The sequence below is a fragment of the Paraburkholderia sp. MM6662-R1 genome (assembly GCF_050436245.1).
In the GTDB taxonomy this organism is placed as follows: Bacteria; Pseudomonadota; Gammaproteobacteria; order Burkholderiales; family Burkholderiaceae; genus Paraburkholderia; species Paraburkholderia tuberum.
Genome location: NZ_JBNDLV010000001.1, coordinates 4,340,240 through 4,437,108 on the forward strand (window position 1 = coordinate 4,340,240; position 96,869 = coordinate 4,437,108).

The 96,869-nt window shown below is 60.0% G+C and carries 83 protein-coding genes and 3 pseudogenes (1 of these 86 cut by a window edge); 59 read left to right on the forward strand and 27 right to left on the reverse strand.

Annotated elements, in window-relative coordinates:
- From bamA to OKW39_RS20570, 8 genes are all read left to right on the forward strand, one after another.
- A protein-coding gene (gene bamA, locus OKW39_RS20535; protein ID WP_090800580.1) for an outer membrane protein assembly factor BamA crosses the window boundary here: on the forward strand, window positions 1–1,612 show its 3' portion. 692 nt of this gene lie to the left of the window's left edge; 1,612 of the gene's 2,304 nt are visible here — the last part of the coding sequence; its start codon lies off the left edge, out of view; its stop codon occupies window positions 1,610–1,612.
- An 89-nt stretch (window positions 1,613–1,701) separates the two neighbouring features.
- Window positions 1,702–2,223: an OmpH family outer membrane protein gene (locus tag OKW39_RS20540; RefSeq protein ID WP_026225318.1), complete on the forward strand. Its 522-nt coding sequence runs from the start codon at window positions 1,702–1,704 to the stop codon at window positions 2,221–2,223.
- A 132-nt stretch (window positions 2,224–2,355) separates the two neighbouring features.
- Window positions 2,356–3,468, forward strand: a complete 1,113-nt coding sequence (gene lpxD, locus OKW39_RS20545; protein WP_090800579.1) for a UDP-3-O-(3-hydroxymyristoyl)glucosamine N-acyltransferase — start codon at window positions 2,356–2,358, stop codon at window positions 3,466–3,468.
- Window positions 3,469–3,654: 186 nt separating this feature from the next.
- Complete coding sequence (fabZ, locus tag OKW39_RS20550) at window positions 3,655–4,119, forward strand: 3-hydroxyacyl-ACP dehydratase FabZ (protein WP_090800577.1); 465 nt, start codon at window positions 3,655–3,657, stop codon at window positions 4,117–4,119.
- A 100-nt stretch (window positions 4,120–4,219) separates the two neighbouring features.
- The gene (gene lpxA / locus OKW39_RS20555; protein ID WP_184056892.1) at window positions 4,220–5,008 is read left to right on the forward strand and encodes an acyl-ACP--UDP-N-acetylglucosamine O-acyltransferase; all 789 of its coding nucleotides are present in this window, start codon (window positions 4,220–4,222) and stop codon (window positions 5,006–5,008) included.
- 3 nt (window positions 5,009–5,011) lie between these two features.
- A complete protein-coding gene (gene lpxB / locus OKW39_RS20560) occupies window positions 5,012–6,181 on the forward strand; it encodes a lipid-A-disaccharide synthase (protein ID WP_429563379.1) in 1,170 nt (389 codons plus the stop codon).
- Window positions 6,178–6,927: a ribonuclease HII gene (gene rnhB, locus OKW39_RS20565; RefSeq protein WP_429334766.1), complete on the forward strand. Its 750-nt coding sequence runs from the start codon at window positions 6,178–6,180 to the stop codon at window positions 6,925–6,927. The genes lpxB and rnhB overlap by 4 nt, the downstream gene beginning before the upstream one ends.
- Before the next feature lie 92 nt (window positions 6,928–7,019).
- The gene (locus OKW39_RS20570; protein ID WP_090800571.1) at window positions 7,020–7,808 is read left to right on the forward strand and encodes a TrmH family RNA methyltransferase; all 789 of its coding nucleotides are present in this window, start codon (window positions 7,020–7,022) and stop codon (window positions 7,806–7,808) included.
- A gap of 58 nt (window positions 7,809–7,866) precedes the next feature.
- Here OKW39_RS20570 and ppsR read toward each other — a convergent pair whose 3' ends face one another.
- Entirely contained in the window at window positions 7,867–8,682 is an 816-nt protein-coding gene (gene ppsR, locus OKW39_RS20575) for a posphoenolpyruvate synthetase regulatory kinase/phosphorylase PpsR (protein ID WP_090800570.1), read from the reverse strand.
- 514 nt (window positions 8,683–9,196) lie between these two features.
- On the opposite strand from ppsR, the gene ppsA reads away from it, so the two are divergent.
- The 3 genes from ppsA (at window position 9,197) to OKW39_RS20590 (ending at window position 13,207) form a co-directional block, all read left to right on the forward strand.
- On the forward strand, window positions 9,197–11,599 hold the full coding sequence (gene ppsA, locus OKW39_RS20580; RefSeq protein WP_429360795.1) for a phosphoenolpyruvate synthase: 2,403 nt from the start codon (window positions 9,197–9,199) through the stop codon (window positions 11,597–11,599).
- 117 nt (window positions 11,600–11,716) lie between these two features.
- Window positions 11,717–12,172, forward strand: a complete 456-nt coding sequence (locus OKW39_RS20585; protein ID WP_090805347.1) for an NfeD family protein — start codon at window positions 11,717–11,719, stop codon at window positions 12,170–12,172.
- Between the two features lie 87 nt (window positions 12,173–12,259).
- Window positions 12,260–13,207 (forward strand): SPFH domain-containing protein, encoded by a 948-nt coding sequence (locus OKW39_RS20590; RefSeq protein WP_090800567.1) that lies wholly within the window; start codon window positions 12,260–12,262, stop codon window positions 13,205–13,207.
- 100 nt (window positions 13,208–13,307) lie between these two features.
- Here the strand turns inward: OKW39_RS20590 and smpB are convergent, their stop codons facing one another.
- Window positions 13,308–13,754, reverse strand: a complete 447-nt coding sequence (gene smpB / locus OKW39_RS20595) for an SsrA-binding protein SmpB (protein ID WP_013089686.1) — start codon at window positions 13,752–13,754, stop codon at window positions 13,308–13,310.
- A 100-nt stretch (window positions 13,755–13,854) separates the two neighbouring features.
- On the opposite strand from smpB, the gene OKW39_RS20600 reads away from it, so the two are divergent.
- Both OKW39_RS20600 and OKW39_RS20605 read left to right on the forward strand, forming a co-directional pair.
- Window positions 13,855–14,292, forward strand: coding sequence for a type II toxin-antitoxin system RatA family toxin (locus OKW39_RS20600; protein WP_018417666.1), 438 nt, complete (start codon window positions 13,855–13,857; stop codon window positions 14,290–14,292).
- Window positions 14,289–14,621 carry an RnfH family protein gene (locus OKW39_RS20605; RefSeq protein ID WP_090800565.1) on the forward strand — a complete coding sequence of 111 codons (333 nt, stop codon included), beginning with the start codon at window positions 14,289–14,291 and terminating at the stop codon, window positions 14,619–14,621. The genes OKW39_RS20600 and OKW39_RS20605 overlap by 4 nt, the downstream gene beginning before the upstream one ends.
- Before the next feature lie 69 nt (window positions 14,622–14,690).
- On the opposite strand, the gene OKW39_RS20610 is transcribed toward OKW39_RS20605, so the two are convergent.
- Window positions 14,691–15,677, reverse strand: a complete 987-nt coding sequence (locus OKW39_RS20610; protein WP_429563380.1) for a DMT family transporter — start codon at window positions 15,675–15,677, stop codon at window positions 14,691–14,693.
- A 317-nt stretch (window positions 15,678–15,994) separates the two neighbouring features.
- Between OKW39_RS20610 and guaB the strand changes: the two genes are divergently transcribed.
- The 7 genes from guaB (at window position 15,995) to OKW39_RS20645 (ending at window position 25,566) form a co-directional block, all read left to right on the forward strand.
- Window positions 15,995–17,455 (forward strand): IMP dehydrogenase, encoded by a 1,461-nt coding sequence (guaB, locus tag OKW39_RS20615; RefSeq protein ID WP_090800562.1) that lies wholly within the window; start codon window positions 15,995–15,997, stop codon window positions 17,453–17,455.
- A 6-nt stretch (window positions 17,456–17,461) separates the two neighbouring features.
- Window positions 17,462–18,205: a hypothetical protein gene (locus tag OKW39_RS20620; RefSeq protein WP_429334762.1), complete on the forward strand. Its 744-nt coding sequence runs from the start codon at window positions 17,462–17,464 to the stop codon at window positions 18,203–18,205.
- A 215-nt stretch (window positions 18,206–18,420) separates the two neighbouring features.
- On the forward strand, window positions 18,421–20,004 hold the full coding sequence (gene guaA / locus OKW39_RS20625; protein ID WP_429563381.1) for a glutamine-hydrolyzing GMP synthase: 1,584 nt from the start codon (window positions 18,421–18,423) through the stop codon (window positions 20,002–20,004).
- A gap of 490 nt (window positions 20,005–20,494) precedes the next feature.
- Entirely contained in the window at window positions 20,495–21,265 is a 771-nt protein-coding gene (locus tag OKW39_RS20630; protein WP_429563382.1) for a DUF6387 family protein, read from the forward strand.
- Window positions 21,266–21,391: 126 nt separating this feature from the next.
- Window positions 21,392–21,520, forward strand: coding sequence for a hypothetical protein (locus OKW39_RS20635; RefSeq protein WP_429563383.1), 129 nt, complete (start codon window positions 21,392–21,394; stop codon window positions 21,518–21,520).
- Window positions 21,517–24,426, forward strand: coding sequence for a DUF927 domain-containing protein (locus tag OKW39_RS20640; RefSeq protein WP_429563384.1), 2,910 nt, complete (start codon window positions 21,517–21,519; stop codon window positions 24,424–24,426). Before OKW39_RS20635 ends, OKW39_RS20640 begins: the two co-directional genes overlap by 4 nt.
- 369 nt (window positions 24,427–24,795) lie before the next feature.
- Window positions 24,796–25,566, forward strand: coding sequence for a GIY-YIG nuclease family protein (locus OKW39_RS20645; protein ID WP_429563385.1), 771 nt, complete (start codon window positions 24,796–24,798; stop codon window positions 25,564–25,566).
- Window positions 25,567–25,619: 53 nt separating this feature from the next.
- Here OKW39_RS20645 and OKW39_RS20650 read toward each other — a convergent pair whose 3' ends face one another.
- The 14 genes from OKW39_RS20650 to OKW39_RS20715 form a co-directional block, all read right to left on the reverse strand.
- Window positions 25,620–26,246 (reverse strand): uracil-DNA glycosylase, encoded by a 627-nt coding sequence (locus OKW39_RS20650; RefSeq protein WP_429563386.1) that lies wholly within the window; start codon window positions 26,244–26,246, stop codon window positions 25,620–25,622.
- Between the two features lie 8 nt (window positions 26,247–26,254).
- On the reverse strand, window positions 26,255–26,449 hold the full coding sequence (locus OKW39_RS20655; protein ID WP_429563387.1) for a hypothetical protein: 195 nt from the start codon (window positions 26,447–26,449) through the stop codon (window positions 26,255–26,257).
- Between the two features lie 370 nt (window positions 26,450–26,819).
- Window positions 26,820–27,260, reverse strand: a complete 441-nt coding sequence (locus tag OKW39_RS20660; protein ID WP_429563388.1) for a hypothetical protein — start codon at window positions 27,258–27,260, stop codon at window positions 26,820–26,822.
- 104 nt (window positions 27,261–27,364) lie between these two features.
- Window positions 27,365–27,793 carry a DUF3293 domain-containing protein gene (locus tag OKW39_RS20665; protein ID WP_429563389.1) on the reverse strand — a complete coding sequence of 143 codons (429 nt, stop codon included), beginning with the start codon at window positions 27,791–27,793 and terminating at the stop codon, window positions 27,365–27,367.
- Window positions 27,794–27,851: 58 nt separating this feature from the next.
- Window positions 27,852–28,235, reverse strand: a complete 384-nt coding sequence (locus OKW39_RS20670) for a hypothetical protein (RefSeq protein ID WP_429563390.1) — start codon at window positions 28,233–28,235, stop codon at window positions 27,852–27,854.
- Window positions 28,236–28,306: 71 nt separating this feature from the next.
- A complete protein-coding gene (locus tag OKW39_RS20675) occupies window positions 28,307–31,384 on the reverse strand; it encodes a type I restriction endonuclease subunit R (RefSeq protein ID WP_429563391.1) in 3,078 nt (1,025 codons plus the stop codon).
- A gap of 2 nt (window positions 31,385–31,386) precedes the next feature.
- A complete protein-coding gene (locus tag OKW39_RS20680) occupies window positions 31,387–32,226 on the reverse strand; it encodes a DUF3883 domain-containing protein (RefSeq protein ID WP_429563392.1) in 840 nt (279 codons plus the stop codon).
- A complete protein-coding gene (locus tag OKW39_RS20685; protein WP_429563393.1) occupies window positions 32,223–33,581 on the reverse strand; it encodes a restriction endonuclease subunit S in 1,359 nt (452 codons plus the stop codon). Before OKW39_RS20685 ends, OKW39_RS20680 begins: the two co-directional genes overlap by 4 nt.
- Window positions 33,578–35,419, reverse strand: a complete 1,842-nt coding sequence (locus tag OKW39_RS20690; protein ID WP_429563394.1) for a type I restriction-modification system subunit M — start codon at window positions 35,417–35,419, stop codon at window positions 33,578–33,580. Before OKW39_RS20690 ends, OKW39_RS20685 begins: the two co-directional genes overlap by 4 nt.
- Window positions 35,420–36,015: 596 nt before the next feature.
- Entirely contained in the window at window positions 36,016–37,671 is a 1,656-nt protein-coding gene (locus OKW39_RS20695) for a P-loop ATPase, Sll1717 family (protein ID WP_429563395.1), read from the reverse strand.
- Window positions 37,672–38,035: 364 nt separating this feature from the next.
- Window positions 38,036–38,941: a hydrolase or metal-binding protein gene (locus tag OKW39_RS20700; RefSeq protein ID WP_429563396.1), complete on the reverse strand. Its 906-nt coding sequence runs from the start codon at window positions 38,939–38,941 to the stop codon at window positions 38,036–38,038.
- A 13-nt stretch (window positions 38,942–38,954) separates the two neighbouring features.
- The gene (locus OKW39_RS20705; protein ID WP_429563397.1) at window positions 38,955–39,953 is read right to left on the reverse strand and encodes a YqaJ viral recombinase family protein; all 999 of its coding nucleotides are present in this window, start codon (window positions 39,951–39,953) and stop codon (window positions 38,955–38,957) included.
- A gap of 82 nt (window positions 39,954–40,035) precedes the next feature.
- Entirely contained in the window at window positions 40,036–41,001 is a 966-nt protein-coding gene (locus tag OKW39_RS20710) for a DUF932 domain-containing protein (protein ID WP_429563398.1), read from the reverse strand.
- Between the two features lie 106 nt (window positions 41,002–41,107).
- Window positions 41,108–41,254 (reverse strand): hypothetical protein, encoded by a 147-nt coding sequence (locus OKW39_RS20715; RefSeq protein ID WP_429563399.1) that lies wholly within the window; start codon window positions 41,252–41,254, stop codon window positions 41,108–41,110.
- 173 nt (window positions 41,255–41,427) lie between these two features.
- On the opposite strand from OKW39_RS20715, the gene OKW39_RS20720 reads away from it, so the two are divergent.
- Window positions 41,428–41,802: a hypothetical protein gene (locus OKW39_RS20720; RefSeq protein WP_429563400.1), complete on the forward strand. Its 375-nt coding sequence runs from the start codon at window positions 41,428–41,430 to the stop codon at window positions 41,800–41,802.
- 107 nt (window positions 41,803–41,909) lie between these two features.
- Here OKW39_RS20720 and OKW39_RS20725 read toward each other — a convergent pair whose 3' ends face one another.
- Both OKW39_RS20725 and OKW39_RS20730 read right to left on the reverse strand, forming a co-directional pair.
- Window positions 41,910–42,599: an iron-containing redox enzyme family protein gene (locus OKW39_RS20725; RefSeq protein ID WP_429563401.1), complete on the reverse strand. Its 690-nt coding sequence runs from the start codon at window positions 42,597–42,599 to the stop codon at window positions 41,910–41,912.
- A gap of 8 nt (window positions 42,600–42,607) precedes the next feature.
- Window positions 42,608–44,023, reverse strand: a complete 1,416-nt coding sequence (locus OKW39_RS20730) for a hypothetical protein (protein ID WP_429563402.1) — start codon at window positions 44,021–44,023, stop codon at window positions 42,608–42,610.
- 844 nt (window positions 44,024–44,867) lie between these two features.
- On the opposite strand from OKW39_RS20730, the gene OKW39_RS20735 reads away from it, so the two are divergent.
- Both OKW39_RS20735 and OKW39_RS20740 read left to right on the forward strand, forming a co-directional pair.
- Window positions 44,868–45,065, forward strand: coding sequence for a hypothetical protein (locus OKW39_RS20735; RefSeq protein ID WP_429563403.1), 198 nt, complete (start codon window positions 44,868–44,870; stop codon window positions 45,063–45,065).
- Complete coding sequence (locus OKW39_RS20740) at window positions 45,065–45,442, forward strand: hypothetical protein (RefSeq protein ID WP_429563404.1); 378 nt, start codon at window positions 45,065–45,067, stop codon at window positions 45,440–45,442. Before OKW39_RS20735 ends, OKW39_RS20740 begins: the two co-directional genes overlap by 1 nt.
- Before the next feature lie 23 nt (window positions 45,443–45,465).
- Here OKW39_RS20740 and OKW39_RS20745 read toward each other — a convergent pair whose 3' ends face one another.
- Entirely contained in the window at window positions 45,466–46,599 is a 1,134-nt protein-coding gene (locus OKW39_RS20745; protein WP_429563405.1) for a tyrosine-type recombinase/integrase, read from the reverse strand.
- Window positions 46,600–46,673: 74 nt separating this feature from the next.
- Here OKW39_RS20745 and OKW39_RS20750 point away from each other — a divergent pair.
- The 33 genes and pseudogenes from OKW39_RS20750 to OKW39_RS20910 all read left to right on the forward strand — a co-directional run.
- Window positions 46,674–46,772: pseudogene (locus tag OKW39_RS20750) on the forward strand (hypothetical protein); the annotation flags it as partial.
- Between the two features lie 222 nt (window positions 46,773–46,994).
- Window positions 46,995–48,293, forward strand: coding sequence for a tyrosine-type recombinase/integrase (locus tag OKW39_RS20755; RefSeq protein ID WP_429563406.1), 1,299 nt, complete (start codon window positions 46,995–46,997; stop codon window positions 48,291–48,293).
- 1,122 nt (window positions 48,294–49,415) lie between these two features.
- Window positions 49,416–50,249, forward strand: coding sequence for a phytanoyl-CoA dioxygenase family protein (locus OKW39_RS20760; RefSeq protein WP_429563407.1), 834 nt, complete (start codon window positions 49,416–49,418; stop codon window positions 50,247–50,249).
- A 17-nt stretch (window positions 50,250–50,266) separates the two neighbouring features.
- Window positions 50,267–50,680 carry a RidA family protein gene (locus tag OKW39_RS20765; protein ID WP_429563408.1) on the forward strand — a complete coding sequence of 138 codons (414 nt, stop codon included), beginning with the start codon at window positions 50,267–50,269 and terminating at the stop codon, window positions 50,678–50,680.
- Between the two features lie 76 nt (window positions 50,681–50,756).
- Window positions 50,757–52,121, forward strand: a complete 1,365-nt coding sequence (locus tag OKW39_RS20770) for a DUF1329 domain-containing protein (protein WP_429563506.1) — start codon at window positions 50,757–50,759, stop codon at window positions 52,119–52,121.
- Window positions 52,122–52,198: 77 nt separating this feature from the next.
- Entirely contained in the window at window positions 52,199–54,031 is a 1,833-nt protein-coding gene (locus OKW39_RS20775) for a DUF1302 domain-containing protein (protein ID WP_429292811.1), read from the forward strand.
- Between the two features lie 64 nt (window positions 54,032–54,095).
- Window positions 54,096–56,456 carry an efflux RND transporter permease subunit gene (locus tag OKW39_RS20780; RefSeq protein ID WP_429563409.1) on the forward strand — a complete coding sequence of 787 codons (2,361 nt, stop codon included), beginning with the start codon at window positions 54,096–54,098 and terminating at the stop codon, window positions 56,454–56,456.
- A 17-nt stretch (window positions 56,457–56,473) separates the two neighbouring features.
- Window positions 56,474–57,439 (forward strand): WD40/YVTN/BNR-like repeat-containing protein, encoded by a 966-nt coding sequence (locus tag OKW39_RS20785; RefSeq protein ID WP_429563410.1) that lies wholly within the window; start codon window positions 56,474–56,476, stop codon window positions 57,437–57,439.
- An 88-nt stretch (window positions 57,440–57,527) separates the two neighbouring features.
- Entirely contained in the window at window positions 57,528–59,006 is a 1,479-nt protein-coding gene (locus OKW39_RS20790; RefSeq protein ID WP_429563411.1) for a flavin monoamine oxidase family protein, read from the forward strand.
- Entirely contained in the window at window positions 59,007–59,687 is a 681-nt protein-coding gene (locus OKW39_RS20795) for a c-type cytochrome (protein ID WP_429563412.1), read from the forward strand.
- 187 nt (window positions 59,688–59,874) lie between these two features.
- A complete protein-coding gene (locus OKW39_RS20800) occupies window positions 59,875–61,008 on the forward strand; it encodes a saccharopine dehydrogenase family protein (protein ID WP_429563413.1) in 1,134 nt (377 codons plus the stop codon).
- A 44-nt stretch (window positions 61,009–61,052) separates the two neighbouring features.
- A complete protein-coding gene (locus OKW39_RS20805; protein WP_429563414.1) occupies window positions 61,053–62,606 on the forward strand; it encodes a class I adenylate-forming enzyme family protein in 1,554 nt (517 codons plus the stop codon).
- A 25-nt stretch (window positions 62,607–62,631) separates the two neighbouring features.
- Window positions 62,632–63,873, forward strand: a complete 1,242-nt coding sequence (locus OKW39_RS20810) for a thiolase family protein (RefSeq protein WP_429292818.1) — start codon at window positions 62,632–62,634, stop codon at window positions 63,871–63,873.
- A gap of 178 nt (window positions 63,874–64,051) precedes the next feature.
- On the forward strand, window positions 64,052–65,395 hold the full coding sequence (locus tag OKW39_RS20815; protein ID WP_429563507.1) for an NAD(P)/FAD-dependent oxidoreductase: 1,344 nt from the start codon (window positions 64,052–64,054) through the stop codon (window positions 65,393–65,395).
- A 379-nt stretch (window positions 65,396–65,774) separates the two neighbouring features.
- Complete coding sequence (locus tag OKW39_RS20820) at window positions 65,775–66,338, forward strand: TetR/AcrR family transcriptional regulator (RefSeq protein WP_429563508.1); 564 nt, start codon at window positions 65,775–65,777, stop codon at window positions 66,336–66,338.
- A 197-nt stretch (window positions 66,339–66,535) separates the two neighbouring features.
- Window positions 66,536–67,825 carry an acyl-CoA dehydrogenase family protein gene (locus OKW39_RS20825; RefSeq protein WP_429563415.1) on the forward strand — a complete coding sequence of 430 codons (1,290 nt, stop codon included), beginning with the start codon at window positions 66,536–66,538 and terminating at the stop codon, window positions 67,823–67,825.
- 281 nt (window positions 67,826–68,106) lie between these two features.
- A complete protein-coding gene (locus OKW39_RS20830; RefSeq protein ID WP_429563416.1) occupies window positions 68,107–69,591 on the forward strand; it encodes a flavin monoamine oxidase family protein in 1,485 nt (494 codons plus the stop codon).
- Between the two features lie 10 nt (window positions 69,592–69,601).
- On the forward strand, window positions 69,602–70,258 hold the full coding sequence (locus OKW39_RS20835) for a c-type cytochrome (RefSeq protein WP_429563417.1): 657 nt from the start codon (window positions 69,602–69,604) through the stop codon (window positions 70,256–70,258).
- Between the two features lie 34 nt (window positions 70,259–70,292).
- Window positions 70,293–70,970 carry a hypothetical protein gene (locus OKW39_RS20840; protein WP_429563418.1) on the forward strand — a complete coding sequence of 226 codons (678 nt, stop codon included), beginning with the start codon at window positions 70,293–70,295 and terminating at the stop codon, window positions 70,968–70,970.
- Window positions 70,971–71,054: 84 nt separating this feature from the next.
- On the forward strand, window positions 71,055–71,786 hold the full coding sequence (locus OKW39_RS20845) for a hypothetical protein (protein WP_429563419.1): 732 nt from the start codon (window positions 71,055–71,057) through the stop codon (window positions 71,784–71,786).
- Between the two features lie 36 nt (window positions 71,787–71,822).
- Window positions 71,823–72,119, forward strand: coding sequence for an EthD family reductase (locus OKW39_RS20850; RefSeq protein WP_429563420.1), 297 nt, complete (start codon window positions 71,823–71,825; stop codon window positions 72,117–72,119).
- Window positions 72,120–72,266: 147 nt separating this feature from the next.
- Window positions 72,267–73,859, forward strand: a complete 1,593-nt coding sequence (locus tag OKW39_RS20855; RefSeq protein WP_429563509.1) for a Re/Si-specific NAD(P)(+) transhydrogenase subunit alpha — start codon at window positions 72,267–72,269, stop codon at window positions 73,857–73,859.
- 13 nt (window positions 73,860–73,872) lie between these two features.
- Complete coding sequence (gene pntB, locus OKW39_RS20860; RefSeq protein ID WP_429563421.1) at window positions 73,873–75,285, forward strand: Re/Si-specific NAD(P)(+) transhydrogenase subunit beta; 1,413 nt, start codon at window positions 73,873–73,875, stop codon at window positions 75,283–75,285.
- A gap of 111 nt (window positions 75,286–75,396) precedes the next feature.
- The gene (locus OKW39_RS20865; protein WP_429292827.1) at window positions 75,397–75,708 is read left to right on the forward strand and encodes a high-potential iron-sulfur protein; all 312 of its coding nucleotides are present in this window, start codon (window positions 75,397–75,399) and stop codon (window positions 75,706–75,708) included.
- A gap of 199 nt (window positions 75,709–75,907) precedes the next feature.
- Window positions 75,908–77,476 (forward strand): methyl-accepting chemotaxis protein, encoded by a 1,569-nt coding sequence (locus tag OKW39_RS20870; protein WP_429563422.1) that lies wholly within the window; start codon window positions 75,908–75,910, stop codon window positions 77,474–77,476.
- A gap of 95 nt (window positions 77,477–77,571) precedes the next feature.
- A complete protein-coding gene (locus tag OKW39_RS20875; protein ID WP_429563423.1) occupies window positions 77,572–78,471 on the forward strand; it encodes a LysR family transcriptional regulator in 900 nt (299 codons plus the stop codon).
- Between the two features lie 100 nt (window positions 78,472–78,571).
- Window positions 78,572–79,246 (forward strand): histidine phosphatase family protein, encoded by a 675-nt coding sequence (locus OKW39_RS20880; RefSeq protein ID WP_429563424.1) that lies wholly within the window; start codon window positions 78,572–78,574, stop codon window positions 79,244–79,246.
- Between the two features lie 22 nt (window positions 79,247–79,268).
- Window positions 79,269–80,288: a phosphotransferase gene (locus OKW39_RS20885; RefSeq protein ID WP_429292831.1), complete on the forward strand. Its 1,020-nt coding sequence runs from the start codon at window positions 79,269–79,271 to the stop codon at window positions 80,286–80,288.
- A 46-nt stretch (window positions 80,289–80,334) separates the two neighbouring features.
- Entirely contained in the window at window positions 80,335–81,096 is a 762-nt protein-coding gene (locus OKW39_RS20890) for an SDR family oxidoreductase (RefSeq protein WP_429292832.1), read from the forward strand.
- A 67-nt stretch (window positions 81,097–81,163) separates the two neighbouring features.
- Window positions 81,164–82,408 carry an acyl-CoA dehydrogenase family protein gene (locus OKW39_RS20895; protein WP_429563425.1) on the forward strand — a complete coding sequence of 415 codons (1,245 nt, stop codon included), beginning with the start codon at window positions 81,164–81,166 and terminating at the stop codon, window positions 82,406–82,408.
- Between the two features lie 983 nt (window positions 82,409–83,391).
- Window positions 83,392–83,856 (forward strand): hypothetical protein, encoded by a 465-nt coding sequence (locus tag OKW39_RS20900; protein ID WP_429363474.1) that lies wholly within the window; start codon window positions 83,392–83,394, stop codon window positions 83,854–83,856.
- 9 nt (window positions 83,857–83,865) lie between these two features.
- Window positions 83,866–84,558, forward strand: coding sequence for a protein mobD (locus OKW39_RS20905; RefSeq protein ID WP_429563226.1), 693 nt, complete (start codon window positions 83,866–83,868; stop codon window positions 84,556–84,558).
- A complete protein-coding gene (locus OKW39_RS20910; RefSeq protein WP_429563426.1) occupies window positions 84,551–85,324 on the forward strand; it encodes a hypothetical protein in 774 nt (257 codons plus the stop codon). Before OKW39_RS20905 ends, OKW39_RS20910 begins: the two co-directional genes overlap by 8 nt.
- Here OKW39_RS20910 and OKW39_RS20915 read toward each other — a convergent pair.
- From OKW39_RS20915 to OKW39_RS20930, 4 genes are all read right to left on the reverse strand, one after another.
- Complete coding sequence (locus OKW39_RS20915; protein WP_187619994.1) at window positions 85,225–85,470, reverse strand: hypothetical protein; 246 nt, start codon at window positions 85,468–85,470, stop codon at window positions 85,225–85,227. The two genes, OKW39_RS20910 and OKW39_RS20915, sit on opposite strands and share 100 nt — an antisense overlap.
- Before the next feature lie 85 nt (window positions 85,471–85,555).
- A complete protein-coding gene (locus tag OKW39_RS20920; protein ID WP_429563427.1) occupies window positions 85,556–87,796 on the reverse strand; it encodes a ParB N-terminal domain-containing protein in 2,241 nt (746 codons plus the stop codon).
- 135 nt (window positions 87,797–87,931) lie between these two features.
- The gene (locus OKW39_RS20925; protein ID WP_429563428.1) at window positions 87,932–88,765 is read right to left on the reverse strand and encodes a DUF932 domain-containing protein; all 834 of its coding nucleotides are present in this window, start codon (window positions 88,763–88,765) and stop codon (window positions 87,932–87,934) included.
- Between the two features lie 528 nt (window positions 88,766–89,293).
- Window positions 89,294–90,670: an IS4 family transposase gene (locus OKW39_RS20930; protein WP_090800641.1), complete on the reverse strand. Its 1,377-nt coding sequence runs from the start codon at window positions 90,668–90,670 to the stop codon at window positions 89,294–89,296.
- A 434-nt stretch (window positions 90,671–91,104) separates the two neighbouring features.
- On the opposite strand from OKW39_RS20930, the gene istA reads away from it, so the two are divergent.
- Both istA and OKW39_RS20940 read left to right on the forward strand, forming a co-directional pair.
- On the forward strand, window positions 91,105–92,121 hold the full coding sequence (gene istA / locus OKW39_RS20935; RefSeq protein ID WP_429563429.1) for an IS21 family transposase: 1,017 nt from the start codon (window positions 91,105–91,107) through the stop codon (window positions 92,119–92,121).
- Window positions 92,118–92,663, forward strand: a pseudogene (locus OKW39_RS20940) (ATP-binding protein); the annotation flags it as partial. The gene istA and the pseudogene OKW39_RS20940, both read left to right, overlap by 4 nt.
- A 49-nt stretch (window positions 92,664–92,712) precedes the next feature.
- Here OKW39_RS20940 and OKW39_RS20945 read toward each other — a convergent pair.
- The 3 genes from OKW39_RS20945 to OKW39_RS20955 are packed head-to-tail and all read right to left on the reverse strand — an operon-like array spanning window position 92,713 to window position 95,938.
- Window positions 92,713–93,741 carry a tyrosine-type recombinase/integrase gene (locus OKW39_RS20945; protein WP_429562521.1) on the reverse strand — a complete coding sequence of 343 codons (1,029 nt, stop codon included), beginning with the start codon at window positions 93,739–93,741 and terminating at the stop codon, window positions 92,713–92,715.
- Complete coding sequence (locus OKW39_RS20950; protein WP_429563430.1) at window positions 93,741–94,715, reverse strand: tyrosine-type recombinase/integrase; 975 nt, start codon at window positions 94,713–94,715, stop codon at window positions 93,741–93,743. The genes OKW39_RS20945 and OKW39_RS20950 overlap by 1 nt, the downstream gene beginning before the upstream one ends.
- A complete protein-coding gene (locus tag OKW39_RS20955; RefSeq protein ID WP_429562523.1) occupies window positions 94,712–95,938 on the reverse strand; it encodes a tyrosine-type recombinase/integrase in 1,227 nt (408 codons plus the stop codon). Before OKW39_RS20955 ends, OKW39_RS20950 begins: the two co-directional genes overlap by 4 nt.
- A 148-nt stretch (window positions 95,939–96,086) precedes the next feature.
- Here OKW39_RS20955 and OKW39_RS20960 point away from each other — a divergent pair.
- A pseudogene (locus tag OKW39_RS20960) lies at window positions 96,087–96,380 on the forward strand (ATP-binding protein); the annotation flags it as partial.
- Window positions 96,381–96,869 lie beyond the last annotated feature (489 nt).

Here is a 96,869-nt window from a genome sequence, read left to right on the forward strand (position 1 = left end):
CGTCCGCTCGTACTACCTGAACCGCGGCTATCTCGAGTTCAGCATCGAATCGACCCAGGTGTCGATTTCGCCGGACAAGAAGGACATGTACCTGACGGTCACGCTGCATGAAGGTCAGCCGTACACGATTTCGAACATCCGCCTCGCCGGCAATCTGCTCGACCGCGAAGCGGAACTGAAGAAGCTGATCAAGATCAAGCCGGGCGACCGCTTCTCGGCCGAAAAGCTGCAGGCGACCACGAAGGCGATCGTCGACAAGCTCGGCGAGTACGGCTACGCGTTCGCGACCGTCAATGCACAGCCGCAGATCGACCAGAACAACCACACCGTCGACCTGACGCTTCAGGTCGACCCGAGCCGTCGCGTGTACGTGCGCCGCATCAACGTGGTCGGCAACACGCGCACGCGCGACGAAGTGGTGCGCCGCGAAATGCGCCAGCTCGAAAGCTCGTGGTTCGATTCGAACCGCCTCGCGCTGTCGAAGGACCGTATCAACCGTCTCGGCTACTTCACCGACGTCGACGTGACCACGGTGCCGGTCGAAGGCACGCCCGACCAGGTCGACATCGACGTGAAGGTCGCCGAAAAACCGACCGGCGCGATCACGCTTGGCGCGGGCTTCTCATCGACGGACAAGGTGGTGCTGTCGGCGGGTATCTCGCAGGACAACGTGTTCGGCTCCGGCACGAGCCTCTCGGTGAACATCAATACCGCGAAGACGTACCGTACGCTGACGGTCACGCAGGTCGACCCGTACTTCACGGTGGACGGCATCAAGCGGATCACCGACGTCTACTACCGCACGTACCAGCCGCTGTACTATTCGACCGATTCGAGCTTCAAGATCGTCACGATTGGCGGTGACCTGAAGTTCGGCATTCCGTTCTCCGAAGTCGACACGGTGTTTTTCGGCGTCGGCTTCGAGCAGAACCAGCTCGACATCGACTCGAATACGCCGCAAAGCTATATCGACTACGTGAACCAGTTCGGCCGCGTGTCGAACAACGTACCGCTGACGGTCGGTTGGTCGCGCGATGCGCGTGACAGCGCGCTGGTGCCGAGCCGCGGCTACTTCACGCAGGCGAACGCCGAGTACGGCACGCCGATCGGGGGCACGCAGTACTACAAGGCCGACATCAACGCGCAGTACTATTACTCGTTCGCGCGTGGCTTCGTGCTGGGCTTCAACTTCCAGGGCGGCTACGGTAACGGCCTCGGCGGCAAGCCTTATCCGATCTTCAAGAACTACTTCGCCGGCGGTATCGGTTCGGTGCGCGGCTACGAGCCGAGCTCGCTCGGTCCGCGAGACGCGAAGACCAACGACCCGATCGGCGGCTCGAAGCTGCTCGTCGGCAATATCGAGCTCACGTTCCCGCTGCCGGGCACGGGCTACGATCGCACGCTGCGTGTGTTCACGTTCCTCGACGCCGGTAACGTGTGGGGAACGGAAGGTAACAGCATCGGCGCAAATGGCCTGCGTTACGGCTACGGTGTGGGTCTCGCGTGGATCTCGCCGATCGGCCCGCTCAAGTTGAGCCTCGGCTTCCCGCTCACGAAGCACACTGGCGACCAGTACCAGAAGTTCCAGTTCCAGATCGGGACGGCGTTCTGATCGGGCGGCGGGTGTTCCCGGCGGCCGGCGTTGCCGGCGGCCGGCTGCGGCGGCGGACCCGGCCAAACTACAGTATCGAGAGGATGACTTTGCTAACCGGTATGTTTTCGAAACGTGTAGCGTGCGCATTGGCGCTGGCAATGACCCTCGGGGTCGGCATGGCGCACGCGCAGGAGGCGAGGATCGCCGCGGTGAATTCCGACCGCATCCTGCGCGAATCGGCGGCGGCGAAAGCCGCGCAGCTGAAGCTCGAGGCCGAATTCGCGAAGCGGGACAAGGATCTCGCCGACATGGCGCAAAAGCTCAAGTCGATGTCCGATGCACTCGACAAGAATGGCGCGACAATGTCGGCGACCGATCGCGCGCAAAAGCAGCGCGACCTGTCGCAGCTCGACTCGGACTTCCAACGCAAGCAGCGTGAGTTCCGCGAAGACCTGAACCAGCGCCGCAACGAGGAACTCGCGGCGGTGCTCGATCGCGCGAACAAGGTCATCAAGCAGATCGCCGAAACGCAGCACTACGATCTGATCGTCCAGGAAGCGGTGTACGTGAGCCCGCGCATCGATATCACCGACCAGGTGCTGAAGGCACTTGCGGCATCGGGCAACTAAGGGCAATGAGGGCGACTGAGGGCGGCGCACGGTCGCCCCGCACGCCTCGGCGCGCGCCCTCGCAATGATTTGAATGGGACCAGAGTAAGCGCTAAAGCGCCAACTCTGGTCGACATTGGAGACAGGATAGGCATGGCATTTACGCTCGAGGACATCGTCCAGCGGTTCGGCGGTGAAGTAGTCGGTAACGGGGCGCAGCGCGTGAGCAGTCTTGCGCCGCTCGACCAGGCCGGCCCGGACCAGTTGGCGTTCCTCGCCAATCCGAAGTATCTGTCGCAGGTCGAAACGACCCGCGCCGGCGCAGTGCTGATCAATGCCGGCGACCTTGCGAAGCTCGCCTCGCGCGAAGCTCGAAACTTCATCGTCACGCCAAATCCCTACGCTTACTTTGCGCGCATCGCGCAAACCTTCATCGACCTGGCCGCGCCGAGGGCAGTCCCCGGCGTGCATCCGAGCGCAACCATCGATCCTTCCGCCCAGGTCGCCGCGAGCGCGGTGATCGGTCCGCGTGTCACCGTGGAAGCGGGCGCAGTGATCGGCGAGCACGCGCGGCTCGACGCCAACGTCGTAATCGGCCGCGGCACCCGCGTCGGGGCGAACTCACATCTGTATCCGAACGTGACCGTGTACCACGGCTGCAAGCTCGGCGAGCGCGTGATCGTCCACGCGGGCGCGGTGATCGGCTCGGACGGCTTCGGCTTCGCGCCCGACTTCGTCGGCGAGGGCGACGCACGCACCGGCAGTTGGGTCAAGATTCCGCAGGTCGGCGGCGTGTCGATCGCGAACGACGTCGAAATCGGCGCGAACACCACGATCGACCGCGGCGCGATGGCCGACACGATCATCGAGGAGTGCGTGAAGATCGACAACCTCGTGCAGATCGGCCACAACTGCAAGGTCGGCGCCTACACGGTGATCGCGGGCTGCGCGGGCATCGCGGGCAGCACGACCATCGGCCGTCATTGCATGATCGGCGGCGCGGTCGGCATTGCCGGACACGTGACGCTCGCCGATTACGTGATCGTCACCGCAAAGTCGGGCGTGTCGAAGTCGCTGCTGAAGCCCGGCATGTACACGAGCGCGTTCCCGGCCGTGAACCACGCGGACTGGAACAAAAGCGCCGCGCTGCTGCGCAATATCGACAAGCTTCGCGATCGCATCAAAGCGCTGGAGAACGCCACCGTCGACAAAGCCGGCAATGCCACTGACGGCGCCGCAGGTCAACCCGCAGGCAACAAGATCTGACAGTTATCCCGGCGACCCATCCGCACCGCGTAAAATAGTGGTCGAGCATCATGAAGCAAAGCCGGTGGCCGTGACCGGGTGGAACGACCACCGGTCATCAGAGGCGCCGGTCGTGCGCGTTTTCAACCCACCTGCACCCAGCATCCGCAGTCATCATCGCGCAGTCAATGCGTGAGCAGAAACACCATGAGCACCGAAAAAATCAACCTCGACATTCATAAGATTCTCACGCTGCTGCCGCATCGTTATCCGATCCTGCTGGTCGACCGGGTGCTCGAACTCGAACCGCACAAGAGCATCAAAGCGTTGAAGAACGTGTCGATCAATGAGCCGTATTTCCAGGGACATTTCCCGACGCGGCCGGTGATGCCAGGCGTGCTGATCCTCGAAGCCCTCGCGCAGACCGCGGCGCTGCTGACGTTCTCGGAAGAGCCGAGCGATCCGTCGAACACGCTGTACCTGTTCGTCGGCATCGACAACGCGCGCTTCAAGCGCGTGGTGGAACCGGGCGATCAGCTGATCCTGAACTGCACGTTCGAGCGTCACATGCGCGGCATCTGGAAGTTCAAGGCGCGCGCCGAAGTGGATGGCGTCGTCGCGGCGGAAGCCGATCTGATGTGCGCGGTGCGCCACACGGACAACGACGCGTAAAGCCCGCGTCGGGGCAGGTCGCGGCGCGGCAAGGCACGCGCGCGGCGGCCCTGACGGCAAGGCCATCCACACAACGCAACAGAATCAGAAGCGAGGACGCATGAGCAGGATCCATCCCACCGCGATCATCGAAGCGGGCGCGCAGCTGGACGAATCCGTCGAAGTCGGGCCCTATGCGGTGATCGGCGCACACGTGACGATCGGTGCGCGCAGCACGGTCGGCTCGCACAGCGTGATCGAAGGCTATACCACGCTCGGCGAAGACAACCGCATCGGCCATTACGCATCGGTCGGCGGACGTCCGCAGGACATGAAGTACCAGGACGAGCCGACCAGGCTCGTGATCGGCAACCGCAACATGATCCGCGAGTTCACGACGATCCACACCGGCACGGTGCAGGACGCGGGCGTCACCACGCTCGGCGACGACAACTGGATCATGGCCTACGTGCACATCGGTCACGACTGCCACGTCGGCAACAACGTGATCCTGTCGAGCAACGCGCAGATGGCCGGTCACGTGACGATCGGCGACTACGCGATCATCGGCGGCATGTCGGGCGTGCATCAGTTCGTGCGCATCGGTGCGCATTCGATGCTCGGCGGCGCGTCGGCGCTCGTGCAGGACGTGCCGCCGTACGTGATCGCCGCGGGCAACAAGGCCGAGCCGCACGGCATCAACGTCGAAGGGCTGCGCCGCCGCGGCTTCTCGGCCGACGCGATCTCGGTGCTGCGCACCGCGTATCGCGTGCTGTACAAGAACGGCCTGTCGCTCGAAGAAGCGAAGGTGCAACTGAAGGAACTCGGTTCGGCCGGCGGTGACGGCGACGCCCCGGTGCAGACGCTGCTCGCGTTCGTCGAAGCGTCGCAGCGCGGCATCATCCGCTAACCGATGACGTTGCAACCCAGTCCGCTGCGCGTCGCGATGGTGGCCGGCGAGCCGTCCGGCGACCTGCTCGCCGCGTCGCTGCTGGACGGCCTCGCCAGCCGGTTGCCGGCCGCCGCGCAGTACTACGGCATCGGCGGTCCGCGCATGATCGCCGCGGGCTTCGACGCCCACTGGCCGATGGAAAAGCTGACGGTGCGCGGCTATGTCGAAGCACTGCGGCACATTCCTGAAATCCTCGGTATCCGCAACGAGCTCAAGCGTCAGCTGCTCGCCGAACCGCCGTCCGTGTTCATCGGCGTCGACGCGCCCGACTTCAATTTCGGGCTCGAGCATGCACTGCGCGACGCCGGCATTCCGACCGTGCACTTCGTCTGCCCGTCCATCTGGGCGTGGCGTGGCGGGCGCATCAAGAAGATCGCCAAGGCCGTCGACCACATGCTGTGCGTGTTCCCGTTCGAAACCGCGCTGCTTGAAAAGGCGGGTGTCGCGGCGTCGTACGTCGGGCATCCGCTGGCCGATCAGATCCCGCTCGAACCCGACACCCTCGGTGCGCGCCGCGCACTCGGTCTCGCGGAAAGCGGGCCGGTGATCGCGGTGCTGCCGGGCAGCCGGCGCTCCGAGATCGACCTGATCGGCCCGACGTTCTTCGCGGCGATGGAGATGATGCAGCACCAGGAGCCCAGCGTGCGCTTCGTGATGCCGGCGGCGACGCCCGCGTTGCGCGCGTTGCTGCAGCCGCTCGTCGATGCGCATCCGGGCCTCGCGCTGACCATCACCGAAGGCCAGTCGCAACTCGCGATGACCGCCGCCGACGCGATTCTCGTGAAGAGCGGCACCGTCACGCTCGAAGCCGCGCTGCTGAAAAAGCCGATGGTGATTTCGTACAAGGTGCCTTGGCTGACCGGCCAGATCATGCGCCGCCAGGGCTATCTGCCGTACGTCGGCCTGCCGAACATCCTGGCCGGGCGTTTCGTGGTGCCGGAGATCCTGCAGCACTTCGCGACGCCGCAGGCGCTCGCCGAGGCGACGCTGAAGCAGTTGCGCGACGAGGCGAACCGGCGCACGCTGAAGGAAATCTTCACGGAGATGCATCACGTGCTGAAGCAGAACACCGCGCAGCGCGCGGCCGAAGTCGTGGCGAGCGTTCTCGAGCAGCGGGCGGGGCGGTCATGACCGCCGCGCGCGCGCCTCGCCGGAAGATCGCGGCCACCGTTCGGGTAGTGGCGCAAGCCGGCCTGAACTTCGAGAGCGCCGACGACATCGTCTGCGGCGTCGACGAAGCAGGGCGCGGACCGCTGGCCGGTCCGGTCGTCGCGGCGGCGGTGATTTTCGATCCCGCCAAACCGATGATCCGTGGCCTCGACGATTCGAAGGTGCTGAGCGCACTCAAGCGTGAAGCGCTGTACGACAAGATCGTCGAGCGTGCGCTCGCGTACTGCGTCGCGTCGGCGACAGTCGAGGAAATCGATTCGCTGAACATCCTGCACGCCACCATGCTCGCGATGAAGCGCGCGGTCGAGGGCCTGTCGGTCGTGCCGACGCTCGTGAAGATCGACGGCAACCGTTGCCCGACGCTCAGCATCCGTAGCGAGGCGGTGATTGGCGGCGACGCGCTCGTGAAGAGCATCTCGGCGGCGTCGATTCTCGCGAAGGTCACGCGCGACCGCATGCTGGTCGAACTGCACCAGGCGTATCCGATGTACGGCTTCGACGCGCATGCCGGTTATGGCACGCCGCAGCATCTCGCGGCGCTGCGCGAGCATGGGCCGTGCGAGCATCATCGGCGATCGTTCGCGCCGGTGCGCGAAGCGCATTTGAGGTTCGGCACCGGCGTGCCGTTGCCGTCGGCGGACGCCGTCATCGTGGCCGACGCGCTGCTGCTCGACGACGATGCGTTCGGCGAAGCCGGCTTCGCGTGACCGACCCCATCAGCGCGGCTCGAGCGCGCTCCGCGCTTGCGTGCCGTTGATTGCCGCTGATTCCTTTTCCCTTCTCACCGCCTTCGCTGCCTGTGAAAGCCATCACCTCGCGGGACAATCCGCTCTACAAGCGCCTGAAGGCACTGGCCGGCTCGACGCATCAACAGCGCCGCAGCGGCCACGCGCTGCTCGAGGGCTTCCATCTCGCAAGCACGTATCTCGACGTAGCAGGTCAGCCGGAGCTATGCGTCGTCACCGACGGCGCGTTGCGTCACGACGAAGCGCAGGCGATCGTGTCACGGATCGACGAGCATCGGCTCGTGACGCTGCCGGATGCGTTGTTCGGACAGTTGTCGAATGTCGTGCATGGGGTCGGGATTCTGCTGCTCGTCGAGAAGCTCGACGCACCGCTGCCCGAGCGCGTCGAGCAAAACTGTCTCGTGCTCGACGGCGTGCAGGACGCGGGCAACGTCGGATCGATTCTGCGCAGCGCAGCGGCTGCGGGTATCGAGCACGTGTTCTGCGCGCCGGGCACCGCATACGCGTGGTCGTCGAAGGTGCTGCGCTCGGGGATGGGCGCGCACTTCCTGTTGCAGATTCATGAGGATGTCGAAGCGCGTGCGCTGATCGAACGGCTCGCGGTACCGATCGTCATCACCGATTCGCACGGTGCCGAAGCGATCTATGACAGCGACCTGAGCAGGCCGCTCGCGTGGGTGTTCGGCAACGAAGGGGCGGGCGTGTCGCAGGCGTGGCGCGATGCCGTGTCGTTGCGGGTGACGATTCCGCAGCCCGGCGGTATGGAGTCGCTGAACGTGGCGGCCGCGGCGGCGGTCTGCGTGTTCGAGCAGTGCCGGCAGCAGCGCGGGCGCAAAAAGTAGACTGAAGTGGCGTTGCGAGGGCTCTGGCCCGGCAACGCAACGCCTGCTCGGCCATCCCTCAATACGACGGCCGATCCAGCTTAATCTCCTGCAGGATCGTCGTCGCGATTTCCTCGATCGACTTGTGCGTCGACGACAGCCACTTGATCCCCTCGCGCCGCATCATCGTTTCGGCTTCGTTGATCTCATAGCGGCAGTTTTCCGGCGCCGCATACTTGCTGCCCGGCCGCCGCTCGTTACGGATCTCCGACAGCCGCTGCGGATCGATCGACAAGCCGAACATCTTCTGTCGATGCTCGCGTAGCGGCGTCGGCAGCTTGCCGCGTTCGAAATCTTCGGGAATCAGCGGATAGTTCGCCGCTTTCACGCCGTACTGCATCGCCAGGTAAAGGCTCGTCGGCGTCTTGCCGCTGCGCGACACGCCGACGAGGATCACGTCGGCGTCTGCGAGATTGCGATTCGACTGACCGTCGTCGTGCGCGAGCGAGAAATTGATCGCCTCGATCCGGTTCTTGTACTCCTCGGTGTCCGCGTTCTGGTGGCCGCGCCCCATCGCGTGGCTCGACTTCAGTTCCAGTTCCTGCTCGAGCGGCTCGACGAAGGTCTGGAACATGTCGAGCACGAGCGCGTTCGAACCCTTTACGATCTGATTCGACGAGCTATCGACGAGCGTGGTGAACACGATCGGTCGACGGCCGTCCTGCACGACCGCTTCGTTGATCTTTTCGAGCGTTGCGTAGGCCTTCTCGGTCGAGTCGACGAATGGCACGCGGACCAGGCGGAATTTCTGGTCGAACTGGGAGAGGATCGAATGCGCGAAGGTTTCGGCAGTAATCCCGGTACCGTCTGAGACGATGAATACGGTGGGCGGCATCAGAGGAGCTGTGAACGTGAAAGGCAAATGAGCCGGAAAGCGCGAGCGCGACAACGCGCTCGAATCAAACCGCGCGGCGGCGGGCGCGCCACGCTCGTGTCCCGCGCGGGCGGTCCCGCAAAAGCCCGCTGGCTTGGTCGGCGCGCGATTCGAGGCGCAATTCTCGACCGACTGCCACATTTCAGGAGTCGGCACGGTAGAATAGCGGCAACCTGTTGGATAAGCAATTGCAGGCGATTGGCCGCTAACTTGCCGCGAACGGTCGTTCAACGTCACGTTATCTAATGTCAATATGCGTTGAACGCAACAGATCGAGCGGTAAGTCCGCTCAACCGCGTTCTTCGGTGCTCCGCCTCGTGCTCCACGGCCGGCGCGCCATGCAACGCATCTCCGCCGTCCAGGCGATTGCTTATCTAACAGGTTGTGCAAGACACGGGGTCGAGGCTTCCAATGGGCTGCCCGTGTTCAAGCCCACTTGCACAGTCGTGAATTTCTTTCACACTTAGGGGCTTGTATGACTAACGCAGTTACCGTCGCAAAGGACAAGGCGTATGTAGTTCCGTTCGAGCAGTTGCGGATGACCGACGTGGAGATCGTCGGCGGCAAGAACGCGTCGCTGGGCGAGATGATCAGCCAGCTCGCCGAAGCCGGCGTGCGCGTGCCGACCGGCTTCGCGACCAGCGCGCTCGCGTTCCGTGACTTCCTGCAGCACAACGATCTGACCGAGCGCATCGCCAAACGTCTCGAGACGCTCGACGTCGACGACGTGAAGGCACTCGCCGAAGCGGGCAAGGAGATCCGTCAATGGATCGTCGACGCGCCGCTGCAGCCGCAGCTCGAGGCTGACATTCGCGCGGGGTTCGACACGCTGCAACAGAGCTCGCCCGAGGAACTGTCGTTTGCCGTGCGTTCATCCGCGACCGCGGAAGACCTGCCGGACGCATCGTTCGCCGGTCAGCAGGAAAGCTACCTGAACGTGGTCGGCATCGACGACGTGCTCGATCGCATGAAGCACGTGTTCGCGTCGCTGTATAACGACCGCGCCATCTCCTATCGCGTCCACAAGGGCTTCACGCATGCTGAAGTCGCGTTGTCGGCGGGCGTGCAGCGCATGGTGCGTTCGGACGTCGGCGCCGCGGGCGTGATGTTCACGCTGGACACCGAATCGGGCTTCAAGGACGCCGTCTTCATCACGTCGAGCTATGGCCTCGGCGAAACCGTCGTGCAGGGCGCGGTGAATCCGGACGAGTTCTACGTCTTCAAGACTACGCTCGCGCAGGGCAAGTACCCGATCATCCGCCGCTCGATCGGCTCGAAGCTGATCAAGATGGAGTTCACGAAGCCGGGCGAGCCGGGCCGCGTGAAGACCGTCGACGTCGCGCACGAACAGCGCAACCGCTTCTCGATCACCGACGAAGACGTGATCGAGCTCGCGAAGTACGCGGTGATCATCGAGAAGCACTACCAGCGTCCGATGGACATCGAGTGGGGCAAGGACGGCCGCGACGGCAAGATTTTCATCCTGCAGGCTCGTCCGGAAACGGTGAAGAGCCAGGGCGGCGGCAAGGCCGAGCAGCGCTTCAAGCTGAAGGGCCAGTCGAACGTGCTGGCAACGGGCCGCGCGATCGGTCAGAAGATCGGCGCGGGTCCGGTGCGCGTGATCCACGACCCGTCGGAGATGGACCGCGTGCAGCCGGGCGACGTGCTCGTCGCCGACATGACCGATCCGAACTGGGAGCCGGTCATGAAGCGTGCGTCGGCAATCGTCACGAACCGTGGCGGCCGCACCTGCCATGCGGCGATCATCGCGCGTGAGCTGGGTGTGCCGGCCGTGGTCGGCTGCGGCGACGCGACCGACGTGCTGAAGGACGGCGCGCTCGTCACCGTGTCGTGCGCTGAAGGCGACGAAGGCAAGATCTACGACGGCCTGCTCGAAACCGAAGTCACCGAAGTGCAGCGCGGCGAACTGCCGCCGATTCCGGTGAAGATCATGATGAACGTCGGCAATCCGCAGCTCGCATTCGACTTCTCGCAACTGCCGAACGCAGGTGTGGGTCTCGCGCGGCTCGAGTTCATCATCAACAACAACATCGGCGTGCACCCGAAGGCGATCCTCGAGTACCCGAATGTCGATCAGGACCTGAAGAAGGCGGTCGAAAGCGTCGCGCGCGGTCACGCCTCGCCGCGCGCGTTCTACGTCGACAAGCTGACCGAAGGTATCGCAACGATCGCGGCGGCGTTCTATCCGAAGCCCGTCATCGTGCGTCTGTCGGACTTCAAGTCGAACGAGTACAAGAAGCTGATCGGCGGCTCGCGCTACGAGCCGGACGAGGAAAACCCGATGCTGGGTTTCCGCGGCGCGTCGCGCTATATCGCGGAAGACTTCGCCGAGGCGTTCCAGATGGAATGCATCGCGCTGAAGAAGGTGCGTGAAGAGATGGGCCTCGACAACGTCGAGATCATGGTGCCGTTCGTGCGTACGCTGAAGCAGGCGGAGCGCGTGGTCGGGCTGCTCGCGAAGTTCGGCCTGAAGCGCGGCGAGAAGGGCCTGCGTCTGATCATGATGTGCGAAGTGCCGACGAACGCGATCCTCGCGGAAGAGTTCCTGCAGTACTTCGACGGATTCTCGATCGGCTCGAACGATCTCACGCAGCTCACGCTCGGCCTCGACCGCGACTCGGGCATGGAGCTGCTCGCGGTCGATTTCGACGAGCGTGATCCAGCGGTCAAGTTCCTGCTCAAGCGCGCGATCGAAACCTGTCTGCGTCTCGACAAGTACGTCGGTATCTGCGGCCAGGGGCCGTCGGATCATCCGGACTTCGCGCAATGGCTGACTGACGAAGGCATCAAGTCGATCTCGCTCAACCCCGACACGATCATCGATACGTGGCAGCAGCTGGCAAAGGCGAAGCAGTAACTCGCGAGGTAGCGAATGCCGCTTCGCAGGCGGCATTCGGCACGCGTTAAAGGCACGTGCGCTTCGTGCTATAAACACCCCGGTAGAACCGGGGTGTTTTGCTTTGTGGAGGTCGACGTGGCGCCTGGTGGACTGTTCTGGTGGATCGGGGCGGGTGTGCTTGTCGTGCTGGAGCTGATGAGCGGCACCTTCTATCTGTTGATGATCGCGTTCGGCTTCGTCGCGGCCGCGCTTGCGCGCATTGCCGGCGCCGGGACCGATCTGCAATTCGTAGTGGCGGCGCTGGTTGCGCTCGCGGCGGTCGTGGTGCTCAGACGCTCGCGCTTCGGCCGTCGTAGGCGCGAGCAGGCGTCGCGCAATCCGGATGTCAATCTGGATATCGGGCAGACGCTGAACGTGCCGGCCTGGCAGGGGCGCAAAGCACGCGCGACCTATCGTGGCGCGGCATGGGACATCGAGCTGGCCGCGGGCGAACCCGAAGACGCGCAGGTCTACGAGATCAAGGAGTTGCGGGGCAGTTGCCTCGTCGTCGTCGCGAGTCGGCAGCCGAAGGCGCGCGCGAGCGCGACCTGACGATCCGAGCGCCGGCCGCCCAAGCTGAAAACGCAGGCCCGACCAACCTGCGCACAACTATTCGAAGCAGAATCGGAGGGTAGCGATATGGATTCAACCATCGTCGGGGCAGTGCTGCTGATCGTCGTGATCGTGCTCGCGTCGCAGACCATCAAGATCGTGCCGCAGCAGCATGCGTGGGTGCTCGAGCGCCTCGGCCGTTATCACGCGACGCTGACGCCGGGTCTGAGCTTCGCGTTCCCGTTCGTCGACCGGGTCGCGTACAAGCACGTGCTGAAGGAAATTCCTCTCGAAGTGCCGAGCCAGGTCTGTATTACGCGCGACAACACGCAACTGCAGGTCGACGGTGTGCTGTATTTCCAGGTCACCGATCCGATGAAGGCATCGTACGGATCGAGCAACTTCGTGTTCGCGATCACGCAGTTGTCGCAGACCACGCTGCGCTCGGTCATCGGCAAGCTGGAGCTGGACCGGACCTTCGAGGAGCGCGATTTCATCAATCACAGCATCGTGTCCGCGCTGGACGAGGCGGCCGCGAACTGGGGCGTAAAAGTGCTGCGCTACGAGATCAAGGACCTGACGCCGCCAAAGGAAATCCTTCACGCGATGCAGGCGCAGATCACCGCCGAGCGCGAGAAACGCGCGCTGATCGCGGCATCGGAAGGGCGCAAGCAGGAGCAGATCAATATTGCGTCGGGCGGCCGCGAGGCGGCGATCCAGAAGTCCGAGGGCGAGCGTCAGGCAGCGATCAATCAGGCGCAGGGGCAGGCCGCGGCGATTCTGGCGGTGGCCGAGGCGAACGCGCAGGCGATCCAGAAGATCGCGGCGGCGATCCAGCTGAACGGCGGCATGGACGCGGTGAATCTGAAGGTGGCCGAACAGTACGTGAACGCGTTCTCGAACCTGGCGAGGCAGGGCACGACACTGATCGTGCCGGGCGACATGTCGAACATGAGTTCGATGATCGCGTCGGCGCTGACCATCGTGAACAAGAGCAAGGCGGCAGCGGAGCCGCCGCGCGGCGACTTGCGCTGACGAACGGGCAATGCATGCGCAATGAGTGCGTGACGTAAAAGCAAATGGCCCGCACATCGATGCGCGGGCCATTTTTGCATGAGCCGGAAACGAATCGCGTTCAGGTCGGCGAGCGCATCAAGCGCGCCTTCTCGCGCTCCCAGTCGCGCTTCTTCTCGGTCTCGCGCTTGTCGTGCATCTTCTTGCCCTTCGCGAGACCGATCTCGCATTTGACGCGACCGTTCTTGTAGTGAAAATTCAGCGGCACGAGCGTGTAGCCGCGCTGCTCGACCTTGCCGATCAGCTTGCTGATCTCCTCGCTATGCAGCAGCAACTTGCGCGTGCGCACCGGGTCGGGATGGATGTGCGTCGAGGCTTCGGGCAGCGGGCTGATATGCGTGCCGATCAGGAACAGCTCGCCGTTGCGGATCACCACGTAGCCTTCCTTGATCTGGCCGCGTCCGGCGCGCAACGCCTTGACCTCCCATCCTTCGAGCACGAGGCCTGCCTCATAGCGTTCTTCGACCGAGTAGTCGTAGAAGGCTTTTCTGTTGTCTATGATGCTCATGAATGGAAAGTGCCCAACTCGTTTAAAATCACGATTTTAGCAAAGCGGGGCAAGGAAAGCCCGCGGCGCTCGTCCACCGTTGCCACGCGCTGTTCAATTTATGGCAGATGTCCAGAAAACCGTTTTGATTCGCCACTCGGCGGAGCAGATGTTCGACCTCGTCACCGACGTCGACGATTACCCCAAGTTCCTGCCATGGTGCGGGGGCATCGAAATTCGTCACCGGGACGACACCAGCATGGAGGCGAGGATCGATATCAACTTCAAGGGCATCAAGCAGCATTTCGCCACGCGTAACTCGATGGAGCGCCCCACGCGCATCGACATGGAATTCGCCGACGGTCCGTTTCGCAAGTTCACCGGTTTCTGGCGCTTCACGCCGCTGCGCGCCGATGCGTGCAAGATCGAATTCGCGCTGCACTACGAGTTCACCAGCATCCTGCTCGAGAAGATCATCGGGCCGGTGTTCAATCACATCGCCAATACCTTCGTCGAATCTTTCGTGAAGCGCGCCAACCAGCGCTATGGTCAGTCATGAGCGCGCGGCTAACGGTCGAGGTCTGCTATGCGCTCGCTGCCGAGCAGGCGCTGATTGCGGTCGAGTTGCCCGCGGGCGCGACGCTGCAACAGGCGATCGGCGCAAGCGGGATTCTGCAGCGCTTTCCGTCGATCGATCTGAACACGCAGAAGGTGGGCGTGTTCGGCAAGCTCAAACCGCTCGATACGGTGCTGGCCGACCATGATCGCGTCGAGATTTACCGGCCGTTGCTGGTGGATCCGAAGGTGTCGCGCCAACGCCGCGTCGAAAAGACACGCAAGGCGGGGTCGATCGAGGGGCGGCGTTGGTTGAACAAGGATTCGCGCTAGGCGGCGCTAGTTGGGGGGCGGCGGACTTTTTCGCGCGCCGCCCGTCTTGCATCATCGCGTCACATCACCTCAAGGCGCCGCCGTCTGCGCCTTATCGTTCATGCCCTCGATGCGCGCCGCACCCGACGAATCGTCGTCCGAATGCCGGCGCACCGACCACCAGACCCCCGCCACCAGCAGCAGGATCGCCGCGAGTTCGAGCGGGCGTGGCAGGCGCTCGTCGTAAATGAACGCGTAAAGCAGCGCGAACAGCGTCTCGAACACGATCATCTGGCCGGACAGCGTTAGCGGCAGCCGTTTTGCCGCGGCATTCCACAGGCCGTTGCCGAGCCACGACGCGCCGATCGCGAGTGCGAGGTTGAGCAGCCAGAACGTGTGCCAGCGCGGGTCGGCCAACTCACCCTGCGGGCCGCCCGACGGCAGCACCGCGACCACGAGCCACAACGCGCCGCCGAGCGCGCCAGTCACGACGCCCCACAGCACCGACCACTCATTGCCGCTGAAATGCGTGTGACGCTGCAGGTAACGGGCGTTCTCGACCGCGAACCAGGTCCAGCAGATGAGCGCGCCCACCGCGCAGGCCACGCCGAGCAGGCGCGTCGCGATGCTCACCGGCGCCGCGCCGGCCACCGTAAAGACGTCGATATTGATGCAGACGATGCCCGCCATCACGGTCGCGAGCGGCCATGCGAGGCGCGCGAGCGGCACCGCGCCGTGATCGCGCCGGCCGACCAGCGTGACCGTGACCGGCAGCACGCCGACGATCAGCGAGGCCGGCGCGATTCCGATCAGGTGCACGGCGGCGGTCAGCAGCAGGTAATAAACGATATTGCCGGCCAGCGCGAGCTTGACGAGCGCGATCAGATCCTCGCGGCTCAGCCGTTTGGCGAGCGAACGCGCGATCGGCAGCGCCGCGGCGAGCGACACGACGCCGTACATCGAGTAGCGGCCGGCGACGAGCAGGAGCGAGGAGAAGTCGGGCAGCACCCGCGGCACCAGAAACACCATGCCCCACAAGGCTCCGGCCATGACGCCATATACGACACCGCGCTGCATCGACTGCCTCTGCTGGATAAACTGGAATGGCCGGCAGAATAGCGGTTTTGCGAGCAGGACGTCTTGTTCGATCCTGCATTCAGGCCGCTCGACCGCCGCTCGACAGGGTACGTGCCGCGAAAATGCCGCCGGCTCTGCTCCGGTTTCGCCTGCGAACGCGCAAACGAAACCCGTTCGAACCCGACGCGAACAGGCGAGCGAAATCGACGCAGGCGGGAGCGGCAAAAAATCGTCTGAAATTCGCTAAGCTGCTGTTCGCGCAGTGAAAACCGGGGTGGTATCGCGTATAATTCGCTTTTGCGCCTATAGGATTTGCCATGCGTCTGATCCAAACAGCACTCACGTTCGATGACGTGCTCCTCGTCCCGGCCTTCTCCGATGTTCTGCCGCGCGACACCAGCCTCAAGACCCGGCTGACCCGCAACATCTCCCTCAACATGCCGCTCGTGTCCGCCGCGATGGACACGGTCACCGAAGCACGTCTGGCAATCGCCATGGCGCAAATGGGCGGCGTCGGCATCATCCACAAGAACCTCACGCCGGCTGAGCAGGCGCGTGAAGTCGCGAAGGTCAAGCGTTTCGAGTCGGGCGTCGTGCGCGATCCGATCACCGTTCCGCCGCATATGAAAGTGCGCGACGTGATCGCACTGTCGCGCCAGCATGGCATTTCGGGCTTCCCGGTCGTCGAGGGCTCGCAGCTCGTCGGCATCGTGACGAATCGCGACCTGCGCTTCGAAGAGCGTCTGGACGAGCCGGTGCGCAACATCATGACGCCGCGCGAGCGCCTCGTCACCGTCAAGGAAGGCACGCCGCTCGCCGAAGCGAAGGCGCTGATGCACAGCCACCGCCTCGAGCGCGTGCTGGTCATCAACGACGCCTTCGAACTGCGCGGCCTGATGACCGTCAAGGACATCACCAAGCAGACCGAGCACCCGGATGCATGCAAGGACGAGCACGGCAAGCTGCGCGCGGGCGCGGCGGTCGGCGTCGGCGCGGACAACGAAGAGCGCGTCGAGCTGCTCGTGCAGGCCGGCGTCGACGTGATCGTCGTCGATACCGCGCATGGCCACAGCATGGGCGTGCTCGAGCGCGTCAAGTGGGTCAAGCAGAACTTCCCGCACGTCGAGGTGATCGGCGGCAACATCGCAACCGCCGCGGCCGCCAGGGCGCTCGTCGAATACGGCGCGGACGGCGTCAAGGTCGGTATCGGCCCGGGCTCCATCTGCACGACGCGAATCGTCGCAGGCGTCGGCGTGCCGCAGGTCACCGCTATCTCCAACGTGTCCGAAGCGCTGAACGGCACCGGCGTGCCGGTCATCGCCGACGGCGGGGTGCGCTTCTCGGGCGACGTCAGCAAGGCGCTCGCGGCGGGCGCCAGCGCGGTCATGATGGGCAGCATGTTCGCCGGTACCGAGGAGTCGCCGGGCGAGGTATTCCTGTACCAGGGCCGCCAGTACAAGTCGTACCGTGGCATGGGCTCGGTCGGCGCCATGAAGGACGGCGCGGCGGACCGCTACTTCCAGGACAACTCGGCCAACATCGACAAGCTGGTGCCGGAAGGCATCGAAGGTCGCGTCGCGTACAAGGGTTCGGTCAACGCAATCCTGTTCCAGCTGATCGGCGGTGTGCGCGCGAGCATGGGCTACTGCGGCTGCCGCACCATCGCCGAAATGAACGAGAAGGCCGAGTTCGTGCAGATCACCGGTGCGGGCCTGCGCGAGTCGCATGTGCACGATGTGCAAATCACCAAGGAAGCGCCCAACTACCACGTGGACTAAACGCCCATGAAGCCACTGCTGCGCGTTGTACTGATCCTCGATGCGTTGTTGCTGCTGGCGTTCGGCCTGCTGTTCGTGCTGACGCCGTGGACCTCGCTGTACGACGCGTTGCAACTGGTGCCAACGGAGCCGATGCTGGTCGGCCAGGCGTTCGGCGTCGCGCTGATCGGGCTCGCGTGGCTCGCGGTGCATGCGTCGTTCGACGGGGCGCTGACCTCGACGGTCGCGAAGGTCGTCGGTCATGTGCACTGGCTGATCGGCGTGCTGATGCTGGTCTGGCTGCTGGGGCTGCATACGCCGTCGCTGACCGGTTTCGGCCAGATGGTGGCGGTGCTGGCCGGTGTCGTGCTGGTGGTGATCGGGCTCGGCGGCGTGCGACTATCGGGTGCGGTGCGGCGGCGCGAGAAGGGGATCGTGATCAAGCCCTCGTCGAGCAAGGCCGACAGTCGTGCCGATAAGCGTGCCGCGAAAGAGGCCGAAAAGGATGCCGCACGGCAGCGTGAACCCGAACGCGACAACGCGCGCGAGCCACGTGCCTCAGCGGGCTTTCCGGTCTATCACGCCGAGCCGGTGCCGGAGCCCGTCGTGCCGGTCACGCGGCCGGCCAATCCGGCTGCCGCGGCTTCCGTTGCCACTCCCGCGCCGCTTCATCCGGCCGCAAGCGAGCCCGGCCTGAGCGAGTCCGAACGCGCCGCGCGCGACACCAGCAACGACGTGCCCGGCGCACCCCGCCCGCCGTTTCATGGTTGAAGCGCCGCGCGCCAGGCCGTTTGCCGAAGCTAGCGGATTTCGTTCGCGCGCATCACAGGCGGCGAGTTCCGTGGTTGGCCGCGCCCTTGTGCTTCATCGTAATGTTGGCTGTCCGCGCCGCGCCAAGACCGTCGCCGCGCGGACCGCTTTGAATTCGACGCCGCGCCTCGCGCGCGGCATTCCGTATCCGCTCACTTCTGATTCCGTCCGCTGCCATGCATGACAAGATCCTGATTCTCGACTTCGGTTCGCAAGTCACCCAACTGATTGCACGTCGCGTTCGCGAAGCCAACGTGTATTCGGAAATCCATCCGTACGACGTCGACGCGTCGTTCATCCGCGACTTCGCGCCGAAGGGCGTGATTCTGTCGGGCGGCCCGAGCTCGGTCACCGAGGAAGACACGCCGCGCGTGCCGCAAGCCGTGTTCGAACTCGGCGTGCCGGTGCTCGGCATCTGCTACGGCATGCAGGCGATGGCGCAGCAGCTCGGCGGCAAGGTCGACATCGGTCATCTGCGCGAATTCGGCTACGCCGAAGTGCGCGCGCGCAACCATACGAGCCTGCTCGAAGGCATCAGCGACTTCACCACGTCCGAAGGCCACGGCATGCTGAAGGTATGGATGAGCCACGGCGACAAGGTGCTGGAGATGCCGCCGGGTTTCGCGCTGATGGCATCGACGGAATCGTGCCCGATCGCCGCGATGGCCGACGAGCAGCGCCGCTTCTATGGCCTGCAATGGCATCCGGAAGTCACGCACACGGTGCAGGGCCGCGCGATGCTCGAGCGCTTCGTGCTGCAGATCTGCGGCGCGAAGGCCGATTGGGAAATGGGCCACTACATCGACGAAGCCGTCGCGAAGATTCGCGAGCAGGTCGGTAACGAGCACGTCATTCTGGGCTTGTCGGGCGGCGTGGATTCGTCGGTGGCGGCGGCGCTGCTGCACCGCGCGATCGGCGATCAACTGACCTGCGTGTTCGTCGACCATGGCCTGCTGCGCCTGAACGAAGCCGAGCAGGTGATGGCGCTGTTCGCCGATCACCTTGGCGTGAAGGTGATTCACGTCGACGCGAGCCAAGCATTCCTCGGCAAGCTCGCCGGCGTGACCGATCCTGAAGCGAAGCGCAAGATCATCGGCGCGGAGTTCGTCGAAGTGTTCCAGGCCGAAGCCGGCAAGCTGACCGACGCGAAGTGGCTGGCACAAGGCACGATCTATCCGGACGTGATCGAATCGGCGGGCAAGGGCAAGAAGGCCGCGCAAACCATCAAGAGCCACCACAACGTCGGTGGTCTGCCGGAGACGCTGAACCTGAAGCTGCTCGAACCGCTGCGCGAGCTGTTCAAGGACGAAGTGCGCGAGCTTGGCGTGAAGCTCGGTCTGCCGCACTCGATGGTGTATCGCCATCCGTTTCCGGGTCCGGGTCTGGGCGTGCGGATCCTCGGCGAAGTGAAGCGCGATTTCGCGGACCTGCTGCGCCGCGCGGACGCGATTTTCATCGAGAAGCTGCGCAACACGATCGACAAGGAAACCGGCAAGTCGTGGTATGACCTGACGAGCCAGGCATTCGCGGTGTTCCTGCCGGTCAAGAGCGTCGGCGTGATGGGCGACGGGCGCACCTACGAGTACGTCGTCGCGTTGCGCGCGGTGCAGACGCTCGACTTCATGACCGCGCATTGGGCGCATCTGCCGCATGAACTGCTTGGGCATGTGTCGAACCGGATCATCAACGAAGTGCGCGGGATCAACCGGGTCGTCTACGACATCTCGGGGAAGCCGCCTGCGACGATCGAGTGGGAGTGAAAATCGCTGTTAAATCAGGGGCTTGATCCATTCCCGCCATTGCGCATTCGTTGATGTAGCGATAGTCCGTGACCGGGTGCCTGGTTCAGTTCGTCCCCCGTCCAGGCCCAGATTTGGACAGGATTTGGACAAAAAACGGCTTCGCAGTTGCGAGGCTGTTTTGCATTATAGGTCACGAAGCGAGGCCCATGGCCAGGTCTCGGGTTCCGCGTTGTCTGCGGGAAGCACGTGGATTGGTGTGGTTGTACCGCAAAGCTGTAGGTCGCGTTGAAGCCCTGCCCAGGCCCATCTGTCAGAACTCAGGGCACAAGGGGGCGATTCCAGCCTGCGGGCAGCATCAGCGGGGCCAGATGCGATTCCCGACCGACTCGTGCATTGCCGTTTCAACTCTGCTGGTTCTACGCTCGTCAGCAATACCCCGTCGAGGCACGGCAGTACCGATATCTAACCTCCTTTATTCGTCATGGCTCGCACACCAAAACACCGCTTGATGAACCGGGACGAGTTTCGCTGGCTCGATCGCTGTAACTATGCTCCACTCGAGACGGGGGATTTGCGATTGTGGGCGACCGTGCTGCAGGATCGGGTCGAGTTAAACCGATTCCTGAATAACGGGCAACAACAGTTCGTCGCCGAGCAATTCAAAAAGCTGCAGACAGCACCGCTCGCCCCGTTGGGTTTCAATCTGACGGTCGGACGCAGACACCCGGCTAGCCAGAAGTGCGTCAAGCCACTGACCTCGGGTCATTACCTTGCCTTGGGACAGTCCCTGCCGTGTAATCACGGTGCAGTCTCCAGCACGCGAGGGAACGCGGGCGAAGCTATCGATTTTCGGTCGAGCGTTGACGACGTCGTGCAACAGGATGATCCGGTATGGGGTCGCTATGCCCACCTTCAGGTCGATCTGCATGCGACGGACAAAGCTTTGGAAGAGGACTTCAGGCGTTGGCTCGCGGCGTGGAGAACGCATGTCCCGAGCGAAAAACCAATCGGGAATACGTTGCAGCAGAAAGCTGCGGCTTGGGGAGATCGTGGTGTAGTGCCGTACTTTGACATGCAGATGCTCGCTCGACTTTCCGGCAAAGAGATTCCTAGAACGGTCTTCGTCGAAAAGCTGACTCGAACCCGACAGACCTCGTTGGGAAAGCTGCACGAGACACCGTCAAAAAGTGCACTTGACGAACTTCGTGATGACATGCGTCGGATATTCCTGAGCCAAACGGTCCACACCTTTCTGAACGCAATCACGCAAGACGATTGAACGAACCCTGATCCAGGATGACCGGAAAAATCTGAGGGGTATCCTGCCTGTCGAAACCATCGGACGAATTTCCTACATTGGAGGTCTCGCAGCACCGCTGCGATCTTTCAAAAAGGAAATTCGAAAATGAATCAGATTTTTTTCGGCCCGCAGTCTGGAGCCAGCACCGTTCTGCTACAGCATCGCGTGGACATTGCCATGCAGATGCACCGTACCCGCCATATTCTGCGCGTCCCGGCAAAGGAGGCGAAGTGAGCGACATAACTCTCTCGCAAGTCGATGGTTGGCGTGACGCGCAACCAGAGGTGATTACCCTCAAAGACCTCCAGGCCCTTACCGCTGCCATTCCGTCGGTGCCTTTCAAGCAAATCGCCGAAGTTGCGCTCGACCATTTTGACGTTGTTCTCGAAGACATTCTTGGTCTCGATGGCGAGCATCGCGGTAAAGAATTCGTCGCCTATAACCCGCGCCGTGATGACCGTAGTCTTGGGTCGTTTTCGATCAACACGGAGACCGGCGTCTTCGCCGATTTCGCCTGCGAGGAGGAATGCAAGGGCTTGGATCTGATTGCCCTGGCTGCATACGTCTGGGACTGCGGCATGGCGGTGGCGGCCAAGCGTTTGCTGGGTGAACTCCAAAACCGGCAGACTGAGATGCGGCCGCATACCCATACCGTTACGGCAGTGCGTAAGTCGGTTGTTCGCAAGACAGGTCACAACGAGCTCATGTGCCCGATTTCGGAAGGGGGCCCGGAGCTCGACGCGGGCCGATTCGTGCCTCGCGGTTCGACTCTTGAGGCGCGTTTCGACTACGTTGATGCGGACGGGCGCCTGTGTTTTGTCCAGTTGCGCTTGCGCCAGTCTGACGGAGCGAAAACCTTTCGCACGATGCAGGTCACAAGGAAGGAGGACGGCTCTCTGCACTGGACTGGTGGCATGCCGCCCGGGCTTCGTCCGCTGTTCGGCTTGCGGGATTTGGTCGAGGGTGATCAGGGCGCACCGGTGTTCGTGGTCGAGGGCGAAAAAGCGGCGCTCGCACTGCGGGGGCTTGGACAGAGGCCGGTTGTGACGTCTGCGGGTGGTGCGAAGGCGGCTGCCAAGACCGATTGGTCGCCCTTGGCAGGCCGTTCGGTTGTGATCTGGCCCGACAACGACGAGGCTGGTCTGAAATATCAGGATCAGGTGATTGAACTGATTCGGGCGGCAGGCCCCTCGACGCAGATCAAGCTTGTCGATGCCAAAAAAGTGATGCGGAGCTTGTGCCAGGCGCAGGACTGGGTGTATGGCGAGAAGGCCGATGATCTGGACGGGTGGGACGTCGCCGATCTTGCCCAACTTGGCGTTGCTGGGGATGTCGTTGCAGATTGGGCGAAAAACTCGTTGATTGACGTACCTGTCGCGCTGGGGAGCGACGGGCAGATGCGGCGGCTCGTAGCGGTTGAGAACGGTGACTCGGTGACTTGGGCATCGGGTAAGAGCTATACCGTGGACGATGAAGGCGTAACTGTCTGGAAAATGCAGAAGGACGAGTTGGTGCCCGTCAAGGTGTCTTCCCGTGTCGAGATTCTTCGGCAGCTTCGTGACCAGGAAAGTAGCGGGTGGAGTCTCGAACTGCGCTTGCACAAGCCTGACGGCCAGCAGCAAACGATCGTCGTGCGGCGTGCGACGCTGTCCGACGCCCGCGCTTTTCGGGAGACGTTTAGCGACCTCGGAGTGATCGTTTACAATTGGGTCGAGTTTAACGACTACCTGGCTCATGCAAAGACCCGAGACGCGCATGAACTCGTTCGCAGTGTCGGCTGGTCCGGCATGAACTACGTGCGTGCGGACCGAGTGTTTGGGGTGAATGCGGAAGCAGTGGCGCTTGATCCAGAAGCCCCCGCAAGTGCGGCGTTTCGCCACGAGGGTACGCTTGAACGGTGGAACGACGAGATCGGCAAGTATTGTGAGAGCAATTCTCGATTGATGCTTGCGGCGTGCGTGGCACTCGCTGCTCCGCTTCTGCGCCTGCTCGGGATGGAGTCCGGTGGTGTTCATTTAGTAGGACAAAGCAGTGTGGGTAAGACCACCGCGATGAAGGTTGCGGCTTCGATCTGGGGTAAATCTACGGACTTCATCCGTTCGTGGCGCTCGACGTCGAATGGACTTGAAGCGGTTGCTGCGTCCTTGAACGACTCAGTGTTATTGCTAGACGAGATGGGGCAGGCATCTCCCAACGAAGCCGGCGAGGCTATATATATGCTCGGAAACGGGCAGGGAAAGACACGTATGAGCCGAACCGCGATGAGCAGGAAACCCTATACGTGGCGTATGTTGTTCATGTCGACGGGGGAAATCCCGTTGCAGCAGCATATCGAGTCGGCGGGCAGGACCGTGCGTGCCGGTATGGACGTGCGGCTACTGAACATCCCGGCTGATGCTGGCTGCGGCTTCGGGCTGTTCGAGTCGTTAGCCGGCATGGATAGCAGCCGGGCTTTGGCGAACCACCTTAACGCTGCCGCAGACGAAGTGTTCGGTGCTGTGGGCAACGCTTGGCTGCAGTACCTGACCGGACACAATGCTGATGATGTTTGCGATATCTTGAAGCAGCGGCATCGAGATGTCGGGAATTCATTTGGCGCGGACGGTGACGGACAGGTGTTGCGTGCTGCTCAGCGGTTTGCTGTGCTTGCCTTGGCTGGGGAATTGGCGGTAGAGGCCGGAATCGTTTGTTGGCTCGCCGGTACACCGACGGCCATGCTGAAGCGTTGCTTCGATGCCTGGATTGTGCAGAGAGGGGGGACCGAGGCGGCGGAGGAATTTCAGGCACTGCGGCAAGTGCAGGGGTTCTTCGAGCAACATGGGCAGTCTGCGTTTCAGCGGATCAGCCCGTTGACGGACGAGATTGATCATGAACAGGTCGTCCACAATCGAGCCGGGTACGTTGATACGGCAAAAGGAATCTTCTACGTGTTGCCGGGGCCGTTCATGCAGCGGATTTGCGGGCACTTAGATCGCAAGGTAGTTGAAAAGGTTTTACGTAAGCACGGACTACTGCTTTGGGGCACCGAAAAAACAACTCGTATTCCGGACGGTTCAAAACGTTTATGGGTGATCAGCACTCGGGTCATTGGCTATGATCCGCAGCAACACGCGGAGGCCGTAGAGGTTCAGGTAGGGTAATAGAAGTAATGCGTGACGGTTGTGACAGAGCCGTTACGTCCGTTGTCCAGCAAAAGTCCTTGTCAATCAAGGGTTGTGACAATGTGACGGATGTGACGCTCGGAAAAGTCAATGCCAAGTCTCAGGGACGTGGGGCGGCAAAGGCAGGTGGCCCATCTTCCTGAAGCCCTTTAAGGTTGTGTTGTTTCGTACGTCACATTCGTCACAGTGTCACATCGCTTGTCTGGCAAGGTTTTTTTGAGTCTCTGGAGTCGTCACACTGTCGTCACGGCTGTCACGCCGATGATTACCGATGAGACGGTGGCTGAGCCCCACGTTCTCGATGCGCTACAGGGTCGTCAATAACCAAGGACAGTATAGGACGGGGCCGTGAAACGTATAGTCAAACTGACCAAAGGCGAAACGCTTGGGTCGTTGCGCAACGACATAACGCGGACGCTCATGCTGTACGTGATGCAGAACGCCCATGGCTTTATCAAGATCGGGCGCAGCGCAAACCCCGAGCAGCGTCAACAGCAGTTGGAACAGCGCGCGGGTTGCCCGGTCAAGATAGTCGCGGTGTTTCCCAATGCCGGACATTTTGAAGAGTGGATACTGCTGCGCCTTCGACAGCATCGAGTAGCCTCGGAGTGGTGTCGAGGCGATGACGCCGCGCGCAAGGCGATCTCCGATCTACTTGGGCAGCAACTGGATTGGCCGTACCCGTTCGACGCGCAAGCATCCGAAGCATGGCTGGAGCGCTTGCATGACCAAGCGGCAGACCAATATTGGCGCAAACGTGAGCGCAAGGTCATCAAGTGGCTGAAATCCGCTCTGGTCGGGAAGGGCATTTATGCGGCCCACCCCGACGGCTGCGCGGAATTGGACGCAGATATCGCCTTATTAGTGGGCTATGAGAACGTATATGTCGGTCGCGGTGACGATGAGACCGTTGTGATGGGTTGGCGTGAGGGCGATAAACAAGAAAGTGAAGTGCCGCACTACACGCGATCAGCAGAAGCCGCGAATACGCTCTGGTTGCCGGACGTACCAGAAACGTATCGTAGTCGGTTCAATCGTCCAATCGAGGTTTGCATGGCCGCACTATGCGACCGTTGGGGCTTCGACGCCCAAAAGGTGGTTCCAGGGCGTGGCCGTTGATCGTTCGCTGACCTGGTGCCTTACAACTCGGGTAGGCAAGGGGGCTATATCCATCAATCGCCTCCTTTATTGTCAGATTTAGCAGCTGCCGCCCATTGCTCCGGTATGAGGTCCCACATGGGCCGGTTGATGCTGCGAACCTTCGGCGATGGATGCGCCGACGTGAACACTCGGAGACCCAGCGATTTTACGAACACTTCGGCGTTGTTTGCCTTTCGTCCCACGAGAACGACAGTTTCCAGCCGAGGCAACAACGCAACGAGATTCTTCAGCTCATCAAGCCCTTCTCGGCACTCTGCGGAACTCACCTTGATCGTTCCATTCCAGCCGGGGATGATGTTCCAGATGACTGTTCGCCTCCGGTCGATGTTCGCCTCGGCCATGAAACAGAAGGTGGCCTCAGCGGTCGGATCGTCATTGTTGCGAGAGATGAACCCCGAGCCTTGGCGTTTGCCAGTTCTGGAAGTCATGGGGCCGGGCTTTTCCAACAGAAAGAGCATGTCAGCCTCTATGCCACCATCGGCTGGATCAAAGTCCTGAAATTCCCAGGTAGGGTGTTTGGCCCTCAGTGTTTCGACATAAGACGTTAAAGGTGAAATGTGTGGCTCATCGAGCATCATGCGACGATGAGCGACCGCCTCGGGATACTTGAAAGACCGGGGAAAATGGATGTAGTCCATGAGAAGACTCAGCCTTCTGATCTCTTCTTAATTACGGTTCGGGCGTCATTCAAGATGCGTATGTTTTCTTGACTCAGGTCTTCACCGCTAGCGATCTGCGCCAATCCCATTGCATAAAGCTTTTTTGCGAATTCCGTCTTTTCTTCGAGTGACATATTGGTCATCAGCGCTTCCAATTCTTGTCGCACAGCGTCGTTTGTCATGGTCTTTATCCTCGTCATGTGTGGACATCTGGTCGGCCCAACCACTTGTCTGCGGGCGGGGCTCTCCCTACCGTGGCTAATATCAATTCTTTCTGTTGATCACTCCAGTTCCCACGATGTTTAGCGCATTGTTGTTCAACGGCTCGTGCTTCGGAAAGGGATGACCCGACGTCGCCTGTTTTGACGATAATATAGCTCGACTCGACGTCAACGGTATCCCGCATTACGGCGAGCGATGCATTCTTGTTCGCCTACCAGCAGTCCGAGCAGTTGCACGGGGGTGCCGCACGTGCGAAGCTGATTGGATCGCCGATTCAGTGCTGCGTCCGCTTCCCCGCAACTTCAAAGCCTTCGTAGGCTGCGTGGACTCCTATTCGCTGTTTAGAAAAGCTAAAAGCCTTGAAGGTGGTGGCGGTTCGTTCTTTCTCTTTTCGCATTTCTCAAGTACACCGTGGTCAAAGACGAGCGAGATTGAATTTTCTAGAACTGGCTTATAGTCTCCGCCGATACGTCGGCCAAATTGTCCTTCCACCCGTCCGGATACCCATGTTGCCTGCAACATCGATTTATTGAAAAGATCTCGGATGCCTACCGTTCGACTATCTTTTCCGTTGCCATCAATTGAAACGAGCATCAATCGGCCGTCGAACACAGCGAAGATAGCAACATAACCACGCGAGCACGCGGTACTTATCATCGAGAATACGCTATCGAGGTGGCATGGATCCTTAAATGCCGCAGGAAGGAGCAGATCGGATAGGTACACGTGAGTATTGTCGAATATGAGGACATCCGAAATCTGTGTCGTCATTTAAGTTTCCTTAGAAGTTTTTGTTCGACGTGCGTATGCTAGCGGAAGCCCGAAACTGCAACGAGTCCCTTCTATCGAAACCTGAATACTCGAAATCATACGAGTCACCGGAGTAGCATCAATTGCGGAACCGCATCGTGCCCGACCCAGACGATTGCATTCTGGTCGTACCGCTCACCAAGCTCTTTCGCATCCTCCAACGAAACGCCCAAGACCAGAAAACTCGGCTCGCCGGGCCAGTCGCCTGACGGATGCTGTCCGACGCCGTTGATAAATTTCAAGCCGAGCTGGGTCAGCTCCCGCGCCAATGCCTCCTGACGGCGAACGTTAACCTCAACGTCGCAGACGCGGCTGAACGAATTGCAGGCTGTGATGAAAGCGCTCGATTCGACGTGAGCTGCCTCGTGCAGGGCGGCCAGCGAAGGATTCGGCTTACCTACTATCAAGGTCATGGGCACATCATGTTCGACGCGGTAGTGCGTCTCCAGATAAGCTTTGACAGTGGCCTGATCGATGTTCGAGGAAGATGTCATGGAGACTCAATGCAGAAACTAAATTCCTAAAGTTTTGCCTATCCGCTAACCCTTTGCGTTACTTTGCCCGTTTTCCCAGCGAAGGCAGTCCGCCACTGACCATCCGTATGTAGACCGAACGTGCTTTGCCACGAGAGTCATCAGAAAGGACGGGGATCCTCCTCATCTTCCGCAACAACTGCTCGACGTCAACAACCGCTTTTGCGCCACATACCTCAATGTCGGATTGTGTTCGGCAAACCACAAGTTCGGCTTTCTCAAACCATGCAGCGACTGCGTACCTGTCTACTTCAGGAACGGCTCGCAACAGTTTGTTGGCTAATTCAAAGTTTTTTTCAAAGTGTGCGTGTGCAGCCGTCTGTAGCAAGCCCTCGGCGAGCGAGCGCTCATAGTCTTCGACGGCCTGTTTAATTTCGGCAATCTCCTTCGAAAGCTTTTTCATTCTTGTGTCCTTGAATAATATGGCGCAGACGAAGTGAAGCATTAAAATGCATCATACAGGGTCGGAATTGCTCAGACGGCCCTCGATCCGCCAGTATCGCCTCTTCGCTTTGCAAACCGCTCATACAAAAGCCCGCTAATTAAAGCAGCAAACTCGTCCTGCAATTTGGGGTTGTTGAGGACCTGCTTTGCCATGCCCGAATACTTATCCAAGCCGTCCGCAACCGATTCAATCATGATGTTCTTGAAGTCTGGGCTGGCTTCGAATTGTTCCTTCGAGTTTGCACCGGCCTGCTGCTCCAATGTTTCGCTTTCCATCATCGTCCCGGTGATGTGCAGAGCGAAAGGCAGTACGTCAGTTTCGCTGACGCCCTCGAATAAATCGTTCATCTTGTCGACAACGAGCGCCAGCTGCACCATTTCCGGATCGTGTGGCTTGCCAGATCCCAGCTCGGTAATTGGTTTCAGCTTGGCATCCTCGGCGCCGGCAGCAAGTTTGATGTCAAGCTTCCCTTTATTCGACAGCTTGTAGTGCGTCAGCTTCACTTCGCTAAGGTCAATACCGACGTCGGTGCGCACCTCTCTCAGCAGCGGCAACAGGTGCTTCAGGAAGATCGAACGCTTTTCCAAATCCGTATCACCGAAATCGACAATCTGCGACAGGAAATCGTAAGCCCGGACGAACGCACCAACGTCGCGCCGGAAGACAATCAGTCCATCCTTCGCTTCCTTATCATTCTCGGCCTCTGCATCATTCCAACGAACCCTGAACCGCTCGACCGCCGGGGCAATCTTCGCCTGCATGTCCTTCTGCTGACCCTTGAAGTAAACCGTAATGAACGCATCAACTTCCTCGGGTGTATATATCAATTCAGCGTCGAGCTTGCTTTGCAAAGCGTGAATCAGGTTGGGATCGCTGACGTCTTCCAGTTCCGCTGTCTCATAGTACGGCTGGAATGCAGCAACGATGTCCTGCGGCTCATTCACAAAGTCCAGCACGAACGTTTGATCCTTGCCGGGATAGGTGCGATTCAGGCGTGACAATGTTTGCACGGCGGCGACATTGGCAAGCTTCTTGTCCACGTACATCGATACTAGCTTCGGCTGATCGAAGCCCGTCTGGTATTTGTTGGCGACCAGCAGAACCTGGAATTCCTCCGTGTCGAACGCTTCCCGAAGGTCACGCCCTTTCAGGCCCGGGTTCATGTTGTTCTCAGAAAACGGCTGAGGACCGCTTTCGGGATCATCCACGTCGCCGGAAAACGCAACCAATGTGGCGAGGTCCTTGTATCCCTGCTGATTGATGTACTTGTCAACCGCGAGCTTGTAGCGCACAGCTTCCTTGCGGGATGCCGTGACGACCATCGCCTTCGCATGGCCATCCAGTCGCCAGGCTACATTGCTTCGGAAGTGCTCGACGATGATTTGCGCTTTCTGCGAAATGTTATGGGGATGTAGTCGAACCCATCGCATCAGCGATTTCATCGCCTCGCTTTGGTCAACGGTCTCGTCGTCGTAATCCTTGCCGTTGTGAGCGAGCTTAAACGCAAGCTTATATGGTGTGTAGTTCTTCAACACATCGAGGATGAAATCTTCCTCAATGGCCTGCCGCATCGAATAGACGTGGAAGGCTTCCGGCTTGTTCGTCTTCGATGCTGGTTGATCGGGGTACTGACGACGCCCGAACATCTCCAACGTTTTCGCTTTCGGCGTGGCAGTGAATGCAAAGTAACTCAAACTTTTCTGCTGCGGCCTTGCTGCGATCTCTGCCGCGAGTACTTCATCGTCGCCAATTTCCTCACCTTCAGTTATCTGCTCGGCAGTGAGCACCCGCTTGAGTTCTTTTGCTGCTGCACCGGTCTGGGACGAATGCGCCTCATCGGCAATCACAGCGAACGTACGATTCTTGAGTGATGTTTCCTTTTGGATGGCCTCCATCACGAAAGGAAACGTCTGGATCGTGACAATGATGATCGGAACGCTATCTTTCAGCGCTTCCGCCAACTGCGCAGATTTGACGCCTTCATTGGTGACTTTGCAGACCACGCCCGCCTTGTGTTCGAACTGGTAAATCGTGTCTTGCAGTTGCTGGTCGAGCACCGTCCGGTCGGTGATGACAATAACCGAAGAGAAGACCTTGCCGTCAGCGTCGTCGTGCAGGTTGGAAAGCTGGTGTGCCAGCCATGCGATCGAATTCGACTTGCCTGAGCCTGCCGAGTGCTGGATCAAATATTTGTGGCCGGCCTTCTCGACCTTCGCTGTGGCGAGCAACTTGGTGACGGCTTCCCATTGATGGAAACGGGGAAAAATCAGGGTTTCCCGGACTTGCTTTTTGCCTTCTAGCGTCCGCTTCTCTTCTTTTGCGAGGTGGACGAAGCGTCCTATGATGTTCAGCCAAGCGTCCCGTTGCAGAATCCGTTCCCACCAGTACGAGGTCCGGTAGCCGGTAGGGTTAGGCGGATTTCCAGCGCCACCGTGGTTACCCAGATTAAACGGCAAGAAGTATGTGTTCTTCCCTTTAAGCTCGGTCGTCATCCACACTTCGTCGGTGGAGACGGCAAAGTGTACAAGCGCACGTCGCTTGAAAGCCAGCAGGGGTTCCTCTCGCTTGGTACCTGGCTCACGAGGTATCCGATCATATCGGTACTGCTTCTTGGCGTCGTCGACTGACTGGGTGAAATCTGTCTTGAGCTCTGCCGTAGCTACCGGAATGCCGTTGATGAAGAACACAAGGTCAATGGCGTTCTCGTTGGACAGGCCATACCGAACCTGGCGAATGACCCGGCAACGGACCTTGCTGTAGCGCTCCAGCGTTTCCGCATTGATGGTTTGTGCGGGGCGAAACTGGCACATATCGAGCTTCGTCGACACGTCCTTGAAGCCATGCCGAAGGACGGACAGGCACCCATCCGTGTCGAGCACCTGGGCGAGGCGTGCAAGCAGGGCAGCTTCCGCCCCAGTGTTCTTTGCTGCCTTTAGCTTCTCACAAGTTTTGGGTTGCGTTTCCTGAAACCAGGTGAAGACATCTTCCGGATAAAGCGCTAGTTCACGGTCGTATTTAGCGGGATCACCCTCCAGCCAGCCATGGCGGGTGAGGTGTGCAACGATATCCGACTCGAAATGGATTTCTTGGTGTTTAGGCGGGTTCATCGTCAGTTGCTAAGTTTGGCTTTGTACGCTACTGCTTCCAGGAGGATCCCCGATTCTGGATTCATGGGGTCACGGATTTCCCGGACGACAGCGGAGTTCTTGGGTGCATCCCTATCGACGCGACAGAGATAGATAAACGCTTCCTGCCCGACCTTCGCAAGGGTGTCCCGCTCGTTCTCGGATATATAAAAGGAATCCATCCGGGTCGTTGATGCCTTCACCTCTATGTATCTGGTCTGGCCGGCGAAGGTGCTGCGCATGTCATACCCAGCCCCGACATCGTCTTCTGAGATGCGCACAATGTGTTCCGCAGGGTTGGGACAATCCAGTGCATGGAGGCGGACATATTCGTGGCGATATGCTGCATCTTCGCCTAACCGCCCGATCTCCCGCTGCAGAGCCAGCGACAGCTCGAGTTCTTCGAGTGAAATTTTTTTAGCTGCCTTGCTTGAAACCTCGGCAGTTTTCTTGGAGCTAATCGGCGGCGGCGCCGACGCGTCTCCATCGGAATCCTGGGCAGGTGCAAAGAGATGAGCTCGTTCAGCTGCGACTGCGTCTATGAATCGCTTCCCGAATGTCAGTCGGTCGTGCTTGGCAAAGGTAATCGTGGTCTGGCGGCCATTGCTGGGACGATATGCCGCCAGCCACATTCTTTGCTCGCCTCGGGCATACCTTTCCATGAAAGCCGACAGAGGTATGGTCTTCTTCATGCAGTAGACATGGGGTACGTCATCACGATCATACGTGACGCGGGGACTGACCGTTTCCGTGGGCGGATCTGTTTTGTATTGGATGTCAACCAAGCTATCGTTCACGACCAGTTCCCGAAAGCGATCCGTCATGCAGCCTTCTCCTCGGCGACTTTCTGTGCGACCAATTCTCGAACATCGACCTTGCCCGTGACTGTAGCGGAGATCAAAGCGGTGCGGTGTTCTTTCTGCAGCTCGATGGCTTGCTGGGCTTTGGCGATGAGGGTATCGATCTTGGAAGCCTCCATATCGACAAACTTCATGATGTCATTTGCTTCGTCTAACGGCGGGCATGCAACTGAGATACCCTTAAACTCGTCCCAGTACAGCCTAAGCCTGAAGTCTGTTACACCTTGGGAGTATCGACGCATTTGCTCAACAGCTTGAGGCGTACGCAAAAGAAGCTCTAGATACGCCGTATTCAGCTGCGTTTGAGGGCGAGCGACCACGTACGCTGGACTCACCGTGCCGTCAACGACCACCGTACCAAAGCCGCCCTGCCAAGCCCGCATCATGTTGTAAACGAGATCGCCGGGTCTGACTCGCTTATATTTCGATCTGTCTTCGCTTCGTGCGACCATTCGATCCATCTCAGATTCATCAAGCTCTCTATCGGAGACACCGCTATGAATCGATACGCTCAACACAGGCAACTCTGCCGAACCGCTTTCGGTCGCCTCACGAAATAGAGTCGCAAGGCGCATTACCTGCCAATGCTCGGGCACATCCCCCAGCCACTCCACCCCGCTCGGTTTCATCGGCACAGTCGAGTCAAGGCCCTTCGTCACAACATGGGATATCACCGCCCGACGTTTCTCCTGCAGCAAGTCAATCAGCTTTCGCTGCTTGGCGATCAACGTGTCGATCTTGGTGGTTTCTTGGTCTAGGAAGCCAACCATATCCGATTGCTCTTCAATCGGTGGTACCGCCAAAAGAAGCCGCCCAATCATCGTTCCGTTCAGATTCGCCAAACCCGTAGTGGAATTCGAGAGCAAGTCGAATTGCAACCTGGCGAGCCGATTGTTCATCAAATACCAAGCTAAGCGCGGCAAGAGCGAGGGCCTAGTCCTGATGCGCTGCATGAAATTCGAATAGCAAGACTTGAGTCCAGCGACCTCTGCATCAACAATGGTTGTCTTTCCGATGTGAAGCGCACTACCGCTGGATTTCGTAACCAGCAAATCTCCAAAACGAAGAAGGGCAGCCGTTCGCTCAGTCTCATTCAGGAGTCGCTTTGCTGGTTCGTCAATCCGCCAGTGCCCATCAACGGTCTGCTCAGTGGAGCGAAGGACGACAGTACCCTCGTCGGCGACAGGATCATCGCCCCAAACTCCACCGTCGTTACGCTCGATCTGCCACTTAAACGGCGCCACTCCCCAATGCGTCGGTACATCCCCAAGCCACTCGACGCCCGATGGCCTGTACTTTGGATAAGGCTTAAGCTTCACTCCGTCACCTCTTGCAACAGCGCCAGAATTTCGCTCGTCACCGCTTTGAGCTCAGCGTCAATCACTTCCAGCGGACGCGGCGGGGTGTACTGATAGAAGAAGCGATTGAACGGGATTTCGTAGCCGACCTTTGTCTTCTCCTCGTCGATCCATGCATCAGGCACGTGCGGATGCACTTCCCGCATGAAGTAGGCGTCGATGTCGTCCTTCAGCGGCACATTTTCTGTATCCCGCAACTTGGCATCAGCCTTGGCTTTGCCCTTTTTGTCCCGCTCGATTTCACCTCGCTCGTTCCGCAACGGACGCTCGACCGTGATCGTCGAATAGCCGAAGTCAGCATTGTCGAAGATCCGAGAGACCATCCAGCTTTCGACCTTGCCGTCGTCAGGATGCTGCGGCAGAGCTTCGTCCGCGGGCTTCAATCCTTCCGACAGCACTTCGCCGGAACTGCCAGTCACCTTGACATAGCGCAATTCCTCGAACCGGCCGTGAATTTCGACAACGGTGCTGACGTCGGTCTCACCCAGCTCCCTGCGCTTGCTGCCCAGCGACTTGCGCATCTTTCCGTAGAACTCAGCGGCATTGATGAGCTGAACCTTGCCCTTGCGCTCGGCGCTCTTCTTGTTCGTCAGAATCCAGACGTAGGTTGCGATGCCGGTGTTGTAGAACATGTCTGTCGGCAACGCCACGATGGCTTCCAACCAGTCGTTCTCAATGATCCAGCGACGAATTTCCGACTCGCCTGAACCAGCACCGCCCGTGAAGAGCGGGGAACCGTTCAGAACGATGCCGACGCGGGAACCACCCTGATCCTTGTTCTTGTCATAAGGGCGCATCTTCGCCAGCAAGTGCATCAGGAACAACAGGCTGCCGTCCGACACCCGAGGCAGGCCAGGACCGAATCGGCCTTCGTAACCCCGCTGCTCGTGTTCCTTACGAACATCTTTCTCTACCTTCTTCCACTCGACGCCAAATGGCGGATTGGAAAGCATGTAGTCGAAGTCCTTCCCGGCGTGCTGATCGTCAGAAAGGGTATTGCCAAAAGCGATGTTCCCGACGTCCTGGCCCTTGATAAGCATGTCCGCCTTGCAGATCGCATACGACTCGGCGTTGAGTTCCTGCCCGAACATGACGAGGCGTGCATCAGGGTTCAGCTTTCGGAGGTGCTCCCCGGAGATTGACAGCATGCCGCCTGTACCTGCGGCTGGGTCGTAGACAGTTCGGACGACCCCCGGCTTGCTCAACGCATCATCGTCTACCGTGAATAGCAGGTCGACCATCAGGCGAATGACTTCCCGGGGCGTGTAGTGCTCCCCGGCAGTCTCGTTCGAAAGTTCGGCAAAGCGCCGGATCAGTTCTTCGAACAGCAGTCCCATGTCTGCATTGGTTATGCGTTCTGGATGAAGATCGATGCCGGCGAACTTCTGGGTGACGAGGTAGAGCAGATTGCTGTCGTCGAGTTTGTCCAACTGCTTCAGGAAGTCATATCGGTCGAAGATGTCCCGCGCGTTCTCGGAGAAGGCGTTGACATAAGCAGTCAGGTTTGCTTTGATATGCGCGGGGTCGCCTTGTAGCTTCTCGAAATCGAAGGGCGAAGCGTTATAGAAAGTCTGTCCGGCTTTCTTGGTTAGAAACGGGAAAAGCTCAATCCCCATGTCCTTCTTGGCGTCGAACTCCTTAAGTACCGCGGCTTTGGTGGGTTCAAGGACGCAATCCATGCGCCGCAGGAGGGTGAACGGCAGGATGACTTTGCCGTAGTCAGATTGCTTGTAGTCGCCCCGAAGAAGGTCGGCAACCGACCAGATGAACCATGCGATTTCGTTGAAATTTGCTGCCACAGCCGGCCCCGATTATGATCGATCGGCTAATTATACGAACTCTGCATAGCTGAGCCATGCCACCCAAAGAAAAATATGCAATCTCGAAGTTAGAAACGGTGTTGCGGGGCCGTCTGCTACACAGATCCCCTGGGGAAGGCATGAGCCCCGTTAGCCTAAGATGAGAAGCAATCAACCGAATTTGAACGACTGCCGCAAGCTGGTCATTACCAAGCTCCACAGCGGGGCTACAAATTACCCTGAATGGAAAGGCTTCGGCGGTCACGTCGCAGGGTCGGATGCTGACTGAATTCGAGGATGCGCCGTTTCTACGCCGGGAATCGACCCACTCGTCGAATGAAACGAACTTGTTTTCTAACTAGACCCTTCAAAGAACCGCCTATTGGCTCGTCCATCGATGCGGTCGTAACAGGACAGACGAGTGCAGGCACATAGCGCAACGAACAAATTTGGAGGATACGAAACGACGTACTGGCTGCCCATTCCTATCGTCGCAAGCGGCCGAAAAAGGGCTCATGCAAAGACCCGTTAAGATGAATATTCCGCCGCTAGCAGACCGAGCCTTTTTGCGCCTGCTTTAAGCTCTTTTTTTACAGTCATCTTTTCTGTCGTTCATCGGTCGTGCGTCGACGACGGTCTGCGCGCGCGGGCGGGACAATGTCCAGGGCGCGCCAAAGCATCGGGTGAACGTATATGGCGGAACTCTTTTTGTATTGACCCTCAGATATTCCACGGTCGTCGAGATGTGACCAGCTTACTCTCTCTGTAGCTTCCGGCTTAATTCCGATTATCGATGTAGTATAAAGAATCTTCAGCATCTGTATGATGCAAGAATTTGCACTCCGTTGATTTTGCAGGTATTCATTTGCAACCATTCTGAGTGGATCGTTGTCTAAAAATTCACCCCAGTGCTCTTGAATACATTCCATCAGGTCGTGCTCAGTAATTTCCGAATATTTGAAATGGGATTGGCGCCCCCGTATAAGCTCTGCGCAAGCGCTCAAGGAGGAGAAGTGCCCACTCCACTCGTCACGGAGCGAACGCATGCGGCCGACGGAATATTTTCTCTCTGCATCCTGAACAATTGACGGAGGAACATATTCTTTCCCCTCGCAAAGTTCAATGCAGCAATTCACAAATGCAATGACGTCTCGTGGCCGGAATAACGTTCTACCGACCAGGTAATCGATAGCAGACTCGCCACGCACTGCGCCGCGAAAGATGTCGTCAAAACACACCCTCTTCTGCGTGTAGGGTTCCCTAATCAGCTTGTCGACCCGGAGGTCAAGTAGTTGCTTCAGTTGTGATTTGCTCCATCGCAAGTGCAGAATAAGGCTTTCGAATTTCTCTTCTTGGAACCCGGCGTCTCGCGTGGATTCAAAGACTGTGCGTAGTAAATCCTCTCGTATTGCGATCACGATTTTGACCGAACGGACGCGTTGAAACGCTTTAACGGTTTCAATCAAGGCGCGGATCAATTTGTATCGAATTCTGTCATCAACCCATGATTCATCCAGCCTATCAATAACAATGTAAAACCGATTTTTTGGATCGGTGAATATTTCATCGGCCAGCAACGTTATGATCTCACCAAGTTCTCGGACCTGATTTTCGTTAACCACGGACTGGGCCTTGTGGAGAACTTCGGATTTCACCTCGTCAGTTAGATTTTTTGCGCCGGAAGCATTTAGTGTGATCCCATACGCCTTTGCATCGACTGTTCCAGAAAGTTTTTTCTCCAGTTTCGTCGTAAATTCTTTGACGCGGATTTCTGTGTCCTGCCAAAACTGATCATTCCATTGGCGAAGGTAGTCAACGGCGCGTTTTTTCGCCTGATCTCTGATAAAAATATCACGAAATTGATCTAGGAAACTCCAGGGATCACCCTCCGATATTCGATAGCGTCTGCGGAGCAATTCAACAACGAATACGTGCTTCCACAAAAGCTGATAGAACAAGTCGAGTTTAACGTCAGCGGATTCAAAAAACTGGATTATGTCGGAATTCGCAACGTAGCTCAGAGAGAGCGCTTCTGCTCGCACCTCGAATGCATTTGTTTGCGTTTCAAGGAGACGTGTAAGCAGAGCGCTTTTCCCGGCGCCGACGCGACCGACGACAATGCGCTTGGGATCATCGGAGCTGATTAGAGATTCGAGGTCGCCGGTATCAAGGAAGCAGTCACGCAAAAACTGCTCGTCTGACTCCGCGTCCATTGCGCCTACTGAACTATTTCTGCGAAATACATACTTCATAACGCCCCCGATATATTCTTATGACAATGCTAGCAGGTTCGCTAGGCTACCGGTCACTCCCAGTTGCTCTACCGGATGTACGTCTGGCGTCTCTGGTGCCTCAACTGATAAGGCCAAGCAGATATCGTCCTATGCGGGCAAGAGGCGTGAATATCCAATGGCCGACCATAAGCTGCCCTTTTTGCGGTCCACTAATAAATCCGCGAAGAACTAAAGAAAAGCCCTTGCCGGAGCAAGAGCAAACGAGCGCCTCAACGCCCGAATATGCAGGTCAGTATTTTGTGTCCAAGCCAGAGCCAGACCAAACCGACGACGATCGGCAGAAACGGCGCTACGGTCAGGAACAGGATGATTCGAATGAAAATCATGATGCGCCTCCCACGCGCATCGCAACTTTCCGTTCGAGCTTGTCCTTCAGACCCGTCGCCCGCGAACCGTTGTCGGCCTCCGTCTCGACTCCGCCTTCGCTTTCCGGATAAAACTCCTCGACCACCGCAGGTACGTCTTCCCCCGACTCCTCGAAAGCGCCATTCCCGAATCCAGCCCGAGCGGCGTCATCGAGCGCAGCTTGGTCGAATCCCGAAGCCTTGCGTTGGCTGTCGAGTTCGCGGGCACGAGCAATGGCTTCTTCCAGCGTCAGCCCCGACTGAACAACGATGTCGACGTAGTAAATTGCAGACCGGTAGCTTTGTGCCGTCGATTTACCTCTCAGCTTCAGCTCAAGCGGCATCGTTGCGAGCAGCCCACTCGATACGGCACTGAAGTACCGAAGCCTCGCAGCCAAAGTGCGTATCGAGTTGAAAGACGTCGTGCGGAAGATGAAGGACCCCAGTTCGTCATCGTCGCCAATAACGACGTTCAACCGACCGTAGGGTTTGCAGCCACCGGCTTTGCCGAACGCACACAAGTCCGGCGACGGACACGGCAACGTTGCAACGCCATCGTCACCGATACGCCGGCAAGATTCGCCGTTGCCGACGCATACTGGTCGTCCTGTTTGCCGGTCGAACATGGAGTACTCGGCACGCAAATTCAGGTCGGGATCATTGAACAACACACGGACCAGAATCGAGCGCAGTTTGCCGCCGCCGTTTGCCTGTCGAAGCGCCTCGTCGAACGGATGTAACACCCAGCCGTCACGACACTGCACCTGGCTGGTGAGCTGAAACTCGTCCGACTTCTCGGGCAAGCGCTTTCCATTCTTCTCGACAACTCGACCGATCGAAATCCGCCCGATAACAGGCGGAGTGATCGCAAGACCTTTCAACATACAGCCTCCTGTTCTAGTCTGAAATGAGAAACCGACGGGAGCCGGGCTTCGTGATGGCGTACTGTTGTTGCACGTCGGGGTGGTCGGCGAGTAGCTTCTTCAAGTCGATGCCGGAACTGTCCTTGCTGCGTTTGAACGACACTTCGCCCGTTTCGAAGATGGCTCGTGACGCATCGCCCATCGCCTGCTGGATGCTTTGCTTGAGCTTTGATTCGAGCGCTTCCCTCGTTTCGATTTCGGCTCGGACGGTAACCAGATCCGCAAACGTCGCAGACAGGTTTCGATCGTCTCTGAAGTCGACCGTGCTTCCGGCGTCTCTCGGAAACAGGCAACGCAAGGCTCGATCAGCCGAGTCCGTACCGTCCGCTGGCGGCGGCGTATCGCTTTCGACGTATTGCCAGAAGCGTGCTTCGAGTTCAATCAGCTTGGCGATCAGCTCGTCGTCTCGCTCGATGCGATGCACGTCGAGTTGCTGACCACACACGAGAACGGCGACATGAGCAGCCTGCTTTCCTGTGACGGCAAGCTGATGCTGGACCTGCAACTGGACGTATTCAGGGACATCGTCTCTCCAGAGCTTCACCCCGTTGATGCCAGCAGTCTTGCATTCGAGGATCTGAACATCAGCGCCGGTCACCTCCCTGTCCAAGTTGGCCAACATGAAATGCAGGGTCGGATGCCGAAGCACGGCGTTGACTTTGCGGACACGGTTGCCCGTTTGCTGCGTGTAGGCTGCGGCGACAATCGGCTCCAATAATGTTCCCCAGAAAACGGGGTGTGTCGTATTGTTAGGATCGGGCTTTTCGAGATCGGCATCGCGGCCTGTCTTTTCGAGCCAGAGTTCCAGCATCGATTTGTACGGGTTAAGGCCAACAGCAGCCGCTGCGTCGGATCCACCAATGCCAGTTTTGCGGACAGCGAGCCAGTCTTCACGGTCGAGATTCAACGTGTTGATTAGTCGAAGCGCAGGCTTCTGTTTATCCGGCTTTGCATCTTGTGACGTAAGGCTCATCTTTCGCTCCTTGAATGAAAGAAGCCCGGTGAACCGAAGTTCGATTTGGGCTGCCAGTACAACGTTGGAAGTGGTTGGTGGTTCAGACGATGAGGCGTAATGCTTCTTCCCAGGCTTTCTGTTTGATCGTTGCGCCCGGACCAAACAATGCTGCATCGAGGCGGTGATCGTCGCTACGCGCCCGGCGTTGGTGATCGACGAACTCCGTCACGGCATTGACAAGACCCCACGCCGTGCCCGAAGCTGAGGCGAGGTCGGAGCCTTTTCCCCGGCCGGCGTACAAGTCATGAACAGCCTTGATGGCCCGATCGTTCGTCGCTGTCGTCGAATTGCCCTGAGTGGCGCTCACTGGATACGTCAACACACGACGGAAATACGCTTCCGCCGTTTCGGACTTGACCTTCCGCTCGGACAAAGCCTTCATTCGGACCATGAACGCATCCCAGGAAGAGATGGCAATGCCGAGTTGACGCTTTACGGCATCCGGATTGAACTGACTGCGGTGGGGGACTTTGATTGCGGCATCGCTTTCGCCGAGAGCAATGGCGAGTGTGTTGTTACAGACGACTCGGATCGACGTGAATTGCGCCGTTGTCGCCAGCGTCCCGTCGCAGGCTGTGGCGAGCAAAATGTATCCCTTCACTTCGTCCCCGCCTTTTAGAGCAACCCCCTGACCGGTGCGAGCAAGAGCCCACAATTTTTTGCCGTCTTTGAGAACACCTGCTGTTTCCAGTTGGAAGCCGCCGACTTCCGTGAGGTCCCGATAAAACTCAAGAATCTCATGAGGCTGTACGACCTGATATCGGCTGGACACGACCGAGAGCGGCGCCTTCGTGTCCGAACGGTACAAAACTTTCTGCTCGGGAAAGGCGTGAATTGAGCCGAGGCCCGCGCTTCCTGCAACGAAGCGGACTTCGGCTTCTTCGATTGTCCAGTCCATGCCGGCAGCGGTAGCCCATACTTCCAGCGGTTGGTTGGGGGCGAGTTGATTGCCTAAACCGTGCCAGGGCTGTTCCCCGACGTACGCCATGTTTTTCACGAGATGCATTTTTTGCTCCAATGGACGAGCGCATCCAGCCTGGCGAAACCGGGCCGTGAATGCAATCGAGAGGAAAGCGTCCGGCAAGATCAGCAGGACGAAAGCGAGACGTTAGTTAGCAGCAGGCGAAGTTGGGATCGTAGTCCGATCCATCGTCTGAGCGACGACGATCGCCCATCAATCGGTCAGTTACATAAGCGACGACCGCACTGACAGCTTCGACGATCACGAACAGCAGAAAACTCATGATAGCTTTCTTCACTTGCGACTCCTTGGATGCAGGGGAAGCTGGTTGTTCCCGGTATTGTTCTTGTACCAAGGCTGAGGAGGAAAATTGAACGTCGTACTTCGTAGAGCGTGCGTCTTGCAAGTAACGTCGCTGCGGGCCGGCATCACATACACTTGATTGGACGAATCACATGCGTGGAGGCGGAAATGCGGTACCAGGACTTTGACGAGCTCGAATTCACGCGTTACGACGACGAGGACGAAATGCGCCGATACGCAGAAGAGCAGGAACGATCTGAGGAAGAAGAGCGCAAGCGAAAGAGGGACCGAGACCAAGCTATGCTCGACGAGGAACGTGAGCGTGAAGAGGAAGACTATTGGCGTCGACGTCAGGAGGAGCGGCAGTGGTCGGACGATTGCGGAACCGAAGCGGAGACTGCACGTGATCCGGAGGAAGAGGCGCGCATTCGGAAGCGCAACGAGCTTATCGTCAGATTTTCTCGGTACGCGGGGCTGGTCGGCCTCGGCGCATTACTGGGTGTCGTGACGGCTTCAGCAGCAGTTTATGCGGGGAATCGATGAGATTGGGCTGCGTTGAGTTGACGCGCAAACGCGGAGACACCGAGGCAATCGTGAACGTGCGCTCGTTGACGACCCTGGATGTGGGAAATGTCGATGCCGCGACGCATTCAACGTTTCGATGCGCCACCATTGACGGTTTCATAAAGACCCTCCCAAAAGCCCGCGAGTAGATCGAGGCATTTTCGAGCACCCTTTTCGGCTTCCTTTAACTGATCCTCTTCCTTGATATAACGCATCAACGCCATTCGCATGGCGTCGCTATGGTCGGGTTCGTCGCTCCGGTGAACCTCAAAGAAAATTAATCCTTCGGATCCCTTCGATCCAGGCCAATCAAACCAAGCGAACGCCTTTCGAAATTCCTTTAACATGTGATCCGCTTGAAATTCGAGAGCATATTGGGCTCCTAAGCCTTGAATAACCTGATTGCCGTCATGGTAAATTTGATGCAGGCCGTGGACCAAAGCTTTGGTCGAGGGTAGTCTTATGTTTACGTCGTCTGTAACATCAGATATGCCGACCTCTTCACATAGTGTGCGAAACAGGCGACTATGAGCTTTCGATTCGACGCCGGAACCCAGTTCAGAATATAAAATTGAAACGAGATAAAATTGCACACCTCCACGAGTACTTGATACTAACCCCGCGAGGATGCCGGGAAATGCCGATGTAAAAGACAGATATTCTGGACAAATTTTACGCAAATCCTCCAATTGGAGGCCGCCCTCTATATATTCAAAGAACCTATTCGTGCAGGCATCATGGGCATTGATGATGGAGTTTAAATGATCTAGTTGCATGTCGCACCTCACGTACGATAGTAATTTGATAGCGGCGTGGAACCATCCGTCTGCAAGGCGCCTCGCACCCAATCGATATCTCCCCGGAAGGTGGAGATGGTGTCTAATCGCTCTAGCCGTTCACAATAAATAAACGTTTCAACCGATCGATAAAGAGGAATTTCATTGACTATTTCTTCAGCCGTCTTTAGGCAGCGGATAGCATGGTTTCGTGCCTGATCAATCGAACGCAAATCGGGATGGAAAGTTTTGAAATCATCTTCCCCGTTTGTTTCTGGAAGCTCGATCGCCACCGCAATAATCAACGATGCACAAAAATTGTATATGGCGCATATGCATGGATCAGCTTGCGTGTGACTGCGTGACATTTCAAACAATTTAAAGCTTTCTTTGATCGATGTCTTTAACAAATTTCCGATTTTTGCCTCACCTTGCGCTAGTGCATCGAAAATTCGTGGGGAGCACAATTTTAATGACCAGAGCGATTTTGCCATATAATATTCAATCGAATTCATTTCGTCGCCTGAAGCATTGCTTAGGCCCGGTAACTCGCTCTTCGACTTTAGATAGCATGGTCGCAACACTTCGACCGCCTTCTTGTATAGTTCTGCCCGTTCCATTGACGTCCCGACGAGTGTGGCGCGTTGCAAATATACGATGGTCTCGCACCATGGGCTCCACAGATTAAGACGGCCGAGATGGGACGTCCGATACCTCTCGTTTAACTCAATGGTGACGTTGAAAGCCCGATCCAAATCTGTCAGGCGCCCCGCTTGCCGTAAGGTTTGCCACTTCCGAACAAGGAGATCTCCCATAAACAGATCTGCTTGGTTTGGGGGCTCACACGCTTGAATGGCTATATCAAGAAGTTCTACCGTCGAGCGGGAGGGCTGTCGTATTTTGCCGACCAACACTTTAGCAAGGTCACTTAAGCCATCAACCTGTCCTGAGTAACCGATTAGTGCACTTCTCGAATTTGCTTTTGTCCCTAACCAATAAAGGGCCCTAGAATAGGCGAGCTTGGCAATTGTCTGTTTCTCAGATTGAGATATGGCTTCCCAGAATTTCTCTCCGGATGGCCCACTGAAAATTCCATCGACGGCTCGCAAATATTCAATTACTACGGATGGAATCTGCTGAGTAAAAGTTATTTTTGGAATCGTTGAAAAAGCTAGGATTGAAGTGGCAATAACCAGATGACTTGTTCTTCTGTGCTGCTCAATCAAGTCGTCGAATTTATCTTTATATTGTCGATTGAGCTCGAAGATTTTGACGGCAGCAAAAGTGCCGACGATCGCTAAAACCGCTAACAGCACAGTGAGGGCAGACAGTACTGCCGTGATCCAGAATTCAACCCGACCGCTGATTTCCGCAATTGCGGCAGAGGCGGCGACAGACGCGGCGGCAGAAGCCTCGGTTGGCATATCTCTCCCCAATCGCCCACAGCGATAGGCTGCCTTCAACAATATTAAACTTGATGTTATCGCGCAAGGTTAATCGAGAAGTCTGGCGCTTGCTTCGTTGCGCCAAACGCAACAATCGAATCGGTATAATTTTTTCAAGCGATATTTAACTATTTACATACGCGGCAACGGAACGATCGTTCGGCCCGCTCACGATCGCCAGTCAAAAAAGCGGTCAGAGTTCGGGCTGCAACTTCGGGAGTGCAGGTCATCGGACCAAAAAAGCACGCACTTTTCGTGGAATGCTGAGTTCCGTTCTCGAGGTGAGGCGTGTGGTTTCGGGCTGATCAAGGAACGATACTCAGCCTGTAGGTCTGTATCAAATAGCGACTGGAAATAACATATGTGTTTGCAGACGTCTTGCCAGTGACAGCTGTGACGTCGCCAGACCTGAAACGTGACAGAAAGAACCCTAACCCACATAACGACTGTGACACTGTGACGTTTGTGACGCGGCGGATGGGCGACGTCCGTGAATCGACTGTCGACCGATTCCAGGCGAACCGAATTTCGGAACGCCGAGGATCGGGTAAGCCTAATATATTTTTCCTGTCACAAAGGTCACATTGTCACAATCTTGCTCAGCACGGTTTATCACCCTGACGGCCCCGTCACATCCCCGTCACTCCGTCACAAACCTCTCTTCTCGGCCGACACTTCTGCGGAACCCGCTGAGATTTACGAACAAGCCAAAAATAGAAAAATTTAACGAAAATTATCTCGAGCCTCTGTCACGAATTAAAATAAATTTAGATATGGACATGTCAAGAAATTATCTTGATATTGATAACCGAATGGAGGAAAAATGTTCAATTCTGAAAATTTTGTGCGTCGTGCAATCGATATAATTGGCGGTCCAACCCGTGCAGCTAATCTCGTCTGCGTGAGTAATGCAACGATTCACGCCTGGATCAAGAACGGCCGGATTCCGAACATCGACAAGGCGAAGATCGTCGCCAAATCGTCAGCGATCGATATTCATATGCTACGTGGTACACGTTGATGGATATCACCACGCTCAAAAACGTGCTCGAGCATCGAATCGAGCTCAGCCCGGCGACCGGCAGGCCCCGCTTCAAGGCAATGCACAATGACGTCCTGTTCCACATTGAACGGCTGGGCGGCACCGCGAAGGCTGCAAAGCTGCTGGGTGCATTCCCTGCGGATGTCGAACAATGGATCGACGAACACCATGTTCCGCAACCCTTTGCCGACCGGATCCACAAGCTTACAGGCGCATACGTGTCTTGTATTCAGGAGCCGCCGACCGTATTGATCGGGGAGGCGAACGTGTGGCCACCGGTTCGGAACGGCGACATCCAGAAGAGGCTTGGCCTGCCGCCGCTTGCCGACGATGGTGCTACACGCGTCTATTCATAAACCTATAGCTGTTTCACCTCGGGCTAGTCATGTCCTGGTGGTCGTTCAGCTGGCCTATTCAAAGATGCGCCGACCGAACGAGGTGTCGTTGTCGATGGTTGGGACATACGATCCAGCTTCTCGATCAGAAGTCCTGTTTGCAGATGGGTGTACCGCTTCAGACATTGCATCGTGCGATGCCCGGAAATGCTTGCGACCTCAATCAGGTTGAAGCCACTTTCAACCAGGGAACTGATGCATTCATGCCGCAGGTCGTGGAAGCGCAGATTCTGAAGGAAAAGGTCATGCTTAACCTCGCTTGCGGATACGCCGCGTTCTTCCGCTTCCTGTTCGTATGCGTGGCGGGCCCGCTGCACGGCCCGCTGAAACGCTCCTGACAAACTTGTGCCGTTTTTGCTGAAGAGTGGTCCCTCCGTCTGGCGGGGGAGGGACCTAAGGGTTTTCGTCGCCTCCAGTGTCAGTGGGACGGTACGGGTATCGCCGTTCTTGGTCAGTGGTAGCCTGACGACGCGCTTGCTGAGGTCGACATATCGCCATTCCAGATTCAGGATCTCGGAACGACGCATCCCAGTCTCAACTGCGAGTCGAATTATCGTCTGGAGGTCGGGAGCGAAGCGGGCAGCATGAAGAACGTAGTCAAGTTCCTGGCGACTGACGCGCCGTTCCCTTGCCTTGCTGTTCGGTGGCTTGCGGATCCCGCTTATCGGATTGGTGTCGAGCATTAGCCAGTCTCTTTGGCACACCGTCAAGACTGCTGAGAGGCAGTCGATGTATCGGCGTGCGCTGGCCGGCTTCAGGGAAGAGCGAAGCAATTTGTCCCTTTCGATAACGAGATCCTGCCTGGAAATCTCACTTACCTGACGATTTCGGAGGGACGACCTCGTCCAATACCGAAGCAGATATTGCTCAGACTGATGCCCTCGTTTGGCGGGGAGGACTTCGGCATAGTACCGGTTGATGGCATCGGCCAGCGTGAACCTGGCAGATGTCGAGGCTGACCTGTTGCTTCCGGCCTCGCCAACGCCATGCTCCAGCAGGATTCTCTGATGGGTTTCCCATCGCTGTGCTTCGACTTCAGTCTCGAAGCTCTGGGTGACTGTGTGGCCCTTGACGGCGAGACGTACCTGGAATTTGCTACCACGTCGGCGAATACTCATTGCTCTGACCCCTTGGACAGAGCCTGGACAGGAAGGAACTGAAGCCGTGTGAATCCCCGCCAGACAAGGCTTCCGGGCATGTGTCGAACCGGATCATCAACGAAGTGCGCGGGATCAACCGGGTCGTCTACGACATCTCGGGGAAGCCGCCTGCGACGATCGAGTGGGAATGATTTAGACTGCTCCCAAGCCGTCCCGGGAGCGCCGGTTTTCCCTGTTTTTCCGTTAAAAAACATGGGGTTACTGTCCGATTCGATCCGTTGCAATCCGGACAGTGCCCGAAGGAAATGTCGGTATTGTTGACGGTATCGTCATTTCTCCCTCGGACGGCCTCGTCCGATACCGTCAAAGCGGTATGACGGTATCGGCTGACGGTATACGTTCGAGGAGTTCTTATGCTCACCGACATGCAGTTGCGAGCGCTGAAGCCTGCCGAAAGAATCTATAAGGTCACCGATCAACGGGGGCTCTATGCGGCGGTGACGCCGTCAGGCGCGGTGAGCTTCCGGTACGACTACCGGTTGAACGGTCGCCGGGAAACCCTGGTTATCGGTCGGTACGATCCATCACTTTCCGCACGGAAGCCACGCAAGGCAGACGAACTCGGATTCGGAATGGCTATCAGCCTCCCGGAAGCCCGGCTTCTACGCGATCAAGCCTACGGAGCAACCCAACGCGGAGAAAGTCCTTCACGTGCGAAAGTCGAGAAACGGGTCGAGGCGACCGAGGCACTGACGTTTGGTAAGTGGGCGGAGAAATACTTTGTGGAGACTGCCCTTGCCGACTCAACACGAGCGATGCGCAAATCGGTATACCAGCGGAATCTCGCGTCGGAATTTGGCCGGCTGAAGTTGGAAGAGATCACGCCCGCACGACTAATGGCGCGCTGCGAGAAGATCAAGGAGAGGGGCGCCGCGGCCCCTGCCGTGCAGGCGCGCGACATCGTTCTGCAGGTCTACCGTTTCGTGCAGGCGCGGGGACTAAAGGTGGACAATCCTGCGGAGGCCATCCGCCCGTCTGCCATCGCCAGCTTCAAGCCGCGTGATCGGGCACTGTCGCCTGCCGAAATCCACGTCTTTTTCAGTGCACTGGAACGGACGCCGACGATGCCTACGCTGCGTCTTGCTATCAGATTCATGCTGCTCACGCTGGTGCGCAAGTCCGAGTTCATTCTGGCGATGTGGGGTGAGATAGATTTCAACGCCGCAGTCTGGACAATTCCGAAGGAACGGATGAAGGCCGGTCGCCCCCACATTGTCTATCTGAGCCAACAGGCTTTGGATATTCTGGTTGCATTCAAGACGTGCTTCGGAGCGAGTTCGTACGTGCATCCCGGCCGCTATGAGACGGCTTCCCCAATAAGTGCGGCGACCCTGAACCGTGTTATCGACAGCACGGTCAAGCTGATGCGCGACGACGGGGCAGATTTTGATCCTTTCACGGTGCACGATCTGCGTCGGACAGCCAGCACGCTGTTGCACGAAGCAGGGTTCAACACCGACTGGATCGAGAAATGTCTCGCTCACGAACAGCGTGGCGTGCGCGCGGTCTATAACAAGGCGGAGTATGCAGAGCAGAGGAGGGCGATGCTCCAGGCGTGGGCAGATATGCTGGACGGCTGGATTGCTACGAATCCAGAGGCAAGCGTCCTAGCGTTGGCGCAGCCTCCCAAGACTCGTGAGTACGTCTCTTGAGCTCGAACTTCTGTGTGCTCAAGAATGTACCCGTTTGCACTCGGATCGCCATGTTTGACGCTGGACCGCAAGAAACAGAATTTGGTAGTACGTCGAAAATGTTTTTGATGAATCGGACTCCTATTTATCACGGAAAACCTTGTTTTGGTTCTGGGAGAGGACTCGAATTGAATGAGTAACCTTCTGAAAATCGCAAGAAAATTACTCTCTATCTCAGCGATATACGCACTTGTATGCGCAAAAGACCAAGATACTTGTATGCGCAAAAGACCAAGATCTCAGCGGCGCATTATCGTTTCCGTGAAACGATTCCGATATTTCGCTTGGGACGAGGGCAGTAAATCGCACCCGCTATCCGGTCTTTTTGCCCAGGAAGTTACAGCATGCAGACTCGGCTAAAGTCTACAGTCCGACGGTAGACGTTCCGGTTCAGCCAGGGAACAAACGTGTATTCGTCGTATGCGTTGCTGCCCATATAAATCCAATTGCTGAGAATGTTGGACATTACCGTCTCCTACCCTTTCCGTTACTAGTTGGTCGCGCCTGGTTTGCGGCATACCCGCTCCAAGCCACGTTCTAGCGCCTTCTGATCCCATGGTGCCGGGCTGCTACCCGAGCGGCTGCAGCACGTCACCGCCATAGAGCAAGACCGCACGCCGCATCGACACCGCCATTTCGCCTAAAAAGTGATCCGAGAAGCCGGTCTTTACGATTGGTATCCGGATCGTGGATGTTTGCAGAGGAACACGGCTGACGCGACACCATTCGTCTGCCGCGGCCAGCGCGACCGCAGATACCGGATATTTTCATCAAGTAGTACAGGATGACTAAGATAGGTCAAAGTACAAAATAAAGCAAGGAAGCCTGGACAGTACGCCCATCGGCCCGTGTCAATCGAAGGCAGGGACTCGGTCGCCCACGCCGCCTGCCGGAGCGGAAAGCCCTATCCCGCGACTAACGGAGTGGCTGGCTGATCCGTACGCTCACCAAGGCAGGGAATTCCCTGTCTTTCTTCTTTTTTTGACTTTTGTATCATGACCTAACTTTGGTGGTATTTTCTACTTATGGCGCCACGGGAAGCGTTTGCAACCTGGTCGCCGATTGACGGTTCAGGAGTCGATCATGGATGAAGTCGCGCACAAGGCGTTTGCGGAAGACGGCGCCGTTCTGGTCAAAGGTCTTCTCAGCGAGCAACAGTTGGCAAGGTGCCGGCAGGTCTTCGACTGGGGCATTGAAAACCCAGGGCCCATGGCCTGCAGCCTGTTCGAAGGCACGGAGCACAAGACGCACAACGACAACGCCAATCCGTTTGCGAAAGAGCGTCTGGACGAGCTGGCTGGAGAATTGCCATTCGGCCGACTGCTCACGGATCTGTGGGGCTCGGATAGCGTCTGGTATTTCGCGGAGGAGCTGTTTCTCAAAAGCGGAGGCAAGAGTGGTCGCTCGCCGTGGCATCAGGACACGTCCTACCTGCCATGGGAGGGGTTGCACTTCGCCAATGCGTGGATCAGCTTCGAGGCCGTACCCAAACAAAATGCGCTCGAGATCGTGCGCGGCTCGCATCGAGGCCCGCGTCACGACGGCACGACCTTTCAAAATGCTGAAGATCCGACTGATCCTCTGCATGGCGGCGATGCGTGGCCGCGCCTACCGAATATCGAAGCTGAGCGCCGGGTCGACCCCGCTGCCTACGACATCATTTCGTGGGCGACGGAGCCGGGCGACGTCCTGCTGCTGCATCCCGGCGTGCTGCACGGCGGCGGCGCGGTGGACGCCGCATTTCCAGATCGCCACACGCTCGTGCTGCGCTTCTTCGGCGACGACGCGGTTTTCAGTCCACTTCCACAGCCGAGCGTCTCGGGCTTCACACCGGCGGGCGTCCTGTTCCTCGATGACCTTGCCGGGTTAAAAGAAGGTGATCCGTTTCGCGCGCCGTGTTTCCGTCAACTCGTGTGACCATAGGAACCCACATCATGACAACGTCCACCAGGCGGCAATCGGTCGTTCCGCCGCCGTTCCAGGCGTTCTACGACGCTTACCATTTTTCGCCCGCGACACGCGTGGGCGACACGATCTGGGTCTCCGGCCAGGTTGGCATCGGCCCCGATATGAAAGCCGGCGAAGGTATGGAGGCGCAGGCCCGCATTGCCTTCGAGTCCCTGAAAGCCGTGCTCGAGAGCGCGGGCGGCAGCCTTGCAGACATTGTGGAGCTGACCACGTTCCACACGGACCTGCGCGGCGAGATCGAGGCCTTTTCGGCGGTCAAGGACGCGTACTTCCCGGCGCGCTATCCGTCGTGGACCGCGGTTGGCGTAACACAACTGGCGCTTCCCGAGTTGTGCATCGAGATTCGGGCTGTGGCGGTGGCAGGGTGCGGCGAGGGCTGAGCGGTCCGGTCCCGGGACGCCTGGTTTGAATCAAACGATATGTACTGCAAATGAACGTGGTATAGGACGGAGAGTCATGATGAGAAGGCACACAATCGGAGCCGCATCTGCCATCACGGCGGCGTTATTGTTCATGGCCGGCGTGGCCGCTGCCGGCGACCTCACGCCGGTCGGCGGCGAGCGAGCGGCCAGCAAGGACGGGCTCGTCCCGGCGTTTGCCGGCAGGGAGGCCACGCCTGCAGGCTGGGAATGGGGCAAGGTTCGCGGCGAGTTCTGGTCGCACAAGAACGAGAAACCCTTGTACACGATCGATGCGTCGAACGTCGACAAGTACGCCGACAAATTAGCGCCGGGGCAGATCCAGCTCATCAAGCAGTCGAAGGGTTACCGCATGGACGTCTATCCGTCCCACCGCGAATGCCAGTTGCCGGACTTCGCCGAGCAGAATTCGAAGGCTAATCTCACGACGGCGAAACTCGCTTCGGATGGTGAGACGGTGCAGGCCGCAGTGCTTCCCGGGGTGGCTTTCCCGCAGCCGAAGAGCGGCGCCGAAGCGATCCTCAACTACGAGACGCGCTATCGCGGCGAGGGTATCGAGTGGTCACCGGTTGTGACATCCATTTCTCCGCGCCCCGGCAGTAGTGACTGGATCGACGCAATCGGCCCGCAGGCGTTCTATTTCCCGGCGGGCAAGGAGGGCAAGACCACACCGCAGGACGTCGATCAGTTCAACCTCGGCGCCTATTTCTCGGTCGATTCGCCCGCGGCGCTGGCCGGACAGGCATTCGTGCAACGCCAGTACTTCGACAAGGACTCGGAGACCTACTACTACTTCCCTGGACAGCGGCGCGTGAGACGCATGCCGGCCTATACGCACGATGCGCCGCTGATCGGCTTCGAAAACCAGTACCTGATCGACGAATCCAACATGTTCAACGGCTCCATCGACCGCTTCAACTGGAAGCTCGTGGGCAAGAAGGAAATGATCGTCCCGTATGACGATTTCGGCATGTACACCTTCAAGGACAAGCTGCACGACGTCGCCACGCCCAACGGCATTTCGTCCGATCATCGTCGTTACGAGGTGCACCGCGTCTGGGTGGTCGAGGCAACGCTTAAGCCATCGGCCCGCCACGTCGCTTCGAAAAAGGTCTTCTATCTGGATGAGGACAGCTGGCTCGCGCTCGTGGGCGAGGACTATGACGCGCAGGGCAAGCTCTGGAAGATGCGCGAGAGCTACCCGATCCCGGTATGGGAGTTGGGCGGCGCCTGCGATAACGAGCCGATGGCGCAGTACGATCTCAACAATGGACGCTACGTCTTTGACGCCTCGTCGATCGGCCAGGGCAAGGACGTCCGCTGGTACCAGCAGGTCAACGATCCTCGTTTCAAGACGGACTTCTACTCGGCCGAATCCCTGCGATCGGTGAGCGAGCGCTGAAGTTCGGCAAACCACAAAGGGGGCCGGCGCGCATCGATGAGGCGCGCTGGCAATGAGATTGGCGGCAGGGGAGGGTGATGAAAACGAAGACGATAGGAAGGACTGCGACAGTTTCGCTGGCGATCGCCGGCGCGGCTGCCACCTCCAGCGCGTATGGCTACGAGTTTACGACCGGGATCAACGATCTTACCGGCTCGTGGGTGACCAACCTCACGGCGGGCGCAGGCATCCGCACCAAAAACCCGAGCTGCTCGCTCACGGGTGACCCGAACGCGTTCGACTGTGGAGCAGGCGCTAACGTGAACCAGTGGGGCGTTGGCGACAACGGCAACCTGAACTATCGCAAGGGTCAGCCCTTCAGCACCTACGTCAGCGCGACGAGCGAGCTGCTCTTCAAGATGCCGAGCGAGGGACTCAAGTTCATGATTCGCGGCACCGGCATGTACGACTTTCTTGCCGGTGATACGAACAGAACCCCGCTATCGAGCACCGCGTCGGCACAGGTCGTCTATGACGTGCAGTTGCTCGATCTATGGGGCGAGAAGGACTTTACGATCGGTGGTAACGCCGCGCATGTGCGGCTCGGCAATCAGGTGATCAACTGGGGAGAAAGTATCTTCGCGATGGGTGGCGTGAACGCCACTAATTCTCTCGATGTCCAGAAGCTGCTGATTCCCGGCTCGCAACTGAAGCAGGCGCTGCTTCCGGCGCCCATGATTAGCTTCGCCGCCGATCTTTCTCATGGTTTTAGTACTGAGGGTTACTATCAATTTTGGTGGAACGGCAACCGCTATCCACCGGTCGGTTCCTACTGGTCAGTGTCCAACAGCCTCGGCCGCGGGACGGAGCCATATACGGTCAGCACCAACAACCTCAACGTAGCCGGCCCGAGTGCAGGCACGATCGCCGGGCCTGCCAGCGGCAACCAGGACACGCTCAACGGCATCTACACGGGTCTCGTCAACGGCGCTTTCGCCGGGCCGCCGTACAACGTGATTGGCCTTCCGGTCGAGTGGCAGGCACCATCAAAGTACAAGCCCCAGTTCGGCGTGAAGTTCAACTATTCGCCGCGCTCGTTTGACGCAAACTTCGCGATTTACTACCTCAACTATACCGACAAGTCGCCGGTGCTTTCGTCGCTGGCCAACGGGACATTGCAGTGGTCGTATCTGCAGAACCGTCAGCTCTTTGGAGCGAGCGCAAACTTCGGGCTTGGTCCCTGGGCGATCGGCACGGAGCTTTCGTACCGGCCTCATGATGCCGTGGCGCTGTCGAGCTGCTATGGCGCGGGTGGCCCGCTGGACCTGAACACCAACGGCGTGGCAGGCATCGACTGCCAGCAATGGGCCGATAAAAAGAGATTCCAGTACGACATCAACGGCATTCTCGCGCTCACGCGCAGCGAATATCCGTTTCTCAAACTGATCGGCGCAGACGCTGCGGCGCTCACCTGGGAACTCACGTGGATCTACTACCCGGGCCTGGGCTCGAATGGCGTTACGCGCACGGTCAACGGGCAGAGCGTCACGCAGGTGCCGATGGCGGGATATTTCCCATGGCTGAACAACAACTCGAACCTGGGCTATCCCATCGCTATGGGACAGGGAACGTCGAGCTCGGTGGGCGCCACGGTGGACTTCAACTGGACCTATGACGGTTCTCTGATTCATGGCTGGCAGGTGACGCCGGGCATTACATTTGCCGATGGCCTGTACGGCTATACACCAACGCTGAGCGCGAACTACATGCAGGGGGCGAAGTCGTTGAACCTCTACGTGCTGTTCAACCAGAACCCGACGGTGTGGCAGGCGGGGATCAACTACACGCTGTTCTGGGGAGGGCACAACACGGTCGGACAGCCTTATGCGGACCGAAACTTCGTCGGGATGTTCGTCACCCGCAACTTCTGACGATTCATCAGCCAGAGGGCGATCCCACGTATGGGATCGTCGAAACACCTGAAGGGATAATGCCGTGTTAAATCGCCTGGTAAAAACGCTGGAAAGGGTCTTCTTCGGTTACCGTGCGGCGGTGCTCGTGAGCATCGTCCTGTTCACCGCCGTCATGGCCTTTTTCGCGGTGCAACTGCGCATGGACGCGGGCTTCGAGAAGCAGATGCCGATCGGCCACGAATACATCCAGACCTTCCAGAAATACCGCTCCGACCTGCTCGGCGCGAACCGGATCACCGTGGTCGTGCGCGCCCGCAAGGGCCCGATCTGGACGAAGGAGGGCCTTACGCGTCTGTACAAGGTGACCCAGGCCGTCTCGTACCTGCCGAACGTGGACCGCATTGGCGTGCAGTCGCTGTGGACGCCAAACGCCTACGTGAACGAGATCACCGACGAGGGCTTCCGCGCAGAGCCGATCATCTCCGGCACGATCACGCCGGACCAGCTCACGCCGGACGTCGTCGCGAAGATCCGCCGCGCGACCACACTCGGCGGCTATGTCGGCACGCTCGTTTCGCACAACGAAGACAGCGCCATGATTACGGCCGAGCTCAACGAGCGCGACCGCAACGGCAAGGTGCTCGACTACGTAGCGTTCAACCACCTGCTCGAAGCGCAGATCCGCAAGCCGTTCGAAGACGCGGGCTATGAAATCCAGATCATCGGCTTTGCCAAGCAGATTGGCGATATCGCCGATGGCGCGACCGCCGTGCTCGGCTTCTGCGGCATCGCACTGCTGCTGACTGCGCTCGCGGTCTACTGGTACTGCCATTCGGTGCGCTTCACGGTGCTGCTGATTTCATGCTCGCTGACGTCGCTCGTCTGGCAATTCGGCACGCTCAAGCTGCTGGGCTTCGGACTGGATCCGCTCGCGGTGCTGGTGCCATTCCTCGTCTTTGCGATTGGCGTCTCGCATGGCGTGCAGCAGGTCAACTTCATCGTGCGCGAGATCGCGCACGGCAACAGCTCGTTCGACGCAGCGCGGCACAGCTTCAGCGGTCTGCTGATTCCGGGCGTGCTGGCACTTGTCACCGCATTCGTCTCGTTCATCACGCTGCTGCTGATTCCGATTCCGATGGTGCGGGAACTGGCCATCACGGCTTCGCTGGGGGTCGCATACAAGATCGTGACGAACCTCGTGCTGCTGCCGGTCGCGGCGTCGTGCTTCAACTTCACGAAGCGCTATGCGGACAGTGCGCTCAAGCGCGGCGAGCGGCGCTCGTCGTGGCTGCGGGGGCTCGCGCGCATCGCGCAGCCGCGCTATGCAGGCGCGACCGTGGCATTGACGCTGGTGGTGTTCGCACTGGCCGCCTGGCAAAGCCGCGACCGCGTGATCGGCACGCTTCAGCCGGGCGCGCCGGAACTGCGTGCGGATGCGCGTTTCAACCGCGATGCCGCGTCGATTGCGTCGAGCTACGACATCGGCCTCGACTGGCTCACGGTCGCGATCGAGTCGGCGCAGAAGGGCTGCGATAACCCGGCGGTCGGCCTGTACGAGGACGACCTCACGAGTGCGATGCGCACCGAGCCCGGCGTGGTATCGGCACAGTCGTACTCGGCGATGCTGCGCCGTTACAACCAGGGCTACAACGAGGACTATCCGAAGATGAATGTCGTGCCGATCGACCCGGAGAACTATGGGGCGGTGTCGGTGGACGTCGGTCGTGTCAAAGGCTTCATGAAGGCGGATTGCAGCATGACGGCCGTGCATCTGTTCCTCACCGATCACAAGGCCACGACGATCAGCCGGATTCTGGATGACGTGAAGACGTATCGCGCAACGCATCGGTTCCCGGGCATTGCCGTGCGTCTCGCAGCCGGCAATGCGGGCGTACTCGCCGCAACCAACGAGGAAGTGGCGGCAAGCGAGCTGCCGATGATGCTTTACGTGTACGCGGCGATCCTGATCCTCGTGTTCCTCGCCTACCGCGACTGGCGCGCGATGCTGGCGTGCTGCCTGCCGCTATCGGTGGCGACGTTCATCGGTTACTGGTTCATGAAGGAACTGCAGATCGGGCTTACGGTAGCCACGCTTCCGGTGATGGTGCTGGCCGTGGGCATTGGCGTTGATTACGCGTTCTATATCTACAACCGGCTGCAGGTGCATCTGGCGGGTGGGCAGAACATCGTCAAGGCGGTGCAGCACGCGATGCTCGAAGTGGGCGTGGCGACGATTTTCACCGCGATCACGCTGGCGATCGGGGTGGCGACCTGGAGCTTCTCGGCGCTGAAGTTCCAGGCCGACATGGGCAAACTGCTGGCGTTCATGTTCCTCGTGAACCTGCTGATGGCGATGACGGCGCTGCCCGCACTGGCTTCGGTGCTGGAACGGTGGTTCCCGAGGCGCAAACCGGCGCGCGCGCCCGGACTCTTCAGTCATTGAACATGGGAGACGCAGTCATGATCAAGATGCTTGTTGCCTGTGCCGCGCTGTGCGCGAGTGCGGCAGTCTGGGCCCTGCCGCCGGGAACCGTTGCGCAGTGGGCGGCGATGCCGGCGCGCGCATGGGCGGGCCCATCCCACATGATGTTGCTGGACGCCGCGCGTGCGGGCAAACGCATCGTGGCGGTGGGCGAGCACGGCGTGATCGTTCTATCGGATGACGAAGGAAAGACGTGGCGCCAGGCCCGGCAGGCGCCGGTCTCGGCCACGCTTTCGGCGGTGACGTTCATCGATGCGCAGCGCGGCTGGGCGGTCGGCCAGTGGGGCGTGATTCTCGCGACCACCGATGGCGGAGAAACGTGGGAGAGGCAGCGCATGAATCTCTCGGTGGACCAGCCGCTGTTCTCGGTTCTGTTCACGAACGAGAGGGATGGCCTTGCGGTAGGCCTGTGGTCGCTAATGCTGGCCACACACGATGGCGGCAAGACGTGGGTCAAAGTGACCGTGCCGAAGCCGCCAGGCGGCACGAGGGCGGACCGCAACCTGTACCACATCTTCGCGGACCGTCAGGGCGCGCTTTTTATCGATTCGGAACAAGGCATGGTGCTGAAGTCCACGGACGGTGGCGCGAACTGGAGTTATCTGGCGACGGGCGGCAAGGGCACGCTGTGGACGGGCGTGGCGCTACCCGACGGGCGGATCGTGGTGGGCGGCCTGCTGGGCAGCCTGTACCAGAGCAGCGACGGCGGAGCGACGTGGGCGGCGCTCGACTCGGGCACGAAGAGTTCGATCACCGATCTCGTGGCGACTCGAAACGGATTGATGGGCGTCGGGCTCGATGGCCTTGTGTTCCGGCAACGCGAGGGCAGCACGTCGTTCGAGGTTCAGCAGCGCGACGATCGCGCGACGCTCACCGCTGCAGTGATCGATGACGCCGGAAAACCGGTGTTGATTTCGCAGGACGGGGCGCTGACGGCACGTTGAGAAACGCCAGTCGCTACATTGTCAGAACGTTCTCCTTAGGTGCAGAGAAGAAAGGGGAGAAATAATGAAACTGAATTGGGCATCAAGCATGGATCGGAAAAATAAGCCGGATGCACAGACCCGGCGTCAGCTGCTACGTGTTACGGCGTTGGGGGCGGCGTCACTCGCCGCCGGCGGCATGTCGCTGGCACAAGCCGCCGTAACCAAGCCCATCAACGGCGACATTCTGGACGTCGCGATCGTCGGCGCGGGTCTAGCAGGACTGACCGCGGGTCGCGACCTCAAACAGGCCGGATGTGATTCGTTCGTCGTGCTCGAGGCACGCAACCGCGTCGGTGGACGCACGTATAACCATGACCTCGGGCATGGCGTCGTTTCCGAAGCCGGAGGGCAGTGGATCGGTCCCGGCCAGACGGCGATCTTCGATCTGGCGCGTCAACTCGAGATCGATACGTTTCCGAGCTGGTACACCGGCAAGACCGTGGTGATGGCGGAAGACGCCACGGTGGCCCAGGACTTCCATGGTGGGACTGGCGGCGATGACACGATCGGGAACCGGCTTGCCGAACTGTCGCGCGGTGTGCCGTCCGGCGCGCCGTGGACGGCGCCTCATCTGGCGGAACTGGACAAACTCTCCTACGGCGAGTGGCTCTTGCAGCAGGGGGTGAAATACGAGGACGGCTACTTCCTCGCACTAGCCGCGAAGCTGACCACGGGCGGCGCGCCGGCGCAGCTGGGTCTGCTGCATTACTTATCGATGATCAACAGTGCAAGCTGCAACTACACGCAGCTCGAAGCGTTCAAGGGCGGCGCGCAGGAAACACGCATCGTCGGCGGCTCGCAGCGTCTGAGCATCAAGATGGCCGAGCAACTGGGCGACAAGGTCAGGCTGTCCTCGCCGGTGCGCAGGATCGCGGGCTGGGATCGTGATGTCGTTGAGCTTCACACCGATCAGGGCGTCCTCAAGGCGCGTCGTGTGATCGTTGCGATGAATCCGGCCCTGTGCAATCAGGTGGTTTTCGATCCGCCGTTGCCCGGCGGACGGGCGCAACTCCAGCAGAACTGGCCCACGAACGCCCCCATGCGCAAGACGGTCCACGTCTACGACAAGCCGTTCTGGCGTGACGCCGGATACTGCGGAACGATCTTCCAGGTCGGCGGCCCGGTCTTCATGGCCTACGACAACTCGCCTCCCGATGCATCGCTCGGCGTGATCGCCGCATTCGTTGCACCGGGGATGCTGCCGCACGACTCGGCGATGGCCGAAAAGACACTGTCGGCCACTTATGCCAAGGCATTCGGGGACCGCGCGCTGCATCCGACGCAGTTCCACGATTACGACTGGGGCCGGGTCGATCCCTGGACCCTGCATTGCATCAATCCTATGCCGCCGGGCTTCTGGACGAAGTGGGGCAAGTATCTGCATCCCGAAGTGGGGCGTCTGATCTGGTCAGGGACCGAAACCGCGGACATCTGGGCCGGCGCAATGGACGGCGCAGTGCGTTCGGGCCACCGCGCTGCCTTGCAGGCGCTGGCCGGCTTCACTCGACGCGGCGAGGTGGCGTGAATGAAACGCACATGGATCGTGAGCGCAGCCGTCTTGCTGGCAGGTGTCGTGAGCGTTGGAGCGCTCTACGGACGCGATTACTTCGACGGCATGCAGTTTGAGAAAGCGATGAGCGAGGTCGACAAGACAGAGGTGGCCAACGGCGGCCCCTGGCCGCAACGTCAGGAGACCTGCTACTTCTGTCACGGTGCGCACGGGCAATCCGTCAACGCCTCGTATCCGGCGCTGTCCGGACAGCCCGAGGCTTATCTCGTCGCGCAGTTGCACGCGTTTGCCGATGGGCAGCGACTCGACCCCTACATGGGTGCGATTGCGAGGGAGCTTACGGATGAGCAGATCAAAACACTGGCTGTCTATTTCTCGCGGCAGATGCCGGTCCAAAGTGAAGCGGAGCGCGGCCAGCCGGCGCTCGAACAGCGCGGCATGGCACTCGTCGCGGCGAAAAGCTGCCAGGCCTGCCACGGGGCATCGTTCATGGGCCGGGAACAGATTCCACGGCTGGCCGGCCAGGGCGAAGCCTATCTCGCGAAGCAGCTTGCTGCGTTCAAGACGGGCGAACGTCGTGACCCGAGCGGCGCAATGAACGGGATGGCCGCTACATTGTCCGGCGAAGACATCCACGCGGTGGCCAGCTACCTTGCGGGGTTGAGCCCGGGAGGCGGCAGCGCAGGCATGCAATAGCCGCTATGGCGTAGAGCTACAGGAGTCGGGAAGAAGCAGGAAATAACCTGCTTTTTTTTAAATCTATGTATTTTGTAACATGACCTATATTTGGTATTATGTTCTATAACATCGGAGCGCATTATCGCGGCAAGCCCGGCATCTAGCCGACGCAAACATTCCACCAATCAGGTTTCAGGAGGCAGGTATGGCAAGGCACCCCGTCGTCGTTTATGGCGCAAGCGGTTACACCGGCATGTTGATCATGGACTGGCTCATCGACCAGGACATTCCCTTTACGGCGGTTGCGCGCAATGCGAAGCGTACGCAGGACATGATGGCGCAGCGAGTCGTGCGCCTCGAATCAGCGAACTACGAAATCATCGAGGCCGACCACAATGTTGATGCGCTCGTGAATGCATTTCGAGGTGCGAAGGTCGTGTGCACCACCGTCGGGCCGTTCTTCGATTTCGGGCTGGTTGCGGTAGAGGCGGCACTCAAGGCAGGTTGTCACTACCTCGACACTACTGGCGAGCAACACTTCATCCGCCAGGCGCGCGATCAATTTGGCGAGTTGTGCCGTCAGGCTGGTCTGCTGTTGTCGCCGTCGAACGCGTACATGTACACGTTCGCGGAAATTGCCGCCGAGCTGGCACTCGAGACGCCGGGTGTCGACGCGCTCGAGACGGCGACCTTGACGCGGGGCCCCCGCGGTGCCGGCGCCGGTGTGAGCGTCGGCTCCACGGCGACCATCTTCGGAGGCTATCGCCAGGAGTCGTGCTATCTGTGGGAAAAGGAGCTGGTGCCGCATGAGAAGCACGCTTCATTCAACGTTGCCTCCCCCGATTTCCTTCAGCCCGTGTTCGCGCTCCCTTGGGGTGGCACGTCGCTGCCGGTGTACTTCGAGCACGATCCGCGCGTGCGCAGCTGCATTTCTTGCGTGGGCTTCTACGACAACAACGCGATGCAGATGGTGCATGCGCTCGGACAAAAGTGGGATGCCGAGTACGCGAACCTGCCCCGCGAGCACCAGGATGCGGTGCTCAAGCAGCTCGTCGATTCCACCACGCCGGCCATGCCGCCGCGCGAGCGCACGTCGCTTCATCGCACGGTCGACTTCGCGATCGGTCGCGGCCAGCTTGCAGCGGTGCGTGCAACCCTGCACGGCATCACGCCGTACATCTCCACTGGCGCCATTCATGCGGCCGGTGCCATCAAGCTGCTTGACGGCGAGACCGCCAGGGTGGGCTTCGCTTCAGGTTCGAAGGCATTCGGACATCGCTATTTGCTCGGGTTCCTCGAGCAGCGTGGGCTCGCGCGCGCAACGATCGCGCAGCTGTAAGCACCGCGCGCGCAGATTCCGGACTGACTCAGGGAAACATGGGAATGGCAATCATTGACTTCTTCGACCGCGGTTGGCGCATCAACCCCAATGGCGTCGCCTACATTCAGGACGAGCGTAGCTATTCGTTCAGTGAGGTTCACACACTGTCGTGCCGCATCGCCAACGGCCTGCTCGCAGCCGGCTTCGAAAAAGAAGCGAAGGCGGCGGTCTGGGCCGACAACGACGTCACGGCATGGACTTGCACGCTGGGGCTGTGGCGTGCCGGGGTGGTGTGGATACCCGTGAACGGACGCACCGCACCGCAGGAGAATCAGTACCTGCTCGACGCGTTCGATTGCGAAGCGCTTTTCTTTCATCAGGCGTTCGCACCGGCGATCGAAGCGCTGCGTCCCAGCCTGCCCAGGGTCAGGCTCTGGGTCTGTATCGATGCCGATCTGCCGTGGGCGCCGTCGCTCGAGAAATGGAGCGCGGCGCAGCCCGCGACCGAACCGCGCGTCGATTACGACATGGACGACATCGTGACGCTTTCGGGTACGGGCGGGACGACCGGATTGCCCAAGGGCGTGATGAACACGCATCGTGCGTTTCAGACTTACTTCGCGCAGTTCATGATGGCGTATCCCTATGGCGTGGAGCGCCCGGTGAATCTCGCTGCAGCGCCCATGACACATACCGCGGGGATGCTGTCGCTGCCTTGCACCGCTCGCGGCGGTACGGTGGTCGTGCTGCCGAAGCCCGATCCGGCGCTTCTTCTCGCGGCGATCGCGAAGCATCGGGTCACGGAGTTCTTCCTGCCGCCGACGGTCATCTATCGACTGCTGGATATCCCGGGCATCGAGAGCCAGGATTTTTCGTCGCTCAAATGCTTCCTCTATGGTGCCGCGCCGATGTCGGTGGAGAAGCTCAAGCGCGCGATCGCGGTGTTCGGTCCGGTCATGGCGGGTGGCTATGGCCAGACGGAAGCCCCCGCGTCCATCTCCTATCTCACGCCTGCCGAGCACTTCGTCGACGGCAAGCTTGCGCCGGATAGCCGGCTCTCGTCGGTCGGCAGGCCCAACCCGCTGATCCGTGTCGAAATCATGAACGATCGCGGTGAAATCGTGCCGCAAGGCGAGACCGGCGAAATCTGCGTACGCGGCGACCTCGTCATGAAGGGCTACTACAAGGCGCCGGAGAAAACCGCGGAAACGATCGTGAACGGCTGGCTGCACACGGGCGACGTCGGCCATCTTGACCCGGAAGGGTACCTGCACATCACGGACCGCAAGAAGGACATGATCATCAGCGGCGGCTTCAACGTCTATCCGAGCGAAGTCGAGCAGGTGATCTGGGCGCATCCGGCGGTGCAGGATTGCGCGGTGATCGGCGTGCCCGACGAAAAGTGGGGCGAAGCCGTGAAGGCGGTAGTGGAGCTCAACGCGGGTCATAGCGTCAGTGCCGAAGAGCTCGTGGCGTTGTGCAAGGAGAAGCTCGGCTCGGTCAAGTCACCGAAGAGCGTGGACTTCATTGCAGCATTGCCGCGCAGCACGGCCGGCAAGGTGCTGAAAAAGGATCTGCGCGAGCAGTACTGGCAGGGAGAAACCCGCCGGATCTAAGTCAGCCACGTAGAGAAAAAACACCATGAGCGACATTTACATTGCCGGCATTGCGATGACCGTGTTCGGCCGGCACTTCGAACGCAGCATCGACGATCTCGCGGGCGAAGCATTACGCGGCGCGTTGAAGGATGCGGATTGTGGCGCCGAGGCGATCGGCGCGGCTTTCTACGCTGGCATCACTGCGGGGCCGTTGCAAGGCCAGCTGTCGATTCCGGGGCAGGTCGTCTTCAGCAAGATCGGCATTGAAGGCATCCCGGTCTACAACGTCGAAAACGCCTGCGCATCGGGCAGCACCGCCGTGCATCTCGCGGTACAGGCATTGAGGTCGGGTGCCTGCGATGTTGCGCTGGCGCTCGGTGCGGAGAAGATGAACGTCGCGGACAAGGCGAAGTCATTCGCCCTGTTCGAGGCGGGTTGGGACGTGACGCGCGTCGATGAGAACTTCGCCAGCCTGTTGAAGCTTGGCGAAGGCGTCGAGCCGCCGCCCGGTTCCGAGTCGGATCGCCCCTATAGCCGCTTCATGTCGGTCTATGCCGCGCTGTGCCGGTATCACATGAAGACCTACGGCACCACGCAGCGCCAGATCGGCGCCGTGTCGTCGAAGAACCATCTGCATTCGGTGCACAACCCGTATTCCCAGTTCCGCCAGGCTTTCACGATCGACGAGGTGCTCGCGGCGCCGCCGATCACATATCCGATCACGCTGCCCATGTGCGCGCCGGTTTCGGACGGCGCGGCGGCGGCGATCCTGTGCACGGGGGAGGGCTTGCGACGCATCGGTGCCGACCGCAGCCGCTGCATCCGGGTCGCGGCAAGCGTGGTTCGTAGCTTCACGCATCGTCGCCTCGACGAGCCGCAGAAGAACATCGGCCGCCTCGCGGCGCTGCAGGCCTACGAGCAGGCGAGTCTCGGTCCCGATGACATCGATGTCGCCGAGGTGCACGACGCGTCGGCGATGGGCGAAATCATCCAGGCCGAAAACCTCCAACTGGTTCCACCCGGTCAGGGCGGTCCGGCTGCCGAGCGCGGCGAGTTCACGCTGGGCGGGCGCATTCCCATCAACACGTCGGGCGGACTCGAATCGAAGGGACATCCATTGGGTGCGACGGGGATCGGTCAGCTTTACGAACTGGTTACCCAACTGCGGGGTGAAGCGGGGGCGCGTCAGGTACCTGAGGCGCGTCATGCGATTCAGGAAAATGGCGGTGGATTTCAAGGCGTCGAAGAGGCGGCGCTTGCCGTCCACATTCTGAGCAAGTCTTGACGGAGCAGGTATGGACGAAATGACGGAAACCCAGGCAGGGCGGCAAGACGACTCGCGCTCCGGAGTGAATCGCCGCACTTTCCTCAAGGGCGCGGCGGCTGCTGCCGTGGTGGTGCCAGCAGTGGCGGCCACGCAATGCTCACGTGTCGATTCTGCTGGACCCGTTGCGGAGGGCAGAATGTCTGCGGACATGGAGAAGTACCGCGCGCTAGGCGGCTGGGTTGAAAGGCCGGACGATATGCAACCCGAACTCGCTGGCGACGTGAGCGCGGATGTGGTTATCGTCGGCGCCGGTTTTGCTGGACTTTCGGCGGCGCTGGAGCTGGTCAGCCACGGAGCGAAAGTGGTCGTGCTCGAGCGTGAGTTCGCCGGATTTGGCGCGAGCGGACGCAACGCGGGCTATCTGGCCGGCGCGCTCGCGCTCGAATACGATCTGTTTCTCAAGGACATCGGCAATGAGAAAGGGAAGTCGATCGTCCGCTACTACGAGGACGCCGTCCCCTTCGTGGAAGGCAAGCTCAAAGAGTACGAGATCGACTGTGACTACAACCAGACGGGGATCATCCGCGCGGGAATCGATCCCGCCCAGGAGGAGAAGGTACGCGAGGACATGCGAACTGGCGCCGAGCTGGGCTTTCAGTCGGAGTTTCTTGATCAGGCTGAGATGCGCGCGCGCGGTATTCCGCCGGCATTTCTGTTTGGCAACTACGTGCCGCGCGGTGGCACGCTCCACCCCGGCAAGTACGTGATGGGTCTCAGGCGCGCGGCTCTGCGAGCCGGGGTTAAGCTCTACGAGAATACGCCGCTGCTGTCTTACGCGGAGGGGCCGGTCATCAAGGTGCAAACCCCACGAGGCAGTGCGAGCGCCCCGGTGCTGATGCTGGCCACCAACGCCTATACGCCGCAGCTTGGCCTTCTTGCAGACAAGGTCATACCGTTGCGGGTCTCGGCCATCGAGACCGAGCCGCTTTCCGATGCTCAGCGCAAGACCTTGGGCTGGCCGCGGCGCGAAGGCATCGTGACGGCACACTGGACCATGGAAAGCCACCGTCTGACCGTCAACAACACGCTTGTTGTGACGACGAAGCGGATACATTATCCATACGGCTCCAAAACGCCGAACGTGCCGGACTACGAGTCGTATCGCGAGCTGCGCACGGCGCTGCACGACCGCTTCCCGACACTCCAAGGTATTGCGTTGCGGGCCTGCTGGAGCGGCTATATCAGTTTGGCCAATGACGCGCTGCCGGTTGTAGGGGCGACAGGGGCGCACCGGAACATCTTCTACAGTGCCGGGTGCTCCGGACATGGCGTGGCCGCCCAATCCATGGTGGGAAACATGATTGCCGGGCGGATTCGCGGCATCGACAATCCGCTCCTTTCTGCGCTGGATCACAAGACACCATCAACGCTTCCCGAGCCCTTGCGATGGTGTGTGGTCAACGGGGCGCTGGGCGTGGTGAACGCGCTCGACGACCGCGTAAACCACAAGGCGCGCGCAGCGCAAGCGCAGCGGGCGTAATGTGCATAGCGCCATGGAATGCTTGCGGAGACCATGCCGCTCGCGGCCCGATTCGAGCATTGGGAGAGTCGCTCGATGATTGGCTACTGTGAATAGGGGTCCTATTAGGCGGGGACGAACGCTGCGTCACGCGCCCTCCATGTGGATGGTTGTTCAGCCTGGCGTAAGGTATAGTCATGTTTACCTAGAGAACGGTTCGTGTGACCGCGTTGCTTCGCTTCGGCGAGGCGTCATACTTCACTCAGGACGGAAAGCGATGACAGTGCCAAAAGAACCAAGCACCCGTAAGCGGCGCACGTCGAGTGTGGCAGCCTCCGCGGGAACCGCCCCGGACGGCCTGCGTGCCCAGGGCTTACGTACGCGGAATGCCATTATTCGTGTGGCAAGGAAGCTCTTGCTCGAGAGTGGTCCCATGGACTTCTCGCTGCGTGCCGTCGCCCTCAAAGCGGGAATCAGTGTCAGCAACCTCCAGTATTACTTCCCAACGCGGCCTGCCGTCCTGCGGGCGGTCATGGCGCCCATCATCGACACGTATCTCGATACGCTGAAACAGGCGCTCCAGAGCAACGTTTCGCCGCGTGCGACGATCGACGCCATTTTCGATCAGTCTGTGAAAGACGCGAAGGACTCGAAGAACATCGCGCTGTGGTGGCATTTCTTTTCGTTTGCGTCTACTGACCCGGAGTGCGGACAGTTGCGCGACGAATGGTACGACACCTTGACGACCGAACTTGCCACGCTCATTCGCGCGGCGAATCCGGAGCGTGGGGCGGCCGAGAGTGCACACATTGCCGTGCTGCTCATTTCGATGGCGGACGGCATGACAATGCATCTGGGCACTCCACGCGCCAAGCGCGCGTACATGCGAGGTTTCGAAGCGAAGTTTCTTCAGATCGCGCATGAGCTGGTATGGGGAAAGACGGTGGACGCAGAGGCCGCGTAGGGCAGCTCACGCCAGTAGAGGCACTGGCAGCCGCAGCGCCATGCCAGTGAAGAAAGAGGACAGGGGAATACCCTGTCTTTTTTTTTCACTCAGTGTTTTGTATTGTTACCTATGTTTGGTATGTTGATCTATAAATGTGGTGGCCGGGTTGCAGGGCGGTCCGGTCGACATGCATCCAGGAGAGGAGGAGTACCGAAATGATTCGACTGCACAAGTCCGTAGGGTTGCCGCTGGCAGGATTGACCGGTTTCGAAACACCGATGAGCGAGGAGGAGCGTGCGATCCAGGACACGGTCCACCGTTTCGCACGCGACGTACTGAAGCCCGTCGGCCGCGAACTCGACCGCATGACGCCGGAAGAAGTGATCGCGCCCGGTTCGCCGTACTGGGCGGCCATGATGGAAAGCGCGAAACTCGGCCTCGATCCGCAGCTTCTCGCGCAGCTTCCTGCGGACATGGCGGTGCGGATCGAATCGTTGATCGGCGAAGAACTCGGCTGGGGTGATGCCGGGTTTGCCATCTCGATCGGTGTGGCGCCCGCGCCGTTGATGATGGCGCAGTCAGTCGGCAATCAGGAGCTGATTGATATGTGCACGGGCAAGATTGGTTGCTGGATGAACACGCAGCCCGACCGTGGCACCGATGCCGCGATTCTCTACCGCGACGAGATCGGCGCGGGCGGCAAGCAACCGGTGGGTAACCTCACGGCGAAGGTGGGCGCGGACGAAATCGTCATCAACGGGCAGAGTTCGGCGTGGATCTCGAACGGCTCGGTCGCACAGGTGGCGCTCGCGTACATGGCGGCGGACTATGGCGATGGCTTCTATGGCACCGGCGAACATGGCTCATTCACCAATGGCGTGGGCATGATCATTCCGCTCGATCTGCCGGGTATCTCGCGCGGCAAACCGCTCGACAAGATTGGCCAGCGCTCGCTGCCGCAAGGCGAGATCTACTTCGACAACGTGAAGGTGCCCAAGCGTTTCGCCATTGCGTTGCAGGACGATTATCTCGGCAATCTGGCCTCGACCTGGTCGTTCGCAGGCACACACATGTGTCAGGTGTTCGTGGGGGTGGCGCGCGCCGCGTTCGACCTCGCGCTGGCGTATTGCCACGAGCGCAAGCAGGGTGGCGCGTTGTTGATCGACCACCAGATGACGCAACTGCGGGTTGGCGAGATGCTGCGCCGGCTGGAGATGGCGCGTTCGATCGCGCGGCGCAGCCTCGCTTTCTCGCGTCTGTCTCCGAAGAGCCATCCCTATGCGACGGCCCAGGCAAAGGTAAGCGTGACCGAAGAGGCGATGAAGATCACGCACGAGGCGTTCCAGCTGTTCGGCGGCAACGGCACTACCCGTGAATTTGCGATCGAGAAACTGTTCCGCGACGTGCGATCCGCACTGATCGAAGATGGCGAGAACTACCACCTCACGTTGCGTCTGGGCGTGCTGGCAGGAAAGCTCTATCAGAACGGGTGGACGAAGGAGTAACCACGCCTTCGGCGCCGAAGAATCGGTTCGGCGTTGGAGCTCGATGGCACTCGGATCGGGTTATCAGTTAGCAGCTAGTGTGAGGGCAGCGCCGTCAATCTAGGTTCGCTGAAGCGACAGATCTCGCGGTTCCCCGTTGAGGCGCACAAGTGATTCTCAAAGGAGTGCGAATGAGCTGCGCGGCAAGGTGTATCGACAAGATATGGAGACTTGCCTTTGACCGGGCAGTCGCGGTGACCCGCGCGGAGCGGGAGCGCCCTCATCACGTAGACAGAGTGAATATGGCAAAAAAATCTTCCGCGGACAGCGCTGCAAACCCGCAGCGCAGGCAATGGCTCAAATATGCCGGTGCCTCGGCTGCCGCGGGCACGCTCGCGATGGGTGCGCAACAGACGTATGCCGCAATTACCAGGACCGCGCCAGGCGCGGACGGCGTTCTCGACGTCGCCATCATCGGCGCGGGGCTGGCCGGACTGACCGCCGCGCGCGACCTGCGTCAGGCAGGCTGCGAGTCCTTTCTCGTGCTGGAAGCCCGGGACCGCGTGGGGGGGCGAACGCTCAACTACAACATCCCCGGCGGATACGTTTCGGAAGTCGGCGGCCAATGGATCGGGCCCGGCCAGACCGCCGTCGCGGATCTCGCACGCGAACTGGGCGTCGGGACCTTCCCGACCTACTACGACGGGAATACGGTCATTCTGGGCGGAGACGGTCGCGTGGCAGTCGATCTGAAGGGCACGTTCGGCACCGACGAGTCGGTCGGGGCAAAGCTCAGCAGGCTCTCGCGCGACGTGCCTTGCGGCGAACCATGGACGTCCCCGAAGGCCAGCGAACTGGACAAGCTCTCGGTCGGTGATTGGCTGGAAAAGCAGAATATCAAGCCTGAAGACCAGGTTGCATGGAATGGCAGCATCACGCTTTCGGGCGGCGCAGCGCCGGCGAAGATGGGGCTGCTGCATTTCCTTTCGATGGTCAATTCGGCGGATTGCGATTACTCGCAGCTCGATTCCATCAAGCACAGCGCCCAGGAGACCCGCTTCATCGGCGGCTCGCAAATCCTCAGCATCAAGATGGCCCAGCAACTTGGCGACAAGGTGCGCATGTCCTCACCGGTCCGCCAGATTTCCGGTTGGGACGGCGACATCGTCACCGTGCATACCGACCACGGCGAAGTGCGGGCACGGACCGTCATCATGGCCATCCATCCGGCTTTGTGTCATCGGGTGAAATTCGATCCGCCCCTGCCCGAGAAGCGCGCGGCCCTGCAGCGAGCCTGGCCCGCGCATTCCCCTGCACGGAAGACGGCCATGGTCTATCGCCGCCCGTTCTGGCGTGACAAGGGCATGAACGGCAGCATTTTCCAGTTCAATGGCCCGATCCTCTGGGCCTTTGACAACTCCCCGCCGGCCGCAGAGATCGGGGTCATCAACGCATTCGTCGAGAATGCGATGGTCCCGTCGGATCGGGACGCGGCAATGGCCATGCATAAGCAGTTCTACGCGCAGGCATGGGGCGACGAAGCGCTGTCTCCCATCGCCTATCACGATCAGGACTGGGGCCGGGCCGATCCGTGGACCATTACCTGCGTTTCCGCGATTCCGCCGGGATTCTGGAGCGCCCACGGCGAAGCGCTGCGCCCGTCGTGCGGCAAGCTGATCTGGTCGGGGACGGAGACTGCGAATATCTGGGCCGGCTACATGGATGGTGCCGTGCGTTCTGGCCATCATGGCGCGCTTCAGGCGCTGAATGCCCTGCGTCGCGCGTAGGAAGGCGACGATGAAAAAAATTCTATTGATTGGCATTCCTTTGGTTGTCGTCCTGTTGCTCGCAATTTTCGGTTCGGATCTGCTGGGTCTTTATCGCTTTCAGAGCTATATCACGACGTCGACCACGGCTTACCTGGCCGACGGCGGCGCCTGGCCGCATATGACCGATGTCTGCATGGGCTGCCATGGGGTCAAAGGCAATTCGCTCGATCAGGGGTATCCGAGCCTGGCGGGGCAGCCAGCGCCTTACCTGGAAGCCCAGCTCCACAGTTTCGCGACTGAGGCGCGGCGCAATCCGAACATGGGGCCTCTCGCGATGACGATGAGCGATCCGCAGATCAAATCGCTTGCTGAATATTTCTCCACTGTCACTCCTGCCGCGAATCGCTACTTCAAGCCGGATGCGCAACTGCGCGAGCAGGGGCAGCGCCTGGTGGCCACGGGCAACTGTGTCGCATGTCACGGTGCCCAATTGACGGGCCACGACCAGTTTCCGCGTCTGGCTGGTCAGGGATATGACTATCTGCTCGCGCAGTTCGACGAGTTCGCTTCCGGAATCCGCAGCGAACCCACTGGCGTCATGAAGAACCTTGCAACAGGCTTTTCGGCCGAAGACCGCAAGGCCATTGCCACCTATCTGGCAAGCCTGGAGCCGAAGAAAAATTGACCAATCAGATGCAACCGGAGTTAGGAGTTTAGTCATGGACCTCAGAACCTTAGTTCTTATGCTATCCAGTGCTGTGCTGGCATTGAGTTCATTTTTTTTCGGCTGGAAGATCGTCAGGAAACGAAACTATCTTCTCGGGCTGGAGATGTGGATCGTCGGTACCTCGGCCACGAACGCCATCGGATTTTTTGCTACTGGCAATGCAGTTTCCTATGAGATAGCACACTTCTTTGACGCGTTTTCTCGTGGGTTCGGCATGCCCATTATTGCCGTCGCGGGCTTGATGGCGATTACGCACGGCTACAGGCCATCAATTCGCCAGGACGTCGTGGTATTCGTCGCTTCCTTTGCGCTCACATTCGTCCTCGTCGGGGCGGATTTCATCTCCGGAGTTTTGCCCTACTTCTATCTGGCGATGTGGATCTGGCTGTCGATCTATCTCGCTTATTTCGTCAAGCGATTACTGGACATCGGCGCGATGCTCGAGGCGTTGGGAGTGGCAGTGGCGCTGGTGACATCGCTCGCGATTGCCGGCATTTACGACTTCTACAAGATCCCTGGAGAGGAAACCAACGTCGTGCTCAATTTCTTCATGCTTGCGTTGTGCACGTGGGCCTACTTCATGCCAGCCATCTATTACGGCTATTGCGCCTTGGAGCGGGTCCAAAGCAGGAGTGTGGCGTCAAATAACCCCATTCCTTATGGCAATTGAGCAAAAGCCCCCGCGGTTGCCGCGGTCCGATGCGACCGGAAGTCAAACGCGGGCAACGCTGAACGTTTCTCCTGGAGATTTGTGATGAATCAGACCTCGCGCGGGTTAATGCGCTTCACGGCCTGGAGCGCCATCATCGGCGCTCTGCTGGCGTACGCGAATGTTGGATTGTCCGTGGCGGTGACGGGCTCGGATGCGGATATGGTCCTGCACGGTGCATCGATGCTGGCATTGCCACCGGAGACCCGCGACCTGTTTCGCTGGAGCATGGCTGCCGACGTGTTCGGCTTCTACCTGCCTTTCCTCGCCATCGGTGGCTACTTTGTGCACGCATTTCGCGAGGAACTGGGCGCACTCGGCAACATGGTGGCGATGGCCGTCGTGCTGTACGTCATGGTGGGCGTGAGCGGCGCGGTCCTCCAGTTCGCAATCCTTCACCCGCTGGCGCACCTATATGCGGGCGGCGACGATGCCACGAGAAACGCCGCGGCGGCGGTATGGACGGCAATAGCCAATGGGACGCAAAACGGCCTTTGGTGGATCGAGGGTCCCCTCGTGCTCTTCTGGACGCCGATTGCCGCCAACGTGCTCAAGAGGGCAGGGTGGAAGGGATCGATCCTGCTGAAGATCGTCGGCGGGGCTTTCGGGATCTTCTTCCTGTTCGGCTTTTTCCCGGATCTCGACGCGCTTTCGAATGCGAGCGAGATGGTCGTCGTGCTGGTTCTGCCGTTGTGGATGTTGTTGTTCGGCTGGCAGTTGCTGCGCCGCGCACGAACGTTGCCGGCAAGCTTGCAGGGCGCTGGCGTGCCCACTTGAATCTACTCTCACATACATTTCAACACGGAATTGAATATGACTACCCTGATCGTGAGCTACCCGAGCACAGAAGGCGGGACGTTTGACCGCGAGTATTACCTTTCGACCCATGCTCCGCTTGTCCACTCGGCGTGGAGTGAGTTCGGTCTGCAATCGGCCGAGGTCCTGTTTCCATCATCAGAGCCGCAACCGTTCGCATGCGTAGCGATACTGCTTTTCAGGGATCCGGCCGGGATCGATAACGCCCTTTCCTCCGCGAAGGCCGCCGAGGTCATCGGCGACGTAAAGAACTTCACCAATACCACACCGACGATTTTCTGCGCGGACGACTGACCGATCGCGCGGCCTGACTGACTTCGCCCTTGCCGCCATCCCTGCATCGCATCACTGCGCTTTCGATTGCCGGAAAGTGAAAGGGGGCTCGACTCGCTCGACCCTTCTTGCGATGGCCGATACCAATGTGAACAATCAACTTGCCCTATGACATTACTGATTGGCATTCCTCTGGAAGTGGCCACCGGGGAGCGGCGTGTAGCAACCGTGCCCGAGGTGGTCGAGAAACTGATCAAGCTGGGGTTCGCAGTTGCCGTGCAAAGCGGCGCCGGCGCAGGTGCGAACTTTGGCGATGATGATTACCGTGCCGCGGGTGCTGAAGTCGTGGCAACGGCCGCCGAACTCTGGGCCCGCAGCGACATCGTGTTCAAGGTTCGCCTCCCGAGTAGCGAAGAAGTGGCCCTGATGCGCGAGGGTGGCACGCTGATCGGATTCGTGTGGCCGGCCCAGAACCCCGAACTGATGCAACAGCTGGCAGCGAAACGGGCCACCGTGCTGGCGATCGACTCGCTGCCGCGCACGCTCTCACGCGCGCAGAAGATGGACGCGCTCACCTCGATGGCGGGCATCAGCGGCTACCGGGCCGTCATCGAGGCAGCCCATGTGTTCGGCCGCTTCCTGAACGGTCAGGTCACCGCCGCCGGCAAGGTTCCGCCTGCCAAGGTCTTCATCGCCGGCGCCGGCGTCGCAGGCCTGGCTGCCATCGGCACCGCGGCGAGTCTCGGCGCGATCGTGCGCGCCAACGACACGCGCGCCGAGGTGGCCGACCAGATCAAGTCCCTCGGTGGCGAATTCGTCAAGGTGGACTACGACGAGGAAGGCTCGGGCGGCGGCGGCTACGCCAGGGTCATGAGCGAGGGCTTCCAGCAGGCGCAGCGCGCGATGTACGCGCAGCAGACCAAAGACGCGGACATCATCATCACGACCGCGCTGATTCCCGGCAAGCCTGCTCCGAAGCTCATCATGGCCGAAATGGTGCAGTCGATGAAGCCGGGCAGCGTGATCGTGGACATGGCAGCGGAGCAGGGCGGCAACTGCGAGCTGACCGTGCCCGGCGAGGCGGTGGTGTGCCACGGCGTGACGATCGTCGGCTACACGGATCTCGCCTCGCGCCTCGCCCGGCAGTCGTCCACGCTGTATGCGTCCAATCTGCTGCGCGTGGTCGAAGAACTGTGCAAGACCAAGGACGGCAAGATCAATGTCGACTTCGACGACGACGCCATCCGCGGCCTCACGGTCATCAAGGAAGGCAACATCACCTGGCCGCCGCCGCCGATCAAGCAGGCGGCAGCCGCACCGAAGCCTCAGACGCCGCCGCCTGCGGTGGCCACGCCGAAAGGCCATGGCCACGGCGCTGGCGAGCCGATGTCTGCAAAGACGCTTGCCATCGTCTTTGCTCTCGGCGCACTGGCTTTCCTGCTGGTTGGCCAGTTTGCGCCCGCCGCGTTCCTGTCGCACTTCACGGTGTTCGTGCTGGCCTGCTTCGTCGGCTACATGGTGATCTGGAACGTCACGCCGTCGCTGCACACGCCGCTGATGAGCGTGACCAACGCGATCTCGTCGATCATCGCGATCGGTGCGCTGGTGCAGGTCGCGCCGCCGCTGGATGGGGCCGCGGTAGGCGACCGGCCATCGGGGCTGATCCTTGGCCTCGCCGTGGGCGCGCTGGCCCTCACGGCCGTCAACATGTTCGGCGGCTTCGCGGTGACGCGACGCATGCTGGCGATGTTCCGCAAATAAGGGAACGACAACAATGACTTCCAATCTGACTACCGTTTCCTACATCGGCGCGGCCATCCTCTTCATCCTCAGCCTCGGCGGGCTGGCCAATCCCGAGACCGCGCGCCGCGGCAACCTGCTCGGCATGATCGGCATGGTCATCGCCGTGCTGGCCACTGTACTCGGTCCACGCGTATCGGCAGCGGGCATTCCGTACGTCGTCGCTGCGCTGGTCGTCGGCGGCGCGATCGGCCTCATCGCCGCGAAGAAAGTACAGATGACGCAGATGCCCGAACTGGTCGCGCTGATGCACAGCCTGGTCGGCCTCGCGGCTTGCCTCGTCGGCTTTGCCAGCTACATCGACAGCTCCGTGCAGTTCACCGGCGCCGAGAAGGCCATCCACGAAGTGGAGATCTACGTCGGCATCCTGATCGGCGCGGTGACCTTCGCGGGCTCGGTCATCGCGTTCGGCAAACTGTCGGGCAAGATCGGCGGCAAACCGCTGCTGCTGCCGGCGCGCCACTGGCTCAATCTGGCCGCGCTGCTGGTGGTGATCGTGTTCGGCCGCGCGTTCCTGCAGGCGGAGACGATTCAGGACGGCATGATGCCGCTCGTCGTGATGACCGTGATCGCGCTGCTGTTCGGCGTGTACATGGTGATTGCGATCGGCGGTGCCGACATGCCCGTGGTGGTGTCGATGCTCAACAGCTACTCGGGCTGGGCGGCGGCGGCTACCGGCTTCATGCTCAGCAACGACCTGCTGATCGTGATCGGCGCGCTGGTGGGCTCGTCGGGCGCGATTCTGTCCTACATCATGTGTCGTGCGATGAACCGCAACTTCATCAGCGTGATCGCTGGCGGCTTCGGCAGCGGCGCGTCCGCGCCGGCGGTGGCGGGCGGCGGCGCGCAGCCGGCCGGCGAGGTGGTGGCGGTGAGCTCCGCCGAAACCGCCGAGCTGCTGCGCGACGCGAAGAGCGTGATCATCGTGCCCGGCTATGGCATGGCGGTGGCGCAGGCCCAGCACACGGTGTTCGAACTCACCAGCCTGCTGCGCGAAAAGGGCGTCGACGTGCGCTTCGCGATCCACCCGGTCGCTGGCCGGATGCCTGGCCACATGAACGTGCTACTGGCCGAAGCGAGGGTGCCCTACAACATCGTGATGGAGATGGACGAGATCAACGCCGACTTCCCCGAGGCGGACGTCTCGATGGTCATTGGCGCGAACGACATCGTGAACCCCGCGGCGCAGGAGGACCCGGCGAGCCCGATCGCCGGCATGCCGGTGCTGGAGGTGTGGAAGGCCAAAACCTCGATCGTGATGAAACGCAGCATGGCCTCGGGCTATGCCGGTGTGGACAACCCGCTCTTCTACAAAGACAACAATCGCATGCTGTTCGGCGATGCGAAGACGATGTTGAGTGAGATCTTCGGGGTGTTGAAGGCCTGAACGCGGCGATGTGCGCTTCCCATGCGCAAATCCACGCACCTTTGTCTATCCATAATTTACTGATATCCCTGTGTCTTATTGGCATGCCATTTCAAATAAAGGAGTATTTGCATGAGTAATTCGCGCCGTACTTTTATGACCATTACCGCAGGTATTGCTTCTGGACTAGCGCTGTCTCGCATTGCTTTTGCCGATGAGGCCAAGGTGTCGGAAGCCGACTCGACGTCGCTCGCGCTCGGTTACAGGATCGACGCGGCGAACGTCGACAAGACGAAGTATGCAAAGTACGCAGCGGGTCAGGTCTGTCGAAACTGCGCCTTCTATCAGGGTAAATCGAATGATGCGTTCGCTCCGTGCCCGATTTTCGGCGGCAAGCAGGTGGCGGGCAAGGGCTGGTGTAGTGCCTATAACAAAAAGGTCTGATCGCACACAGGCTGCTCGAACACGAAAGAAGTGTGCATGCCGCGCATCGTTTCGCGCCCCCGGCGCACAACCGATCGGCGCGAGCGATTCGGGTTCACACTACATAGTGGACTCCGTCGGCGGATTCACCAGATAGCCAGGATATCTGTTGGCAAGGTGGTAACGCATTAAAGCATGCTCAATTAAAGGGCTTGTCTAAATGAGCGCATTCACAGGTACGATCCGGTTCAAAATCATGCTGGCGCTAGGCGTTTGCGTCGCGCTGATGGCGTCCATCGGTCTGATGGGGCTTCGCGGTCTCGCGAGGCTCAGCGCGGATATGGGCAGCATGAATTCGGTGAGCACGGTCCCGATCGAAGATCTTGCCTCGGTACAGGCAGCCGCACTGAAAATCCGCCTTCAGATGCGTTACATCCAGGCGCTGCATGACGAGGACAAGGCTACAGAGCTCGTAGCAAGCATCGGCGAAGAGCAGCAAAAGCTCGATCGAGCCTGGCATGACTATTACCCGGCGAAAATTGCCACGGCCGATGAGCGTCGAGTGGGCGATCGCGTGGCGAAGGAACTCGCGGTCTTCCGGACTCAGTCGGACGACATCGTTTCGGTGCTGCGCGCCGGAAATCTGGAGATGGCGGCATTCACGATCGACGAACTCACAGAGACTGGCGATGCGGTGTCGGACGCGATCGGCCGCGACGTTGCGTTGAGCGCGATGCAGGCGCAGCAGTTGGCTGAACGGGGCAATGCCACGTTCAACGCGTTGCGATGGAAGGTGCTTGGCGCAATCGGTCTGGGTATTGCAGCAGCATCCGCCGCGTCCGCGTGGCTGGTGTGGGCGATTACGAGTCCGTTGAAGGCCGCACTTGGAGTAGCCCGGCGAATTGCCGAGGGTCGGCTGGGGGACGCCGAGGGGATACGCTTGCGCGGTGAGTTTGGGCAGTTGCTCCGGGCGCTCCGGGCGATGGACGGACGTCTCGCAAGAACCGTTCAGACGATCAAGGTTTCAAGCGACGCGATTCTGAATGCATCCAGCCAGATAGCCGACGGCAGTACCGACCTCTCAGCAGGCGCGAGGCGGCAAGCCGCGTCACTTGAGGAAACGGCGGCAAGCATGGATGAACTCATCCTCTCGGTTCGCCGCAATTCGGATCATGTGCGCCTGGCAGCGGAGTTTGCCAACGCGACGTCGCTCGCGGCCGATACCAGCATGGCCGCGGTCGAGCAGATGAGAGGCACGATGGACAACATCTCAGCCAGCTCGGCGAAGATCGTGGAAATTACCGCGCTCATCGAAGAAATCGCTCTGCAGACTAACATTCTTGCGCTGAATGCGGCTGTCGAGGCTGCACGCGCAGGCGAGCATGGGCGGGGGTTTGCGGTGGTCGCCGGAGAAGTTCGTAGCCTCGCGCAGCGCGCAGCCATCGCAGCGAAGGAGATCAAGGCTCTGGTCCGGACCTCCGCCGAGGCGATTTCCGGGGGGGCCGTGCACGCTGACCGCGTCGTGCAAGCCATGGTGGACGTTCGGGGAGCGATCCAGCGCGTGGTCGAGATCAACGACAATATTTTCGACGCTTCAGAAGAACAGCGCGGGGGAATCGGGCAAGTCAACGAGGCCGTGGGCCGTATGGACCAGATCATTCGCAAGAACGCGGCGGTAGTTCAACAAGCGGCAGAAGCGGCGGCGTCGCTAAAAGAGCAGGTGCGCGCCCAGCGGCGCGCCATTGCCGTATTCGACATGCAATCGCTATCGGACGCGTCATCTGCCTGATTCGCCTCCGCCAGGACGTCTTCTGCAGGTCTGGCGAATCAGCTGGCTCGCGCCCTCGATTGACGGCATTGCGATGGCCCGGTTAGGCTCGCGACATGCGCCCATCCAAAGTCGATCTGAATCTCTTTGTCGTGTTCGAAGCCGTCTATCGAACGCGCAACCTCACACGCGCGGCGGAGTTGCTGTTCATCACGCAGCCCGCGGTGAGCAATGCGCTCGCACGCATGCGCAAGGCATTCGACGATCCGCTGTTCGTGAGCACACCGGCCGGCATGATGCCCACGCCGGTTTCCGAGAACATCATTGGCCGCGTGCGTGAGGCGCTGCAGCTACTCGATTCGAGCACGCATGCTGGCGAGCGTTTCGATCCGGCCACGTCGCAGCGGACCTTCCGGCTCAGCATGAACGATCTGACTGAGGCGATGCTGCTGCCTGCGCTGGAGGAGGTGCTGCAGCACCTCGCGCCGGGCATCCGCATCGAGAGCTACTTCACGACGCGACGCGACGTGCCCGAAGCGCTCGCGAGCGGCGCGGTCCATCTTGCGATCGATGCGCCTCTCATCGACGATCCGTACCTGGAACAGGAGCCGATGGGCCGTGCCCGTTACGCCTGCATGCTGCGTCAGGATCATCCGTTCGCGAAGAAGAAGCTCACGATCGACGACTACTTGCGCTTTGGACATATCCACGTGTCCAGTCGCAGGCAGGGGCCAGGCCTCGTCGATACGGAACTCAACAAGCTGGGGCTCAGGCGCACCATCCAGACGCGGGTCCAGCACTATCTCGTTGCGCCCTTGATCGCGATGCGCACCGATCTCGTCCTGACTGCGCCACTCACGCTGCTTAAGCGCTATGACGCGCGCATCCTCGCGCTCCCCTTCGACCTCCCCGTTCTCGACACGCATGGCTACTGGCACCGCAGCGTCGCGGCGGACCCGGCGCATCGCTGGCTGCGCGAGCAGATCGGCCGTCTCATGCGCAAGCAGAGGCAGTAGACGGGGTGTCACGAAACGTTATGGCGAACCATCACCAGAATAAATTTCCTGAATGTCATGGGCCCCGATATCGTTTCAGTCATGTTCAGACGAGGTTGGCATGGCGGAACTCTATCTGGTGCGGCATGGGCAAGCGTCTTTCGGCGCTGAAAACTATGACGAGCTTTCATCTTCGGGCTTTGCCCAGTCGCGCTGGCTAGGCGAATACTTCGCGCAGTCGCACCTGAGCTTCGATCGCGTCGTGACCGGCACGATGCGGCGGCACGCTCAAACCGCCGACGCCTTGCTCACCGCAATGGGCGGCCAGCCGGTAGAGATCGTGCAGGACGCCGGTTTGAACGAGTACAATTTTCACGCGCTGTTTTCCGCGCTGGGAGAAAGCGGTCCGGCGTCGGGTCCCGTGGCCGAAAGCTCGATGAAGCACTTCTACAAGGGACTCAGGCAGGTCTTGCAGCTTTGGTCCGAAGATAAATTGCCGGGATGCATTCCCGAGACCTGGGGAGAGTTCCAGGCGCGTGTAGAGCACGCGCGTCTCGCCATTCAGCGTTCGGGCGGCAAGCGCGTTCTGGTGGTGAGTTCGGGGGGGCCGATCGCCGTCTTCACCCAGCAGATCCTGAACGCACCCGCGGCCGCGGCCATCGCGCTCAACATGCAAATCCGCAACAGCAGCGTGAGCCAGTACGTCTTCAACGACAGCGCGATGTCGCTGGTCACCTTCAACGCGTTGCCGCATCTCGAACAGATCGAGGGGCGCGAACTCGTTACCTACGGCTGATTCGAATCCGGATTCCCGCGCCATGATGAATGCAAGTCTTCAGTTCGATGTCGTTGCCCTCACACGCTACCTCGAGGCACACGTACCTGCCTTTCAGGGACCTATGTCCGTCGAGAAGTTCGCGGGCGGCCAGTCGAACCCCACGTTTCTCCTCGAAGCGCAAAGTGGCCGCTATGTGCTGCGGCGTCAACCGCTGGGTGAACTGCTCAAGTCGGCCCACGCCGTGGACCGCGAATTTCGTGTGTTGAGGGCGCTTAGCGGTACGCCGGTTCCTGTTGCGCGGGTCTTGCACCTTTGCGAGGACCGAGAAATGATCGGCAGCATGTTCTACGTGATGAGCTTCGAAGAGGGTGAAATCTACTGGGATCCGTCCTTGCCCGCATTGGACGTTAGCGAGCGCGGCGCCATCTACGACGCGCTGATCGGCACGATGGCCGCTCTGCACGATGTGGATGTCGTGGCCGTTGGCCTTGCCGACTATGGCCGCGCGGGCAACTACTTCTCGCGCCAGATCGACGTGTGGACCAAGCAGTATCGCGCGGCGCAGACCGAAGACCTCGACACCATGGAAGCCCTGATTGACTGGCTGCCGGCGCACTGTCCGGCCGAAATGGGGAAGCCTTCGCTCGTGCACGGCGACTTTCGCATCGACAACCTGATTTTTCACCGCGGCACGCCGCAGGTTCGCGCGGTGCTCGACTGGGAACTCTCCACGCTTGGCAATCCGCTGGCGGACCTCGCGTACTTCTGCATGTGCCTGCGGCTTCCGCCCAAAGGTCATATCGTCGGTCTCGCCGGGCTGGATCGGGCTGCGCTTGGCGTGCCGGACGAGGCTGCGATCGTAGAGCGGTATTGCCGGCTGCGGGGCATAGGGGCGATCGAGAACTGGAATTTTTACCTCGCGTTCAGCTTCTTCCGGCTTGCCGCCATTGCGCAGGGCGTGAAGAGGCGTGCGCTTGGCGGCAACGCGTCGAACGAGAAGGCGCGTCAGGTCGGTGAAATGGCCGGTGCGCTCGCGCAGATGGGTTTCGACCTCATCTGACGCCTGGCGGTTGATACATACACGTGGATATGTCGAGGAGACAGTTGTGAGTACCCATTTATTCGATCTGCAGGGCAAGATTGCATTGGTCACGGGAGCGAGCCGTGGCATTGGCGAAGAGATCGCGAAGCTGCTCGCAGAACAGGGCGCCCATGTGATCGTATCGAGCCGGAAGCTCGAAGACTGCGAGACGGTGGCACGCGGGATCAAGGAGGCGGGCGGCAGCGCCGAGGCGTACCCGTGCCACGTGGGGCGTCTCGACGACATTCAGGGCGTTTTCCAGCACATCCGCTCGCGGCATGGCCGGCTTAACATCCTCGTGAACAACGCGGCGGCGAATCCGTATTTCGGCCACATTCTCGATACCGATCTTTCGTCGTTCGAAAAAACGGTGGAGGTCAACTTGCGTGGCTACTTCTTCATGTCGGTCGAAGCGGGCAAGCTGATGCGCGAGCACGGCGGCGCGATCGTCAACACGGCTTCTGTCAATGCGCTGCAGCCCGGCGACAAGCAGGGCATCTATTCGATCACGAAGGCCGCCGTGGTCAATATGACGCGCGCGTTCGCTAAGGAATGCGGCCCGTTCGGCATTCGCGTGAATGCGTTGCTGCCGGGCCTCACCAAGACCAAATTCGCCGGCGCCCTGTTCGAAGACCAGGCCATCTACGAAGCGTGGATGACGAAGATTCCTCTGCGCCGGCATGCAGAGCCGGGCGAGATGGCCGGCACGGTGCTGTATCTCGTCTCCGATGCGGCGAGCTACACCAACGGCGAGTGCATCGTCGTTGATGGCGGACTGACGATCTGATCAAGCGAGCGGCGCACGATTGATGCTCGCGACGCACGACATTCACAAGGATTCAAGGGAGAGCAAAATGGACTTCGCCTATAGCCCGAAAGTCGAAGCGCTGTGCGCGCAGGTGCGTGCGTTCATGGACACGCATATCGTGCCGCGCATCCACCAATGGCACGAAGAAGTGAGCGCGGGACAATATCCCGTTTCCTTCATGGATGACTTGAAGGAGAAGGCGCGTGCGGAGGGCCTCTGGAACCTGTTCTTGCCGCATCTGCACGACGACGAGCCCGGCACGCGGCTGACCAACCTCGAGTACGCCCCCCTTGCTGAGATCATGGGGCGAGTTTCCTGGGCCTCGGAAGTATTCAACTGCAATGCGCCGGATACGGGCAACATGGAGCTGCTCCATATGTTCGCCACGCCTGCCCAACGCAAGAAGTGGCTCCAGCCGCTGCTCGACGGCAAGATCCGTTCGGCGTTTGCGATGACCGAACCCGCGGTGGCTTCTTCGGATGCAACCAATATCACCACGTCCATTCGTCTCGATGGCGACGACTACGTGATCGACGGCCGCAAGTGGTTCATCACGAATGCAGCGCATCCGAATTGCGAGCTGTTTATCGTCATGGGCAAAACGGACCCGGACGCACCCGCGCATCGTCAGCAAAGCATGATTCTCGTGCCGCGCGACACACCGGGTGTGAGGGTCATCCGCAATATCACGGTGGTCAATCACACGGCGCCCGAAGGCCACTGCGAGATCGAATTCAGGGGCGTGCGCGTGCCGCGCTCGAATCTTCTGGGCGAAGAGGGTAACGGCTTTGCGCTCGCCCAGGCGCGTCTTGGCCCGGGGCGCATTCACCACTGCATGCGCTCGATCGGCGCTGCCGAGCTCGCGCTCGAGTTGATGATCGAACGCGCGCAGGCGCGCACGGCGTTCGGCAAGAAGCTATATGAGCACGGCAGTGTTGCGGAGTGGATCGCGAAGTCGCGCATCGAAATCGATCAGGCTCGTCTCTTCGTGCTGAAGGCTGCGTGGATGATCGACAACGTGGGCGCCAAGGAGGCACGCAAAGAAATCTCGATGATCAAGGCGCTCGTGCCGAGCGTGCACACCGCCGTGTGCGAGCGGGCGATACAGACCTTCGGCGCGATGGGCCTGAGTCCCGACACGCCGCTGGCGGACAGCTGGACCTGGGGGCGCGCGCTGCGTTTCGCCGATGGCCCGGACGAGGTGCATCTCCAGAGCATTGCGCGCATGGAGATCAAGACGCGGCCCTATGAGCCGGGCCATGAGAATCCATACCTGACGCCTGCGGTGTAGGGCATGGTAGCGCGCGCATGGGCTGCCGCTCGTGCGTTAGCGAGACGTCTCGCGATTGCTTCGGGACTCGTCCAATAGCGATCGCGTTTCTGCCGAAGACTCTGCAACGACTTCTGTCCCGGGGGTCAGTGTTGGGCATTCAACCATATGCCGCCGGCGATCAAGATGACTGGGACGAGCATGATCACGACGTGGATGTGGCGCGGATAGATTTCTGTAATCAAGCGTTGGTCATTGGGCGCCCAAAACCGGCGATAGCCTATCCTGCCATCCCTCGTTTCAATGTCCGTTTTTATCTCCCGGCTAAGCGCTTTCAGCGAGGTTGGCCGGGAATTTCCGTAAGGCGGCCAGATGCGTCCGCGGGATGCACCCCATGAATCCGCTGTTCTTCCTTTGCTCGACCGCACACCGTATCTCATGGTGCGGGATGTCGATTGAACGAGTCTGCATACTGGGCAGGCGGATTTCTGCGTAGTGATCTGGTCCACTGCCGCTACCTGAATGTCAGATGTCTGCGAGGGCCGCGGCTGAAGTCGGTAATCGCACGCGCTGAATCGGCAACGTCGATTCAGCTTCGGGCGGCTGTTGATCTCCTAAAATCTCGCCGGTCTTTCCCAAAGATATGCAGGCAGGGCTATCGGGAGTTCGTAGAGTAAGGGATATAGTCTGCGAGACTATCGTGTCTCTATCGGCTCGCAGTTCCATTGTGTGAATCCTGATGGCCAGAACGATTCAGCCCGTTGCCTGTGATCGTTCTGCGCCTGCGCCGTCGTGAAGTTTGCCCGGAATCCCTTCGCTACGTCTTTCCGGACATCAGCCCGGTCCGTTGCTCGTGCCAGACGTGTCCAAAATATTTCTTTTATTCCAACGCGATCCGTCTGATTCCATGACGTTCCGATAGCGAAAATCCGGCCAAAAACAGGTGTTGACGAGGTCTTCCCGAGTGAACAAGATGGGATAAAGAGAGCACGACGGAGCGAGCCATGCCAGTTGCGAAAAGCTATACCCGGGCGCAATGGGATGAGCTTGTCCGCACTCTGGAATCACTGCCGGTCAAGCCAGAGGCCGAGCAGCGCGTCTCTATTACCGATGCGATGAAAGAGATGCGTCTGGTAATCGGTGCGGTGAGGAAGAAGGGATATACGCTGGAAGAAATCGTTGAACATGCACGGAAGAAGGGCGTTGATTTTAGCGTTGGCTCTGTCAAGTACGCGTTATACCCATCGAAGAAAGACAAACCAGCTCGACAGTCTGCAAAGGAATCGGCGCGAGACAATGCCGCGCCATCGCCTCGTACGAAGAAGGTAAGCAAGGACGATGTACCGCGCGCGGAGGCTGTCAGAGAAAATCAAAAGCAGGATGCGGGAGAGATTGTCAGTAGGCCGGGAAGCATGGTGATGCGTGACGCGTTCTCATTCGAGATCAGGCCTGACACCGAGAACCTTTAGAGGATTCAAATGGACATGACGACTTACCCCATCTATCTCGTTGGTGGCAGCAAGGGCGGCGTAGGCAAGAGTTTTGTTGCGCTCGCGCTGGCCGATTATCTGCTACGGCGGGATATTCATGCGGCGCTTGTGGAAACGGATACCTCCAACCCAGACGTGATGAAAGCAGTCCAGGATGATATGCGCTGCATTGCCTATAGCCTGGACGATGCAGACGGCTGGATCGGCCTTGTCAATTTCTGCGACGAGCAACGAGACGCAGCGATCGTTGTCAACACGGCGGCGCGGAGCCAGACGGGTGTTGAGCAGTTCGGGGCGACACTGGCCGGCGCGCTTGGCGAGCTTCGGCGCCGGCTTGTTGTCCTGTGGGTGATCAACCGGCAACGCGACAGCCTTGAATTGCTGAGCGCTTTCAACGAGACGTTCCCGGACGCGGTGATAAACGTCGTACGCAATGGCTACTTCGGTCCGGCGGACAAGTTCACGCTGTATCAGGGGTCGCAGCTTCGCCGTTCCATCGAATCGCGCGGTCACTCACTGGATTTTCCTGATCTTGCGGATCGGGTCGCGGACGAGCTTCGCAGTCAGCGCATGTCGATTCGCAAGGCAGCGGAGACGATGCATATCGGTGAACGGGTCGAGCTATTGCGTTGGCGTTCGTTGTGCGATGCCATGTTCGCCAAGGTAACGGTCGATGGATAGCAGGCAGGGCAGGCCGGTGGACGAGCTCGCCTGTCTGTTTCTCGACGTCACGGGCGAATTGCCCGACGATGCCAGTGTGCTGCGAATGCGTCGGGTATCGAGTGCGCTCAACCTCCGCGACAACGATGCGCTGTGGTCTGTGCTGGTCATGCTCGAGCACTACGGGCGACTCTACGAGGCCATGCCGGAGCGCATCCGGCAGGCAGGCGCGGGCAGTCTGGATGTCGTGCGGACGGAGGCGCGGGCAGCGACGGATGCGTTGATGACGCAGCATCGTGACGCGCTCGCGCGCTGCAAGGCCACGATTGAACTGGCCGGGCAGATGATCGATGAACATGAGGCGCGCTACCGGGCCGCGCTTGCGGCGCTGAACGATGAGGCGCTGGCTACACTCACGCAGCGGGCGGCGAATCACATTGCCCGCGTTGCCGGTAACCGGCTCGTGGGGGCGACGGCTGTCGCCGTACGTGACCAACAGAAACGGATCGACACGACGCTCACGTCATTCGAGCGCGTCGCCCTGCGGCGGCTCGTGCGGGCGTGCTATGGGCTGGTCGTCGGCGGACTGATTGTGATGCTGCTGGCCGCGGGCGCGGGCGGGCTGGCCGGATGGTGGGCTGGCGTCCATTGGGTGCGGGCAGACAGGTCGCCGTGTGCCCGCACGGGTTATACCTCGTCGGTGTCACCCTCCATGAATTCAGCGGCGTGGCGGAGCACGTCTGCAGCCGCGTCGTTTTGGTCGAAGGCGATCATCGGTGCCCGGTAGCCTTCATCTTCGGCGCGGGCAAGGGCCATGTCGTAGTGCTTGCCTTCGTTGTATTGCAGATCGGTGGCTTCAACGAAAGTCAGGGAGAGGTCGGGCGAGCCTTCGGCATTGATGGTGAGCACGGCCATGCGGATGCGGTTGGTCATGATGTGTTCCACCGGTTCAAGTCTGGCAGGCGGCGCATTCGGGCTTGCCGCCTGCCTCGTCCCGTTGCCGGGGCGAAAGGTGGGATCACGCTACGAGGGGGCCGGATTGCGCGCTGTTCATGCTGTCCGAAGTCGGGTACGGCCACGACGTCAGCGGGCTACTGGCGACAGGGGCGGCTTCTGCGTCGGCGGGCGTATCGTTGACATGTTCCGTGCCGTTACCGGCATCCGGCTCAGCATCGACGTCTTCGTCTTCCGGTGTGTCGTCCGCGCCGTTGCCGGTATCGCCCGCATCGGCGCCGTCTTCATCCTCGTCGTCACGGTTTTCCCGTGACGGCGTGGCCGGGGCTTCGCGATCGGTGAGTATTTCCGGGAGCCATGCCACCTTTGCGAGCCGAAGCTCGGCGGCGGCTGCCGCGTCGGTCTTCTTCATCTTGTTGAGGTCGGTGGCGGCTTTCGGTGACACGGCAGCGGAGACAACCTCCGCGATGCGTGCCTTGCTGACGTGATCGAAATACGTCGCACGCGTCGGCGTCCAGTACCGGGTCATGTCGAGGTTCAGCGCACTCGCAAGCGTGTTGATCGCATGCGGTTTTTCCTCGCCCGCGATGCCGTCGAGCAGGGTGCCGGTGCAGAATGCAAGCAGGTCGAGCAGCGTCGTGACGGGGTCCTGTTCGATCAGCCACGGCAGCAGGTCCGCTCGTCTGGCAGGCAGTTCATCGATCCAGCGCGTCCGCTGCGTCTCGATGGCGTTCCACGCGGGGCTGGCGGGCAGGTCGTCGGCCGCGCGCAGCAGACTGTCGTGGTTGTTCTCGCCGGACAGTGTGAGATAGCTGCGCGCAGACGTGTGCCCGAAGTGCTCGGGCAGTGCCTTCGGGGTCAGGTAGTGCAGCAGGGCGACGAGCGCCATGGCGGGCCGGGCGACCAGTTCCGCGTGGACGGCAGCGGTACGGTGCGCCGTGAGCCGCTGGCAGAGCTTCGCGCTGTGGACGGGTTTGATCTTCGGAGCCTTGGTGGACGGCGCGTCCGGGCCTTCGGCTGCGGCGATGCCGGTGACGGTTGCGCCTGCCGCGTCCAGTGCCGCGCTGTTCTCGCGCCGCACGAGGCCGCGCTCGATGACGAACTCACCCTGCGGCCCGACAATCACGAATGCGCCCGTCTCGGCCATCTGATGCGTGTCCCATGCGAGCGCTCGGTTTTCGAGTGCGATGAGCATCGCATTGACCCGCTCAATTTCGTCGTTGAGCCGGTCGGCTTCCTCATAGGCGCTTTCGTCGTCCTCCGCCAGTGCTTCGATTTTTTCGGCGAGTTCATCCTGCTGCGCGGTGAGGGCGTCCATTTCGCGCTGCTCGTCCTCGGTGTATGGGCGCTGCACCGGGCGCAACCTGCCGTGGCGGTTCAGTTCGACAAGATCGCGTTCGATGCGCGTTTCCGTCCAGCCCCATCCCTCGGCCCGCACTTCGGCGGCAGCAGCGTCGAGCTTCTGCGCGACGAGCTTCTGCAGCAGTTCGGCGTCGGCGATGTAGCCCGAGTTTTCGTCGTCGCTGAACAGATCGCGGCGAATGTAGCCGCCCGCTGCTTCATAGGCGGCGAGGCCGACGAATCGGACGAGGCGGCTGCGGCTCGCATCGATTTCGGCGCGCGTGATCGCCTGTCGCAGGTAGTTCGGCTGGCGCTGCCACTCGTTTGCGTCGGACCAGATGTTTTCCTGCGTTTCGTGGTCGTCTGCGAGGGCGAGTGCGGCAAGCTGTTCGAGCGTGATCGCGTCCTCGCGCAGCTTGGCGAGCAGCTTGGGCGATACGTTGGCGAGCTTCATGCGCCGCTTGACCGTGAGCGGCGAGGCGGAGAAAAGCGCCGCGATGTAATCGACGCTACGCCCTTCCTCGGCCAGCATCCGGTATGCGCGCAGTACGTCGAACGGGTCGAGTGCTTCGCGTTCGCTGTTCTCGATCAGCGAAATGGCGAGGGCTTCGCCTTCGCTGACGATTCGCACCGGCACCGGATAGTCGGCCACGATATGCTTCTGTTCGAACAGCAGGTCGAGCGCGGCTTCCCGGCGCTGGCCCGCGCAGACGCCATACCGGCGCTGCTTGCCACGCGATCGCTTCATGTCGTGGACGACGAGGTTTTGCAGCAGGCCCCTCGCCCGGATGTTGGCGGCGAGCGCCGGGATCCCCGACAGCGGTTTCGTGCGGGCGTTGAACGGTGAGGGCTGCAGGCTGGAATACGGCACGGTGACGAGCGGCTGTTCGTCGCCGAAGTTGGTTTCGAGCGGCGAGACGGCTTCGTCGGTGTTCGCCTTGACGGTTTCGACTTGAGCTTGCATGACTGACTCCAGAAAAATAGAAAGGAAAGGTTCCGGGTCGGGTGCTGTCCGATTCCACCAGGACGTGACCCGGAGAGGAGTCCTGATGGAATGTGACGGAGCGGGGGAGGCAAAACGCTCCCGCCCCTGCGGCGCTTACTCCTTCATCTGGCGCATGGCGTCAGCGAGCATCCACAGCGCACGGTTGAGCTTCACGTTCTGGTCGATGCCGGTGATGGGGCGCGTGGACATGGCGCGCCCGCTGCGAGAGCGCCCGTGCAGGCCGCCTTTGGTGAGGTTTTCCTGCACCCGGTTAAAGATCGTCCAGAGATCGTCGTGGCGATCTTCGAAACGGCGCGGCACCAGTAGCTGACTTTCGGTGACCGGGGCGGCTGCCTCGGCGTCGGTCGGGTCGTAGCGCAGGGCGAGGGCGGAGCGGGCGAACGCATGCTGTTCGTCGAGGTTCAGATCGACGGCTCGCATACCTTCCTTCTGCTCGCGGATCAGGTCGAAGCCGTCGAGAACGTCAAACGCGCCGTTAATCACGTTCTGTACGACGTTGCCTTTATGTGGTACGCGAATATCGGCGATGTTGTCGCCCGCGACCATGCCGTTCCGACAGACAAAGCGGAACGTGCCTGCGAGCATCTGGTAGCTGCTGGTGCCGTCATGAGAATTCAGCAGCACGATCTCATCGGCTTCCTCGCCAGTGATCTGATCAGCATGGCGAAGCCGCAGCATGTGCTTCGTGAATTCGCGCTTGCCCTGATCGCGCACGCGGGTCTGGCAGATCATGAGCGGTTGGAAGCCTTCGTTCCGAAGACCGCGCAGGACGTCGATGGTCGGAATATAGGTATAACGTTCCGAACGGCTTTCGTGCTTGCCATCAGCGAAGATGGACGGGGCGACGCGCCGGATCTGATCGTCTGAAAGCGGCGAGTCAGCGCGCAGCATCGGGGAGCCGTAATGGAAAGAGGAAGCGAGTTGCATGGCAGTCTCCACAGTCAAGGTTGAGGACCTGAACCGGGCGATGGAATGTGGTTTGCCGTTGCGGCTGGACACTTTCCGGTGGAACTCGGGGTTGGCTTTGCTGCCGCCAGACTCCCGGGTTCCCGCCCGTGCGACTCGAGGAGCCGATAGCGGGCAGGCGTCAAGGAAAAAGGCGAGGGAGGGGTGCGGGCAACACGGTCCCTCGCCCCTTGATGCGTGGCCGCTATCGGCTACGGTCGCGGGTCAAGGGCGGGGAGCTGGGAGCCGGGTGCATGCCGTGCCTCGGGTTGACCGGGCAGGGTTTGGCGCAGGACCCGCGGCGATGTGATTGATCGTGATACCGAAATAGACAGTGGGGTATGGCTGTGCCGCGGCTTGGTGACCGAGACGGGATTGAACGAGGCACGCGGCCCGGTTCATACTGCGACAGCTCGCTGTCTTCAATCATCCCTGCAGTCCATCTGCCGTCGTTAGGGGCGCCGCGGGATCTGCGGCTGTTCAACCACGACTAGCGGGAATGGCACTTACTTAAGCCCGTGGAGCGTGCCCATATTTTTGGACGCGCTCACGTGCGATGTGACGAGGCTCTTTCAGCCATGGGTAGGACTTCGGTCTTCGTTTGCGCATTCGTGGTTCGATGCGACCGGGGCGACTCCCAACGCAAGACTGCGTGATCAGGTTGAACAGGAGACTCTGGTTGTGAGTTGCCGTCAGACCTCTGGCCAGCCATTCAGTCCATAACTGCACCGTGTGTTTGAAACTCAGTGTTCTCGGGTCAGTGGCATGGTGACTGGCGGCCTGAGCCATCAGCAGCCGAATCACGTTGTAGGCCAGCAGATGGACCCAGATCTCCTTTTCGTTCATGTGGGCAGTCTGGCAATGCAGCACATCCATGCCCATCGTCGTCTTGATGTTACGTAGATCCAGTTCCACGTTCCAGCGCCTGGCGTACAACTGCGAGAGGTCCTGTTTGCTGGTCTTGCGTGCATCAAGCATCGTGGTGACCAGCACCCGGTGATGCAGCCTGGACTCGCGCACCATCAGTTCATCGGGGAAGGCCTGGTACTGCTCATGCGTCATCCAGTCGGGACGCTGCCGGGGTTTGGGCCACGTCACAATGTGATCGCGCGTGCCCAGGGACCGGCCTCGCCGAAAGTCGGTGCGGCGTGCCCCATGCTGTTCCATCACGACGTCCACCCCGGCGGCGATCATTGAGGCCATCAGAAAGTAGTGGCAGTACAAGGCATCGGCGACGATCACGTCACCTTTGCGAAACGTGCCTTGCAGCATGCGAAACGCCGTCAGCTCCCCGCTGCCTTTGCCCGCGTAAGTTCCGACCGCCGACTCCAGTACTGCGCCGCTTGCCAGACAGATCACCGCAACCAGATAGGCCAATGGAAAGCCCACTCCTTCGGCCTGAGCACTGGACTGCGGGAAACGGGCCTGGTTCGACGGCGTATCGGGCATCGAGATCCCGGTGCCGTCAACCAGCTTGACCGGGCGCCCGCGCCACTTCCAGGCAGGCTCGGCCTGCTCATGCAGTTGGCGCCCCGTCTCGCGCGCCAACTCCCGCACCATCGTCAGCGGCAGTCTCTGGCGAGCGCGGCAGTAGCCTCCCGTACGCACACTCATGGGCCGCAGCCCGTCGGCAGCTCGCTGCGCCGCCCACCCGTTGACTGCCTTCTGACAGGAGGCGTCCTCTTCCAGCGCCTGGCGCATGAACATCGACAGTGTCACCGTCGGCGGATACAGCCGTTCCCGATGTTCTGGCAAATACGCTTCCGTTATGCCCAACAGCCCCGGGCTCGTCAGTATGTTGAAGTAGTCTACCGCCTGGGCCCTGCACGCCCGGCTTTGAACCCTGCTTCGTGTTTGCCTGTGATGACTTCGTGCATTACGATCCATGGGGGCTGATCTTTGGAATGAGACGGTGTTTGCCTGGTAACAACCATCGTATCAATCCCTGGATCAGCCCCCTCCCTTTCTCTTCAAGCACTTACCCGCGTCTTCTCCTCCATGTAGGCTTAAGTAAGTGCCATTCCGACTAGCGGCCATTCACCGACGCGAGGCTGAATACAGCTTCTCGGCCGAAGCCGTCATCCGAGTATCGGCATCTGTCAGGCTGCTACCTGTCGCTTTCCCGACATTCGCAGGTGGGCGGTCGCGAATGACAGGTCTGGCGAGTGCCGAATGCGTACTCTCGACCCTGAGCCGCCGTCCACCGTCTTTTAACCCGGACGCCCGTTTCCCAAGGTTAAGTGTTAGCGCCGATGTAAAAATGACCCTGGCGCCGAAGTAAACCTGACCCACCTGGGAGACGATGGCGGCTTTTGCCGCCGATGCTAACTCAGGAGCAAGCAGTGGAAATCAAGGTATTGGCCCGGCGCGGGACGGCGGTGCGTGAGATAGCGAGGCAGACAGGTTTATCGCGCAACACCGTGCGACGCTATCTGAGGAACGAGCAGGCAAGCCGTTACAGCCAGCGTGAGCCGCGAGCAACGAAGCTCGACCCGTTCAAGGACTATCTGCTGGAGCGCGTCGCCGCCGCGCGGCCGCACTGGATTCCGGCAACGGTTCTGCTACGCGAATTGCAGGAGGCGGGATACGAAGGTGGCATCAGTCAGCTCAAGGCATTTCTGGTGCCCCACAAGCGTTCTGAGGCCGAGCCAGTGGTGCGCTTTGAGACCGCGCCCGGCAAGCAGATGCAAGCCGATTTCACGGTTATCCGGCGAGGACGCGAGCCATTGCTCGCGCTGGTCGCGACGATGGGATACAGCCGCGCGAGCTTCGTGCGGTTCACCGCGCGTGAGGATGCCGCGACACTGTGCGAATGCCTGCGTGAGGCGCTCGTCTACTTCGGCGGCACGCCGGAGCATGTGCTGTTCGACAACGCGAAGTCGGTGGTTATCGAGCGCGATGCATTCGGCGAAGGCGAGCATCGCTGGAACCCACAGCTGCTTGCGCTGGCTGAGACCTACGGCTTCACGCCGAAGGTGTGTCGTCCGTATCGCGCCAAGACCAAGGGCAAGGTCGAACGGTTCAACCGCTATCTGAAGGAGAGCTTCGTTGTGCCGCTTGCCGCGACGCTCAGGTCATCGGGCTTGAGGCTGGATGTAGAGGCCGCCAACGCGCATATCGGTCGATGGCTGGCAGAGGTCGCCAACACGCGCCGTCATGCGACGACGGGCGAGCGTCCGGCAGTGAGGCTTGCTGCCGAGCAGGCGGCGCTTCTGCCGTTGCCGTTGCCGGCGCAGGCACCTGCGCTTGCTGTGCCGGACAACCGTCGCGTGCTGCCGCGTGAGAGCCTGCAGCATCCGCTGGCGGTATACGACGCGTTGCTGGAGGTCGCAGCATGAATCTGCAACATGAACGGATTGCCGGACTGTGTGCACAGCTGAAGCTGGACTGCATCGCCACCGACTGGGCGCCGCTCGCACAACGCACTGCGACGACCGATTCGAGTATGGCCGATTTCCTTGAACAGCTTCTGCAAGCGGAGCTCGGTGCGCGCGAGCAGCGCAAGCGTCAGGTGCTAACGAAGCTGGCGGCGCTGCCCGGCATCAAGACGCTGGAGCAATACGACTTCAGCTTCGCCAGCGGCGCACCGCGTGCTCAGATTCAGGAGCTGGCGAGTCTGGCGTTCATTGAGCGGGCCGAGAATGTCGTGCTGCTCGGGCCATCCGGGGTCGGCAAGACACACATTGCGACCTCGCTTGCGTACCGCGCGGCGCAGGCGGGCATCAAGACGCGGTTCATCACCGCCGCCGACCTGATGATGCAACTGGCCGCCGCCCGGCAGCAGAACCGCTTGCGGGAATTCTTCAATCGCGCGGTGATAGGACCGAGGCTGCTCGTCATCGATCTATGTGCAGTGCTCCGTTATGTGGAGTTCGGTCGGTCGAGGCATAGTGACGGCCGGTTGGCAGGACGCGGACTCCACATAATTATCAGAGGCGCTTCAACCAGTCGATAGTCGGCAAGCGTTCAAAGGTTCGGCGGTCAGTTGGCACCGTCGTTAATATGTCGGGGAACACTTGCAGAAGCGCTTGGCGCTTCATGTCGATGTCTGCTTTCGAATAGCGCATCGTTGTATCGAGACTCGCGTGACCAAGCCATTGGCTAATCGTTGGGAAGTCCACGCCCGACTTTAGCATGCTGACCGCAGTCGTATGCCTAAGAGAGTGTGGGTGGATACGTTTCTCCCGGAGGGTAGGCGCGACCGCTTCGGCGGTGACCAGATGCTTGCGAAGCAGGTAATAAACGCCGAAGCGCGTGAGCTTGTCGCCGCGATTGTTGACAAACAGTGCCGCTTTCACGTCAAGGGGATACGGTCGCTCTTCAACGAGTCGCTGCAGCAACCTGGCAGTCTGCGGCCAGATCGGGCAGACGCGCACCTTGTTTCCCTTGCCTTGCAATCTGACCTGGCACGGCCGCTGGACGCGCAGGTCGCACAGACGAAGGTCGAGTACCTCCTGCACTCTTGCTCCGGTATTAAACATGAGTGAGAGCAATGCGTAATCACGTCGTCCGGCGGCGGTCGTTCGATCGACCGAACTAAGCAGCGCCTCGACCTCGCCCTCCTCGAGATATTCGATCGGCGCTGACTGGGCGCCGCGTTTGAATGGAATGCCGAGGATTGCCTGCGACGCCGCAAGATGTTCAGGAAATTCAGTTGCCAGGAACCGCGCGAACGTATGAATCGCGGCAAGCCGGGCATTGCGCGTCGCAATGCCGTTGTGCCGGTCTCGCTCGAGAGATGTCAGGAACTGCCCGACCGAGTCAGCAGTGATCGCCGCAAGGTCCAGGCGTTCAATCCCACAGTGTCGCATCGCACTGAGAAATCTCAGCAGGAGTACCAGCGTGTCGCGATAGCTATGAATTGTGTGCCGACTCATCCCTCGCAACGTAGGCAGATAATTCTGGAAAAATCGGACAAGGGCCCGACCGAGTTCGTCGGAATAAGAGCGCCGTTTCATCACTGCTCTCCTTGGACAAGATAACCAAATCGCTTGGCGAACCGATTACTGGCCAGATCCCGGAGCTCCGGAATCCAGCGCAAATAGTAGGCCGTCGAGACGATTGAGACGTGACCCATGTAAAGTGCGAGCTTTGGCAGGTTGGACTGGACGTCCGCGCCCTGTCGATACCATCGCATTAGTGCCCCAATTGCAAAGGAGTGCCTAAAGTCATGAATGCGGGGAACCCGTCCGTCGACATCGCGTATTCCGGCCTCATGCAACAGTTCCATGATGCCGCGACGCAATCCTGTTCCAGTGTAGCCTCGTAGACCATGGCTCAAATTGCAAAGTAGTGGTGACGACGGCGAGGTGTCGAGCGGGGTGGCGAGGCGGCGCACGAGGTAGCGGCGTAGTTCCCGCCGGGCACCACACGAAAGCGGAACCCACCGCGATTTGTGAAACTTCGATTCCCGTACGCGCAGAACTCCAGCGTGTGCGTCCACATCGGCCAGCGTCAACCGTAACAACTCCCTTCGCCTCAGCCCGGCCGTGTACAGCAGTACAAGCGCCAGGCGCAGGACATACGGTCGAAGGGGCGATGTCGCCGTGGCCGCGCGCGTGGCCGCAAGTTCAAGTAATTGGCCGATCTGTGCTGGAGTCAGGATAATTGGTGCGGCGTGCGGTTGCGGTCGCGCAAACCGGTTGATGTCCGGCACGAAACATCGGGGTTCGGTACGTTGCCTGTAGAGGCAGAAATTGCGCACGGCAACTTGACGGGCGCGGCGCACGTTCGAGGTGAGGGAATCGAAGGTCTTGCACCACGATTCGAACAGCCTGCTGCTCAGCTCCGATTCGCCAGCCTGGACGAGAAAGTCCGTCAGCGAGTGCAGGGTACGCTCCTGCATGTTGTATTGACGTCCTAGCGCTCGACGGTGCGCAAGATATCGCCTGATGACCGGATCGAGCGCAGTTGACGCGATATGGTCGTTCATGATGCCTCCTTCCTCGAGGCGTGGCCACAACAAGGGACGGGTAAGGCGACGTGTCGCAGCGCTTCCACATGCAGGCGAAGATAGACGCACGTGCTCTCAAGGCAGTCGTGACCAAGCAGATCGCCGATCGTCTTCACGCCGACGCCTCGCTCGAGCAAGCGCATGGCGAAGCTATGCCGCAGGCAGTAGGGGCTGGTCTGCCGAATGGGCAAACCACTGAGCCGTGCGCGCTTGGCGTAGATGTCGTCGACGGTTGCAGCCTTGATCGGGCCAGCCGGGCACCGCACTCTCAGGAATAACTGACGCGTGCTCGTCAATGGCGGGCGACGGCGTAGATAGCGCTCGAGCACGCGCCGCGTTCGGCCGTTCAGCGGCAGGATTAATACCGACCGGGTCTTGCACTGGTCTACCCGCAGAGTGTTCTTCTCCCAGTCAATCGAGTCGGGCCTCAAGCCAGCAACTTCTGCTGGGCGCAAGCCGTAGTAGGCCATCAGGTAGAGAATCGCGTGATCACGGCAACCCTCAACACTCGAACGGTCGATCGAATGAAGGAGCTTGCATACCGTCCTCCAATTGAGCGCCCGTGGTGGAAGTTCTCCGCGATAGGTACGGGGCGTGTCGATGACGTCGAGCCGATTCCTCGTGTAGCCTCGATCGGCGCAGAAGCTCAGAAAGGCACGAAGGTGTGCAACCGTATGCTGAAGACTCTGACGGCAAAAACGCTTGCTGGTTTGATCAATAAAGCGCTCGACATCGTCAGATCTAACGCTTGCAAGGCGCCTGCGCCCCGAACAGACGCTCGCCAGGAAGCCGGTAACCGTGCTCAGGTGCTGCTCAACCGTGGAAGAAGACAGTCCACGCAGGTCAATGAGGTGCGAACGGTATTGCGAAACGAGTGGGTCGAATCGGCCGGGCTTTGCGACCGGAACGAAGAGGCCTCGATCGGTAAGGAAGCGTGCTGCCGCTCGCTGCGTGGCGCGGTACAGCGTCTCATGCGACCAGGGTGCGAACCAGCGGGACAGCGCAGTCGAGGTAATCGGGAGGCTGGTGGCAGCCGCGACATGGTTATAGGTAAGAACCTCACGGAAACGGTGGACGTGGCGTTTCGCACAAATGCGCGTGTAGCCGCGCTCGACGACCCACGCCGCAAAATTGCGGACTAGCGGTCCTTGCGGGCCGGCGGCATAGCGCGGCCAATCGCGGGGAAAGAGAAATTCCAGCATGTGAATCTCCCATTCAAGTGAACGGAAGAATCACAGTAGCTCGTTCCAGTTATGTGTAGCACTGCGGTCTCAAGGCCCCAGTGGACCGTGGCCGCGGCGGCCGACTGCACATAACGACGTGCTGCACATAGGTCAATTAACGTTTTGCATAACGTTAATCGACGAAATCGGCTATTTGCCATTCGGGCGTGAGGAGGCAAACCTCTTCTTCAATGTCGTCGCTAAACGCTACGAACGCGGCTCAATCGTGTTGACCAGCAACCTGCCGTTCACGCAGTGGGCGACAGCCTTCGCCGACGACCAGACGCTGACAGCGGCGATGCTCGACAGGCTTCTACATCACGCTCATATCGTGCAAATCAGCGGCGAGAGCTATCGACTGAAGGACAAAAGAAAGGCGGGGCAAACAGGCACGCGGGCAAGCACGAAAGTAGCCGCGTGATACAGGACCCGGGTGGGTCAGATTTACTTCGGCGAAACCTCGAAACGTGGGTCAGGTTTCAGTCGGCGTTGACAGTTAAGCAGTCGATCGCGCGTCCAGACGCAGCGACGGAATCGGCAGAAATGCCCGAAGGCGGAACCGATGCTTCAGGAGTTGAATCCCCGAAATCCCCTTCGTCAACGCTTAGAGGACGCCGCCGCCCAGGCTTCCTTGGAGCGCTCATGCGTCCTGGTGTTACGCCCTTCCTCAACAGCAAATGCCCTTCCGTCACACATCCATTCGGCGTTCGGACGAAGTGCAACGATTTGCCTTGAGCGGATAATGCAAGAATTAGGGTTTCCCCTGATGTAATTGTGCGACTGTTTGCCTTCCGCCCAGGCCGGTAAATTCGATGGAGGCTCAATGAAGAGACACGCGCTGCCCTGTGAGCCTCTCACACTCTTGCGCTGGCTTTAGAGTCGCGAAGGCTTGACCGCGCTTTGACGAGAG

Bases quoted from the DNA above. Each gene is read 5' to 3' on its own strand.
- OKW39_RS20730 (WP_429563402.1), bottom strand. From the start codon at position 44,023: ATGCCAACCGAGGCTTCTGCCGCCGCGTCTGTCGCCGCCTCTGCCGCA.
- OKW39_RS20680 (WP_429563392.1), bottom strand. From the start codon at position 32,226: ATGACGGATCGCTTTCGGGAACTGGTCGTGAACGATAGCTTGGTTGAC.
- OKW39_RS20735 (WP_429563403.1), top strand. From the start codon at position 44,868: ATGTTCAATTCTGAAAATTTTGTGCGTCGTGCAATCGATATAATTGGC.
- OKW39_RS20830 (WP_429563416.1), top strand. From the start codon at position 68,107: ATGGCAAAAAAATCTTCCGCGGACAGCGCTGCAAACCCGCAGCGCAGG.
- lpxA (WP_184056892.1), top strand. From the start codon at position 4,220: ATGAGCAGGATCCATCCCACCGCGATCATCGAAGCGGGCGCGCAGCTG.
- OKW39_RS20805 (WP_429563414.1), top strand. From the start codon at position 61,053: ATGGCAATCATTGACTTCTTCGACCGCGGTTGGCGCATCAACCCCAAT.
- OKW39_RS20825 (WP_429563415.1), top strand. From the start codon at position 66,536: ATGATTCGACTGCACAAGTCCGTAGGGTTGCCGCTGGCAGGATTGACC.
- OKW39_RS20650 (WP_429563386.1), bottom strand. From the start codon at position 26,246: ATGGACTACATCCATTTTCCCCGGTCTTTCAAGTATCCCGAGGCGGTC.
- OKW39_RS20880 (WP_429563424.1), top strand. From the start codon at position 78,572: ATGGCGGAACTCTATCTGGTGCGGCATGGGCAAGCGTCTTTCGGCGCT.
- OKW39_RS20660 (WP_429563388.1), bottom strand. From the start codon at position 27,260: ATGACGACACAGATTTCGGATGTCCTCATATTCGACAATACTCACGTG.
- OKW39_RS20865 (WP_429292827.1), top strand. From the start codon at position 75,397: ATGAGTAATTCGCGCCGTACTTTTATGACCATTACCGCAGGTATTGCT.
- OKW39_RS20875 (WP_429563423.1), top strand. From the start codon at position 77,572: ATGCGCCCATCCAAAGTCGATCTGAATCTCTTTGTCGTGTTCGAAGCC.
- OKW39_RS20810 (WP_429292818.1), top strand. From the start codon at position 62,632: ATGAGCGACATTTACATTGCCGGCATTGCGATGACCGTGTTCGGCCGG.
- OKW39_RS20775 (WP_429292811.1), top strand. From the start codon at position 52,199: ATGAAAACGAAGACGATAGGAAGGACTGCGACAGTTTCGCTGGCGATC.
- rnhB (WP_429334766.1), top strand. From the start codon at position 6,178: ATGACCGCCGCGCGCGCGCCTCGCCGGAAGATCGCGGCCACCGTTCGG.
- OKW39_RS20635 (WP_429563383.1), top strand. From the start codon at position 21,392: ATGAATCAGATTTTTTTCGGCCCGCAGTCTGGAGCCAGCACCGTTCTG.
- lpxB (WP_429563379.1), top strand. From the start codon at position 5,012: ATGACGTTGCAACCCAGTCCGCTGCGCGTCGCGATGGTGGCCGGCGAG.
- OKW39_RS20905 (WP_429563226.1), top strand. From the start codon at position 83,866: ATGGACATGACGACTTACCCCATCTATCTCGTTGGTGGCAGCAAGGGC.
- OKW39_RS20600 (WP_018417666.1), top strand. From the start codon at position 13,855: ATGGCAGATGTCCAGAAAACCGTTTTGATTCGCCACTCGGCGGAGCAG.
- OKW39_RS20670 (WP_429563390.1), bottom strand. From the start codon at position 28,235: ATGAAAAAGCTTTCGAAGGAGATTGCCGAAATTAAACAGGCCGTCGAA.
- smpB (WP_013089686.1), bottom strand. From the start codon at position 13,754: ATGAGCATCATAGACAACAGAAAAGCCTTCTACGACTACTCGGTCGAA.
- OKW39_RS20590 (WP_090800567.1), top strand. From the start codon at position 12,260: ATGGATTCAACCATCGTCGGGGCAGTGCTGCTGATCGTCGTGATCGTG.
- OKW39_RS20900 (WP_429363474.1), top strand. From the start codon at position 83,392: ATGCCAGTTGCGAAAAGCTATACCCGGGCGCAATGGGATGAGCTTGTC.
- OKW39_RS20845 (WP_429563419.1), top strand. From the start codon at position 71,055: ATGAATCAGACCTCGCGCGGGTTAATGCGCTTCACGGCCTGGAGCGCC.
- OKW39_RS20795 (WP_429563412.1), top strand. From the start codon at position 59,007: ATGAAACGCACATGGATCGTGAGCGCAGCCGTCTTGCTGGCAGGTGTC.
- OKW39_RS20785 (WP_429563410.1), top strand. From the start codon at position 56,474: ATGATCAAGATGCTTGTTGCCTGTGCCGCGCTGTGCGCGAGTGCGGCA.
- OKW39_RS20915 (WP_187619994.1), bottom strand. From the start codon at position 85,470: ATGACCAACCGCATCCGCATGGCCGTGCTCACCATCAATGCCGAAGGC.
- OKW39_RS20665 (WP_429563389.1), bottom strand. From the start codon at position 27,793: ATGACATCTTCCTCGAACATCGATCAGGCCACTGTCAAAGCTTATCTG.
- OKW39_RS20790 (WP_429563411.1), top strand. From the start codon at position 57,528: ATGGATCGGAAAAATAAGCCGGATGCACAGACCCGGCGTCAGCTGCTA.
- OKW39_RS20755 (WP_429563406.1), top strand. From the start codon at position 46,995: ATGCTCACCGACATGCAGTTGCGAGCGCTGAAGCCTGCCGAAAGAATC.
- OKW39_RS20620 (WP_429334762.1), top strand. From the start codon at position 17,462: ATGAAGCCACTGCTGCGCGTTGTACTGATCCTCGATGCGTTGTTGCTG.
- OKW39_RS20705 (WP_429563397.1), bottom strand. From the start codon at position 39,953: ATGAGCCTTACGTCACAAGATGCAAAGCCGGATAAACAGAAGCCTGCG.
- ppsA (WP_429360795.1), top strand. From the start codon at position 9,197: ATGACTAACGCAGTTACCGTCGCAAAGGACAAGGCGTATGTAGTTCCG.
- OKW39_RS20710 (WP_429563398.1), bottom strand. From the start codon at position 41,001: ATGCATCTCGTGAAAAACATGGCGTACGTCGGGGAACAGCCCTGGCAC.
- OKW39_RS20800 (WP_429563413.1), top strand. From the start codon at position 59,875: ATGGCAAGGCACCCCGTCGTCGTTTATGGCGCAAGCGGTTACACCGGC.
- OKW39_RS20885 (WP_429292831.1), top strand. From the start codon at position 79,269: ATGATGAATGCAAGTCTTCAGTTCGATGTCGTTGCCCTCACACGCTAC.
- OKW39_RS20850 (WP_429563420.1), top strand. From the start codon at position 71,823: ATGACTACCCTGATCGTGAGCTACCCGAGCACAGAAGGCGGGACGTTT.
- OKW39_RS20765 (WP_429563408.1), top strand. From the start codon at position 50,267: ATGACAACGTCCACCAGGCGGCAATCGGTCGTTCCGCCGCCGTTCCAG.
- OKW39_RS20835 (WP_429563417.1), top strand. From the start codon at position 69,602: ATGAAAAAAATTCTATTGATTGGCATTCCTTTGGTTGTCGTCCTGTTG.
- guaB (WP_090800562.1), top strand. From the start codon at position 15,995: ATGCGTCTGATCCAAACAGCACTCACGTTCGATGACGTGCTCCTCGTC.
- fabZ (WP_090800577.1), top strand. From the start codon at position 3,655: ATGAGCACCGAAAAAATCAACCTCGACATTCATAAGATTCTCACGCTG.
- OKW39_RS20920 (WP_429563427.1), bottom strand. From the start codon at position 87,796: ATGCAAGCTCAAGTCGAAACCGTCAAGGCGAACACCGACGAAGCCGTC.
- OKW39_RS20745 (WP_429563405.1), bottom strand. From the start codon at position 46,599: ATGAGTATTCGCCGACGTGGTAGCAAATTCCAGGTACGTCTCGCCGTC.
- OKW39_RS20840 (WP_429563418.1), top strand. From the start codon at position 70,293: ATGGACCTCAGAACCTTAGTTCTTATGCTATCCAGTGCTGTGCTGGCA.
- guaA (WP_429563381.1), top strand. From the start codon at position 18,421: ATGCATGACAAGATCCTGATTCTCGACTTCGGTTCGCAAGTCACCCAA.
- OKW39_RS20610 (WP_429563380.1), bottom strand. From the start codon at position 15,677: ATGCAGCGCGGTGTCGTATATGGCGTCATGGCCGGAGCCTTGTGGGGC.
- OKW39_RS20675 (WP_429563391.1), bottom strand. From the start codon at position 31,384: ATGAACCCGCCTAAACACCAAGAAATCCATTTCGAGTCGGATATCGTT.
- OKW39_RS20695 (WP_429563395.1), bottom strand. From the start codon at position 37,671: ATGAAGTATGTATTTCGCAGAAATAGTTCAGTAGGCGCAATGGACGCG.
- OKW39_RS20720 (WP_429563400.1), top strand. From the start codon at position 41,428: ATGCGGTACCAGGACTTTGACGAGCTCGAATTCACGCGTTACGACGAC.
- OKW39_RS20725 (WP_429563401.1), bottom strand. From the start codon at position 42,599: ATGCAACTAGATCATTTAAACTCCATCATCAATGCCCATGATGCCTGC.
- OKW39_RS20815 (WP_429563507.1), top strand. From the start codon at position 64,052: ATGTCTGCGGACATGGAGAAGTACCGCGCGCTAGGCGGCTGGGTTGAA.
- istA (WP_429563429.1), top strand. From the start codon at position 91,105: ATGCTAACTCAGGAGCAAGCAGTGGAAATCAAGGTATTGGCCCGGCGC.
- OKW39_RS20930 (WP_090800641.1), bottom strand. From the start codon at position 90,670: ATGGATCGTAATGCACGAAGTCATCACAGGCAAACACGAAGCAGGGTT.
- pntB (WP_429563421.1), top strand. From the start codon at position 73,873: ATGACTTCCAATCTGACTACCGTTTCCTACATCGGCGCGGCCATCCTC.
- OKW39_RS20950 (WP_429563430.1), bottom strand. From the start codon at position 94,715: ATGAACGACCATATCGCGTCAACTGCGCTCGATCCGGTCATCAGGCGA.
- OKW39_RS20760 (WP_429563407.1), top strand. From the start codon at position 49,416: ATGGATGAAGTCGCGCACAAGGCGTTTGCGGAAGACGGCGCCGTTCTG.
- OKW39_RS20945 (WP_429562521.1), bottom strand. From the start codon at position 93,741: ATGAAACGGCGCTCTTATTCCGACGAACTCGGTCGGGCCCTTGTCCGA.
- OKW39_RS20700 (WP_429563396.1), bottom strand. From the start codon at position 38,941: ATGTTGAAAGGTCTTGCGATCACTCCGCCTGTTATCGGGCGGATTTCG.
- ppsR (WP_090800570.1), bottom strand. From the start codon at position 8,682: ATGCCGCCCACCGTATTCATCGTCTCAGACGGTACCGGGATTACTGCC.
- OKW39_RS20655 (WP_429563387.1), bottom strand. From the start codon at position 26,449: ATGACAAACGACGCTGTGCGACAAGAATTGGAAGCGCTGATGACCAAT.
- OKW39_RS20740 (WP_429563404.1), top strand. From the start codon at position 45,065: ATGGATATCACCACGCTCAAAAACGTGCTCGAGCATCGAATCGAGCTC.
- lpxD (WP_090800579.1), top strand. From the start codon at position 2,356: ATGGCATTTACGCTCGAGGACATCGTCCAGCGGTTCGGCGGTGAAGTA.
- OKW39_RS20910 (WP_429563426.1), top strand. From the start codon at position 84,551: ATGGATAGCAGGCAGGGCAGGCCGGTGGACGAGCTCGCCTGTCTGTTT.
- OKW39_RS20855 (WP_429563509.1), top strand. From the start codon at position 72,267: ATGACATTACTGATTGGCATTCCTCTGGAAGTGGCCACCGGGGAGCGG.
- OKW39_RS20630 (WP_429563382.1), top strand. From the start codon at position 20,495: ATGAACCGGGACGAGTTTCGCTGGCTCGATCGCTGTAACTATGCTCCA.
- OKW39_RS20895 (WP_429563425.1), top strand. From the start codon at position 81,164: ATGGACTTCGCCTATAGCCCGAAAGTCGAAGCGCTGTGCGCGCAGGTG.
- OKW39_RS20770 (WP_429563506.1), top strand. From the start codon at position 50,757: ATGATGAGAAGGCACACAATCGGAGCCGCATCTGCCATCACGGCGGCG.
- OKW39_RS20925 (WP_429563428.1), bottom strand. From the start codon at position 88,765: ATGCAACTCGCTTCCTCTTTCCATTACGGCTCCCCGATGCTGCGCGCT.
- OKW39_RS20955 (WP_429562523.1), bottom strand. From the start codon at position 95,938: ATGCTGGAATTTCTCTTTCCCCGCGATTGGCCGCGCTATGCCGCCGGC.
- OKW39_RS20870 (WP_429563422.1), top strand. From the start codon at position 75,908: ATGAGCGCATTCACAGGTACGATCCGGTTCAAAATCATGCTGGCGCTA.
- OKW39_RS20605 (WP_090800565.1), top strand. From the start codon at position 14,289: ATGAGCGCGCGGCTAACGGTCGAGGTCTGCTATGCGCTCGCTGCCGAG.